Raw genomic sequence first — 115,343 nt, 5'->3', positions numbered from 1 at the left:
TCGCTGCACGTGAAGAAATTATGAATTACTTAGCGCCACTTGGTCCGGTTTATCAGGCAGGAACATTGTCAGGGAATCCTTTGGCGATGGCTGCAGGATTGGCAATGTTACAATCCTTAAATAATGATCGTGCTATCTTTGATCGTTTGGAAGAAAAAACGGCCTATTTGGAAGCAGGAATTGATAAGGTTTTAAAAGCGAATAATGTTGTATTTACGATCAACAGAGTAGGTTCGATGATTTCGGTGCATTTTGATGCAAATCCGGTAACCGATTTTCAAACGGCTGCAAAAGGAGATAACGAAACTTTCAAAAAGTTCTTCCACGGATTATTGCAGGAGGGTGTTTATATCGCACCATCTGCTTATGAAACCTGGTTTATTACAGATGCTTTAAGCTACGAGGATTTAGATTTTACAATTAACGCAATTGATAAGGTTTCAAAGACGTTCTAAACCAAAGCGTTAGAAGCGAAATATACAATTAGGCCTGATTTTTTACGTAAAGTCAGGCTTTTTTTATGGACCGTATTTTAATTTTTAACAGTTAATTAAAAGTTAAATTAAATATAAATCCTTAAATATTAGCATCAAAAATTATTTTTGTTTATCAAATCACTATTAAATTTACCATTAATGAAGAAATTTTACATTTTCGCTGCGACTACAGTTTTTTTACTGTTTCCTGTAAGCCAATTTGCACAATCTAAAAAAGAGAAATCTAAGAAGGGCGAAGCTGCAGTTGCCCCACCGGAAAAAAAGCCGGAATCAACTATTAAAGAGTACAGTAAAGTCATTACTAAAGATGCCGTTTCTGATGAAGGGCTCTTTACAGTACATAAAGTGGATAAAAAATACTACTTCGAAATTCCGAATAAATATTTGAATAAAGACATGCTTCTGGTGAGCCGATTGTCTAAGTTGCCTTCTAATTTGGGTGGAGGTTATGTAAACGCGGGTTCAGAAACAAACGAACAACTAGTGGTTTGGCAACGTTTTCAGGATAAGATTTTAATCAAATCAAAGTCTTATAATTCAGTTGCAAACGACAGCTTGCCGATCAGTATTTCGGTTAAGGCAAACAATTATAACCCTACATTATTTGCTTTTGATATCGTTTCTTTCAGTAAAGATTCGGCTAATGTCGTTGTGGATGTTACTAAATTTTACAGTACAGACGTAAAAGCGATTAGCGGAATATCTCCGGAAATGAGAGAGGTTTACAAAGTAAAAGGTTTGGACGAATCGAGAAGTTTTGTGAATACGATGAAAAGTTTTCCAATGAATATCGAGGTGGTTCAGGACATGACTTATAATGCTTCTAAGCCGTCAATGCTGGAAGAAACAGAATCAATTAGTGTTCAGATGAATCAATCTATGATTTTGTTGCCGGAAGTTCCTATGAAACCGAGGTTAGCAGATCCAAGAGTAGGATGGTTCACAATGAGCCAATACGATTACGGAAGTAATGAATTAAAATCAGATCTTAAAACCTATATCCGTCGTTGGAGAATGGAACCTAAAGACCCTGAAGCGTATGCAAGAGGAGAATTGGTTGAGCCTGTAAAACCAATTGTATATTACTTAGATCCGGCAACTCCGGTAAAACTTAGAAAGTATATTAAACAAGGAATTGAAGAATGGCAGAAACCGTTTGAAACTGCCGGATTTAAAAATGCTATTATTGCCAAAGATGCTCCAACAAAAGAGGAGGATCCTGATTTCAGCCCTGAAGATGTTCGCTATTCTGTAATTCGTTATGTAGCAAGTACAACCAGAAATGCAGTAGGTCCAAGCGTTTCAGACCCTAGAACGGGAGAAATTATAGAGAGTGATGTTATTTGGTACCACAATCATTTGCGTTCGTACAGAAACAGATATTTACTTGAAACCGGAGCAGCAAACCCATCGGCAAGAACATTACAAACAAGTGATGAGGAAATGGGAGAAATGATGCGAATGGTTATTGCACACGAAGTAGGTCATGCATTAGGTTTTCCACATAATATGGGAGCAAGTTGTGCTTACGATACAGAAAGCTACAGAAATGGAGATTTTACGCAGGAAAATGGTATTGCAGCAAGTATAATGGATTATGCCCGTTACAACTATATCGCGCAACCAGGGGATAAAAACATACGTTTTATTCGTAAAATGGGTGCTTACGATCATTATGCATTAAATTGGGGATACAGAGTAATTCCGAATGCAAAAACGACACAAGACGAATTACCGACATTAGATAAATGGATTGTGGAAAAAGCAGGAAATCCAGTTTACAAATACGGGAAACAAAGCAGTTCATTTGACCCGACTTCTCAAACAGAAGATGTGGGTAATAATTCAATGAAAGCAAGTTCATACGGACTTAAAAATTTGGAGTATGTAGCAGCTCATTTAAACGAATGGACGAGTAATGTTACCAACAACTACGACGATTTAGATGAATTGTATAAAGAATTATTAGATGTTTGGAGCCGTTATGTAGGCCATGTGGTTACGAATGTTGGAGGTGTTTACGAGAATACTAAAAACCCAAATCAATCCGGAAACGTTTACGAGGTAGTTCCAAAAGCAAAACAAATAGAGGCGATGAATTGGCTTCAAACGAATGCTTTTGCTTCTCCAACATGGATTGTAAATGTAACGACGTTAAAAAATACAGATTTCGCAGGTTACACAGAAAGATTCAGAGGGATACAAGTGAGACAATTGAATAGTCTGCTTAGTTTAGGACGTATCGGAAGGCTAATGGACAACGAAATTCTGGGAGCTGATACGTACAAAGCTTTAGATTTGTTTAAAGATATTCGCAAAGGAATTTGGAAAGAAGCAGGTACAGCAGCTAATGTAACGATTTACAGAAGAAATTTACAACGTGCTTTCATTGACCGAATGGGGTTTTTGATGACCGAAGAAATTAAGCCAACGGATCGATCTGCGACTTACTATAATGTGTCTCAGTCTGATGTTAGAGCTTTGGTTCGTGGTGAATTAAGTGCTTTAAGAAAAACACTTTCAGTAGCAAAAGCAACAGCTGTGAATACGGAAACAAAATACCACTATGAAGATTGTATCAAAAGAATAGATTTGATACTTAATCCAAAATAAAATAGGATACTAACGAAAAAAGAGGCTTTTAGGCCTCTTTTTTTTGTTATGGATTCTCTCTTCTTTCTTTTCTTTTTTCTTTAAATTTTTCCTTGTTGTCTTCCTGAATTGCTTTCCATTTGGTGTATTGGTCTGCTTTTAAGATCGATTTCATTTTGGCATCATTTGCTTCGACTTCATCCGTCATTTGTTTTCTGAAAGCTGCTTTTTCCTCTGCCGTTGGCTTCATATTACTGTCTTTTTTCGCCTGACGTGCTTCTTTAAAACTTTGTGCTTTGGCACTTCTGTCTGCTAAAAGTTGTTTTACCTGAGTTTGTTGGCTGGCATCCAGATTCAGTTCTGACGTTAGTTTTTTTAGCTGTTTGTCATTGCGTTGTTCCGGTGTCAGCTTCTCTCTTTGTGGTTTAGAAGTTTGATCTGCGTCTTGAGCAAAACTTACCATTCCAACGAATAGCAAAGCTGCGATAAGTAATTTTTTCATAATTTGTTTTTTAAAGGTTATAGCAATTAGACTTTATAAAATTTATTAGGTTTAATGACGTGTCAATAATTATGGATTATTTAACAGGTTAGGCTTCATTGTTTTATAAATGCGTCTTTTCTGTTTTTAAGAAAATTCGGAATTAATCATTAAATTTAAGAAATTTATAAATGCGAATAAATAACAGATAAGTATATGGATTTAGGATCTTTGAGCGAAAATAAAGTAGCTTTCTTTTCAACACAGCCTTACGATAAAACGTTCTTTAATAAATACAATGAGTTTGGTTTTGAATTGGATTTTTTTGAAACCCAACTCAATCCGCAAACGGCAACTTTAATTCAGGAGTGCGCTATCGTTTGTGTTTTTGTGAATGATATTGTCAATGAAGCCGTTATCAAACAATTGGCAGAAAAGAATGTGAAAATTATTGCTTTGCGTTGTGCCGGTTTTAATAACGTTGACTTAGAAGCGGCAAAAAAATACAATCTTAAGGTTTGTCGCGTTCCCGCTTATTCGCCACAAGCAGTTGCAGAACATGCCATGGCAATGATTTTGACATTAAACAGAAAAACACACAAAGCTTATAATAGAGTTCGGGAGCAGAATTTTTCCTTAAACGGATTGTTAGGCTTCGATTTGTTCGGAAAAACAATCGGAATTATAGGAACGGGAAATATTGGTAAAGCATTCGCTAAAATTGCCTTAGGATTCGGATGTAAAGTAATAGCCTATGATATTATAGCGGATCCGGAAATGGAAAAAGACGGTATTGTTTTTACCGATTTAAAAACTATTTTTAAAGAGAGTGATATTATTTCACTGCATTGTCCGTTAAATGAACAAACGAAACACCTGATCAATAAAAACGCAATTACTTTGATGAAAAACCAAGTGATGATCATCAATACCAGTAGAGGAGGATTGATTGAAACAGCCAGTGTTATTGAGGGTTTAAAAGAGGGTAAAATAGGTTATTTAGGGATCGATGTTTACGAGCAGGAAGAAAAGTTGTTTTTCAGAGATCTTTCTGCCGACATTATTCAGGACGATGCCATTCAGCGGTTAATGAGTTTTCCGAATGTTTTGGTTACTGCGCATCAGGCTTTTTTTACTAACGAAGCATTAACTCGGATTGCTTTAGTTACTTTTGATAATATTAAGTCATTATTGGTTGAAAATGATATTAAAAACAAAGCGGCTTCCCTGGTTTAAAACCGAGTTGTTAATTGATTTTAAGCAGAATGTTATAAAATTAAAATAGAGATATGAGAAATAAAATTTTAATGGCCTGTGCAATTCTGGCGCTGTATTCTTGCCAGAATAAAGAAAAACCGGCAAAGGAAAATATCGTTAAAACAATTGCAGAAGATACCTTAACAAAGACTGCTACGGGTTCTGCGGATGTAGGAGATGTTCCTGATAAAGATGATAAAGCGGTTGAAATGATCAGAAAGCAACTTCTAATTTTATTAAAAGATGATCTTAAAGCCATGGCAAAAGACGATCGATTCTTTTATTACGAAGCTTTCGATTTAAATAATGATAAGAAAAACGAATATTTTGTTGGCTTTTCCAACCCCTACTTTTGCGGAAGCGGAGGTTGTTCCGGTTATATTCTGAACAATGACGGAAGTGTGCTAAATTCGTTTACGGTAACTAATTTTCCTATTCTTACAGCAGCAACTTCTTCAGAGAAATTTCAGGATCTTATTGTTAATAGTGGGAGTGGTGTTCATCTTGTGAAAATGAAAAACGGAAAATATCCTTCTAATCCTTCTGTTCAGGAAGTTTGGAAAGGAAAAACACCTCAAAATTCTCCGAAGATTTTGGATATTCAGTCAGGGAAATTGGAGAAGTATTCTTTTTAGAAACTTAAAAAAATATATACATAAAATAATTAAACCCGACAGGTTTTTAAAACCTGTCGGGTTTAATTATTTCGAGAGCCATTCCAGATCTTCCTTATCCAAGTCTTCTTGTGATATCACTCTGCCATATTTCAGATCTTCTTCGCTTTCTTTGAGCATATCAATTTCATATTCCTCAAATTGATATACTTCAGAAGTATCTGCGGCCTTTAGAATACTTCTAATCTTTTCCAATAAATTTACATCTTCGATGTTTTTTAGCTTGTCAAATATTTCAAGTTTAATCTCTAAGGTGTTCATTATGATATGTTTTGAATGGTCAAAGATATATAAAATTAAACAAACCCGACAGGTTTTTAAAACCTGTCGGGTTTGAATTTATATTTAAATCAGATAAAAAATTACTCCACCAATTCAACCATTTTAAAATCACCTTCAACGGCAACTTTAGTCAAACCATGTTTAGATAAACCTTTCATTGCAGAATCCCATTTTTTACCGCTTAGATTAGCTTTTATTTTTAACTGCGTTAACTCAACTTTATTTTCGTTTCCTTTCAAAAGATCGATGATAAATTTTTCTTCGTCAGTCAATTCAATAGCGATTTGTTTTTTCTCCGGACGCATTTGCGGGAACAATAAAACCTCCTGAATAGACACATTATTAGTCAAATACATCATCAAACGGTCCATTCCAATTCCCATTCCTGAAGTTGGAGGCATACCATACTCAAGAGCTCTTAAGAAATCCTCATCGATAATTCCGTTTGCTTCGTCATCCCCTTTTTCAGACAAGCGCATTTGATCTTCAAAACGCTCTCTTTGGTCAATTGGATCGTTCAATTCAGAATAAGCATTGGCTACTTCTTTACCACAAATCATTAACTCAAAACGCTCTGTCAATTCAGGATTGTCACGGTGTTCTTTACACAGCGGAGACATTTCTTTAGGATAATCCGTAATGAAAGTTGGTTGAATATAATTTCCTTCACATTTTGCTCCAAAAATCTCATCAATCAATTTTCCTTTACCCATTGTTTTGTCAACGTCAATTCCCATTCCTTTAGCAGCTTCGTAAAGCTCCTCTTCTGATTTGCCTGAGATATCAAAACCCGTAAAATGTTTGATCGAATCCGTCATGGTTACACGCGCGTATGGAGCCTTAAAATTAATGGTGTGTTCTCCAAAAACGACATCAGAACTACCATTAACAGCAACAGCACAATGCTCCAGAAGATCTTCGGCAAAGTTCATCATCCAATTGTAGTCTTTGTAGGCTACATATATTTCCATAGCGGTAAATTCCGGGTTATGCGTTCTGTCCATTCCTTCGTTACGGAAGTTTTTAGAAAACTCATAAACACCTTCAAAACCACCAACAATCAATCTTTTTAAATACAATTCGTTGGCAATACGCATGTATAGCGGAATGTCAAGCGAATTGTGGTGCGTAATAAACGGACGCGCCGCAGCACCACCTGCAATAGGTTGTAAAACCGGAGTCTCAACCTCAAGATAACCCGCACCATTAAAAAAGTCACGCATGGCGTTAAACAATTTCGTACGTTTTATAAAAGTCTCTTTTACGTTTTGGTTTACCGTTAAATCTACATAACGCATTCTGTAACGCAATTCAGCATCGTTAAAAGCATCGTGTACATTTCCATCTTCATCCACTTTTGGTAAAGGAAGCGGGCGTAACGTTTTACTCAAAAAAGTAAATCCGTCAACACGAATACATTGTGCACCAACTTTAGTCGTAAACAATTCCCCTTCAATACCAATAAAATCTCCTAAATCGGTCAATTTTTTAAAAACCGTATTGTACAAAGTTTTGTCATCGCCTTCACACAAAACATCGCGATTTACGTACAATTGTATACGTCCTTCGCTATCCTGCAATTCAGCAAAACAAGCTTTCCCCTGATCTCTCACACTCATCAAACGTCCGGCAACGATCACCTTCTTACCTTCTTCAAACGACTCCTTTATTTGCTTTGAAGTATGATTTACAGGAAAAAGATTAGCAGGATAAGGATTGATTCCTAAGTTGCGTAAGTTTTGAAGTTTTTCTCTTCGGATGATTTCTTGTTCAGATAAGGCCATTATATACTGTTTTTTAAGTGGGCAAAGATAGTCAATTTTGAAAAAATGACAATTTCAAAATTTGAAAATAATTCCAGTTTTTTCAGGAGCACAAAAAAACGGTTTTTCAGCACCATTTGTCCCGCTATTCGCTATATCTTTTCCCGGTTAAAGAAACCGGAAAAAGGATGCCGCTGCTATCGGGGCTAAACCGGAAATTTCATTTTCAGAAGCCCTTTGACTATATTTTACAAGAAGACTGTGAAAATTTAAAACATAAAATATTTCGAAGTAAATCAACTAAAAATCTCAGTATCTTAGCGACTCAGTACCTTAGCATCTCTAAAAAAATAAATGAAAAAACTACTAGCCCTTTTATCCATAATTCTCTTTACAAGCTGTCAAATTACCGAAACGATAAACCTGAACTCAGACGGAAGCGGTACGATCGAAACCGTAGCAACTCGTGACGAACACAGTTATATGCAATTGGCTGGTGAGAATTATTCAAGAGAAGAAAGATTCCGGGATACCACTTATGTTTTTCAGGAATACATCACAAAATATGCGGAGAATTTTGCAAAACTTCCTGCAGCTGAAAAAGCTGTTTTTAATCAGTACAAAGAGGTCAAAGTGCATCTCAAGGAAAGTTCCTTTGAGAAAGAAGTCAAAAATACATTTACGTATCATTTTAGCAAAGTAGAAGCTATTCCGGACTTACATAAAACAACAGAATATGCCGATGATTTGAAACATAATTATGCTTTAAGTGCTGAGGAACATTATTACCATGTCAGTTTTACTTTTGATGGTATCACTTTTAAAAGAGTTATAAAAATTACAAATCCGGAAGAACTAAAGAAAAAACAGGAAGAAATTGAGAAATTTAAAAAGAAAACTTCCGGTTTTAAATTAGTACAAACCTATAATCTGGAGTATCATTTTCCCCGGAAAATAAAAACGGTTTCTAATGAAAAGGCAATTGTCAGCTCTGATAAAAAGTCACTAAAACTGGTTTTGCAGCTTTCAGATTGTCTTCAAAATCCGGAAACTTCCAATCTGGAAGTGATTTTAGAGCAATAAGGTTAACCTAACCGATAAGATATAATTATTTTAGAACAGCCTGAAATTTTTAAGAACACAAAGATATTTCACCCATTTAAATTTTAAGGATTTGATAATGTGTTAGAAATTTGTTTCTTAATTGCATTCTTTTATACAAGTAAAATCCAACTTTTCTCTTAGATGTTAAGTATAATTCTGGCGCATTATACTGCAATATTTTTTCTTCCATGTTCCGGCGAATTGAAGCGTCCGGAAAATCTATAGTGAAAGCATTTCCAACTTCTATGAAATGTTTTCTTTATTCTGTACTATTAGTAATGTTCAGCATTGCAATAGGATAAGCACAAACTTTTTCACAATGGAGTTCATTTTCTTTCATAGACCCTATTCGATTTTATACTAATTATATATTTTTTGCAGAAAGTAAAGAATATCTCGGTTGAAGATGGTTTAGCCAAAATCGTTTTTAAATGGAGTGGTTGGATAGGAGGAGAAAGGCAGAAAAGAACAGCTTCTGATGACAACTGCTTAGCGCTATTTTTTTGTTGTAACAATAGGTACTCACGGGGCTTATTTTTATTTGGAAATGACATGTTGTCTTAACAAATAACAATAAGCTAATGATCGATTATAGTTTTATGATATACAGTAATAAAGCAAATTAAGGGAGATACATAAATTGATGTAGTTTTAATTCGCAATACAGAAAGTGTATTTTAAAAACAAAAACTATGGAGAAAAAAGGAGCAGTATTTAAAAAAAAAATCAAAATAAAAAATCAAAAAATAGCCGCATTTTCGAGTTCTATACTTTGAACCGTCTAGCCAGAAAATTCTGAAACAAGATATAAAAGTAAAAATCATCTCTTCTTCAGGATTAGATATCCAAAAATTAATATAAAAACCAATTTTATGAATAACAAAATAAAGGTCACATTGTTGACCATGGCACTGTATTTTCTAAATTTAACGTGTTATTCTCGAGTTATATGTTTGAATTATAATGGTATAAGTGTTAAAGAAACCGAAGGGATTCTGAAAGAGAAAAGTGGGTACTCTTTTGTTTTTGAATCAGATGATTTTGATACAAAAAGAAGGATTTCGATTGATGTAGTAAATCAACCTATTGATCAGATTAAGGAGAAAATTACAGGAATAATTACAGATAGTAAAGGGCTATTCATTGCCGGAGCAACTATAAAAAATAAGGAAACCAGTAAAACCACAATTTCTGATTACGAAGGTAAATTTGATATAGAAGCTTCAATAGGGGATATACTCGAGATTTCCTGTATAAGTTATATCACCACATCAATTACAGTATCAGACAAAAATACGGTTAGTATTATACTTCAGGAAGACTCTAAAGTTCTGGACGAAGTAGTAGTTATTGGTTATGGAAAACAGTCAAAAACTAAGGTAATGGGAGCTTCGGTTCAAATAAAAACAGATGAACTGAATAAGGTCGCAGGAGCCAATTTTGCACAACAATTAAGTGGAAAAATGGCAGGAGTTCAAGTGAATGAAACATCAGGACAACCGGGATCCTCTTCAAAGATAATTATTCGCGGTACAGGCACATTAACTGCAGGCTCTAATCCTCTTATTGTTGTAGACGGTGTTCCTCTTTCTGAGGGAACAACATTAAACAGTATAAATTCTTATGATATTGAATCTATAAATGTGCTAAAGGATGCTGCTTCTGCCGCTATTTATGGCTCAAGGGGGGCAAATGGAGTTATTCTGGTTTCTACAAAAAAAGGAAAAAAAGGGGCTCCAACAATATCATTAGATTATTATACCGGTATCCAGAGACAGGCATCCAGAGTAGAATTAGTAAATGCAAATCAGGCGGCTCAATTTTTTAATGAAGCCCGGGATTGGGGATATGTCTCTAAAAAACCAACCACCCGAAGTGAAAGTGATGACGAAGCCACAAGAATAGCAAAGGGAGCTGGCAAGCGTGAGCTTAGACTTAATTACCTGAAAAACCCCGGATTATCAGGACTAGCAAACACCAATTGGATGGATGAAGTTTTTAGAGATGCACTTATGAAGAATTATTCGCTCGGAATTTCCGGAGGAAATGAAAAATCAAATTACTACATTTCTACAAATTATTTCAAACAACAAGGAATCGTTATCGAAACAGATTATGAACGTTATACTTCTTCGATTCGGTTTAATACGGAACTATCCGATAAATTTAAATTTGGTATTAGCTTGAACCCTTCTTATTCGGTTCAGAATAAGTACGATCAGGATGATGGATTTAACACCAATCCTGTTCTCTCACTTATTATTTCCTATCCGTTTTTTAGCCCTTATACTAAAGATGGTTCCTTAGCTATTGGTGACCAACTTGCCGCAAATGCTCCTCAAGACGGTGCTTTGGCAGAAAATCCGGTTGCGATCATAAAGCTAAACTCAAATGTGGAGCGTTATTTCAGGCTGTTCGGAAATGCTTTTGTTACCTATGATATTAGTGATGGACTGCAATTTAAAACATTATTTGGTGGAGATTACAGAAATCCTTTAAAACAATTCTATAGTCCATCCTCAGTAGGATATTATCGAATGCCCGCTCCCAAGGCGCCTATAGCTTCTGAAACGGTTGCAATTGCAAAAAATATTATTACCGAGAATACATTAAATTATACTAAAAATTTTGGAGAGCATCAAATAGAACTATTGGCAGGATATACGTACCAAAGAGAAGAAGGAACCTCATCAGATATTACCGGTACAGGGATCTCAGATGATAATCTCCCAAATATTGCCGGAGCCAGTGCTTATAAAGTTTCCAGCTCAAAAGAGGCATGGGTGTTGATCTCCTATCTTGGCCGTGCTCAGTATTTTTATAAACAAAAGTATCAACTCACAGGGACTTTAAGACGTGATGGTTCCTCTCGTTTTGGTTCTAATTCAAAATGGGGTCTTTTCCCTTCGATAGCAGCAGGTTGGATAGTAAGTAAAGAAACTTTTTTCCCCGAAACGACGATTTTTACTTTTGCTAAAATACGCGCCAGTTGGGGGAAAACGGGAAATAATCAAATTGGGTCTTATGGGTCTATTGCGTTAGTAAATTCTCAAAATTATGTATACGGAAATGATTTAAGTCCCGGATTTACAACTACCAGTTCCCCTAATCCGGATTTATCATGGGAAAACAGAGCGTCAACCAATCTGGGACTGGATCTAACTATTTATAGAAAGTTTAATTTCACGGCTGATTTTTATAGATCTATTACCAGTGATTTACTTCTAAATGTGCCAGTACCGCAGCAATCAGGGTTTACAACTTCTACTCAAAATACCGGAGAATTAAAAAATTCGGGTATTGAAATTTCATTTGAAGGAAATGGAATTAATCTGGGGCAAGTAAAATGGAATTTTGGAGGAAATATTACAACCAATAAAAGCGAAGTATTAAAATTGGGTAATAATCAGAATGAAATAATAACAGGTTATCAAGGATCTTACAGAACAAAAGTCGGAGGCCCTATTGCTGAACTTTATGGATATAATATCTTGGGAGTCTATAAAACAAATGAACAAATTGCAGCAACACCCCATATACCAGGTACTCTAACAGGGGACTACATTATGGAAGATAGTAATAACGATGGAATTATTGACAACAAAGATAAAAAAGGCTTTGGAAGTTATGCTCCTAAGATTACCTATGGTTTTAATTCTTCTTTTGCTTATAAAGATTTTGAATTAAGCTTCTCTATAAACGGAATTCAGGGCAGAAAAAAACTTGCTAAAGAGACGGCTGTGTTTTTGGAATCCGGTGAAGGTTTTTCGATGCCAAGTACCTATTATTTTAAGAACAGGTATCATCCTGTTAATAATCCGAACGGTTTTTTGGGCCAACCCAACACAGGAAATTTTTCGTCAAACAGACAAGCAGCAAGAGGATCAAGCAACACTTTTACAAATGCAGATTATATAAGACTTCGAGACATACAAATAGCTTACAATTTACCTAAGACAGCCATAAAAAAGATTGGTTTAACAAAGGCAAGAATTTACCTTTCGGGTAATAATCTCATAAACATTACGAAATACAGAGGTTTTAATTCTGAAGCAGAAACAGACAATATTCTTGAAATGGGATTTAATAATAATCGTATTTATCCCAATACAAAATCTGTAATTTTTGGAATTAATTTAACTTTTTAACCATAGCTATTATGAAAAGAATAAAAATAATAAGTTTTTTCTGCCTGATGATGCAATTTTCCTGTACAGATGATTTATATCAGGATCCTATCACGTCAAAAGTGGCTACTAAATTTTATAGCACAGAAATCGAAATTGAAGAAGCCGTTAACGGTACTTATAATGGTTTGCAATTAAATGGCCTTTATGGACTAAATATGGTAGCTCTGGGAGAGATTCCTTCTGATGCGACTTATGATGAAGTTCCACTAAATGATGACGGTACGTTCGGCAAGTTGGATGATTTTAGTGTTACAAGTATTGTCGGTTCAATAGGTGAAACCTGGAGAGATTCTTACAACGCAATTCAGTGTGCTAATGTAGTGTTAAACAGAATCGAAAAGATTCCCTTTAAAGTTGCCGTTACTAAAGATAATCGAATAGGAGAAATGAAATTTATTCGCGCACTTTTGTATTTCAATTTGGTAAGATTGTATGGAGATGTGCCATTAGTTACTAAGGAAACAACAAATCCTAATAGTTATTTAGGGCAGGGAAGAGCATCTACTAAGGTTGTATATGAGCAAATTATAAAAGACCTTACAGAAGCCGAAGTCCTTTTACCTGTAAAAGCCGCTAAACCGGGCAAAGTTATTAAAACTGCTGCACAAGGCTTATTGGGCAAAGTCTATTTGACGCTGCATGATCTGCAAAAAGCTAAAATGTGGTTACTAAAAGTTAAAGATTCTAATAGTCATGATTTAGTGCCTATTGCAGATGTTTTTGATAGTAACAAGGAAACAAATAAAGAAATACTATTTTCAGTTCAATTTGCTTCCGGTATAAATGGTAATAGTGAAGGAAGTAGTATGCATCAAATATTTAGCCCTTCAGGAGCAATATCGGGAGCAAAAGGACATAACCTTCCGACCAAAAATCTGTATAATGAGTATACAACCGCAGATAGCCGTAAAGGTAAATACGTTACCATTACAGTATCAGGAGTTCCTTTTTCTCTAAAACTGACTAAAAGCAGTACAGTTCCTGCAGATGGAGGAAGTAATGTAGTCGTTATTCGTTATGCAGATATTATCTTAATGTTGGCGGAAATAGAAACGGAACAAGGTAATATTGCTGAGGCAGCAACTTACTTAAATTTAATACGAACCCGGGCAGGGCTTGCGAATATTTTTGCTGTAAATCAGGCGGATATGCGAAGTGCTGTTGATTTGGAACGAAAACTTGAATTAGTGGGAGAAGGAGACAGATGGTTTGATTTACTTCGCAAAGGCACGGCAATAACGGTAATGAATCAGTGGTTTAAAAGTGAGGGAATATTGATAACTATTGATAGCCATAATCTCTTAATGCCTATTCCTTTAACAGAGATAAACACGGATCCGGCTATCAAACAAAATCCGGGTTACTAAGTTTTATTAAACACCTGGAAAGAAGCATGATAATTGTAAAAAGTATCAAAATTATGTTTTTTCTGATCATCAAATTTATTTAAATCCAAATATAAAAGTACAAAATGAAAAAAATACACATAGCCATAGTATTGCTGATACTATTCTTCGATATTATTCAGGCTCAAACCCATGCCGATAAGCTCATTGGTATTTTAGAAGATTCCGGGAGCAAATATATTTTTGTGGCTGCGCATCGCGGAGATTGGAGGAATGCTCCCGAAAATTCTATAAAAGCGTTAAAAAAATCTATTGAGATGGGAGTTGACATAATGGAAACAGATGTCAGATTTACAAAAGACAGTGTTTTAGTATTAATGCACGATACGACCATTGATCGTACCACCACCGGAAAAGGGAAATTATCCGATTATACCTATGCTGAATTACAGAAATTTTATCTTACCGGTGGTCTAAACAGAAAGACTTATGAACGAATTCCGACTTTTGAAGAATTTATGCTGACGGCAAAAGGGAAGATACTGATAAACGTTGATAAGAGTTGGGAATATATAGATAAGATTGTTGACGTATTAAAGAAAACGGGAACACTTCGTCAGGCATTAATCAAAGGAGAAGATTCTTATACTGAAGTGAATGCTAAGTATGGTTCACTGCTAAATGATATTTTTTACATTCCCATTGTCAAAGAAGAACAAACAAACCTAAATGCTTTTGTTGATGAGTACCTCAATAAGACCCGTCCTATCGCCTTCGAGATACTATATTCTTTTGAAAAATCACCTATGTTTGAACAAATAAAAAAGATAAAACAAAGAGGAAGAAGAATTTGGGTAAACACCTTATGGGGCGAAATGTGTGCCGGTCATGAAGATGAACGTGCTTTAGATTCCCCCAATGCAAATTGGGGATGGGTTATAGAGCATGGGGCAACAATGATACAAACCGACAGGCCGGCAGAATTATTAGAGTATCTAAAAAGAAAAAGACTTCATACTTTAAATTAGCGAAATTCATGACGAAAAGATACTATCCCAAAAACGTGTAAGTTGAAAAAATTGCCGATAATTTCAGGATAGTGTCTTTAATTCGATAACTCTTTTTTTAATTTGTTGGTAAGTAAGTCGTTTGTATTCAGTGTTTTTTGATCTTTTGCCACACGTGCTTGGTGAACAGGCGAAGTAATTACAGTTTGTCACTAATTATTTTTTTTGCCACTGATTTCAAGAAAGTGGGTTTACAACTTTGACAAAGAGTCGCTAACTTTACAAGCCTATGAGCAAAGAAAGCCACAGATTAAAGGATTAAAAGGATTTACAAAATCTGTGTAAATCCTTTTGATCAGTGGCAAAAAAATAATTCGTGCCAATTGGTGAAATTCGTGGCAAAATGATTAAGAAGGTTATGAAAACGAGGAATCTAAATAACTTGTTTTTAATAACTTAAAAAGAGTTAGATAGAATTAAAATAAAAAGATTCACACTGATAGTATCGAATCATTTTTAATTCTTTAATCTGTGCTATTTTTTGCTCGTAGGTTTTAAGATTAGGAACTTTTTGTCAAAGTCCCGAACGCGCTTTCTTAAAATCTAGAATTACTACAGATTTTATCTGATTAAAGCTTTTTTCTAATATTTTTGTCGTCATATCTTTGAAGAAAACCTCGTTTTTGGCTCTTTTTGAGTGATTTCGGGGTTTGTTTCTTGCAAGGTAATTTTGTAAAACGATAGTTTGTGTTATTGTGGATGTACCTAATTATTTAGTTGTGCAGTATTTTGTAAGAATAAATACTGCCTTTTGCGGTTATTTTTAAAAGCATCACATTGCTACCCGACCTAAGATCACTATAGTTTATTGTAATTTTGTTATAACCTAAATTTAGATTTTTAGCTTTAGAATACAATTCCTGACCGTGAATATTAAAAATTTGCACTTTAATTTCACTATTACTTTTTGAATTAATTTCTATGTTAAAGTATGCTGTGGAAGGGTTTGGGTACACTTTAAATTCAAAATCATTATTTGTTTCTAAATCCTCTGTTTGTACTATCCCTAATTTGTTATCCTTAGCTTCAATAGTTTTAGGTGTGGACGCAACTTCTCTTTTTTCTTGTGTGTTATTTACTTTTTGTGGATATGAAAAATGAGTTTGGATATGATCTTTAAGTTCAGAATATTTAAATTCATGTATTTTAAGTATCCCCGGTATTTTAAATTTTCTATTATTAGAAGTAGAACCCAAGCGAATTTTAGCGGCAGTATTCTTCTGTAAAAATTCATTCATAGGAGAATTAGCATCGTTGAACTTGTAATCCAGACCAAAGTAAGTTGCTGACAAATATTGAGTGCTAATTGGAATTGTAGTTTGCTTTATTTGTACTTCAATCCACATAAAGCGGGCTGTAAAAAAGTATCGGACTGTCCACACTGCATCAACAGGAGTCTGCTCTTTTAGAGTAAATAACGGATCAAATAAAAGATAATCGTAATGAGTGCCATTTTCATGATATCTTCTAAGCATCATGGTTTGATTTTGATAGTAGACTTCTAAAGATCTCCCTTTACTGCTTTCAAAACTCAATAATTGATCCCCATTTTTTGGTGCTTCAAAATCACAAATGATTACTAGTCCATCATTATTTTGGGATAAATTATTTAATTGATTCGCAGTAATAATCTGTGAATTATGATCGGGTTCCGACGTGCTTGTAAACATATTATTCCCATAAGGCGCAAAATAGGAATAAGGCTCTGTCTGAGAAAAAGACATATTAAAATTTAGCACCAATAGTACGGATAAAAACTTTGTTTGTGCTATCGAAAAAGGATAAAGAGAAATATTTTTCATAACGTATAAATTTATATTTAATCAAAAAGTGGATTGTATTTGGGACCAGATATCAGGTCTGTCAGTTGTCAGGACGGATATATTAAAATAAGGGATACTCATTAAGTAGTAATGATCTCCTCTAACGTCAACACGAATATCTTTAATATTCCATTGTGCCCATCTATCTACGTTACCTTTAGGTCCCATGGCCTCTTCAGTATAAGTTCCTGGTCTTAATCCAGTTACTTTATAAGTATACTCAAATAAGTTTTCATATAATTTACCTCCTCTTCTAAAAGAGGTATTGGTAATTTCGCTCTCGCTTTTAAAGTTGGTTTCAAAAGCCATAATTTTATTGCCGGCATTGCTATACCAGGTGTCAATAAATTGAGCTTTAGACTGGATATCGCCACCAGGTTGCAGAATAGGAAAATATAGGATTTTAGAAAGTAAATTAATATCGAAACCGGGTGGCATAGCATCTACAATGTCTTGATAGGTATATACCACTTTGAATGCTACATATTGTAAGGCATTTTTAGTGTTGGCTTCTTCAATACATTTTCTTAATATTAACATATAATCCTCTTTTTGCATTCTTTCTGCGTTTGTTGGATTCAGTTGAGGGTCATAATCACACCTTGCTATGCACTCTTTGGTATACATATCGTTTCGCGATTTGGCACCTTTAATATCAACGGTTAGTACTGTTTTGTTTGCAATCATTTCATCTAGTATGTCAGAAAAAGTTATGAAATTATTGTCACTGATAGTTCCATTGCGCTTTTTTAACTTTAATGTTTTTAATTCATTCAGGTTTTTATCATAAATATAATCCGTATCTGGTCCCGAATAGTTTGTAAGACGGTGTAAGTAATAGTCGTGACTTACAACGATTAAATTATCTTTAGTTCGCGTAATATCCGATTCTATAACTGTTGTGTACTTCAATGCGGCTTTTATAGCTTCAGGAGTATTTTCAGGAGGACCATTACCTAAGTCGTATCCCCAATACCCTCTGTGTGCAGCAAATATGAAGTTAGATTTTTGCTCTAAATTGGGGGATTTAATTTTGCTCCAAATAGTGCAAATTGGATCACCGGAATTATCTAAATTGTAACAAAAATGATTGGAATCAAATTGTGCATTTCCTCCTGATGAATTAATAATGCCAATTCCCGGCACTTTGATTTTAGAAAAAACTGCATTTGTTGTAAATACAAAAATCCTTAATTTAATTTTAGTTGACAAAAAATTATAAACGGATGTTTTTTGAGATTTACCATAACGGGATTTATCAATAGCCCATATGGCTCTTTTAATATCATTACTTGCCCAGTTATCTGGATAATTTGACAACCAACTGACGTCAGTATTGGGTATTGTATTCTTTGCATAAGTATAGGGGACTCCCGCAAAATTAGCTGTGGAAGCACTAGTAGTCAGTAAATAGACTAAAACGCCTCTTTTATTAGGATCACTTTCGTCATAAGTCCAAACTTCCATTTGAATAGTACCATTATTATATGTTTCCCCTATTATTCCTCCGGTTAAATCTGCATTAGGATCAAAAATATTTAATAAACTTATTTCAGCTGTTGTATTTAAAACTTGGTTGGTCTGCCCCACAACTATGGTAACAGAGAAAAAAAACAGTAACTGACTTAAAAAGGCCAAGAATTTTATACCAAATTTTTTGGCGTAAAGATTTGTTTTATACATCGTTTTAAGTTTTTAATTAGGTTTGATCTGCAAATTATGAATGGATTTTTTTAATCCTGTATAGTCTTCTTTGAGTTTATCCAATTCCTTTTGCTGGTTAATGGTATAAAGCATAAGTTCTTCTATTTTCTCTAAAAGTGTTACATTCATTTCATGTAAATTATAACCGTTTTCGGATACAGATTTTTGAGAAGGCATATTGGGTAAATGTTTATTTACAGAAATAAACTCATCGATTTCTTTTAGTGTTTTTAATTCATAAGTATCGTTAAAAACATAATCGGCCCATGTTGCTTTAGGCCCAATTCCATAATCTTCACTCAAAATACCATTATGAACAAATAAATCATAGGAACTTTTCATTGAAGTTTTAATATCACTGGGTTGTACACCCCCAATATATACATTGTCACTAGTGTCCAAATACATATTTGAGCCTGTATTATTTGTTCCAATAAATAGACCGCTGTTTGAAAGAGTGCCAATCCATCCGGTATTATTTTTACCGGGACCCATCATAACTTGAACACCATTAACCTCACTAACGAATCCTCCATTTGCATGAACTTTAAATTGAGGAGAATTAATCCCAATCCCAATATTAGTGCCGGGAAAAAAAACCTGATCATTGCTGTCACCTATATATACTTTATTTCCTGTATTGGACGAAATTTTTAAGCCCTGTTCATCACCATTACTCTGTATATAAGAGGTCTCGCTATCAACCCATGAAGTTATATTGTCGTAACTTGCATTCCATGTAGGATTTTGTATAACAGTCTTACCAAAAAGATGGAGTTCATTTCCGGAAGCGGGAATCTTGGTAAGATACATCAATAAATCAGCGTCGGTAGTTCCTGGTCCTATAAACCAACTGAATGATCTTGGTATATTGGTGGCATTGTTATTAGCATCAATAGTAGTTGTAAAATTGGCATCGTTGGTCCAGTTGTTAGTTCTGTCTGCTGTCAGTTCTGCAAAAGTCAATAACCGTGATTGGGCATAACTCCAATTAAAAGGCATGGATAATAGTACTAAAACCAGTAACGATTTGTTTGCATTTTCAATTAAAAATTTCATAGTTGTTTTCATATTTTGTAGATTTTAAAGGTTAATTTTTGGTGTATGTTTTTTGTTTGTGGCTGGTCAAACACTATTAATCCATACGATTCAATCAGCTGTTACTCTGAGCTAGATTAGTAGAGCTTTGATTCCTTATTGTTTCGGTATAATTACTTCTATTCCCGAAGATGAAATGCTTATTAAGGAGAGTATGTTTTTCTCTATAAGAAGGAAATTATATGTATTAAAATTGTTGGTTTATTTTATAAGTTTTCTTAGTAGAAAATTCAAATTGAATGGCCCTTTAATTTTGTTAATTGTTAATGAAATAAAGAAACTAATTTTTCGTCTGGAGAGCGATGATACTTTGTAATTCCGATTTGGGATTGACAAGCATATTTTGTCAGTTTTATTACTATATTTTCACGAGGTTCTTAAAGTCTGTATTTACATTGTTAACTTTTAAACCATATTAAAAAAAGTAAGAATAAAATTACAATTCAAAAGTAATGCATCTAGGAGTGATGCTTGTCTCTCGATTAATATTTGATTTTAGTGAATTTATATTTGAAAAAGCTTCTATAAGTATCAAAAGGTTGACATAGATTTATATATTTAAAAAAAAGCGTATAATGCTATACTTTTAGCAAAGAACAGCTATTCCGGATTTGCATTGTCTGGAGAAAATCAAAATATTTCAGTTTGAAATACTTTGATAGTGAGGTTTGTAATGTTTTTTTTCTTGCTGGAATTCCGTTACGAAACCCTCAAAAAAGGAGTGTAGGTTTTTGTTTTAAAGTAGAACTTGAATAATAACCTTTTGCTTTAAAATTGATGAAAAATCAAGAATTAAACGACTAATTAATTCAAATTAGACTTCGTATCTTTGATAAAAAATATACCACAATGAAATTATACAAATTACTTAGTTTTTCTTTTTTAGTAGCAACACTGACAAGCTGTACTTTCACAGAAAATATTTATGTAAATGACAACGGAACCGGAAAGTTTTCAGTAGACCTGGACGGTTCTTCCTTAATGGCAATGGCGGGAGACCAAATCGGAAGTCAAATGGGAGCCGAGGCTAAAAAAGACATTGATTCTACTTTTACCTTCAAGCAGTTGTTTGAAGAAAAGAAAGACAGTATTGCCAAGCTTTCGCCGGAAATGCAGAAAGAGTTTAAAAAAATAGAAAACTTTGTAGTTCACACTAAAATGAGTTCAGCAAAGAAAGAATTTTTAATGACTTTCTCAACCGATTTTAAAAATGTAAATGAATTGCAGGACATATTACAAACGCTAAGTACGTTCCAAAAGTTAGATAAAAGTGGAGCTGCAGCTCCATTTGGAGGTGATTTTGGCAACAATAACAGTAAGTTAAGTTATACCTATGACGGAAAGAAATTTACCCGTAAAGCCATAGTCGACAAACAAAAATTGGCAGAAAAGGTAAAAGATAGTACCGCAGATATGTCTAAAATGATTTTTTCATCATCGACATACATTTTAAAATATCATTTCCCGAAAAAAATCAAAAAAGTATCTAATCCCGACGCCTTGTTTAGTGAAGATCGAAAAACAATTACAATTCAATACCCTTTTACGGATTATATGGAGAATCCTGACAAACTTAACTTTGATGTAGAGTTTGAAAAATAATAAAAAATGAATAAAAAAATTCAACTTAAAGATTTAGGAAGTAAAGACTATAAAGCGACCTGGGAATATCAAGAAGAACTTTTTAAAGATATTGTCGACTTAAAAATAAGAAACAGAAGAGAAGAGCTCGATTTAGAAACGCCAAATTATTTGCTTTTTGTAGAGCATCCGCATGTGTATACGTTGGGTAAAAGCGGCGATTTTGAGAATTTGTTGTTAAACGAAAAGCAACTAGAGGCAAAAGGAGCAACGTTTTACAAAATCAATCGCGGTGGTGATATCACCTATCACGGACCAGGACAAATTGTAGGGTATCCGATTTTAGATTTGGAGAATTTCTTTACCGACATTCATAAATATTTACGTTTTCTGGAAGAATCTATTATTCTTACATTGGCAGAATATGGTTTAGAATGCGGACGCAGCGAAGGCGAAACCGGCGTTTGGCTAGGTGTTGGAACTCCGTTTGCCCGAAAAATTTGTGCCCTTGGTGTACGGGCTTCGCGCTGGGTAACCATGCACGGATTTGCCTTAAATGTAAACGTAGATTTAGGGTATTTTGATAATATTATTCCGTGTGGAATTCGTGGAAAAGGAGTTACCTCTTTAAACGTAGAATTAGGTGTAGAGCGTGTCGATGAAGAAGAAGTGAAAGCCAAAATCTTAAAACATCTGACTGCATTATTTGAAACCGAATTCATTTAAAAATAAACTATTTAAAAGAGAAAAAACATGGGGAATTCTGAAGAAAATAACAATTATAAAATTGCTGTTCCTTCAGAATTTCAAACTGTTTTTTCTCATTTTTATTTTGCAGAAAACAAAACCGATTCTCCGATAACGAAAACGCTAATACCCAGTTTTCAGACGATACTGGTATTTACCTTTGGTGCAAAAACCTCTTTAAAATCACAGCAAAACAATATCCTTGAAGCCGAAAAATGTCTTGTTTTAGGCCCCATAAAACAAGCTTTTGATTATACATTAGCATCAGGTTCTCAAATTCTGGTTGCCAATTTCAAAGAAGATGCTTTTTACAGATTCTTCGGAAAGGCCCTTGCAAAACATACCTTACCTGTACATCCGGATGACTTAATTTCCGACAATTGTTTTGCCTCTTTATGGGAAGAGTTGCAGCAAATTCCCGATACAAATGATCGTGTGGCTCATATATTGGCGTTTTGTAAGCCATACTTGAGAGAACAAAATGCAATTGCAATGCTCTTAGCCGATTTTAAAGAACAAGCCTTAAATCCGATTAAAACAATTGCATCCAAAACCAATCAAACAGAACGGAATATTCAGCTCAATCAAAAAAAGGCTTTCGGGTATACCATCAAAGAAGCTAATCGTTACGAGCGTTTTCTAAAAGCCGTTGAGCACATTCAGAAAGATGTAGAGACTACCGGAAAAGTAGACTGGCTTGCCATTGTGGAAGCATGCTGCTATTACGATCAAAGTCAGCTCATTCATGATTTTAAGTATTATATGAATATTTCGCCTACCAAATTTCTGAAATTCCAGAGTGATATCTGTGGTTTTAAGACCCAATAATTTTTTTTAGCATTTCGGATTTCGTTTTCTTACAATTGGTATTCTTTCTTCCGATCTACATTTGTCATGTTCAATCTTAAAAACATAGAAAACATGAAAAACTTAATCATTTACGCACATCCAAATTCAGACAGTTTAAGCCATTTTTTTAAACAAACTATTGTCGAAAGCCTTCAGGAATCAGGTCAGGAAGTTGAAATTCGCGATTTAAATAAGATCGATTTTAACCCCGTTCTTTCTTTAGAAGACATGAAGGGTCAAAGAATGGGAAAAGTAGCCGCAGAAGTGCAAAAAGAGCAGGATTTTATAACTTGGGCAGATCAAATCATTTTTGTTTATCCGATTTGGTGGACAGGAATGCCTGCAATAATGAAAGGCTATATTGACCGTGTTTTTAGTTATGGATTTGCGTACCGATACGATCAGGGCGTTCAAAAGGGACTGTTTACAGGCAAGAAAGCCATCATTGTAAATTCGCATGGGAAATCAAAAGAAGAATATGAAGCCATTGGAATGGATAAAGCGCTGGCTTTAACTTCAGACACTGGGATTTTTACCTATTGCGGACTTGAAATTCAAGAGCATTTTTATTTTGATAAAGCTGACAAAGCTTCTTCGGAGAATAGCGCGGAATGGGGGAATCAGATTAAATCGCTTTTAAAAGAAAATACAATGGTTGTTTAATTTGTTATATTTCTGTGCAATAGTAATTTAAGACAATTTTTTTAAATAATTAGAGTTATTTGTTTTAGATGTCCAAAGACAAATTAGTATTCTTAAAACCTAAAAAATCATGCAAAGTGTAATTACCGATCTCTCGCGATTTATGGAATTTAATGAAGCGGAAAGTATTGCTTTTAGAAGTATACTTAAACTGAAAAAAGTGAAAAAAAATCAGCATCTTTTAGTCGAAGGGGAGGTTTGTAATTTTGGCGTTTTTGTAGCAGAAGGTTGTATTCGCTATTATTATCTGGTTGATGGCGTAGAATCTACGGGCAATTTTTTCTTTGAGAATGATTGGTATTCCGATTTTGAAAGTTTTTTATACGGTAAACCCTCCAGAATAAATATTGAGGCCTTAGAAGATTGTGTATTTTATTTGGCCTACAAACATGATTTTGAAAAATTGGTAGCAGAATATCCGGTCTTTAATTCTTTTTTGCGTGTCATGATGGAAAGAACGATAAAAGGGCTAACAGGACGAAATATGATGATGTCATTATTGTCTAATGAAGAGCGTTACCTGAAGTTTATTAAATATTGTCCAAAAGTAATGGAAAGAGTTTCTTTAAAACACATTGCCAGTTATTTGGGAATAAAACCCGAGAGTTTAAGCCGAATCAGAACCCGATTAACGCTTAATAGTAAAATCTTAACTTAAGTCAATTTTTAAGAAATTTCACCGCTCTATTTTTGCTTTAGTAACTGTAAAGCAAAATAAAAATGAAACGCATATTCCTGATTATTTTTGGCCTTTTTGGCTTTATTTCCGAGGCTCAAACCGGAGCTGTAAAAGGAAAGGTAATTGACAAACAATCTGAAAAACCTTTAGTCGGCGTTCTTGTTACCCTAGTCGGAAATGAGAGTATCGAAGCCGTAACGGATAGTAATGGTAACTTTAAATTACTGAATATCCCTATTGGAAGACAGAATCTTACGATCAGTTTTACAGGTTATGAAAACACTTCGGTTTCTGATCTGGATGTAACTACCGGAAAGGACAATCTGCTGACCATCTCGATGATTGAAAAGTTCAATGCACTGGATGAAATTGTTGTTACTTCCGGATCCAGCAAAGCCAAAGCGATTAATAAAATGGCACTTGTTTCAACCAAACAATTTACCACCGAAGAAGTAAACCGATATGCCGGAGGAAGAAGTGATGTCGCGCGTTTGGTGTCTAATTTTGCTGGAGTATCTACCGGAGATGACAGTCGAAACGATATCGTAGTGCGCGGGAACTCTCCGTCGGGGATGTTGTGGAGGATAGAAGGGATGCCAGTTCCAAGTCCAAATCACTTTTCGACTTTGGGAACAACGGGAGGGCCTATTTCGGCATTAAATCCCAATCTTTTGGCTAATTCTGACTTTTTGACCTCGGCTTTTCCTGCTGAGTACGGTAATGCCATTAGCGGCGTTTTTGATCTTAGTTTCCGAAAAGGAAATCCGGATGACTATGAATATATGATTAGTGCAGGTGCCTATCCCGGTGTAGAATTTATGGCAGAAGGACCTTTGGGCAAAAAAGGAGGTTCGTTTGTAGCAGCTGCAAGATATGGTTTTGTTGGGGTTTTGGGACTGGCGGGAACAGATGCTCAGCCTAATTATCGGGACATTAGTTTTAACGTGGATTTAGGGAAAAGCAAGATCGGAAACTTCTCTGTTTTTGGAATCTATGGCACTTCGGATATTAAATTTCTGGGAAGTAAAATTGATAAAGAAGACCCTTTCGCAGCGCAGGATGAAGATGCTTTTGTGAAGTCGGGATTTGCTTCTATAGGCGTAAAACATAATTTAGAGATCGGAACCCGATCTTATCTAAAGACAATTATCGGAGCTTCCAATGCTGAAAACTCCTATAGAAATGACCGGTATTATGGTTTTCAAACGCCAAACGAAACTAAATTATCTTTCACAGATATCAAAAATTCGGAAAACAGAATTACATTTTCAACCTTGTTCAATTCCAAAATAAATAAGAAAATAACATTCAGGGCAGGGTTACTTTTTGAACATTACACACTTGATGCTAAAATGGCTTCGCGTGACAGACAGCAGGATTCAGACGGAGATGGTTATCCTGATTTTGTTCAGGTCGTCGATAATAATGGTAGTTATAATATTATGCAACCCTTTGCTCAGGGTCAGTTTCGATTGACTGAAAAACTGACTTTTAATGCGGGTGTTCATGGACAGTATTTTTCGATCAATAAAGAGTTTGTTTTGGAGCCCAGAACAGCCTTGTCTTATGCGGTAAATCCAAAAAACACCATTAGTTTCGGGTTTGGTATACATCATCAAAGTGTGCCGGTTCCTGTTTTGTTTTTGAATGAATTTGTGGATGGAAACCCACTGCAGACCAATAAGAATTTAGATTTAGTAGAAAGCAAACATTATGTTTTAGGGTATGATGTTCGACTGGCTAAAAAATGGAGAGGAAAAGTAGAGGTATATTATCAGGATATTAACAAAGCGGCCGTGCAATCTTTTCCAAGTAGTTATTCCTCCTTAACAGAAGGAGCGGATTTTGGTTATTCAATCGATAAAACGTCGCTGATCAGTAAAGGAAAAGGATACAATCAAGGAATAGAATTTACAGTCGAAAAGTTTTTTAGCGAGGGGTATTACGCCTTGTTTACAACGTCATTTTTTGAAAGTAAATACAAAGGAAGTGATGGTATAGATCGAAATTCGCCGTTTAATAATGGTTATGTAATTAATCTTCTGGGAGGAAAAGAATTTAGAATCGGAAAGGAGAAGAAAAATGTCTTTTCAATTGATACTAAGTTTACAACGGCAGGAGGACGTTATTATACCCCTGTAGATTTGGCAGCTTCCAATGATGCGGGTTATGAAATTAGGGATGATGCCAATGCCTTTAGTAAACAATACGATCCCTATTTGAGATTGGATATTAAGTTCGGAATTAAATTTAATAGTAAAAAGAAAAAGAGATTCCACCAGTTTTATATCGATTTTCAAAACGTAACCAATCACACCAACATTTTTACTAAAGAATACAATCGATTAACGAATAGTATCAATCAAAAAGATCAAATCGGATTTTCACCGGATTTCGGATATAAATTTCAATTTTAAGAATCTTAAAAGGAGTATAAAAAAGGAAGCAAAAGAGATGTTTTTTTGCTTCCTTTTGTTGTTTTGATTTCATGTGGAATCTCGAAAAGTACTCGATTAATATCGCCTTTCAATATAGAAAATCCGTTTATATCAGCGTTTTTGCCATTGCAAACCCGTATAATCCGCGTCCAATTCTACACAATCTGTCGCAACTTAATTTCACACACGAATTAAAAAAGCTGTAAAATTCTTTTCAATAAAATTTAAACAAGCACTTATACTTTTACGATTTCTACCCTGCGATTTTTTGCTTTATTCTCCTCACTGTTGTTATCCGTAATTGGCTTATCAGCTCCCCAACCTTTGGTTTGTAATCTTGTCGCATTTATTCCTTTAGAAGTTAATGCAGCTTTTACGGCATTTGCTCTGTCTTGAGAAAGTTTTTTATTGCGAGCGGCAATACCGCTGTTATCGGTATGTCCTTCAATAGCGATTTTAAGGTTGGGATTATTCGTTAGTAATTTTTGGATTTCATCAACAATCGGTAAGGATTCTGTTTTTATTGTGGCTTTATCCGTGTCGAAATTTATGTATAGTGCTATATGTCCTTTAGTATCAAGTTCGTTTTTTATAGCCTCTGCTTTGATAAGAGAAGCCGTCATTTTAAATGGTTTTGTTTCCAGAACCATCCATCCGGCAGAAACAGCATCATCACCGGGCGTAAGTTGTACCCAAATGTTTTTGTCGGCACGGCGAATCAGATAAGTTGTGGTAACGGCACTCGCCATAAATCCATAACCATTCATATATTTTACACGGTTATTATCCGGAACGGTATGAGAGGAGTCCACCGGTACTTTCATTTCAGATACTTTTACACCATCAACACTTTTAATTAACTCTTCCAGATTTCGTGCTACTTCAAGATCGCTGTATGATTTTCCTTCTTTGGCCTTAATTCGGGCATAGAAAATTTTCCCCTCCGGTTTTTCAAAATGGTCTTTTACCCAAAAATAGGCAACATCAAAGTCAGAAGTATTATCTTTTGGATTGCCTTCATAATTTTCAGGTAGATTAAAATAAGGGAAAGCACCAAGAGGTTTGTCTGAAACAGGGACCGAATTAATGTCGAATTGATTAGCGGAAATTGCTGCAGCAGGTTTCTCAGCAGTTGGGGGCGATACCAGAGAATCTGCGGTATCGGTCAGATCATTCTGCTTTTTATTAGAATTGCATGCAAAGGTTATGCACGCAATTAGGGCTAAGGTTAAGGTTTTGATTTTCATATTGGTTCGTTTTTTGAAAATCAAAGATAATAAAGTGAGTAGATTTTAACAAGAATACAGGTCTTGAAAATGTTGTTTTTTGATGTGTAATTATTTAATATAGTGGTGGTTATGGTTTTTGTGATTTGCTAGCTCTTTGTTTTTTGTAGGTCGTCTTACCGATGGTAGTGTTTTAGTGGTGCATATACCTTAATAGTATTGGAATCACCAGGGACCTATTTTTAGAACAACTCCAATTGATCCGGTAGTAATCTAAAAGACATACGATGGTATTTGGTTGGGCCATATTTTTTAATGGCTTCGCGATGTTCTTTAGTAGGATAACCTTTGTTCTTTTTCCAATTGTACATCGGAAACTCTTCGTGAATTTGATTCATATATTCGTCACGATACGTTTTAGCTAAAACGGAGGCAGCGGCAATACTTAAGAATTTAGAATCTCCTTTTATTATACTTTGATTTGGAATTGACTTTAATAAGGCTATTTCAGTTTTGGAGAATTGTTTTCCGAAAGTATTTTTTAAACCCAGTTTTGCATTCAAAGCACGATTACCATCTACAATAATAAATTCCGGGGTCTGATTTAATTTTAAGATACATTCCTGCATGCCTTTCATGGAAGCGTTCAAAATGTTTATTTCATCAATCTCTTTCGGATGTAAGTGTGTTACAGAAAAGCAAATGGCCTGCAGTTCTATAATCGGTTTTAGTTTCTCTCTGACTTTTTCAGATAACTGTTTACTATCATTTAAAATGGAATTGCAAAAATCAACAGGCAGAATTACGGCAGCTGCAGTTACAGGACCGGCCAAACAACCTCTTCCAGCTTCGTCTGTACCAGTTTCAAAAGTAAATCCGGAGAAATTTTTTTCAAGCATTTTGATGTTTTTTTTCAACGACAAATATTGTAATTTTTTTTTATAGATTTTGTAAAATTACCGTTCGGATTTCGTAAAAATATACAAAATGTAAGTATTTGATTTTTAGTGATATATAGTTAAATGCTAGCGATATAGCGCCCTGTAGCATGTTTTTAAATTGTTAAGTTTTATTTTTTTATTAAATGAAATAATGTTAATATTTAGGGTAAAATCTTGTGAAAAGCACGTATAAATACCTCTTTTTGCGGTCAATATTGATGTATTGTTAATCATTGTGTATAAGTTTTGTTAAAAATGTTTTGCTATTTTAAGAAATAATTAAGATGTTTGCGCCATACTAATTCAAAACAAATTAAAATGAAATTAAAATTACAATGGATTTTTACGCTATTAGTAGCGTTGTCTATGCAGTTTTCTTTTGCACAAGAGCGAACTGTATCCGGAAAGGTATCTGACCAAACAGGTGTCATTCCAGGAGTGAATGTTGTTGTTAAAGGAAGTAAGGTAAGTACTTATACTGATTTCGACGGAAGTTATTCAGTAAAAGCAAAAACAGGAGATGTTTTAGTTTTCTCATACGTAGGTTTGAGTAACAAGCAAGTGACTGTTGGAACTTCAAATACTTTAAACGTTAGTTTAGAGTCTGAGGCTCAAATAATGAATGAAGTAGTTGTTGTAGCTTACGGAAAAGTTAAGAAAAGCAGCTATACTGGATCTGTTTCTTCTGTAAAAGCAGAACAGATTGAAGACAGAGCTTTAACGAACGTTTTATCTGGTTTAGATGGTGCTACATCTGGAGTTCAGATTCAAAGTTCAGCTGGTCAGCCAGGTTCAGCTCCTGCGGTACGAATCAGAGGATTCAGTTCTATCAATGGTTCTAACACGCCTTTGTATATTGTTGATGGTGTTCCTTTTACAGGTGATATTAGTAGCATCAATACTACAGACGTTGAAAGTATGAGTGTTTTAAAAGATGCAGCATCTACCTCTTTATATGGATCAAAAGCAGCTAATGGGGTAATTATTATTACTACTAAAATTGGAAAATCTAAAAAGGATAAATTTACATTGAATGTTAGTCAGGGTTTATCTACTAGATCAATTCCTGAATATAGTAGAGTAAGTGCACAGCAATATTACCCATTGACATGGGAAGCTGTTAGAAATGCTCAACCAATGGGAAATCCTACAGAGATTGCTGCTGCTAATCTTTTTGCGACGAATAATGTTAAAAAACTTTTGGTTGTTAATCCATTTAACGTTGCTGACAATAATATTGTAGGGGTAGATGGACAATTAAATCCTAATGCCAGCTTATTATATCCTAATGATTTGGATTGGGAAAAAGCACTTTCAAGAGCAGGTGTGAGAAGAAGTGTTGATTTCTCTTATCAAGGAAGAAGTGAAACTTCAAATTATTTTGTGTCGTTGAGTAACTTAAATGAAGAAGGGAATATTATAAATTCTGATTATGAAAGAACTACGGCTCGTATTAATGTTACTTCAAAATTTAAAGAATGGTTTAAAACAGGATTAAACTTATCTGGAGCTCTTACTGAATCTAAACAAGCGGTTAATGGTGTTACTAGTAGTTCATCTTTTGTAAACCCTTTTAGATCGATTAGATATATGGGACCAATTTATCCTATATTTGATCATAATGCTGATGGTAGCTATATGTTAGATGACGCTGGTAATAAGGTTTATTCTACACTAAGAGGTGAGGGAGCCTCAACTGGTAGAAATATAGTTTACGAAACTTTAAACAATAAAGATGTTGATAGATCGATCTCTTTATCTGCTAGAACTTTTGCCGAATTTAAGATTTCTAAGGATCTTAAGTTCACCACGAATTATGCAATTGACAAACGATCTGTAAACACTTCAACTTATACAAACAAAGTAATAGGTGATGCTATTGGATTAGGAGGAGCATCTAAAGAGGACAATGTTTATACTGGTGTTACTTTTAATCAAATTTTTGATTATTCAAAATCTTTTGGTTCACATAATTTAACTGCATTGCTTGGACACGAAAGTTTTGATTATGAAACTACCTATTTAGATGGGACAAAAAGAGGACAGGTTGTTAATAATAATGATGAATTGATTAACTTTACTACAGTAACCAATTTAACGTCTTATACAAGAGGTTATGCTACAGAATCTTATTTCTCTAGATTAGGATATGATTATGATGGTAAGTATTTGTTATCTGCGTCATATCGTAGAGATGGTTCTTCAAAATTTGCTAAAGATAATCGTTGGGGAGATTTTTGGTCTTTTGGAGGAGCTTGGAATATTTCAAAAGAGAATTTCTTAGTTAATAGTTCTTGGGTTAATGATTTGAGAATTAGAGGATCTTTTGGAGAAGTAGGTAACGATTCTCATATTGATTATGATGCTTTATCATATTATGTAAACCAGCCAACTTATTCATTAGGTTTTGATAATGGTAGTGCAGGAGGTATTCTTGCTGATGGTATTGGAGCGCCAAATTTAAAATGGGAAAAAAACACACAGGCTGATTTAGCTGTTGAATTTGCTTTGTTTAAAAACAGATTTAGTGGAAGTGTTGAATATTATAACCGTAAAACGGATGGTCTTATTTTTAACGTGCCTAACCCATTATCACTTGGATTAGACGATAGAGTTGAGAATATTGGTTCTATGTATAACCATGGTATAGAGATTTCTTTAAATGGGGCATTAGTAAAAACAGCAGATTTTTCTTGGGATCTTAATGTGAATGCTTCAACTATTCAAAATAAAATAACGTCGTTACCACAAAAGGAAATTATCAACGGATCTAAAAAATATTCAGTAGGTAGTTCTGTTTTTGATTACTGGTTAAGAGATTGGTACGGAGTAGATTCAGCAGATGGTTACGCGTTGTATACTTTAGATCCAAATTTAAGTAAGCCAGGAGCAACTGATGAGCGTGTTGTTAACGGAGTTAATGTAACAACAAACCAAAATAAAGCATTATATCACTATGCAGGTTCTGCTTTACCTGACTTGTTTGGTAGTTTTACAAACACATTTAAATACAAAGGATTAGAGTTAAGTCTTATGTTTACTTATCAGTTAGGTGGTAAAACATACGATACGAATTATGCAGCTTTAATGCATACAGGTAATCAATACGGATCAGCCTTAAGTACTGATATTTTAAACAGATGGCAGAAACCTGGGGATGTAACTGATGTTCCAAGATTAGACATCAATAGAAATACACAATCTTCTGCAGCTTCTGACCGTTGGTTGATTGATTCTGATTATTTATCATTCAGACAAGCAAATTTAGCTTATAACTTGCCTAAAAATTTAGTTGATAAATTAGGAATTGATAATATGAGATTTTTTGTAAATGGAGAGAATTTAATTCTTTTTACTAAGAAAAAAGGAATGGATCCAACCCAAAATTTTAATGGTACAACTACAAACAGATTTTCTCCTTCAAGAGTTGTGTCATTAGGACTTAATTTAAACTTTTAATTTTAAATGATTATGAAAATTAATTTATCAAAATATTTAATAGCAGCTTTTTCGGTGCTGATATTAGGATCATGTTCAAGTGATTTTTTAGAAAAAACACCAACTGAACTTATAAGTGAAGACGCTGCTACAGCAGATGCAGATGCTTTGACATTGGCTATAAATGGTATACATCGTTCGATGTATATGCGTTACGAAGACCAAAACCAAATGGGTGCTGGAGGTGTTATGCAACAAATGGATATTGCCGGAGATGATTTGGTTTATCCAGCAAGTAATGGTTGGTATTTAAGTGTTTACAACTGGACTGCAGTAATAAACGAAAATTCAGCAGAGATAAAATTTCCATACAGAACATTTTATAGAATCATTAGAAATGCAAATGCAATTATAAATAATGCTGATGCAGCTACGGGTTCTCAGACAGTTAGAAACATGGTCAAAGGGCAAGCACTTTTGTATAGAGCTTTTGGACATTTTCAATTAGTTCAAATTTATGCGAAAAGATATGTAAATGGAACTAATAATAGTCAAGATGGTGTGCCATTAGCCTTGACAACTACAGACATGGTAGGAAGATCTTCTGTTGAGGATGTGTACAAGCAAATCAATAAGGATTTAGACGATGCTATGGTTTTGTTAGATGGGTATAAAAAACCTGATAATTCAAATTTAGATTTATCAGTAGCAAATGGTTTAAAAGCTCGTGTGAATTTAGTACAAGGTAACTGGGCTGTTGCCGCAGATTATGCTGCAAAAGCAAAAGTAGGTAAAAGTCTGATGTCAATTGCTGAGTATACAAAAGGATTTAACGATTACACTAACGTAGAGTGGATGTGGGGTAGTGATATTATTGAACTTCAAACAGAATATTTTGGAAATTTCGGTGCTTATATGTCTCGTAATTTTAGTTCGTCAGTAATTAGAGCCTCCCCTAAAGCAATTAATAGTAAATTGTACAATCAAATTCCTGCAACTGATGTGCGTGCTGCTTTATTTAGTAAAACTGGAGAACATCCAACTTTAAACTTAGCAGGTTTTAATAAGTACCCTTATACTAGCCAAAAATACTTAGCAGTAAGTACTGGAGATAGTAGATGTGATGTTCCTTACATGCGTGTTGCAGAGATGTATTTGATTGAAGCTGAAGCAAAAGCAAGATTAGGTTCTGCAGATGCAGCTCAGGTTTTATTTAATCTTGTATCAAAAAGAGACCCGGCTTATGTTTTATCGGCAAAAACTGGTCAAGCTTTGGTTGATGAGATTCTTTTTCAAAGAAGAATTGAATTATGGGGAGAAGGATTTAGATTTTTGGATCTAAAAAGAACTAATTCAGATTTAGATAGAACTGGAGCTAATCACAGTACAATATTTACTGGTGGTGTTTTATCTGTTCCTGCATCAGATAAAAGATGGCAATGGCTTATCCCTCGTGCTGAGATAAACGCTAACCCATTAGTGAGACAAAATGAACTATAATCATTTTTTATAGATTATATAAGGAACTGCCCAATTAATTTTGGGCAGTTTTTTTTTGCCCAAAATTCAGCTGTAAAATTCTTTAGGTTTTAGTATGAAAATAAAACGTTTAAATTTTAGTTTATAAAGTCTGAGATAATGAGTTTTGTTTTTTTTACCTGATTAATTTGAATATTTGCAGTTTCAATGATTTTATATCTTATCCGTTTGGAATTTGGAATTTAAAAGTTTGGAATTTCTTTCGTGCTATTAGCTAATGTATTGCTATAATTTCAAGTGTTTTTTTATTTATACGGTTTAATCTTTTACCTTTGCTCCACAAATTTTTGCCTAAATAATTATTTATAAAGTTATCAAATGAGAATATTCTTTTTTCTATATCTAGTGGTAGTGCCAGCAGTGTTGTTTTCTCAGACCAAGCCTATTGCTAAAGACAATTTGGATATGAATACAAAATATTCAAGTATTACAGATACCGTAAAAAAGAAAAAAGCCAAGATCGCTACTATAGATCAATATCAAATTATCACGATTGAGCATGATACAACTTATGCCGATACATCTTTAACGTTGAAAAACGCGTACAAGCACAATTACCTTAGAAAAGATAATTTTGGACTTTTGGCATTCTCTAACATTGGACAGACGTATAATACGTTGCAATACAGTTTGACAGATTTTTCACCCTATCCGGAATTTGGTTTTAAAGGGAAACATTTTAATTTTTTAGAGGCCAATCAAATTAAGTATTATTCAGTAGCAACACCTTTGACAGAATTGTTTTTTAACAGCACTATTAATAAAGGTCAGAACGTAGATTCATTTATCACACTAAACACCTCAAAAAATCTTAATTTCTCTATTGCATATAGAGGATTGCGTTCAGAAGGAAAGTACATAAATCAGTTGGCAAGTACAGGAAATTTCAGGTTTACAACCAGTTATTTTACAACCGATAAAAGATATGTTTTAAATGCACATTATACCTATCAGGATATTTTGAATGAAGAAAATGGAGGAATAACAACTCCTGCAGATTTTGAAAGTGGCGATCAAAATTTTAAGAACCGCCAAAGATTGCAGGTTTACTTACTTGATGCGGAATCTTTTTTGAAAGGAAAACGATTGTTTTTTGATCACGCTTTTAGGATTAACCCGAAAGAAGGAAATAATAATGCCTATCTAACGCATCAATTTAATTACGAAAACAAATTTTACGAATACAATCAGGCTACTGTTACTTCTACTGTTGATAATAAGCCTGTAAATAGATTTGGAGATTCTTATGTAACCAGTGGTATAAAAGACCAGACGCGTTTTGAGAAATTGTACAATAAGGTTGGCCTTACCTATGAGAATTCGCTTTTAGGAAAGTTTAATTTTTTTATTGACGACTACAGATCGAATTACGAATACAACAGAGTGATACTTGATAACAGTGGAGTTGTTGCAATTCCAAACAATCTTTACAGACAGATCAATAATGTTGGAGGACAGTACGAATATCAGAAAAACAAATGGAACGGCCGTTTTTTATATTCCAGATCAATCACCAATCAGTCGCTTTCTGATTTAGATGCCAAATTAAGATATGACTTAAATGAAAAGATCAAATTTGATTTCAGGTATCAGAATATTAATAAATTGCCTAATAATAATTACGACCTGTACCAAAGTAGTTTTATAAAATACAACTGGTCTAATAATTTTAAAAACGAAAAAATAAATTCGCTTAGCGCTAATGTTTTTACACCATGGTTAAATGCCGAGGTTCAATATTCAGTTCTAAAAGATCATTTGTATTTTAAAGATGAGTCCAATGCTGTAGAAATTGCCGCTCAAACTCAGATTGTGAGACCGTATCAGTACGGTAATGCAATTAATTATTTGTCTGTAAAAGCAAGTCGTGAGTTTAAATTTGGACCGTTTGCTTTAGACAATACATTATTATATCAAAAAGTTGAACAATCGGATTTAATTTTAAATGTACCTGATTTTGTAACCAGAAATACATTTTACTATTCAGGTTATTTTTTCAAGAAAGCATTATTTATGCAAAGCGGAATTACATTCAATTATTTTACTGAATATTTCGGTAATAGCTATAATCCTGTTATCGGTGAATTTTTTGTTCAACAAAATAAGAAGATTGGAAACTATGCCAACTTTGATTTTTTTGTGAACGCCAGAATTCGTCAGACGCGATTTTATTTTAAAGTAGAACACTTTAATGCTGCTTTTTCTCAGAGTAACTATTATTCAGCTCCTAATAATCCATATCGTGATTTAGCGATTCGATTTGGTTTAGTTTGGAATTTCTTCCAATAGAATTTTAGACTCTTTATTAATTTTAAAACCAAATATTAAATTTAAATAAAATGGACTTTTCAAAAAATATTTTAGAGACAATTGGTAATACACCATTGGTAAAACTCAACAAAATTGTTGCTGAAATTGATGCGTTAGTATTGGCAAAAGTCGAAACTTTTAATCCGGGGAATTCTGTAAAAGACAGAATGGCCGTAAAGATGATTGAAGATGCTGAGGCCGATGGTCGCCTAAAACCGGGAGGAACCATTATTGAAGGAACTTCCGGAAATACCGGAATGGGACTTGCTCTTGTAGCAATTATAAAAGGTTACAAATTAATCTGCGTGATCTCTGACAAACAGTCAAAAGAGAAAATGGATATTCTTCGTGCTGTTGGAGCAAAAGTGGTAGTTTGTCCTACGGACGTAGAACCTACGGATCCACGTTCTTATTACTCGGTTTCAAAGCGTTTAGCTGAAGAAACTCCTAATTCCTGGTATGTAAATCAATACGATAATATGTCAAATTCTTTGGCGCATTATGAACAAACCGGACCTGAAATCTGGAAACAAACCGATGGTAAAATCACGCATTTTGTGGTTGGAGTAGGAACGGGTGGTACCATTTCAGGAGTGGGTAAATTCTTGAAAGAGAAAAACCCGAACATCAAAATTTGGGGAATTGATACCTATGGTTCTGTTTTTAAAAAATACCACGAAACCGGTATTTTTGATGAAAACGAAATCTACTCTTATATCACAGAAGGAATCGGTGAAGATATTTTGCCTAAAAATGTTGATTTTTCTCTAATCGACGGATTCACTAAAGTAACAGATAAAGACGCAGCTGTTTATACCAGAAAAATTGCTCTTGAAGAAGCTATTTTTGTCGGGAATTCTGCCGGAGCTTGTATAAAAGGATTGTTACAGCTTAAAGAACACTTTAAGCCGGATGATGTAGTTGTGGTGCTTTTTCATGATTCAGGAAGTCGTTACGTAGGAAAAATGTTTAATGACGACTGGATGCGTGAACGTGGATTCTTAGAAGAAAATATAACAAAAGCAGAAGATGTAATCAAAGACCATATTGACAAACAATTAATTGTTGTTCGTACAGAAGAATTGGTTTCACATGCTATCGAGCGCATGCGTAAGTACAAAATTTCGCAAATTCCAGTTGTAGATATTAATGGTTTTGTAGGTTCTGTTGATGAAACTGATTTGTTCAGAAGTTATGTGGCAGACAAAAATGTAGCCGAAAAACCAATAAAAGAAGTAATGGGGAAACCGTTCCCGATTGTAAAATTAGGAACTCCAATTGAAGAAGTTTCACGATTATTTACCAAAGAAAACGATGCTGTTTTAGTGGATTTAGGAAATGGCAATCACCATATTATTACCAAATACGATATTATTGGGTCTATTAAATAATAACCTAGTTCGTAACTTTGTAATCCATAGATCTAATTTGTAAAGATTAGATTTATGGATTTTTTTAGTTTTAAAATAAAATGAATATGAATTTTACTGCCATAGATTTTGAAACGGCAACTGCTTACCATCCTTGTTCTGTTGGAATTGTAACGGTACAAAACGGGATAATTGTAGACGAGTTTGTCACTTTGATAAAGCCTCCCAATAATGAATACAATCCGTTCACCATTCGTGTACATGGAATTTACCCGCGGGACACTGTAAATGCAAAATCATTTTTACAGGTCTATCCGGAAATCGAAAAAAGATTAAAAAATAGAGTAGTGGTAGCGCATAATGAAAGTTTCGATCGTAATGTTTTATTTAAATCAATGGCGCTTTATGGCTTAGATTATGAAGAGCTCAATATTGCCCCACGTTGGGAATGTACAGTGAAAATATATAAAGCAAAAGGAATAAAGCCCACGAAATTAAGTGATTGTTGTCGGGAAATGAACATTCAGCTGAGCCATCACGAAGCACTTTCTGATGCACGAGCCTGTGCTAAATTATATCTGTTGAAATAATTTAAGTTATATTTGTAAGATTAGTACTAATTTTTATTTATTTTTAGGTTTGTTTATGAATTAATATAAAGCCTAAAAATGAAAGAAGAATTTCTTCATTACCTGTGGAAGTTTAAGAAATTTGAAACCTTAAATTTAAAGACGACTCAAAATGAGCCAGTAACAATTATTAAGACAGGAGATTATTTGGGACTTTCGGGGCCTGATTTTTTTAATGCTCAAATTATAATTGGAAAGCAAAAGTGGGCTGGGAATGTCGAAATTCATCTAAAATCATCCGATTGGTATGTGCATGGTCATGAAAGCGATATTGCTTATGAAAATGTAATTTTGCATGTAGTTTGGGAGCACGATACGGCAATATTTCGGGCAGATAATACTGAAATTTCTGTTTTGGTATTAAAGGATTATGTTTCGTCAGAAATACTAAATAATTATGAGCTCTTAACTAAACCAAAGTCATGGATTCCCTGTGAAAGGGAAATTGCTCGTATTGATGAATTTGTTTTCAAAAATTGGCTGGAACGTATTTTTTTTGAACGATTAGAACGCAAATCTGAACTTGTTTTTAGTTTGTTGAAGGAAAAAAATCAGGATTGGGAAGCCGTTCTATTCTGTTTACTGGCTAAAAATTTTGGTTTGAATATAAATGGAGATTCTTTTTTTCAAATCGCTAAGGCGATTCCGTTTTCAATTGTCAGAAAAGAAGGTTTCGAAACAGAAAATCTGGAAGCTTTGTTTTTTGGAATTTCGGGTTTGCTGGATACGGAGAAAGAAGATCTTTATTTTGCCGATTTAGAAATCAGATACTTTTATCTTATTAGTAAATACCAGTTACCGAAAGTGTACATTGACCCACTTCAGTTTTTTAAACTTCGTCCGGATAATTTTCCGACCATTCGACTTTCGCAATTAGCGGCCTTATATAAGAAACATAAAAACTTATTCACTGCAATAATTGAAGTAAAATCGATCAAAAAGGTGTATGAATTGTTTGCTGTTTCCTCCACTTTGTACTGGCAGAATCATTACCAATTCGATAAAGAAAGCCCTAAAAAAGTAAAAACGCTATCGAAATCATTCATAGATTTAATAATTCTCAACACGATAATTCCACTTCAGTTTGCTTATGCGGAAAAGAGAGGGGGATTTATTTCAGAAGATTTAATTGATTTTATGAAGGAGGTCGCTCCCGAGAAAAATTCGATTAGTGATAAGTTTGAATCCTTCGGAGTAGTATCAAACAGCGCTTTTGATACACAAGCACTCTTGCAACTCAAAAAAGAATACTGCAATCAAAATGCCTGTTTAAAATGCGCAATCGGAATAGAATTATTAAAAGGCAATTAGAAAACAGGTTCGTTATATATTTTTGTACTTTTGTCCAAAGTCTAGAATCTAAGTTTTAAAATCTGAAGTCAGAAGTTTAGAATCTAAAATCTAAAGTCAACAATCTAAAATCTAAGATAGACCCATGTCAGCAATAGTAAAACTCAAATTCTTTTTTGAAAAATATGGTTTTCATGTCTCTTCAAGATTGGCAGATAAATTGGGTATGCGGGTAACTAGCGTACGGTTGTTTTTTATTTATATTTCATTTGTGACTGTAGGCTTGGGTTTTGGAGTTTATTTAACTCTGGCATTTTGGATAAGACTAAAAGATTTAATTAGAGCAAAACGAACTTCCGTTTTTGATTTATAAGCATAAAAAAACTCCAAATTAAATTTGGAGTTTTTTTATGAAATAGTATGCTGAAAACTATTCTGTTTTATTCAGTTTTGATCTTTTCTTACTGTATCCAAAATAGACTAATATACCGATAGCCAACCATCCCAGTGAAAGTAATTGAGCATCTATACTTAAGTTAATCATTAAGTAAGTATTGATTGAAATACCAAGAACTGCAATTACAGGTAAAGCTGGTACTTTAAAAGTTCTGGTTAATTGAGGTTGTTTAACTCTCAAAATCCAAACTGCAATACAAACCATTGTAAAGGCAAATAGAGTACCGAAGCTAGTCATATCCGCTAATTTGTTGATTGGTGTAAAAGCAGCAACAATTGCAATAATACCACCCAAGATCATTAAGTTGGTTTTTGGTGTTCCTGAAATTGGGTTAACTTTAGAGAACACAGAAGGAATTAAGCCATCTTTAGACATTCCAAGGAAAATTCTTGATTGTCCCATGATCATTACCATTAAAACGGAAACCAAACCAACAGTTGCAGCAATTGTAATTATTAAACCTGCCCAACCTTGTCCTGCAATATCAAATGCATAAGCAACCGGTGCTTTTATAGCTTCAGGATATTTTCCTAGTGGGTTAAAATCTTTATAGTTCATCATTCCTGTTAATACTAAAGAAACAAGAATATATAAGGTAGTACAAATTAATAACGAAGCAATAATGGCAAATGGAACGTCCTTTTTAGGATTAATAGCTTCACCAGCTTGAGTAGAAACAGCATCAAAACCTACGTAAGCAAAGAAAATTGCTGCAGCTCCAGATACAATTCCGCCAATTCCGTAAGCGTTATGTGTAGTTTCTTTTTCAATAATTTGAGTTGCTGCCGGAATAAATGGATGCCAGTTAGCAGTATTGATGAAGAAAAGCCCTGCAATAATTACAAATATTACAGCTGAAACTTTAAGAATTACAATCATATTGTTTGCTTTTGCTGCACTTTTTGTTCCTTTAATAAGGATTGAAATAACAAAAAGAACGATACAGAAAGCGGGTAGATTCATAGAGAAACCTTCTCCTGTATAACTGCTAGGATCTGTTGTAAGCCATTCAGGGAGGTGAATATGAAACATTTTTAGTAATTTATTAAAGTAGCCCGACCAGGAAACTGCGACCGTCATAGATCCCATGGCATACTCGAGGATAAGCCCCCAACCGATAATCCAGGCGAAAATTTCTCCAATTGTACCATAGGCATAGGCATAAGCAGAGCCTTCAACAGGTAAAATAGAAGCGAACTCAGAATAACAAAGAGCTGCAAAAACACAGGCAATACCTGCAATAATGAAGGAAACGGCTAGTGCTGGTCCTGCATGATAGTAAGCTCCGGTACCGGTAAGAACAAATATTCCTCCACCAATAATGGCTCCAACTCCAATGGCAGTAAGGCTCCATTTTCCTAAAACCCTTTTTAAATCACTTTTCTTCATATCAGCTTCAAAAGCCGATATTGGTTTAACTCGCATAATTGACATACTATAATCGTGGTTTATTGTTATTAAGTTCCAAATGTATCGTTTTTTATAAAAAATAAAAACAATTATGTAATATTAAGTGACAAAATCTTCACTATTTATATAAATCGCACTTAAAGTATCCGTTAATGCTTGAAATCATTAATTAATTCTATGAAGGCATTTAAGCTGAAAAAAGACCTTAAATTAAATTTGTAAGATTTTTCTTTTAAAATTAAACATTTTTAATTAATTTAGGCTTATAATAAAGTATAAAGTTTTAGGTGAATAGGAGTTTTATGACGTTAGCCAGGTATTTTAAGTTTACAAATCAGCAACGAACCGGAATTTTTTTGCTTTTTGGAGTAATAATAGTGTTGCAAATGATTTACTTTTTGGTAAACTTCACGGCACTCGAAAAAAAAGTTCCCGAAAAAGAACAGTGGATGTCTTTGCAGGCTGAAATTGATTCCTTAAAAATAGAGAAATACAAGAATAAGCGACAAGTCTATTTGTTTAATCCTAATTATATGTCAGATTACAAAGGCTATAAATTAGGTATGTCTGTTCAGGAGATTGACAGGTTGATGGCTTTTCGTAAAGAAAATCGGTATGTAAATTCGGCTGAAGAGTTTCAGCAGATCACAAAAATTTCAGATTCGTTATTAAATGTCATTTCGCCTGTTTTTAAATTTCCGGAATGGGCAAGCAATAAAAAAAGAGTTGTTGAGAATAAGAGGGACTTTAATAAAGGTGAAAAATATGGTAATTCAACCTTTGTAAAAAAAGTGAAGAGTGCAGTGATGGATCTTAATTTAGCGACTCAGGAAGATTTGATTAAAATTTATGGAGTTGGTGATGCATTATCCTTACGAATACTCAAACAGAAGGAAATCTTGGGCGGATTTGTTGCAATGGAACAACTAAAGGAAGTTTGGGGGCTTTCATCCGAAGTGATTAATGAATTGAATGTGCATTTTAAGATTTTTGAAATACCGAATCTAAAAAAAATCGCAATAAACAAGGTCTCTTTAAAAGAATTATCCCAGTTTCCTTATTTTAAATATGCATTAGCAAAACAAGTCATTACCTATAGGAGTATGAATGGAGATTTTAAGAATATTGAGGATTTAGCAAAAATTAACGGTTTTCCTGTTGAAAAAGCAAAAATAATTAGTTTATATTTGGAGTTCTAAAATTAAACTGACCACTATGAATTTTGATTATAACGAAACACAATTAATGATTGCGCAGTCAATAAAGGAATTTGCGGACAAAAACATCAGACCTAATATAATGGAATGGGATGAAGCGCAAACTTTTCCTGTTGCCCTATTTAAAGAATTAGGAGAAATGGGATTCATGGGCGTTTTAGTTCCTGAAGAGTATGGAGGAAGTGGCTTAGGGTATCACGAATATATTACAGTTGTAGAAGAGATCTCAAAAGTAGACCCTTCTATTGGGTTATCCGTTGCAGCACATAATTCATTATGTACGAATCATATTTTGACTTTTGGAAATGAAGAGCAAAAGAAAAAATGGTTGCCAAAATTAGCAACTGCGGAATTTATAGGAGCTTGGGGTTTGACAGAACACAATACAGGTTCTGATGCCGGAGGGATGAATACCACTGCTGTTAAAGATGGTGATTTTTGGATCGTAAATGGTGCTAAAAACTTTATCACACATGCGATTTCAGGTGACGTTGCTGTTGTGATTGTTCGTACCGGAGAAAAAGGCGATTCAAAAGGAATGACGGCTTTTGTTTTTGAAAAAGGAATGCCAGGATTTACGTCTGGCAGAAAAGAAAATAAATTAGGAATGCGCGCCAGCGAAACGGCTGAGTTGGTTTTTGACAATTGTCGTATTTCTGATGCTAACCGATTAGGAGAAGTGGGCCAGGGCTTTGTTCAGGCAATGAAAATATTAGATGGCGGTAGAATTTCTATCGGAGCTTTGTCACTTGGAATTTCCAAAGGAGCATATGAAGCAGCATTAAAATATTCAAAAGAAAGACATCAATTTGGACAACCTATTAGTAGTTTTCAAGGTATCTCTTTTAAATTGGCTGATATGGCAACAGAAATTGAAGCTTCAGAGTTGTTGTTGCATAAAGCAGCTTTCTTAAAACAGCAGCACAAACCGGTTACGACAAGCGGAGCGATGGCAAAAATGTATGCCTCAGAAGCCTGCGTTAAAATTGCAAATGAAGCAGTTCAGATTCATGGAGGTTATGGATATACTAAAGATTTTCCAGTTGAGAAATTCTATCGTGACTCTAAATTATGTACGATAGGTGAAGGAACGACTGAGATTCAGAAAGTAGTAATTGCTAGAAATTTGCTAAAAGAATAGAATTATAGAGCAAAGAGAATAGAATATAGAGTAGGTTTTGTTGGTCTAAGTTAGGATTGACGTAGCTTGAGTCTGTTTTCTATATTCTATTCTCTTTTTTCTTTTATTTAAAGAAAAATAATTCATAATTTATAACTGATAACTCATAATTAATAATTACTTTTGCAGCCTTAACGAGAGGAGGTGTCAATATTATGTTAATTATACCAATTAAAGACGGAGAAAATATCGATAGAGCATTAAAGCGCTATAAAAGAAAATTTGATAAAACAGGAACTGTTCGTCAATTAAGAGCACGTACTGCTTTTATTAAGCCTTCTGTAATCAAAAGAGCTCAAATTCAAAAAGCGGCTTACATTCAAAACATGAGAGATGGTTTAGAAAGTTAGTAGTAGCTTATCAAAATAATTACCGTTAGCGGTCAAAAATATATTTTTTTGATGCTAACGGTTTTTTTATGCCTAATTTTGAGATTGTCGAATTTTCGACATGATCCTTTTTGAGTGACTTTTAGATTAGTTTCAGAAAAGTTTGTCGTTCAGATTTGAAATTTGGAATTTCAAAGATTGGAATTTTATTTCGACTTGCATTTTCGAATAGTTTTGGATTACGGTTAGAAAAGCTTGTTGTTCAGATTTGGAATTTGGAATTTCAAGGATTGGAATTTTATTTCAACTTGTGTTTCCGAATAGTTTTGGATTAAGGTTAGATAAGTTTATCGTTCAGATTTGGAATTTGGAATTTCAAAATTTAGGATTTTATTTCAACTTGTGTTTTCGAATAGTTTTGGATTATAAGGTAGAAAAGGTTATTGTTCAGATTTGGAATTTGGAATTTCAAGGATTGGGATTTTATTTCAACTTATGTTTCCGAATAGTTTTGGATTAGGGGTAGAAAAGGTTATTGTTCAGATTTGGAATTTGGAATTTCAAAGATTGGAATTTTATTTCAACTTGTGTTTTCGGATAGTTTTGGATTAAGGTTAGAAAAGTTTGTCGTTCAGATTTGGAATTTGGAATTTCAAAAATTGGAATTTTAATATCTTTTGGTTTTTGGTTTTTTCGAGAAACAAATAGGTGTAATGTATGTAACGGTGGTTTTGTATGAAAACAAATAAAGAGGCATTTCGTGATTATCTGCAATTAGAGAAAAAATATTCCCTTCATACGGTTAATGCGTATCTGGGTGATATCTCATTTTTTGAAATGTTTAATCAGTCTCAATTTGAGCAGGAAAATATAGAGCAGGTTCATTACGGTCAAATTAGAAGTTGGATTGTTTCTTTGGTGGATCAGGGTGTTTCTAATGTTTCTGTGAATAGAAAAATGGCTTCTCTGCGGGCTTTTTATAAGTTTCTTTTAAAAACAAAACAAATAGAAGTAAATCCGATGTTGAAGCATAAGGCTTTAAAAACGCCTAAAATTGTTCAGATTCCATTTTCTGAAAAAGAACTTGTTGATTTGATGGAGGAGGTTAGTAGTCCGATTGGTTTTGAGGAGATCAGGGATAAGCTTGTTGTGGAGTTGTTTTATGCAACCGGAATTCGAAGAGCGGAGCTGATTAATTTGATGGTCTCTAATGTAGATTTGTCTTCAGGGGTGATAAAGGTTTTGGGGAAAAGAAATAAAGAGCGTATAATTCCGGTTCTTCCTGTTGTTTTAGGGCAGTTTGAGTTGTATTTGAAGGAAAGATCTTCTTTAGAGAAAATAGTGGATCAGAATTATTTTTTTATTTCAAGGAAAGGGTTAAAATTGAGTGAATCTTTTGTGTATCGTTTAATAAATTCATACTTTAGTAGGGTCTCTGAAAAGGTAAAAAAAAGTCCACATGTCCTCAGGCATACTTTTGCGACTCACTTATTAAATAACGGAGCGGATTTGAATTCAGTTAAAGAATTATTAGGGCATTCGAGTTTGGCGTCTACGCAAGTTTATACTCATAATAGTTTGGCAGAGTTGAAAAAAGTGTATGGTGACGCACATCCGAGAAATAAATAATAGTTCTTAAATGTTTAACCCTAAAATTTATATTATGAAGGTAGATGTTCATGCAGTTAACTTTACTGTTGACAGAAAGTTGGTAGATTTTATTCAGGAAAGAATGGATAAGTTGGAAAAATACTACGATCGAGTGGTTTCGGCAGATGTTTTTTTGAAAGTGGAAAGAACAAGTGATAAGGAGAATAAGGCGGTAGAGATAAAGATTAATGTTCCTGGGGATGATTTTTTGGTTAAAAAGCAGTGTAAAACGTTTGAAGAGGCGATTGAGCTTTCGGCAGAATCTTTAGAACGATTGCTTGTAAAGAGGAAAGAAAAAATTAGAACACATATATAATTGAATTTAATTGAAATTTTTTTCAAAAAATGTTTTGATTAAAGGATAAATTAGCTACATTTGCAGTCCGTTAGAAATAGCGGACTTTTTTAATGAGTTTGCCAGCGTAGCTCAGTTGGCTAGAGCAGCTGATTTGTAATCAGCAGGTCGTGGGTTCGAGTCCCTCCGCCGGCTCAAAAAAAGTTTCAAATGCGATTTGAAACAGGTTCTTTTAAATTATTGAAAAAAGTATTTATGATCAAAGAAAGATTTTAGGTTTTAATCTAAAATCAGAAGTCTAAAAATCATAAATTATTTCGGGGAGATACTCAAGCGGCCAACGAGGGCAGACTGTAAATCTGCTGTGTGAACTTCGCAGGTTCGAATCCTGCTCTCCCCACAAAAAAAAGAAGTTAAGATTTCGGGTTGTAGGTTAAGGATATTGAAAGTCTTAAATCTAAGATTCAAAAATCTAAAATCAGAACTCTCTGCCGACTTAGCTCAGGGGTAGAGTGCTTCCTTGGTAAGGAAGAGGTCACGGGTTCAATTCCCGTAGTTGGCTCAAGTAAGTAGGAAATTGAAAATTAATATATAACTAAGATTAAAAATTAAGTAAAATGGCAAAGGAGAATTTTAATCGTTCCAAACCGCACTTAAACATAGGTACAATTGGACACGTAGATCACGGAAAAACTACATTAACTGCAGCAATTACAAAAGTATTGTCTGACGCTGGTTACTGTCAAGCTAAATCGTTTGATCAAATCGATAACGCTCCAGAGGAGAAAGAAAGAGGTATTACTATTAATACATCACACGTAGAGTATGAAACAGCTAACCGTCACTACGCTCACGTTGACTGTCCAGGTCACGCGGATTACGTAAAGAACATGGTTACTGGTGCTGCTCAAATGGACGGTGCTATCTTAGTAGTTGCTGCTACAGATGGTCCAATGCCACAAACTCGTGAGCACATCCTTTTAGGTCGTCAGGTTGGTATTCCAAGAATGGTTGTATTCATGAACAAAGTGGATATGGTTGATGATGCTGAATTGTTAGAGCTTGTTGAAATGGAAATTAGAGATTTATTATCTTTCTACGAATATGATGGAGATAATGGTCCTGTAGTTCAAGGTTCTGCTTTAGGAGGATTGAATAATGATCCTGCTTGGGTTCCTAAAATTATTGAATTAATGGAAGCTGTTGATGCTTGGATCGAGGAGCCAATCCGTGATACTGCAAAACCTTTCTTAATGCCTGTTGAAGATGTATTTACAATTACTGGTCGTGGAACTGTTGCTACAGGTCGTATCGAAACTGGAATTGCTAATACTGGAGATGCAGTTGAAATCATTGGTATGGGAGCTGACAAATTAACTTCTACTATTACAGGAGTTGAGATGTTCCGTAAAATCCTTGACAGAGGTGAAGCTGGAGATAACGTAGGTTTATTGTTAAGAGGTGTTGATAAAGAATCTATCAAAAGAGGAATGGTTATCATTAAGCCAGGATCAGTAAAACCACACGCTACTTTCAAAGCTGAGGTTTATATCTTGAAAAAAGAAGAAGGTGGACGTCACACTCCATTCCATAATAACTACCGTCCACAGTTCTACGTACGTACAACTGACGTAACAGGAGTTATTACTTTACCAGAAGGTGTAGAGATGGTAATGCCAGGAGACAACTTGACAATTAATGTTGCTTTATTAAGCCCAATCGCAATGAGCGTTGGTTTACGTTTCGCTATCCGTGAAGGTGGTAGAACTGTAGGAGCAGGTCAGGTGACTGAAATCGTAGGATAATCCTATAAAATTATAAGAAGCCAGTTGATTTTCTTAACTGAAATCACTGGCTTTTAATTACGGGCGTAGTTCAAGGGTAGAATAGCGGTCTCCAAAACCGTTGATGGGGGTTCGAATCCCTCCGCCCGTGCAATAAAAAATATATCAAATGACAAAAGTTACGAATTATTTATCAGAGGCTTTCGAAGAGTTAAAGTCAAATGTTACTTGGCCGGCTTGGGCTGAGGTTCAGAAATTGACAATTGTTGTGGCTGTATTTTCGATACTGTTTGCTTTGGCAACATGGGGAACAGACGAATTTTTTGCAAAAGCTTTAGCTGGATTTTTTAACTGGTTAAAAGGATAATTTTTTTGTGATGGCAGATAATAATGTGAAAAAATGGTACGTAGTTAGAGCTGTAAGCGGACAAGAAAATAAAGTCAAAGCTTATATCGAAACTGAAATTGCCAGATTAGGTATGGGTGATTATGTTTCCCAAGTTTTAGTACCTACAGAAAAAGTAGTTACTGTAAAAGAAGGAAAGAAAATGTCTAAGGATAAAGTTTATTTCCCTGGATATGTTATGATCGAAGCCAACTTGGTTGGTGAGATACCTCATATTATTAAGTCAATTACTAGTGTAATTGGTTTTTTAGGAGAGATCAAAGGGGGCGAGCCTGTTCCATTGAGACTTTCTGAAGTAAATCGTATGTTAGGAAAAGTAGATGAGCTTGCTGTAAATACAGATACTCGTGCAATTCCGTTCAACTTAGGTGAAACTGTAAAAGTGATCGATGGTCCTTTTAACGGATTTAACGGTACGGTTGAGAAAATAAACGAAGAGAAGCGTAAACTTGAAGTAATGGTTAAGATTTTCGGAAGAAAAACACCATTAGAATTGAGCTTTATGCAAGTTGAAAAAGTATAATTTTTGTTACATCTATAATAACCACTATAATTGCTTCCTATGATTATGGTGTTAAATTTTTTAAAAAATGGCTAAAGAAATTAGTAAGGTAGTTAAACTACAAGTTAAGGGAGGTGCTGCGAACCCGTCGCCACCGGTTGGACCTGCTTTAGGAGCTGCTGGGGTTAATATCATGGAGTTCTGTAAGCAGTTCAATGCTAGAACACAAGATAAACCTGGCAAAATATGCCCAGTACAAATTACTGTGTATAAAGACAAATCATTTGATTTTGTTGTAAAAACTCCTCCAGCTGCTGTCCAATTATTGGAAGCTGCAAAGCTAAAGTCTGGATCAGGTGAACCAAATCGTAAAAAAGTAGCTAGCGTTACTTGGGACGTTATCAAAGCAATTGCTGAAGATAAAATGGTAGATTTAAATGCATTCACAATCGAATCTGCAATGAGCATGATCGCTGGAACTGCTAGATCTATGGGTATAACTGTATCAGGAGATGCTCCTTTTTAATTAAGAGAAAGAAATGGCAAAATTAACAAAAAAGCAAAAAGAGGCTGCTTCAAAAATTGAAAAGAACAAACTATACTCTTTGAAAGATGCTGCTGCATTGATTAAAGTTATAGCTTCTGCAAAATTTGATGAGTCTGTTGATATCGCAGTTCGTTTGGGTGTTGATCCAAGAAAAGCGAATCAAATGGTTAGAGGTGTAGTTACATTACCTCACGGAACTGGTAAAGACGTTAAAGTATTAGCATTAGTTACTCCAGATAAAGAAGCGGAAGCTAAAGAAGCTGGAGCTGATTATGTAGGTCTTGACGATTACTTACAAAAAATTAAAGATGGTTGGACAGATGTTGATGTAATCATCACTATGCCAGCTGTTATGGGTAAATTAGGTCCATTAGGTCGTATTTTAGGACCTAGAGGTTTAATGCCAAACCCTAAAACAGGTACTGTAACTATGGATGTTGCAAAAGCTGTTGCAGAGGTTAAAGCTGGTAAAATTGACTTTAAAGTTGATAAAACTGGTATCGTACATGCAGGAATTGGTAAAGTTTCTTTTGGAGCTGAGCAAATTTATGACAATGCACACGAAATTATTCAAACATTAATCAAACTTAAACCAACTGCTGCTAAAGGTACCTACATTAAAGGTATTCACCTTACAAGCACTATGAGTCCAGCAATTGCTTTGGACCCTAAAGCAGTATAATTGGTAGTTAATAATTTTTAGTATGACTAGAGAAGAAAAATCAATCGCGATTGAAGATTTAACTGCGCAGTTAGCTGGTACAAATATTATTTATGTATCTGATATTTCTGGATTAAATGCAGAAACAACTTCAAACTTGAGAAGAGCTTGTTTTAAAGCAGGTATTAAATTAGAAGTTGTAAAAAACACTTTGCTTGCAAAAGCAATGGAAGCTTCTGCTAATGACTATGGTGATTTACCTTCAGTATTGACTGGTAACAGCGCTATCTTTATTTCAGACGTTGCAAATGCACCTGGAAAAATAATCAAAGATTTCAGAAAAAAATCAGCTAAACCTTTGTTAAAAGGAGCTTATATCAATTCTGAAATTTACATTGGAGATGATCAATTAGATGCGTTAGCAACTATTAAATCTAAAGAAGAACTTCTTGGAGAGCTTATCGGATTGTTACAATCACCAGCTCAAAGAATTATTTCTGCACTTCAAAACAAATTTGCTGGAGAAGAAGCAGCAACTGAAGAAGCATAATACAAAAGACAGCTACTGTCTCTTGTGTTGATAAATTCGCACACACAAATAAATTATAATTTTACAAATCATTTTAAACGATAGAAAAAATGGCAGATTTGAAACAATTCGCAGAACAATTAGTTAACCTAACAGTTAAAGAAGTTAACGAATTAGCAACAATATTAAAAGACGAGTATGGTATCGAGCCTGCTGCTGCAGCGGTTGTAGTTGCTGCTAACGGTGGAGAAGGTGCTGCTGAAGAAGCACAAACTGAATTTACAGTAGTATTAAAAGAAGCTGGAGCTTCTAAATTAGCTGTTGTAAAATTAGTTAAAGAACTTACAGGTTTAGGTCTTAAAGAAGCTAAAGATGTAGTTGACGGTGCTCCAAGTAACGTTAAAGAAGGTGTTTCTAAAGAAGAGGCTGAAGGTCTTAAAAAATCATTAGAAGAAGCTGGAGCTGTAGTTGAACTTAAATAAGTTTACTCGGTTTTAAGAACTAGGTTTAGGTCTTGAGTCAAAACTCAATGGCCTAAACCATTTTTCGTATAATAAAATATAGCATGTTTTATTATCAAATAGTTTAAAATACGAAAAAGTTTTTGATCAATACGAAGAAAAAAAATTAAGCCTTATTTTCTTGGTTTATTTTTAAAGATGTATTGATTACAATAAGAAAGTATACATTAAACAATGTGTTTTTACACAAAAAACTACTTTTTTTTAATCAAAATTTTGTTCATTGATGATAACAAATCAGACTGAAAGATTGAATTTTGCCTCTACAAAAAATATTCCTGACTATCCGGATTTTCTAGATGTTCAGGTTAAATCCTTTAAAGATTTTTTTCAATTAGAAACTAAATCTGACGAGAGAGGCAACGAAGGGTTGTACAACACCTTCATGGAAAACTTTCCAATCACAGATACAAGAAATAACTTTGTATTGGAGTTCCTGGATTATTTTGTAGACCCGCCACGTTATACAATTCAAGAATGTATAGAGAGAGGACTTACTTATAGTGTGCCTTTAAAAGCCAGGTTAAAACTATACTGTACAGACCCGGAACACGAAGATTTTGAAACTATTGTACAAGATGTTTATCTTGGAACAATTCCTTACATGACGCCAAGTGGTACCTTTGTAATTAATGGTGCTGAGCGTGTTGTAGTATCTCAACTACACCGTTCTCCTGGGGTTTTCTTTGGACAATCATTCCATGCAAATGGAACAAAATTATATTCTGCCAGAGTAATTCCTTTTAAAGGTTCTTGGATAGAATTTTCTACAGATATCAACAGCGTTATGTACGCATATATCGATAGAAAGAAAAAATTACCGGTTACAACTTTATTCCGTGCAATCGGATTCGAAAGAGATAAGGATATCCTTGAAATTTTCGACCTTGCTGAAGAAATTAAAGTTTCTAAAACAGGTATCAAAAAGTATATTGGAAGAAGACTTGCTGCACGTGTATTAAATACATGGCATGAGGATTTCGTTGATGAAGATACCGGTGAGGTAGTTTCTATCGAGCGTAACGAAATCATCCTTGATCGTGATACTATTATCGACAAAGATAATGTGGAAGAGATCATCGATTCTAACGTTAAATCTATTTTGTTACACAAAGAGGATAATAACCAAGCAGATTATGCTATTATCCACAATACATTACAAAAAGATCCAACAAACTCTGAAAAAGAAGCTGTAGAGCACATTTACCGTCAGTTGCGTAACGCTGAACCGCCTGATGAGGAAACGGCTCGTGGTATTATAGATAAATTGTTCTTCTCTGATCAACGTTACAACTTAGGTGAGGTAGGTCGTTACAGAATGAACAAAAAACTTGGTTTAGATATCCCGATGGAAAAGCAAGTGCTTACCAAAGAAGATATCATTACCATTGTAAAATATTTGATCGAATTGATCAACTCTAAAGCAGAGATTGATGATATTGATCACTTATCTAACCGTCGTGTTAGAACAGTTGGAGAACAATTGTCTCAACAATTCGGTGTAGGTTTAGCACGTATGGCTAGAACTATTAGAGAGCGTATGAACGTTAGAGATAACGAGGTGTTTACACCAATTGATTTGATTAATGCTAAAACATTATCATCAGTTATCAACTCTTTCTTTGGAACAAACCAGTTGTCTCAATTTATGGATCAAACGAATCCATTAGCTGAGATTACACACAAGAGAAGATTATCTGCACTTGGACCAGGTGGACTTTCGAGAGAGAGAGCTGGTTTCGAGGTTCGTGACGTTCACTATACACACTATGGTCGTTTATGTCCGATTGAAACTCCAGAGGGACCAAACATTGGTTTGATTTCATCTCTTGGTGTTTATGCAAAAGTTAACGGAATGGGTTTCATCGAAACTCCTTACCGTAAAGTTACTGAAGGTGTAGTTGATTTGGAAAGTACTCCTATTTATTTGAGTGCTGAAGAAGAAGAAGGAAAAATGATTGCTCAGGCAAACATTGAAATGGATGCTACAGGTAAAATTACAGCGAGCAATGTTATTGCGCGTGAGGAAGGTGACTTCCCGGTTGTTGAGCCATCAGCAGTACATTATACAGACGTTGCTCCTAACCAGATTGCTTCGATTTCGGCTTCATTGATTCCTTTCTTGGAACATGATGATGCGAATAGAGCCTTGATGGGATCTAACATGATGCGTCAGGCGGTTCCTTTGATCCGTCCGGAAGCACCAATCGTTGGTACAGGTTTAGAGCGTCAGGTAGCTTCAGATTCCAGAGTATTAATTAATGCTGAAGGAGATGGAACTGTAGAATATGTTGATGCTAATATCATTACTATCAAATACGACCGTACTGAAGATGAAAGAATGGTTAGTTTTGATGCTGATGAGAAAACATACAACTTAATTAAATTTAGAAAAACCAATCAAGGTACAAGTATTAACCTGAAACCAATCGTAAGAAAAGGAGACAGAGTTAGTCTTGGTCAAGTATTATCAGAAGGATATGCTACTCAAAATGGTGAATTAGCTTTAGGTAGAAACTTAAAAGTTGCGTTCATGCCATGGAAAGGGTATAACTTTGAGGATGCGATTGTAATTTCTGAAAAAGTAGTTCGTGATGATATTTTTACTTCTATCCACGTTGATGATTATTCATTAGAGGTTAGAGATACTAAGTTAGGAAATGAAGAGTTAACAAACGATATTCCTAACGTTTCTGAAGAAGCTACTAAAGATTTAGATGAAAACGGTATGATCAGAATTGGAGCAGAGGTTAAACCTGGCGACATTTTGATCGGAAAAATTACACCAAAAGGAGAATCAGATCCAACTCCGGAAGAGAAATTGCTTCGTGCAATCTTCGGGGATAAAGCGGGTGATGTAAAAGATGCTTCATTAAAAGCTTCTCCATCTTTACACGGTGTAGTTCTTGACAAAAAATTATTTGCAAGAGCCGTAAAAGATAAACGTAAACGTACTCAGGATAAAGATGCTTTAGGCGCTTTAGAAATGGAATTTGAAACTAAATTTGTTGAATTAAAAGACAGATTGGTTGAAAAATTATTCTTGATCGTTAACGGAAAAACATCTCAAGGTGTAATGAATGATTTGGGTGAAGAAGTTTTACCAAAAGGTAAAAAATATACTCAAAAAATGCTTTACGCAGTAGAAGATTTTGCTCACTTAAGCAAAGGTCAATGGGTTGCTGATGATGCTACAAATAAAATGGTGAATGATTTAATTCATAACTATAAAATTAAGCTAAACGACTTACAAGGATCTTTAAGAAGAGAGAAATTTACGATCACAGTTGGAGATGAATTACCATCTGGAATCTTGAAATTAGCTAAGATTTACATTGCTAAAAAACGTAAATTGAAAGTTGGGGATAAAATGGCAGGACGTCACGGTAACAAAGGTATTGTTGCAAGAATCGTTCGTCATGAAGATATGCCTTTCCTTGAAGACGGAACACCGGTAGATATCGTATTGAATCCACTTGGGGTACCTTCACGTATGAACATTGGTCAGATTTATGAAACTGTTCTTGGATGGGCCGGTATGAACTTGGGTAGAAAATTTGCTACTCCAATTTTTGACGGTGCTTCTTTAGATCAAATTAATGAATTAACTGATGAAGCTGGAGTTCCACGTTTCGGACATACACACCTTTATGATGGTGGTACTGGAGAGCGTTTCCATCAAGCAGCGACTGTGGGTGTAATTTACATGCTTAAATTAGGACACATGGTTGATGATAAGATGCACGCACGTTCTATCGGACCATACTCATTGATTACGCAACAACCTCTTGGAGGTAAGGCGCAATTCGGAGGTCAGCGTTTTGGAGAGATGGAGGTTTGGGCACTTGAAGCTTATGGAGCATCAAGTACACTTAGAGAAATCTTAACTGTTAAATCGGATGACGTTATTGGTAGAGCTAAAACTTACGAAGCTATCGTTAAGGGAGAGTCTATGCCAGAACCAGGTTTACCAGAATCATTCAACGTATTGATGCACGAATTAAAAGGTCTTGGACTAGATATTCGTTTAGAAGAATAAATAAGTTTTCAGTCGCAGTCTCAGTATTCAGTTCAACACTGAAAACTGAGACTGTAGCTGTTTACTAAAATTAAAGTTTTTAGGATTTATACCCGTAAACCGTTCCGATTTTTTATAAAACTGAATATGTTTTATATCTAGCGCTTCAAAATTTAAAGGTTTGAAGTTTAGAGAAGTAACCCGAGGTAGTGTTAACAGTCATAAAGTCAGCAGTGGCTTTCGACTTAAACAAAAATCAATTTTTAATTGCAAATAAATCAATAGTAAAAACTATGATGAATAATAGAAACAATAATAAAGATAAAAATCCGGTAAAAAGATTTAATAAAATCTCTATTGGATTAGCTTCACCTGAATCTATCTTGAAAGAATCAAGAGGAGAGGTTTTAAAGCCAGAAACAATCAACTACAGAACGCACAAACCTGAAAGAGACGGACTTTTCTGCGAAAGAATCTTCGGACCTGTTAAGGATTTTGAGTGTGCTTGTGGTAAATATAAAAGAATTCGTTACAAAGGGATCATCTGTGACCGTTGTGGTGTTGAAGTTACTGAGAAAAAAGTACGTCGTGACAGAGTAGGACACATCAACCTTGTTGTGCCAATCGCTCACATCTGGTATTTCCGTTCTCTTCCAAACAAAATTGGTTATATCCTTGGTCTTCCATCTAAGAAATTAGATATGATCATTTACTACGAAAGATACGTAGTAATTCAAGCTGGTATTGCTAAAAATGCAGATGGAGAATCCTTACAAAGATTAGATTTCTTAACGGAAGAAGAATATTTGAATATTTTAGATACTCTTCCACAAGAAAATCTATACTTAGATGATATGGATCCTAATAAATTTGTTGCCAAAATGGGAGCAGAATGTATTATGGATTTATTAGCGCGTATTGACTTAGATGAGTTATCTTACCAACTAAGACACAGTGCTAACAACGAAACATCTAAACAACGTAAAACTGAAGCATTAAAAAGATTACAAGTTGTTGAGTCTTTCCGTGAGTCTAACTTAAACCGCGAAAACCGTCCGGAATGGATGATTATGAAAGTGGTTCCTGTTATTCCACCAGAATTACGTCCGCTTGTGCCACTTGATGGAGGTCGTTTTGCAACTTCAGATTTAAATGATTTATACCGTCGTGTAATCATCCGTAACAACCGTTTGAAAAGATTAATGGAGATTAAAGCTCCTGAAGTGATCTTAAGAAACGAAAAACGTATGTTACAAGAATCTGTAGATTCATTATTTGATAACACTCGTAAAGCTTCTGCTGTTAAAACAGAATCTAACAGACCATTAAAATCATTATCAGATTCATTAAAAGGTAAACAAGGACGTTTCCGTCAAAACCTTTTAGGAAAACGTGTGGATTATTCTGCTCGTTCGGTAATTGTTGTTGGTCCTGAATTAAAATTATTCGAATGCGGATTGCCAAAAGATATGGCAGCTGAATTATACAAACCTTTCGTTATCCGTAAATTGATTGAAAGAGGTATTGTTAAAACAGTAAAATCGGCTAAGAAAATCATAGACAAAAAAGAGCCGGTAGTTTGGGATATCCTTGAAAATGTAATTAAAGGACACCCGGTATTACTTAACCGTGCTCCTACGTTGCACAGACTTGGTATCCAGGCTTTCCAACCAAAATTAATTGAAGGAAAAGCAATCCAGTTACACCCGTTAGTATGTACGGCATTTAACGCGGATTTTGATGGGGATCAGATGGCAGTTCACTTGCCATTAGGACCAGAGGCTATTTTAGAGGCACAATTATTAATGTTGGCTTCTCACAATATTCTTAACCCTGCAAATGGTGCTCCAATTACGGTACCTTCTCAGGATATGGTCTTGGGTCTATATTATATGACCAAAGAACGTATCTCTACACCAGAACACATTATTTTAGGTCAAGACTTAACATTCTATTCTGCTGAAGAAGTAAATATTGCATTAAACGAAGGAAGATTAGAATTGAATGCTCGTGTAAGAATTAGAGCAAAAGATTTTAATGAGGCTGGAGAATTGGTGTATAAAATTATCCAAACAACTGCAGGACGTGTATTATTTAACGAAGTAGTACCGGAAGCAGCAGGATATATCAATGACGTATTGACTAAGAAAAACCTTAGAGATATTATCGGACACATTTTAAGTGTGACGAATGTACCTACTACAGCAGCTTTCTTGGACAATATGAAAGACATGGGGTATAAATTCGCATTTAGAGGAGGTTTATCATTCTCTTTAGGTGATATTAGAATTCCAGAACAAAAAACAAAATTAATTGCAGATGCCAGAGAGCAAGTTGAAGGTATTTCTGTAAATTATAACATGGGTCTTATCACGAATAACGAGCGTTACAACCAAGTTATTGACGTATGGACTTCTGCGAATGCACAGCTTACAGAATTAGCAATGAAAAATATTAGAGAAGACCAACAAGGTTTCAACTCTGTATATATGATGCTTGACTCTGGAGCGAGGGGTTCTAAGGAGCAGATTCGTCAGTTAACAGGTATGCGTGGTTTGATGGCTAAGCCTAAAAAATCTACTGCCGGTGGTGGTGAGATTATTGAAAACCCGATTCTTTCTAACTTTAAGGAAGGACTTTCGATCCTTGAGTACTTCATTTCTACTCACGGTGCTCGTAAAGGACTTGCGGATACGGCTCTTAAAACGGCTGATGCCGGATACTTAACAAGAAGACTTCATGACGTTTCTCAAGATGTTATTGTAAACATCGAAGATTGTGGAACTTTAAGAGGTGTTGAAGTATCTGCTTTGAAGAAAAATGAGGAAATTGTTGAATCTTTAGGAGAAAGAATTTTAGGACGTGTTGCGTTGCAAGATGTTATTAATCCTCTTACTAATGAAGTAATTGTTCAATCAGGTCAACAAATCACTGAAGCAATTATGAAGGTTATCGAAGCTTCTCCTATTGAAAGAGTAGAAGTTAGATCTCCATTAACTTGTGAGGCTTTAAAAGGTATTTGTGCGAAATGTTACGGTAGAAACTTAGCTACCGGTAAGATGACACAAAGAGGTGAAGCAGTTGGAGTTATTGCAGCTCAATCTATTGGTGAGCCAGGTACACAGTTAACACTTCGTACGTTCCACGTTGGAGGGGTTGCAGGAGGTATTTCTGAAGAATCTAGTATTGTTACAAGATTCAACGGTAGACTTGAGATTGAAGATTTAAAAACAGTTAAAGGAGAAGACAGCGAAGGTAATGCAGTTGATATCGTGGTATCACGTTCAACAGAATTAAAATTAGTTGACGAGAAAACCGGAATCGTTTTAAATACACATAATATTCCTTACGGATCTAGTATTTTCGTTAAGGATGGTGAAGTAGTTACTAAAGGATCTGTGATCTGTAAGTGGGATCCATATAATGGTGTAATTGTTTCTGAATTTACAGGTAAGATTGCTTACGAAGATTTAGAGCAAGGACAATCGTTCATGGTTGAAATCGATGAGCAGACAGGTTTCCAGGAAAAAGTAATTTCTGAAGCAAGAAATAAAAAATTAATCCCAACTTTATTGGTTTACGGTAAAGAAGGTGAATTGATTCGTTCGTATAACTTACCAGTAGGGGCACACTTAATGGTTGAGAACGGTGAGAAAATTAAAGCAGGTAAAGTATTGGTAAAAATCCCACGTCGTTCTTCTAAAGCAGGCGATATTACAGGAGGTCTTCCAAGAATTACCGAGTTGCTTGAGGCTCGTAACCCTTCTAACCCAGCAGTTGTTTCTGAAATTGACGGTGTTGTTTCTTTTGGAAAAATCAAAAGAGGTAACCGTGAAATTGTTATCGAATCTAAATTTGGTGAGATTAAAAAGTATTTAGTTAAACTTTCAAGCCAAATTTTAGTACAAGAAAATGACTTCGTAAGAGCAGGAGTACCATTGTCTGACGGTGCAATTACACCGGACGATATTTTAAGAATTCAAGGACCGGCTGCTGTTCAACAGTACTTGGTAAATGAAATTCAAGAGGTATACCGTTTACAAGGGGTAAAAATTAATGACAAGCACTTTGAGGTAGTTATTCGTCAAATGATGCGTAAAGTAAGAGTTCAAGATCCAGGAGATACTTTATTCTTAGAAGATCAATTAATTCACACTAAAGACTTTATCGTTCAAAATGATAAATTATACGGTATGAAAGTAGTTGAAGATTCAGGAGATTCTGCTGTATTGAAACCAGGTCAGATTATTACACCTCGTGATTTACGTGATGAAAATTCATTGTTGAAACGAAATGATAAAAATCTGGTTATAGCCAGAGACGTAATTACTGCAACTGCAACGCCAGTTTTACAAGGTATTACAAGAGCTTCGCTACAAACTAAATCATTCATCTCTGCTGCTTCTTTCCAAGAAACAACAAAAGTGCTTAACGAAGCTGCAGTAGCTGGTAAAGTAGATGATTTAGAAGGATTGAAAGAAAATGTAATTGTTGGACACAGAATCCCTGCCGGAACCGGTATGAGAGAATACGATAACACTATCGTTGGTTCTAAAGACGATTACAATGAAATGATGGCTAATAAAGAAGAATATATTTATTAATTTAGGACACTATGAGTAATTCGAAACAACAACAAGAGCAAATTAATATTGAGTTAGACGAAACAATTGCGGAGGGAATTTATTCTAATCTTGCGATTATAAATCACTCTTCATCAGAGTTTGTTTTAGATTTTGTGAGCATTATGCCCGGTATTCCTAAAGCCAAGGTAAAGTCAAGAATTGTATTGACACCACAACATGCTAAAAGATTATTAAAAGCAATTGGTGAAAATATTCATCGATTTGAAGCAGCCCACGGCGAGATCAAAGAGACGGAACAAGCACCAATACCGCTTAATTTTGGTCCTGCGGGACAAGCATAAATTTTAAAAGCCCCAGAAATGGGGCTTTTTTTATGGAAATAAATGAACGCTACAGAGACGGGTAGTTTAACTGATTTTCATTACGTTCATCGAGTATATTTCGTGTTATGATTCTATTGTTTTAATTTGCAACATCTAATAAAAGGATTTATTTTTAGAATATAGAAACTAATAAAGGTTGGTTTAATTCAAATTTAAAAAAAAGCGCTGATTTTTTAATTAGCGCTTTTTTTATGCCGTATTTGTTGTGAAAATTTTTTGCGTTTGATTTTCTAATCGTAAAACGCGCAAAGTTTTTTTTGCACGCAGATTTAGCAGATTAGGCGGATCTTATTTGCCCTTTATAAAAAATCTGCGCAATCTGCTAAATCTGCGTGTAAAAAAATTGGGGACAGAATTAAAAAAGGAGTTGTAATGCTATAATTAGACTTTACGAATCTTGCCCTTTACTTTGCGATTAAAAAATTAAACGGAAGACTTTTAAAGATTTTCTTTTGCACGCAGATTAGGCAGATCTATTTTCTTGTTGTAAAAAATCTGCGCAATCTGCCAAATCTGCGAGAAAAAAAAAGTTATAGAATTAAAAAAGAAGTGGTAATGCTATAAATTAGACTTTGCGAGCCTTGCCCTTTACTTTGCGATTAAAAAATTAACAGTAAGACTCGTAAAGATTTTCTTTTGCACACAGATTAGACTGATCTATTTTCTTGTTGTAAAAAATCTGCACAATCTGTTAAATCTGCGAGCAAAAAAATTAGTTATAGAATTAAAAAAGGAGTCGTAATGCTATAATTAAACTTTGCGAATCTTGCCGTATAATCACCTCCGGTTTTGGCAAACCTAATACGATTTCTGAAAATTAAAAAAATATTTCACGCTCTTCCCAACCTTTTTAGCAAAAATGTACTCTATATAAATAAGTGGTTATTCATGAACCGCTTTAATCTAAAAATGTAGTGTATGAAAAAGAAATTCACCTTAGAAATAGCAAGTCCTTGTTCTGAAAATTTTGATAAAATGACAGTTAATTCAAACGGTTCATTTTGTGATTCTTGTATGAAAAATGTAATTGATTTGAGTGCCAAAACAAATTCAGAAGTGGCTAAATTCATTGCAGGAAATAAAGATAAAAATATTTGTGCGCGACTAAAAACGACTCAGTTAGAAGAAGAATTTGAACACAATGAGATTTCTAGAATCAATACTTTAAGATATGCTGCCGTAGCAGCATCAGTTTTGTTGACGTCAAATCTGGTGGCGCAAGAAAAAACACCAGTTGCAACCGAAGTGAGTTGTCCAAAGCCTAATGTTCTTATAATGGGTGCAGTAGTCTCAAACCAAGTTGTTGAAAAAGAAGTTTCAATATTGGTGAAAGGAAAACTAATCGAAACAAAAACAAACAAACCTTTTGATGGTAAAACCTACCCGAATTTGATGCTTAGCATTAATGGTTATGAAAGTGTAGTGAAAATAAATCCAAAAACAGGGGAGTTTTCTGTTCCGATGCGCGTTTTAAAAACGGACAAAACGCTTGAGATTGTTTTAAAAGGAGACGATTATTATCTTTCAAAAGCGATACCTTTTACTTTTAGTTCGGTTAAGAATAAGGTTTTGTTGCAGGACATTAGTATAGCTGCAGAGGAACTTTCCAGAATTTATATTGCCGGAGGATTAGGGATTAATTATTCAAATAAGAGATAAATAAAAGCGGGGGCAATTACTTTTAACACATGGAGGCATAGTCGGTAAGGCTTAAAAGAGGTGTTTTGCTACTACTATAATTCATAAGACTTTGGGGGGAATTGTGATTTTCTTGAAACGCCTTAGTAGGTTCTTTTGTAGCTATGTTTCTGTGCGTTAAGTAGTATTTTTTTTTTAATTACAATAAAGGGGTTATTATTATTCAGGTTTTTATGAAGAAAAAAAGGCAGTCTAAAAATTTTAGACTGCCTTTTTGTTTTTTCGTAACTCGATTAAGGATTACTCAAATTCAGAGGTGAAAAATAATTTTACACTTGGGTATTTATTTTGTGTCATTTGAATTGTAAAGTCAGAATCGGCTAAAAACACCAATTGACCGTACTTATCATGTGCTAAGAATTTTTGCTTGATACGCTTAAATTCTTTGAATTCATTATTTTTAGCATCATCAGGTTTTACCCAACATGCCTTGTGTACAGGGAAGTTTTCATAGGTACATTTTGCACCGTATTCGTGTTCTAAACGGTATTGAATTACTTCATATTGAAGCGCTCCAACGGTTCCGATTACTTTACGATTGTTCATTTCTAAAGTAAACAACTGGGCAACCCCTTCGTCCATTAACTGATCAATTCCTTTATCAAGCTGTTTGGCTTTCATCGGATCAGCATTATTAATGTATCTGAAGTGTTCCGGAGAGAAACTTGGAATTCCTTTGAAACTCATGATTTCACCTTCTGTCAAAGTATCACCAATTTTAAAGTTTCCGGTATCGTGTAAACCTACGATATCTCCTGGGTAGGAAATGTCTACAATTTCTTTTTTCTCAGCAAAAAATGCATTTGGACTTGAGAATTTTAAGTTTTTCTTCTGACGAACGTGGTAATATGGTTTGTTTCTTTCGAAAGTACCAGAAACGATTTTAATGAATGCCAGACGATCACGGTGTTTCGGATCCATATTAGCGTGGATTTTAAACACAAATCCTGTCATTTTTTCTTCTTTCGGATCAACCAAACGCGTTTCAGAATCTTTTGCTCTTGGAGACGGTGCAATGGCAACAAAACAATCTAAAAGTTCACGAACTCCAAAATTATTTAAGGCAGAACCAAAAAACACCGGTTGGATTTTTCCGTCTAAATAATCCTGACGGTCAAATTTAGGATATACTTCGTCTATTAATTCTAATTCTTCACGGAGTCTGTCAGCAGGTTTCTGACCAATAATTTTTTCTAATTCCGGATTTTGAACATCTGAGAAAGCAATGGTTTCCTCAATATTTTTACGGCTGTCTCCACTAAAAATATTAATGTTTTGTTCCCATAAATTATAGATTCCTTGAAAATCGTACCCCATTCCGATTGGAAAACTTAAAGGAGTAACCTTCAAACCTAATTTTTGCTCTACCTCATCCATCAAATCAAAGGCATCTTTACCCTCACGATCTAATTTATTGATGAAAACAATCATCGGAATGTTTCGCATTCTACAAACAGCAACTAATTTCTCCGTTTGTTCCTCGACCCCTTTTGCAACATCGATTACAACAATAACACTGTCAACAGCGGTTAAAGTTCTAAAAGTATCTTCTGCAAAATCCTTGTGACCAGGGGTATCAAGAATGTTGATTTTTTTGTCTTTATAGTTAAAAGCAAGGACAGATGTTGAAACCGAAATACCTCTTTGGCGTTCGATTTCCATGAAATCACTCGTTGCTCCTTTTTTAATTTTATTGTTTTTTACAGCACCAGCCTCTTGAATAGCCCCTCCAAACAATAGTAATTTTTCTGTTAAAGTGGTCTTACCGGCATCGGGATGCGATATAATTCCAAACGTTCTTCTGCGTTGTATTTCTTTTAAAAAGCTCATATTTCGTATAAATAGGTTGCAAAAGTACTATTAATTACGGCTTAATAAAAATATTCACTTCTTAAATTGGAACTCTTTGTCGTTTAAAATAAAAGTTTTGCAGAATAAACAAGGCTGTTTTTTTAGAACAGCCTTGTTTGTTATTGTTAACCCATTGGGAGTACTTATTTTTACCACATAGAGACCTAGTTTATAAAGCTCAAAAAAAGACGTTTCATTCAAAATAAATCATATAAGACTATGTGAAAAAAATATGATTTTCTTGAAACGTTTCAATTTAAAAAATTAAAATCTATGTTTCTAGGTGTTAAAAAAGTTGTAGCTGAATTACATCCAACTGGTTTATTATTATTGATTAATTGACCAAACGGTATATCCTTTAGGCGGACATTGGATTTTTACCCATTGATCTCCCTGAGTTGTCGGGTACCAAGAAGAGTTTCCTGTGAAATCTTTGATTTGAGTATTAGCCCAATTCGTCTGAATCCATCTTTCCTGCCAGGTAGTTGAATTGTTAATGTAAACAACCAGTCCCGGGTTTCCATTGTAACCGTTTCTTCTGGCGATATATTCATCATTATCCGAATATAAAATCGAAGTGTTTCCGGTGGCTTTGTTATTATGAATCCAGATAAGATTGTTTAATTTAGTTTTATCCAGCCATTCTTCATAATCCCTGTAAAAAATTGTCGGATAACCTTCATGAGTTAAAATATAAGAGTAGGCAAGTAGCTTGTTCGAAATTTCATCTGTATCGTGATTGCTGACGAAAGTAACAGCTTTATACGGATTTCTTTTCCACATCATATCATCATTCAAAAGAGCCAGATTATTTCCGTCAAAAGCATCATTCATTTTATAATAACAAGCAAAATCAAAAACAGAACTGTTGGCATTGTTGGCCCAATCATTCAGTGTATTTACGTTAGAATCCCATAATTCACCGACAGAAAATCCACCAACATTGGCATTCCAATCGCGTACGACCCAAGAACCAAAACCTTTTACATAATCAAATCTCCAGCCATCAAATTTCATGGTGTTCTTGTAATATTTACCAACTCCGTCCGCTCTAAGCCACAACCAATCCTGTACATAGGGACTTGCATGACATAAATCCGGAAAACCTCCAAATGCGCCTTCGTCATTATTGCCGTAGCTGTTTTTGTAAAAATCATTGTATGAACGTTTGAATTTTCCGGAAGCAACTCCGTTAAAGTTAGTCCAGGTATTTGTTCCGGTAAACGGATTGGCTTCAGACTGACCCCCACTATTGTGATTAATAACAATATCGGCATACACTTTCATGTTTTCGGCATGTGCTTTTGTGATCAGACTTACTAATTCTGTTTTTGATCCAAATCGGGTTTCTGTAGTTCCATTTTGATTGAAATCTCCAAAATCAAAATAATCTGTAGGGTCGTAACCCATAGAAAAAGCGCCATTTTGAGCTTTAGATGCGGGAGGTAGCCATATCGAGCCAATTCCGGCATTAGACCAGGCCGTTACTTTGCTATTTACGGTGTCCCACCAGGTTCCGCCAGCAGGAACATCCCAATAGAAGGCCTGCATCATAACACCGCCACCCGGATTGTCTACATATTTTCCGGTGCGTGTTGTTTTTGAATCTCCGGTACTAAAAGGTTTTCCATCGTGGTTTGTAACATTGATAATTTTAAATTGTTGACTTTCTGCTTTTGCATCAATTTCATTGGTCTCATTTTGCGAGCAAGAGCACAAAAACGCTGTAAGAGCCAAAAAGGAATAGATTTTCGGGATTGGTTTTTTCATAATTAAGGATTTGGTTTGGTTAGATTAATAAAGTTGTAATTGTAATTTATCGGGTCTTAAAACATAAATATTCGTAATTTTTAAGCGCAAAAATTATCAATCATCTATCTAAAGTAGGAGTTTTTTGTTCCGATTTTAATTATATGAAAATATCTATATCGCGAAAACGTTGTAGTGTTGAAAACTTTTTTTTATTTCGCTGGGAAGTAGTAGTTTATGGTTTGCTAAGGATAATTGAACGAAAGTATAATCCCATTTCATAATTTGTAATTTTTATGCTCTTTTTTGAAGGTTTTTTATCTTCAAAAACAGCACTTTAGTTGTTGGATTTAAGAGTTATCATATAATTTTTTGTTAATAGTATAGCTGATAGTTGTATTATGTAATTGAATTGTTATTTTTGTTCGTTATAAGTTATAAGAAACCAGGTGCTAATTAGGTAGTATTTCCTGAAAATTCAGGTCAGCGCTATGAGATTACTACTTGTTTTAAAAATGAAATTCTAAAGCAAGATCTTTACATTCAAATTAAATTTAAAATAATGTTATTAAAAAAATTACAGCTAAAAACAATTGATTACAGATTTGGGTTAACAATGTGTTTTTTACTTTTTTTCAACTCTATCATTTCTGCACAGGAAATAATTAAAGATGTTGTGGCTGAAAAACCAGCTGAAGTACCGTCCACGCAGAAGCGAAAAATTGATGGTATTATTGCTACTGTTGGAGATTATATTGTTTTAGATTCAGATATTGATAAAGGATTTCTGGAAATCAGTGCTCAGGGTGGTTCTGTAAAAGATATTACCAGATGCCAGATGCTAGGTAAACTGTTAGAAGATAAATTGTACGCACATCAGGCTGTTCAGGATAGTATTATCGTAAGTGATGCCGAGGTGAGAAGCATGATGGAAGAGCGTTTGACTTATATGACCCAACAAGTTGGTGACATTAATAAAGTAGTGGCTTACTATAAGAAAAACTCGGTTGAAGAGTTTAAAACTTATTTTGCTGACATCTTAAAAGAGCAAAAGTTAGCATCAGAAATGACTAAAAAGATTGTTGATGCGGTAGAAATTACACCGGAGGAGGTTCGTAATTTCTTTAAAAAAATCCCTAAAGACGAGTTGCCAACTTTTGGAGCTGAAATGGAAGTAGCACAAATTGTGATCGAACCTAAAGTTTCAGATGCCGACAAACAAAAAGTGAAAGACAAATTAAATGCAATTAGAAAAGATGTCTTAGAAGGTTCCAGTTTTGCTACTAAAGCTGTTTTGTATTCACAAGATCCAGGGTCTTCTCCAAACGGAGGTTATTACAAAATGACGAGAAAAACACCTTTTGTAAAAGAATTTAAAGATGTTGCTTTTAGTTTGCAACAAGGAGAGATTTCTGAGCCGTTTGAAACTACTTTTGGATTTCATATTATTATGATCGATAAAATTAAAGGTCAGGAAGTAGAATTAAGACATATTTTGATCTCGCCAACAGTATCTGAAGATGCTTTAAAAGAAGCTAAAGAGAAAATTACGAATATCAGAAGTAAGATCATAAACAAAGAAATTTCGTTTGCAGATGCAGCAAGAACAGAATCTGACGAAAAAGAAACAAGAGCAAACGGAGGAACATTAGTAAATCCTACTTCTCAGGATACTCGTTTTGAATTGACTAAAATGGATCCGACGTTATACAGTCAGGTTTCGAATTTAAAAGATGATGAAATTTCTCAACCGCTTTTGAATACAGACGATAAAGGTAAAAAAACATACAAATTGATTACCGTAACGAACAGAATTGATGCCCATACCGCTGATTATGCTAAAGATTACACTAAGATTAAAGAATTAGCATTAAAAGAAAAACAAATCACTGCAATTGCAAAATGGTTTGATACAAAAATTAAAGACACGTACATTAAAATTATTGGAGAATACAGAGATTGTACTTTCACAAACAATTGGTTGAAAAAATAATTTTTATTAAATAAAGAAAAAGAGTTAGTTTTATGAATTCATAGAGCTAACTCTTTTTAATTTTAAAATATATTTAAATGTCTGACGTAACAGCAATTCATAATTTAGTTCAAAAAAGAAATGAACTAAAAACAGAAATAGCGAAAATTATTGTAGGCCAGGATGAAGTTATCGATCAGATTTTGATCTGTATTTTTTCCGGTGGACATGCACTTTTAATAGGTGTGCCGGGATTGGCAAAAACATTATTGATTAATACTTTGTCACAGGCTTTGGGATTGGATTTTAAAAGAATTCAGTTTACACCCGATTTAATGCCTTCGGACATTTTGGGGAGTGAAATTCTAGACGAAAACAGAAAGTTTAAATTTATAAAAGGGCCTATTTTCTCTAATATTATTCTGGCTGACGAGATCAACAGAACGCCGCCTAAAACACAGGCCGCTTTGCTTGAAGCCATGCAGGAGCGTTCGGTAACCATAGCGGGTGAAAATCACAAGTTAGATCTGCCTTATTTTGTTTTAGCAACTCAAAACCCAATTGAACAGGAAGGTACCTACCCGCTACCGGAAGCGCAGTTGGATCGTTTTATGTTTGCTATAAAATTAGAATATCCTAGTTTTGAAGAGGAAGTACAGGTTGTAAAACGCACAACATCGGATGTTAAAACGGATGTAAATCCATTGTTTATGGGACAGGAAATAATCGATTTTCAACATTTGATTCGCAGAATTCCTGTAGCGGATAATGTTGTGGAGTATGCCGTAACATTGGTTAGTAAAACAAGACCGGACAATGCTCTGTCAAATGATTTTGTAAAAAATTACCTGGATTGGGGAGCAGGACCAAGAGCCTCTCAAAATTTAATTTTGGCTGCAAAAGCACATGCCGCTTTCAAAGGTAAATTCTCTCCGGATATTGAAGATGTAAAAGCAGTTGCAACTGGAATTCTGAGACATCGAATTATTAAAAATTACAAAGCCGATGCTGAAGGAATTACAGAAGAAATTATCATACAGAAATTGATGTAATTTATTTGCGAAACAGATATAAAAGCCCAAACCGATACGTATTTCAGGTTTGGGCTTTTTGTTTTAGTTTGTTTTTGTGGTTACATGTCGCCAATACGGGGAATCAAGTCCAAAAGTTGTGGGGTATCGCAGGAAAAACCTTTTGGGGAAGCTACTATATCGTGTGGCTTGATCTATGTGAGGGCTATTTCGTTTAATTGGTCTTCGTATCGAAGGTTCGCTATTTTTAGTGTCGATTTTTTAGCTCTTATTTTTTGAACTAATTTCATTTCGGATGAAATTAGTTCGTACAATACAAAAGACACCTTTCCTTAAATCTAATTTTAAAATAGAAGTAATTACCCAAAAGTCAAATCTGACAGGTTTCAAAAACCTGTCAGATTTAATTCGTAAAGAGGAAGGAGACAATTTTGCGATATAATATTATTTCTCGTTTGATTTACTTGGTCTATTCGTTTTTATTGGCGTCTGCTTCGTCGGAAGAAAAGACAAACAGAGCGTTTAATCTTTTTTAACTTTACTGCAATTCTGCGAGGTTTTTACTTCCTCAGAATTTTTGGACTTGATCCTTCTTTTTCTAAAATTTGATTTTAGAAAAAGAAGCAAAAGAATACTGCAAAGTTTTGCTCTTCAAAGGTTATGACAGGGGGTAAAAATACCTACTATAACGTTATAGATACTAATTTAGAAAGGTTCTTTACTTAAAAAGGCTTTAAAATGACCTTAGTCTGCAACACCCGATTTCGACTTTAATAAAGAAAGGATTTTAAAATAGTAATAAATCATTTTTTTAATACAAAATTGAAATTTTAGCAAAAAATGGCAGTGAAAATCGTTTTTTAGCAATAATAATTTTTGAAAAGCCGACTTCTATTATATTTTTTTTAATTCTCGTCTTTAATATTTAAATTTGCGTACAAAAAAACAAAAAGACTTCTATATATTATGAATACGTATAACGATTACATTAAAGAGATCGAAGAAAGAAAAGGTCAGGGTCTTCACCCGAAGCCTATCGATGGTGCTGAATTAGTAAGCGAAATCATCGCACAAATTAAAGATTTGGAGAATCCATATAGAGCAGATTCTCTTCAATTTTTTATTTATAATACGTTACCTGGAACTACTAGTGCTGCTGGTGAGAAAGCTAAGTTTTTAAAGGAGATCATCCTGGGAGAAGCTGTAGTAAAAGAAATCACACCTGCTTTTGCTTTTGAATTATTATCGCACATGAAAGGTGGACCTTCTATCGAGGTATTGCTTGATTTGGCTTTAGGTAATGATGTTGCTATTGCAAAAGAAGCGGCAAAAGTTCTTAAAACTCAGGTTTTCCTTTACGAAGCAGATACAGATCGTTTAGTGGAAGCCTACAAGCAAGGTAACGAAATAGTTAAAGATATTCTTGAAAGCTACGTACAAGCGGAGTTTTTTACAAAACTTCCGGACGTTGCAGAAAAAGTAGAGATCGTTACTTTTATTGCCGGTGAGGGAGATATTTCAACAGATTTACTTTCTCCGGGTAATCAGGCGCACTCTCGTTCAGACCGTGAACTTCACGGACAATGTATGATTACGCCTCAGGCACAACAGGAAATTAAAGCACTTCAGGCACAACATCCAGATAAAAGTGTGATGTTGATTGCAGAAAAAGGAACAATGGGAGTTGGTTCTTCAAGAATGTCAGGTGTAAACAACGTGGCGCTTTGGACCGGTAAACAAGCAAGTCCATATATTCCTTTCGTAAATATTGCTCCAATTGTCGGGGGAACAAACGGTATTTCTCCGATTTTCCTAACTACGGTTGACGTTACGGGTGGTATTGGTCTTGACCTTAAGAACTGGGTTAAAAAGCTTGATGCTGATGGTAATATCGTTCGTAATGAAAATGATGAGCCAATTTTAGAAGAAACGTATTCTGTAGCAACAGGAACGGTTCTTACAATCAATATTAAAGAGAAAAAATTATATAAAGGCGACCAAGAGCTGATTGACATTTCTAAGGCATTTACTCCTCAGAAAATGGAATTCATTAAAGCTGGTGGTTCGTACGCGATTGTATTTGGTAAAAAACTTCAAACATTTGCAGCTAAGACTTTAGGAGTTGATTTTCCACTTGTATATGCTCCATCAAAAGAAATTTCTATTGAAGGGCAAGGTCTTACAGCAGTTGAGAAAATCTTTAACAGAAATGCTGTTGGTACCATTTCAAATAAAGCATTACATGCAGGTTCAGATGTACGTGTAGAAGTAAATATCGTAGGTTCACAAGATACGACTGGTCTTATGACTGCTCAGGAATTAGAATCTATGGCGGCTACCGTAATTTCACCAATCGTTGACGGTGCTTACCAATCAGGTTGTCATACGGCTTCGGTTTGGGATAAAAAAGCACAAGCAAACATTCCAAAATTGATGAAATTTATGAATGATTTCGGTTTGATCACAGCTCGTGACCCGAAAGGCGTTTATCATGCTATGACGGATGTAATTCACAAAGTACTTAATGATATCACGATAGACGAGTGGGCGATCATCATTGGTGGTGATTCACACACAAGAATGTCAAAAGGTGTTGCTTTTGGTGCTGACTCCGGAACAGTGGCTCTTGCACTTGCTACAGGTGAAGCTTCAATGCCAATCCCTGAATCAGTGAAGGTAACTTTCAAAGGGGACATGAAAGGATACATGGACTTCCGTGATGTGGTTCATGCTACACAGGCTCAAATGCTTCAGAAATTTGGAGGTGAAAATGTATTCCAAGGTAGAATCATTGAGGTTCATATCGGAACTCTTAATGCAGATCAGGCCTTTACATTTACAGATTGGACTGCAGAGATGAAAGCAAAAGCTTCTATCTGTATTTCTGAAGATTATACTTTGATCGAATCATTGGAAATTGCTAAAGGCAGAATCCAGATCATGATTGACAAAGGTATGGATAACGAAAATCAGGTTCTTCAAGGATTAATTGATAAAGCAAATAAGAGAATCACAGAAATTATTTCTGGAGAGAAACCAGCTTTAATTCCGGATGCAAATGCGAAGTATTACGCTGAGGTTGTTGTTGATCTTGATGTGATTGCTGAGCCAATGATTGCTGATCCGGACGTTAATAATATTGATGTTTCTAAACGATATACGCACGATACCATCCGACCATTGTCTTTTTATGGAGGAGTGAAAAAAGTAGATCTTGGATTTATTGGTTCTTGTATGGTTCACAAGGGTGATATGAAAATCCTTGCTCAAATGTTAAAAAATATTGAAGAGCAACACGGTAAAGTAGAGTTCTTGGCGCCGCTTGTAGTAGCACCACCTACTTATAACATCGTTGATGAATTGAAAGCAGAAGGAGACTGGGAAGTTTTACAAAAATATTCTGGTTTCGAATTTAACGATAGCGCTCCTAAAGGTGCGGCACGTACAGAATACGAGAACATGTTGTATTTAGAGCGTCCTGGGTGTAACCTTTGTATGGGGAATCAAGAGAAAGCGGCAAAAGGAGATACAGTAATGGCAACTTCTACGCGTCTTTTCCAAGGTAGAGTTGTAGAAGATTCTGAAGGTAAAAAAGGAGAGTCTTTACTTTCGTCTACTCCGGTTGTAGTATTGTCTACAATTTTGGGTAGAACGCCTACTATCGAAGAATATAAAGTAGCTGTGGAAGGAATCAACCTTACTAAGTTTGCACCTTCTCACAAGTTATTGGTGAAATAAGCATACGATTAAACAATCATAATTCAAAAGCCCGAGTCACAAACTCGGGCTTTTTCTTTTATAGCGACTCTATTTTTCGTATCTTGGATGTTCAAAAAAAAATAACAAAACAATTTTATAATTATGGCATTTGATATTGAAATGATTAGAAAAGTGTATAACAACATGCCGGGTCGTGTTGATGCAGCACGCAAGATTGTTGGTCGTCCACTTACTTTAACAGAGAAAATTTTGTACAATCACCTTTGGGACGGAACTCCGTCTAAGGCGTTTGGAAGAGGAATCGATTATGTTGATTTTGCGCCCGATCGTGTAGCATGTCAGGATGCCACGGCACAAATGGCATTATTACAGTTTATGCATGCCGGTAAATCTAAAGTGGCAGTTCCGACAACGGTTCACTGTGATCACTTGATTCAGGCAAAAGTAGATGCGGCAACTGATTTGGCGAGAGCAAAAACACAAAGTAATGAAGTTTTCGATTTCTTATCGTCAGTTTCAAATAAATACGGAATTGGTTTCTGGAAACCCGGAGCCGGAATTATTCACCAGGTAGTACTTGAAAATTATGCATTTCCGGGTGGAATGATGATTGGTACCGATTCGCATACTGTAAATGCAGGTGGTTTAGGAATGGTAGCGATTGGTGTTGGTGGAGCCGATGCCGTTGACGTGATGTCCGGTATGGCTTGGGAACTAAAATTTCCTAAATTAATCGGAGTGAAATTAACCGGTAAATTATCCGGTTGGACTGCTCCTAAAGATGTTATTCTTAAAGTGGCCGGTATACTTACTGTAAAAGGAGGAACCGGAGCTATCGTTGAATATTTTGGTGAAGGAGCAACTTCGATGTCCTGTACCGGAAAAGGAACGATTTGTAACATGGGAGCTGAGATTGGAGCGACAACCTCAACTTTTGGTTACGATGCTTCAATGGGACGTTATTTACGTTCTACCGACAGAGCAGATGTTGCCGATGCCGCAGATAAAGTTGCTTCTTACTTAACAGGAGATCCGGAAGTATATGCTAATCCCGAACAGTATTTTGATCAGGTTATCGAAATTAACTTATCGGAATTAGAACCACACTTAAACGGTCCATTCACACCGGATTTGGCTACTCCGATTTCTAAAATGAAAGAAGAAGCCATCAAAAACAACTGGCCCTTGCAAATTCAAGTCGGTTTAATAGGTTCTTGTACCAACTCTTCTTATGAGGATATTGCTCGTGCGGCTTCTTTAGCAAAACAAGTTTCGGCTAAAAATTTAAAAACCAAAGCCGAGTTTACAATCACTCCGGGTTCTGAGGTAGTGCGTTCTACTATTGAAAGAGACGGATTTATTGAAACTTTTCATAAAATTGGAGCTACTGTTTTTGCCAACGCCTGCGGACCTTGTATCGGTATGTGGGACAGAGAAGGGGCAGAGAAAGAAGAAAGAAATACAATCGTGCACTCTTTCAACCGTAACTTTTCAAAACGTGCCGATGGTAACCCGAATACATTGGCTTTTGTTGGTTCTCCGGAATTAGTAACTGCTATGGCTATTGCAGGTGATTTAGGGTTTAATCCGTTAACAGATACCTTAATCAACGAGGACGGTGAAGAAGTAATGCTTGAAGCGCCAACAGGTGATGAACTTCCAGCAAAAGGATTTTATGCCGAAGATCCGGGATTCCAGGCTCCGGCTGCTGATGGTTCAGGAGTTCAGGTTGTTGTAAGTCCAACATCTGAGCGTTTGCAATTGTTGGCTCCGTTTGATGCGTGGGATGGTAAAAACATTACCGGTGCTAAATTGTTAATCAAAGCCTTCGGAAAATGTACTACAGATCATATTTCTATGGCAGGACCGTGGTTGCGTTTCCGTGGACACTTAGACAATATTTCGAACAATATGTTGATTGGTGCCGTAAATGCATTCAATCAAAAAACAAATTCAGTTAAAAATCAATTGACAGGCGAATACGATGCCGTTCCAGCTGTAGCTCGTGCCTATAAAGCAGCCGGAGTTCCGTCTATCGTTGTGGGAGATCATAATTACGGTGAAGGTTCTTCACGTGAGCATGCTGCAATGGAACCACGTTTCTTAGGTGTTAAGGCGGTATTGGTAAAATCATTTGCCCGTATTCATGAAACAAACCTTAAAAAACAAGGTCTTTTAGGGTTGACTTTTGCTAATGAAGCAGATTACGATAAAATTCAGGAGAATGATACAATTAACTTTACTGATTTAGTTGCTTTCGCTCCCGGAAAACCGTTAACCTTAGAATTTGTTCATGCAGATGGTACTAAAGATACTATTCTGGCAAACCATACGTACAACGAAGGACAAATAGGTTGGTTCGTTGCAGGTTCAGCATTAAATTTAATTGCTGCCGGAAAAGCTTAATCGTTAAGATTTTAATTATACTAAAAACGCGCTGTGTGAACAGTGCGTTTTTTATTTAAGAGCTTTTTCGGTTGTTTAAAATAGTGTAAGCTGCCTCAGTTATTTTATAGCTATAATCAAATGATTTGAATAGCGTCCTGCTTTAGTTCAATGTCATTAAGTTAAGAAAATTTTTCACGCAGATTCTGCAGATTTTGCGGATTTTTTTTTTTTTTTTTTTTTCAATCTGCTAAAATCTGCGTGAGACTTTTTTTTTGATAATCCTTTGTATGATTACAAAACACAATTGTGAAGTTGTGATAAAATTGTTTAGTTTAATCCCCAGTAAATTAATCCGCTGATCATCCATAGTAAAATCCATTGACCTAATTTTAAATAGTTGTTTGGGAATTTTTTCGAGATTGCGATTCCTATTAGCCACACTATTCCATATCCCAGAAAATAAACGGCTGCTAATTGAAGTAACATTCTTTCGCTAATCAAAAAATCGGTAAAATTGATTAGTCCGAGTCCGATGGTGGCAAATAATAAGTCAAACGAAACCCAATGCCATCCGCACCTTGCCATGGTCCATTTTTCCTGCTTTAGGTATTTTTCGTTGAGTCCGTCTTTGGGTTCTATTGTTCTCAATTCTTTGTCGCCTATAAAGGTGTGGATGAGGAATGCGAATAAAGTGAGAATGTTGGCTAATAAAATAGGTATATTCATGTTGTTCTTTGTTTTTGTTTACGGGACATTGTCTTTCTTAGTATTCTTACCCATAAACTCCAGGGGGTATTTACTTTGTTTTTTGTAAAATGATTTTCTACTTTATCAAACGAATCTTCTACTACAGCATCGTGTAACCAACGAATGGCTATTGCCCATCGTAAAGAAGTTTTTCCGGTGGTTCTCATGTCAATAGTATGAGAAAGTTCTGTTTTGTCGATCGTTATGGGTTTTAAATCAAATCGGTGAAATCCGTCAAAACCAGTCATGTCAAACTGAAATGTTACGGATTGACCAGGGAGATATTCTGTTACAAAATACCGTATTGGTCCGTGCCCGCCTTTGGAACCTACTTGTAATCCTTTGTCTAATTTCATCGAGAACCATTTTTCATTAGCAAATAGCATATCGTTTTCGGTGGATAAGGTGTTAAACAATTTTGCTACTTCTTCGATAGGTTGATTGATTTCTCGTTTATGAATGTTGAGTACTTTCATTTTATTTTCCGATTAAGATGTGATACTGTTTTGGGATTTCAACTCCGCTAAAATGATTGGTCAGTCCATATAGTATTAATGTAGTACTGCAGATTCCAATCATTAAAATTAATATAGCCTGACTATTTGGTGTTATGCCAACAAGAGTCTGTTTCATTTTTTTGCTGTGAATGGCGGCTATGTGTCCAAAGAATGAAATAATGGCAAGGCTGTAATAAGGAATAAAAAATAAGTTTAAGGGAAAGGTGTTTAACCCGGCTACGCCAAAATAAAAGTTGGTGTCAAGATTCAGATAGAGGCGACCTATGAGAATAACGGGTACATGGATAAGAAGAAAAATAGCCAGATAGAGCCCCGTCCAAATCTGTAATTTGTCAAAGTTTGTTATCGTAGTTTTTCGACTTTTTCTAAAAAGCGTAAGACCTGAAATAATCTGAATTAAAACGGCGGCCAATAGAATAGTTTCAACGAAAATATTGCGATAAAAATGCCGCAAGAGGTTCATTATTTCAATGTGTTTTGCTGCGCCATTAATACTGCAAATGTGATTGAATAAATGCAGTCCGACAAACAGCGTGATGGTGATTCCGGATAAACGATGTAGTTTTTTGATTGTCATTCGGTTTCTTTTCCTGTAAAATAAAGCCTAATAATCCTGATTACATTTGATTTAAATCAAATTCGGTTTTTTGGATTGCGAATTCTGCTTAGTGTTTCAAGGGTGATTCCTAAATAAGAAGCAATGTGCGTGAGCGGAACTCTTTGTGTAATATAGGGACGGATTTTGAGTAAACTTTCGTATTTCTGCTGGGCAGATTCAAATTGAATGGAAACAATACGACTCCGTAATTGCAGCATTATTCGGGTGGTGATCATTCTCCCCAATCGGTCAAAATCGTGGTGTTTATTGCATAGTTTGTTAATATTTTGCATGGATATTTCCAAAAAAGTAGTGGGTTCAAGAAGCTCTATAAAATAAGAACTCGGTGTGCCCTGAAAAAAGCCATCAATAGAAGTAATAAATTCATTTTCGAAAGCAAACCAATCGGTAATGTCTTTGCCGTCTTTGAGGTAAAATGCCCTTGCAGCACCTTTCACAATAAAATAGGTTTTGCTTACATGTTCCCCTTCTCTTATCAATACGGTGGATTTTTCGAGTGTAAAAAGTTCAGCCGCCTGTTTAAAATCTGCCTTGGTGTTTTCTGTTAAAGGAGAATAAGTATCGCTAACCAATTTTATTGCCTGCTCTAGTCCCTGTGGGTTTTCCATAAGTTAGAAATTGTAAAAACGCGCACCATTTCATAAATATATCTGATGCAAAATGATTTGGATTTGTTTTTGCGTATTCCATTACAGCAAGGTCTTGCAGGCATTGAGACAGTTGTCATTGCTGATCATTGAAAATACGGTTACTCAAATATACTACAAAAATGGAATAGAATTAAAAGCTTAATTGAAGATGCGGCTAAAAAAAAGTAGCTTTTTTTTTATGGATTTGATATAAATAAGGCTCGTTTTGGTGTAAAATTGTTAATTTCGGTAAAAACAAGTGTTAAAAGCTAGGCTTTTTTGTTTAAAAAAGTTAAATTCGCTTTATAAGTAATAGAATTGTGTTTTTTACTAATGGAACACAAAATTGAGAATAAAAAAATCCCCCCAAATAATGATTTTTAGGTTAACTGTTGTATTATTTTTTTTTAGTTTGAGTGCGTTTTCACAGGAGAAATATACGAAACATATTATTTCAGAAGGTGAGAATTTATCAGTAATAGCACAAAAATACGGAGTAAAAACCAGAGAAATTATTGAAGCAAATCCGAATAGTCCTAAGATACTAAAATTAAAATCGGTTTTGTTGATTCCAAACAAAAAGCAGAAAGTAGTTGCCAGTAAAAAAGCGGTTGCCAGTAAAAAGGAAACACCAGTAGTTGCTGATACTCCCGGATCGCATATTATTCTTGCTAAAGAAACACTTTGGGGTATTGCTAAGAAGTACAATGTTTCGGTAGAAGAGTTAAAGGGAGCTAACCCGCTTTTGGAAACAGAAGGTTTAAAAATAGGACAGCAGATTGCGATTCCGTCCAAAGTAGTAGCAGAAGCAGAAAAACCGGTTGAAACTATTGATGCTGCAAAACCGGAAGAGGTTGAGGTTGCCAGAGAAGTTTTGTCTAAAGAAACTAAATACGCAATTGCAAAAGAATTCGGGATTACCGTTGCAGAATTAGAGAAACAGAATCCGGCGATAAAGAAAAGATTGAAGGTCGGTTATGTACTTAAAATAAAGACTTCCAAAGAAAAAGCAGAGGCATTACAAGCTTTAAAACCTACTCCTGAAATAAAAGATCCTACATCAACTCCTGGTGGGATTGCCGAGAATCCAGTTGTCGTTGTCGATTCGTCAACAGTTATTAAGGTTAGTAATTATTCCGATTTAGTTAATCAACTAATTGAAAGTGCTACTCAGAATATCGGAATTCGGTATCGTTCAGGTGGAACTACCAGAGCAGGTTACGATTGTTCCGGTTTAATGATTTCAACTTTTAGTGGTTTTGACATTAAGTTACCCCGAAGTTCTATTGAGCAGTCTCGCATCGGAATGAGAGTTAGCGCTGATGAGGCACAAAAGGGAGATTTGATTTTCTTTAAAACCAATGGCAGACGTCGTATTAATCACGTTGGTATGGTGGTAGAAGTAGCCGATGGTGAAATTAAATTTGTTCATTCCGCAACTCATGGCGGAGTTATGATTTCTTCTACTAAAGAGGCGTATTACGGAAGGAATTTTTCACAAGTAAATCGTGTCCTGAAATAATTTCAACAAACACTATGCCTTTGAAAAAAGTGATTTTTTAAATTCTTCAATAGGTAGTGGTTTGTTTAAAAACGCCGTTACATAATTATTTTTATTTATTTGTTCTATTTCATCCGGGTCTAAAGTAGAGGAGAGCACATAAATTTGAACTTCTTTTTTAAATTCACTACTTAATTTATCGTAGGCATTCAGAAATTCAAAGCCATTCATTACAGGCATTTGAATGTCTAATAAAATAATCAGGGACTGTTGCAGGTTTTTGTGGTTAGAAAGCCATTGTAGCGCTTCCAGACCATTATTCGTAATGTTTACCTCCGTCACATCAAGAAACTTTTTTAGCAATTGTTTAATGACCAATTGATCGATCAGATTGTCTTCGATTAATAAAAATACAGGTTTATGTTCCATTTGAGTTTGGTATTGTTACAATAAATTTACTTCCAATACTATTTTCTGAGGAGACGAAAATGGTACCTTTAATATTCTCGACGGCTTCTTTTACGATATAAAGACCTAATCCGGAGCCTTTGTTTTTGTTAGTTCCAAAGTACATTTCAAAGATGTGGTCTTTGAATTCATCTTTAATTCCAATTCCGTTATCTGCTATTTCAATTTTATTATAACCATCCGAAATATAAGTTTTAATAGAGATAAACATTTCTTGTTTACTACTGTCTGCATATTTAATGGCGTTTGAAAGTAAATTTGAAATGATAATTTTTAAACGCAAGCCATCACTCTGAATCTCGTCAATTAAAAGTTCTTTTTTGATTTCGATTCGATTGGCATTTTCGATATGCATCAATTGCGCAATGGCTTCATTAAATATTTCCTGAAGACTTACCGGTTCGATAATAATAAGTTTACGTTTGTTTTTGGAATAGTCTATAATGTCGCTAATAAACTGATCTTGCCTGGTAAGACTTTGGTGCATTAAAGTCAGATAATCTCTAATCTGATGGATGTTGTCTTCTAATTGTGTAATCTCAATAAGTCCTTGCAAAGACGTGATGGGTGATCTCAAATCGTGCGATGCACTATAAACGAAACGATCCAGTTCGTGATTTACCAGTAGTAGATTTTCGTTTTTAACTTCGATTTCTTTTTTAGAAGTAAGCAGTCTTCTTACCATTATCGAGTAGTAGCAACTTACACTGCAGATGATCACGAGGATGAAAAAAATATTTGTGATCGTTAAGAGGGTTTTTATTTTCCTGGTTCCTTCTCCGAGTGTGTTCGAGAAGTTGCGTTCGTTGATCGTAAGTTTGTCGCTAATTTGGCTAATTTGAAGCAGGTACTTTTGCTGATCCTGGAGGGTAAGGATATTGCGTTTGACTTTTGCATTGATCTCTGTTCCGATGACGAATAATTCGTCAATTAATTGATCTCCTTGTTCCCATTCGTGAATGGCTTTTGCCAAAAAAGGAATTTCTTTAAAATGGATGAACAACCAAACAAGATCATCAATGTCTTCTTTGTGATTTCGGCCTGTCAAGAAACCTTTGCGGGCAGCAATATTATCGCCTGCCTTTAAAAGTGTTTTACGGGCAATGCCATCTCCTTGCGGGACTTTTAATTCTTCATTGTATAATTTCCATTGTTCAGCTTCGCGGGTATAGAGATAAGTAATAAGGTGTCGGGAGGCATCTTTTTGACCTTTTGAATAATGTGATTCCCCATTTACATAGGCTCTGTTGGCGGATAGTATTTTGATAGTGAAAAAATTAATACAGATCAATAAAGCGCATGAAATGAATACAATCAATAGCAGTATAAATACATTTGGAAAACGTAAATTCTTTAAAACCTGGCCCTTCAACATAGTTTTTTAATTTGTAGGTTACTGATTCGGATTCCTTATTTTAATGAGTATCTGACAGCATTGTTTTTTATTGACACTTTTGGAGCTTGATTGTTTATTTGATAAAAAATAAACAATTGTTAATTAATTCTTAAGGTTAAGGGCTTTTATGTGACTCCTCTCAAAATTAATAAAAAAAAAGAAAAGTTTTACAAATGACAAAATATTTCTTTTTTGTTATATTTAGTTCAATTTGTTTTCATGTAACTAATTGGTTTTTAGTTTGTTGTTTGTTTTGGTGTAAGAATTTTTTGTAGAGGTTGAAATTTGAAGAATAAACCTAAAAATAAAGACTGATAAGAGAGGTTATCACTTAAAATTCCTGTTTTGTAGCCTTTTTTGTTTAATCTTTCGGTTTGCTTTTATGATCTTTTGCAATACCATCGTGGTTCAGTTGGGGCTAAAAAAAAACTGCAAATGGTGAATTTGCAGTTTTCTGGTTTTTTATAGAAGAAGTTATTTCGTTTGCACTTTAATCCATTGCAGGACTTCGTTCATTGCAATTGGTGATAAGGTTTGTTCGATTTTTGAATATTCATCGGGAGAACCCGTTTGACATTCCTGAAACAGGTGATTTAAATTTGGGATCTCTTTTATAGTTACCTTTTTGTTGCCCCCTTTTGCAAGTGCCTTTTGAATGATTTCTAAATTTTCTTTAGGAGCGACCTGTAAATCTTTCTCTCCGTTTAAGGCCAAAACTGGGCACTTCACTTTTTCTAATACCGGTTCGGGATTGTATCTTAAAAAATAAGCCATCCATGGATTTGTTACTTGAGCAACTCGTAAATTGACATAATCTTCTAAGGTCATACTTCCGGGTTTGTCCGGATTATTTTGGGATACTTCGGTTAGATAAGTTGTTAGTTGCGTTTTTAATTCCTGCGGGTCCTTATATTTATTTACAATCTCAAAAGTTTTTTGATTGATGATTTTTGTTCTTTCAATGTCAGAATCAAAAGCTCCTCCTACTTTTGCTATTAATTTTTGCTGTAGTAGAAGCAATTGATCGCCTTGTAATCCGGGCCCTGCCATCAACACGATAAAAGCAATGTCTTTGGACTTACTGGCTAGCATAGGAGCGATTAACCCGCCTTCGCTATGTCCCACTAATCCTATTTTCTTTTTATTGATCTCTTTTCGGGAAAGCAAAAATTGAACTCCGGCTTCTACATCTGTAGAAAAATCTAATGAAGTTCCCGTTTTAAAATCTCCTTTTGAAGCCGCAGTCCCTCGGTCGTCAAAGCGTAAAACAGCAATGCCATTTTTAGTTAAGTAATCCGATAATACCAGAAAAGGTTTGTGCCCCAGTAGTTCTTCGTCTCTGTTTTGTGGTCCACTTCCGCTGATTAAAATTACAGCAGGAAATACGCCTTCTTTTTTCGGTAATGTCAAAGTTCCGGCTAAATTTATTCCGGCTGACTTGTTTTCAAAAACAACATCTTCGCTATAATATGGAAATGGTTTTACGGGTTCCTGAGGACGCACGAGCTTTTCTTTTTCAATTTTTTCTTTGGATAAATTCAATGGAAAAGATTGTCCGCCTTGTTTAAAAATTCCTGTAATAGTATTGTCTTTGCCTAAAACACCTTCATACTCAATTCGGAAATTAGCTAAGGCAATTTTCAAAGTCGAATTTTCATAGCTGGTTGAGGTGGTAGGGATGCCGATTGCTTTTTGATCCGGACTGTCCATAGTGGAGCTAAATCCGTTCTCGGTTTTGTTTACATTAAAAATAACGGTTAATTGTGTTCCCTGCACTTTTAAAATTCCGTTCCACTGCCCGGTGATATCTTGCGCAAAAACAGTTGTTATGCTACTAAAAGCAAGTAATAATAGAAGTAATTTCTTCATGATTTAATAAGATGGTTTTATGGTTGGTTTTATAAGAACACGAATTTACAGTAAAGTAATATAGGAGCGGTATATTTTTTAATACAATTTAGAAGAGATCAAGTCCAAAAGTTGTGGAGTAATTTTTAGAAATTCTCTTTTGTTAGAAGTAGCACATCTTATACTTTTTCATCGTAGTTTTTTAAGTCTTATTTTTCCAACTTCTCGCTTTAACGCTCTCGCAAAGACGCTAAGCCGCAAAGTTTTTTATTTATTTTAAGCTTTACCTTTCTGTTTTCCACTTTCTCACTTTGGGGCTCTCGATATATCATGGAGTCACAATTTTTTTTCTACTTTTTAATTAAAACTTTGCGACTCTGCGACTTTGCGAGATTTTCACTTCCCCGCAACTTTTGAATTTGATCCCTTTAAAAGTAGTAAAGCATCACTATTTTCTTAAAAAGTCGCATACATAAGCAATCGTTTGAACGCATAAATTGAAGGAACTGCCGGAAAATAGAGATTAATTCGTCTCTTGAATTCATTTGATAATTCTTGAAATTCCCGGTCTTTCAGGCGTTCCTGATAAACCGTGAGTGCAGAGCCCGAAATAAAGTCAAAAAAGGAATCCTGCTGAGTTGAAATCAACGGATATACTTTTTGGTATAAAACCAAATTTTTCCCGCCATTATCAAAAAGGATTTTGGCATATTGATCCAAAGTCAAAACCGGAGAAGGACGTGTCCAATGATTTAAATAAGAAGCATAAGGATCTTCCTGTACTAAATCCAGTAAAATTTTGTTCAATACATTTTCCGTTTGCTGTGGCATTTGTACGGCTAATTGTCCGCCTGAGTTAATACGGGATATTATTTTGGTGAAAAGTTCCTCATGATGATCGACCCACTGTAAAGCAGCATTCGAAAAGATCAAATCCCATTTAGTTTCCTGTTCCAGTTGTTCTGAAATAGAAAATTGTCTGAATAGTATATTTTCCTGATGAGGTGCTTTTGCCAGCATTTCAGCAGAAGAGTCGATTCCAAGTACAACAGGATCCGTAAGTTGATTAGACAGTTTTTGGGTTAATTCACCGGTACCGCAACCTAAATCAATAACTTTGAGATTGGGTCTGTCAACGATATGGCTGGTGAGGTCTCCAAATGGTTTGTAACGGTCTTCTTTAAATTCGTTGTATTTGCTTGGATCCCAGGTCATGTGCTTTCTATTTAAGATGTTAAACTAAAATACGAATTAAATTGTATTAGGGAAAGGGCTATTGAAATCAAAGTTGTTATTTTTTTAGAAGAGCTAGCTGCCTGCGTTTGATTTTTATTTTTTTTTGTATAATATCGCGCTACTATTAAGGTAAGGGCTATAAAAAATGACGCACGCAGATTTTGCAGATTTTAGCAGATAAAAACAAAAAAAATCTGCCAAATCTCCAAAATCTGCGTGAAAAAAAACGCAAAAATTATGATTTAAAGACTTAGAAACTGATCTCTAGAAAAAGAAGTCCTAAATAATTTAAGAATATGTATCTAACTTGTGGTTTTTTATAAGTAAACCGGAAGTTGTAGAAGAATTAGCAATTGCCGACAATCTAAAATTAGCAATTTCAAATCTTAAATCCAAGATTTCCAAAAAAAGTATATCTTTAACCAACCAAAAATTAGAATAATGCAAGAAGACAACCAAGAACATTTTAAAAGAGAACTCGGATTATTAGATGGAACCATGCTTGTGGTAGGTTCTATGATCGGGTCAGGAATTTTTATAGTAAGTGCTGATATTACCAGACAAGTAGGTTCTGCCGGATGGCTGACACTGATTTGGCTGCTTTCAGGATTAATTACAGTTATTGCAGCTGTGAGTTATGGCGAATTAAGCGCCATGTTTCCAAAAGCCGGAGGACAGTATGTGTACCTGAAAGAAGCATACAACAAATTGATTGCGTTTCTGTACGGCTGGAGCTTTTTTGCTGTCATACAAACCGGAACAATTGCTGCGGTAGGAGTAGCTTTCTCCAAGTTTGCCGCTTATCTTTATGAACCTTTGAGTGACGAAAACGTATTGTTTACATTGGGGGCTTTTAAACTCAATGCAGCTCAGATTGTTTCGATTTTCACGATTATTTTATTGACGTATATTAATAGCCGTGGCGTAAAAAACGGAAAGATTCTGCAAACGGTTCTTACGATTATCAAAATTTTATCCTTGCTGGGCTTAATCGTTTTTGGATTAACGCTGGCTGCGAAAGCTTCGGTTTGGGATGCCAACTGGGCGGATGCCTGGACAACACGTGCTTATAATGCCGAAACAGGTTCATGGCTTCCGATTGGTGGAACGACTTTGATTACCGGTATCTCTGCGGCGATGGTAGGATCTTTATTTTCAAGTGATGCTTGGAATGGAGTGACTTTTATTGCAGGAGAAATTAAAAACCCAAAACGTAATGTTGGTTTCAGTTTGTTTCTTGGAACTTTTATAGTGACGATTATTTATGTGTTAACCAATTTGATGTATCTGGCTGTAATTCCGCTTAACGAAATTGCAACAGCAAAATCAGATCGTGTAGCCGTTGTAGCTTCAGATTATATTTTTGGAGATATCGGAACATTGATTATCGCAATCATGATTATGATCTCGACTTTTGCCTGCAACAACGGATTGATTATGGCCGGTGCAAGAGTTTATTATACGATGGCAAATGATGGTCTGTTCTTTAAAAAAGCAGCTGTTCTAAACGAATCCAGTGTTCCGGAATGGGCACTTTGGGCGCAATGTTTCTGGGCTTCGGCTTTGTGTTTGACAGGCAAATACGGAGATTTATTGGACTTCGTAATCATCATCGTTTTGATTTTTTATATTTTAACGATTTACGGAATCTTTGTCCTACGCAGAAAAATGCCAGACGTAGAGCGACCTTATAAAGCGTTTGGATATCCGTTTTTACCACTGCTCTATATTGTAATTGCGACTGCCATTTGTATTTCGCTATTAATCACGAAATTCTCAACCTGTGGCTGGGGAATCTTGATTATGTTAATTGGAATTCCGGTGTATTATTTAACGAAACCTAAAGAGGTTTAGCTAGGAGTTGCTTAGGTTCTGAGATGCTGAGATGCTGAGTTTTTTTGTTTCAGGTTTGAAGTTTCAAGTTTGAAGTTTCAGGTTTCAGGTTTCAAGTGGAAGACTTTGCGATTTTGCGTCTTTGCGAGAAATTTAATCGCAAGGTTCGCAAAGGGTTTGCGCAAAGTGCGCAAGGCTTTTTTTAAGGAGCGCAATTTTTTGTTCGCAAAGACACAAAGCTTTTACCTCTGCAGCTCAGAATCTTAGAATCTTAGAACCTCAGTACCTTAGAAACTAAAAAAAAACGACACTACTTTAAGAAAAGATAGTGTCGTTTAAATCAAATGATCAATTGTCGCAGTAGTTTAAACTACTTCAGGCTCAACAGACGATTTTATTGTTGAATTAATAATAGACATTGTAAAAGGATCCATTTCGCCGGAGAAAAAAGCATCCAATACATTCTGAAATATAGGATTCGTATTTTCTACCAGGAAAAAAAGTGTCATGCAAGAACGCAATTTGCGAGCGTCTAAGTCTCCCAAAATAGCTTCGGCAGATTTTCTATTATACGTTAATAATAGTTCTGAAATTTCGATAAGGTGTTTTCCTAATATAGGATGCTCCAGAAAATCAGCAGCTTCTTTCAGGTCGTTAATGGCATAATAATTTGCAGTATCGCTCTTGCCTAATCCTTTGATTTGAGGGAAGATAAACCACATCCAGTGGGTTTCTTTTTTCCCTTTGTTAATCTCAGAAAGAGCAGTAAGATAAAGTTTGTTTTGCGCATCTAAAAAGCGCATTAAATCATTGTTTGAATAAGCCATTTTGGTATTTTATTTATAAAAAAAAGGGTTGCAAAAGTACAAAAAAAATCGGGTTTATCTAGTAAAAGCTTCATACAGTGTGCGTTTTAACTTTTGAAGGAAGGTATCTCTTACGCTAATGCACGTGTAAAAAAGCCTGTTATTTACTTTATTGGGTCATAATCATCACTTTCGGAAGGTTCTTCTAAAAGTCAGATTGATTCGAGGTAATACGTTTTTGGCTGTCTTGGGAACCTGATGTTGCCAAAAACTATTTGTGGTTCCCGCCATCAATAAAAAAGAACCATGATGTAATGGAATTTCCACCTGACCAATGTCTTTTCTAAACTTATGACGCAAGCGAAACATTCTGGTATCTCCAAATGTCACTGATGCAATAATTGGATTTGAACCGGTATGGTGTTCTTTATCACTGTGCCAGGCAACGCTGTCGTTACCGTTTCGATACAAGTTAAGGAGCAGACTATTAAAGTCAAGTTGGGTTTCTTTTTCTACCCGGCTTCTGATGCTCAATAAATCATAAGACCAGTCCGGACCTTTTGGGTCTGCGCCCTTATTCTCTTTATCCTCATACCAGGCAATCATTCTGGGTGCCGTAACGGTTTTATCAAACATTTCCATTTCATATTCTCTCCATTTGGTTTGATGAAGCAGTTTTTCATAATATTGATCCGATTCTTCTTTGCTGAAAAAATTATCAATCAGAATCAGTTCGCAGTCAGGCAGGTCAAATACGGTTTTTCCGCGAAGGCCTGAAGTAAATAATTCGGTATCGTTAAATAGTGTCATGACTCAATTTTTTAAGATAAAGCTTGTTTGGAGAACTGTTTGTTAAATAGAATTTTATTCGGGTGCTTTTCTGCGTAAGCAAAAATTAAATGCATAATGTATTGATTGCTTTTGTAAGGTGTAACATAATTTTTGACTTCTGATGGTTCTGTAATGGAAGCATCTGAAGGAATATATCCCATACCATAAAAATGCCCTTTTTCAACCCAGATACAACTGCGCTCGTCAGTAGACCTGCCTTTGTCTATAATGGCGAAACTGGGTCTTTGATTTAATAAAAAATCAATTGCATTGTCGACTTGTTCGTTGTGCAGTGAGACGTCAGGGGAGTCTTCAATGTCATTATTTTGAAAAACCACACCCTCTTCAGGTTTTGAATATTTACAAAAGCGCTGGTCGATTTTAAATTGTTCGGATAAACTTCTCAATAAGTTGATGGCATCATAAAGGCTGTTAAATTCATGAGTACAAACCTGAAATTTGTTGACTTTACCGATTGCTAAATATTTATAACCATTTCGGGCTTCATACTGATAAAGGCCATATTTGGGTTCAAAACGTTTTAATGCCCGATTGTAGGTGGGCCATAATTGTTTGATTTCGGTACATTCTAAAAGCAACGCCATTAATTCAGTAGCACAAATTTCAAAAGAAATCCCGTAAATATCCCGCAGGAAATTTTGCCTTTGCGAATTAATGTTATGCCCACTGAAATGAGAAGCAACACGTTTTTTTATGTTCACGGCTTTACCTACATAAATGACTTTTTTTACCTGATTATAAAAATAATAGACTCCCGGTTTTTCCGGTAATTGAGTAAAATCGTCGGGAGGCAGATTAGGAGGCAAACGTTGGTCTTGTGCCGTTTTTAGAATCATTTTTTCTATTTCTCCGGCATCGTCCCATTCAAGTAATAAAGAAAATAAAAGGGCAGTAGCATCTGCATCTCCACCGGCGCGATGCCTGTTTTCTATAACTATATCTAATGAATTACAAAGATTGCCCAAACTATACGAACCCAATCCGGGTTTGATTTTTCGTGCTGCGCGAACAGTGCATAGCTTTCTTGCTGTCCATTTGAATCCCGCTTGTTCAAGTTGGTGTCGTATAAACGAATAATCAAAGTTGACATTGTGTGCCACGAATATACGATCAGTAAGCATTTCCAGTACTTTATCTGAAATAGCATCGAAGACAGGTGCATTGGCGACCATTTCGTTATTGATTCCGGTTAATCCAAAAATGGCATCTGGTATTTCTCTTTCCGGATTTACAAGTGTTTCATAACGGTCGATTACATTTATACCGTCATGAATAACGATGGCAATTTCTGTAATGCGGCTGCCACTGGCATTACCGCCGGTGGTTTCGATATCTACTATGGCATATTCCTGCTTTTTCATTTTTATAAAACGTAAATTCTTCTTGTGTTATTTAGATGTTTAATACGTGGCGCTATGTTTATTTGAATAAATGAGCGTTACAAAGACTATGTTTTTATCTGTTAAAAAATAATGGTTTTTCTGTTTTAAAATTTCATTCGATGTCGCGGCAAATGGATTTCATGTTCCTGTGGATAAGGTTTTCGATGCGTATTACTGACATCTTCCTTAATTTGATTTTGAGTTTTAAACTGATGTTCTTTCGAATCGCTATAACGCGGATCAGGAATAAAAGGCATTTTAGCCATTTTGTTAATGGTAATAGTCGGAAAGTGATAATCAACTTCTACAGTACCTAATAACAAATAACAGCCGCCGCCCTGAAACGGATATTGTATCAGACTATCCGGGAAATGTGCCGTATCAAAATAAGTTCCCTCATTGTCCACCCAGGTTCCAAAATACATGGCTCCTTTTTTAGTGGGTACGTGTTTTCTTGAAATTAAATACGCCAACATTCGGACTTGTTTTTTATGATGAACCACAAGATCTTTGGCCATGACATCACCACGATATTTGGTTTGCAATAAATCAAAAGGAGAACAGGAGACGGGGAAACTCAGCAGCTCTATTTCATCAAAAGCATCTTCAAAAAAAGAACGTTCCAAAGTCGGAAGTTTGTATTCTTTGGCTGGTTCCTGCAAGAGCATCAGACTTCTGTTTTCGGGTTTGAAATTGGTTAAAAGCAGACTGGCTACAACCAGAAGCTGATTTTTGGTTTTTCCTGTAAAGCGAAAAGCACCAATAAAAATCAAAATTTTAATACCTTCCAAACCAATTGGAATGCGATTGATGAAATCCTCCAAAGAGGCAAAATCGCCATTTTTAGCACGATCGGATATGATGAGTAAGGTTATTTTTGATTCTAAACGCTCCAGATGCATAAAACCTAAATAAACAGCAGTGCCATATAAAGTGGTTTGGTAATCGCTTTTGTTGACACAAGGATTCTCAATCGTTGCTCCCGACATACGTGTTTCGTGTACATAAACTTCGGTTCTGTAAAAACCACCCTGATTGTTGATTACCGCCACCATAAATTCGATAGGGTAATTAACCTTCAAATACAAACTCTGATAACTTTCTACGGCATAAGAAGCGGAGTGTGCTTTACAAAAAGAATAACCCGCAAAAGATTCAATCTGACGGTAAATTTCTTCACTAAGCGCCTGAGGATGCCCTTTTTGGGCACAACAGGCAAAGAAATTGTCTTTTACTTTTTGTAACGCTGTTTTAGATCTGCCTTTACCGGACATGGCACGACGTAGGATATCTCCGTCGGCAGCAGGAAGACCTCCGTAATGCAGGGCGATTTTAATCACATCTTCCTGATATACCATAATGCCGTAGGTTTCTCCGAGCTGCTCTTTAAAGACCTCATGAAAATAGTCAAACTGATTGGGGTGATTGTGGCGAAAAATATATTCTTTCATCATTCCGGATTGTGCTACACCGGGGCGAATAATAGAGGAAGCGGCCACCAGAATTTTATACGTATCACAATTCAAACGGCGCAATAAGCCTCGCATGGCGGGACTTTCAATATAAAAACAGCCAATGGTTTTTCCTTGAGCCAGATAGGTATTGCAAACGGCTTCGTCTTTAGAAATAGCAGTGTTGCGAATATCAACTTTAATGCCTCTGTTTTTTTCAATAAGTTTCACACTGTCATCAATATGACCAATACCGCGCTGGCTTAGAATATCAAATTTTTCAAAGCCAATATCTTCCGCTGTATGCATGTCAAAAAGAACAATGGGGAATCCTTTTGGAGGCATTTCCAGAGGCGTGTAGTTCGTTATCGGTTCTTCGGATACGATAATGCCGCAGGAGTGCATGCTGCGTTGATTGGGATATTTTTCGAGAAGCATACCATATTCCTGCACGAGTTTTACAATTGAATTTGGTTCGTGCAGATTCATTGGATTTTTAGTAAGTTTGTCAAGTTCTTCTTTTGGAAGACCAAATACTTTACCCACTTCGCGAAAGATAGAGCGGTATTTGAATTCGACATTGGTCCCACAAAAAGCCACATGATCCCTGCCGTATTTATCGAATATATAGTGAAGAATGGTGTCGCGTTCTTTCCAGCTCCAATCGATATCAAAATCGGGAGGGCTTTTACGGTTGAGGTTTAAAAAGCGTTCAAAATAAAGATCTAATTCTATCGGGCAGATATCTGTAATGCCTAAACAATAAGCAATAATACTATTGGCACCGCTACCACGGCCAATGTGCATAAAACCCTGACTGTTGCTGTATTGTATGATATCCCAGGTAATTAAAAAATAACCGCTAAACTCCAGTTCGTCAATTACTTTGAGCTCTTTTTCGATGCGTGATTTTGCCAAAGTATGATTTTCGCCATAGCGCCAAATCAATCCTTTTTGCGCCAGCTCCGTTAGTAAAGCAAAGTCGGTCTTGCGATCAGTAGTAAAAAACTTTTTATTTTTTGGAGTTTTAAATTCGTAGGTGAAATTACATTCGTCAATAACCCTTTGTGTATTGGCAATAATTTCCGGATAATCGTCATAAGCGGATAAAAGGGACGAAAGTGGAAGCATTACTTCAGAAGTGCTGCAATAATCCGTTTCGGTAAGTTTAGACAGTATGTTGTTGGTGTCTATGGCACGTAAAATTTTATGAAGATTAAATTCTTTTTTGGTTTGAAAAGTTACGGGCTGTAAAACAACCATTTTTTGGATTTTAGTTTTCCATTCTTTAAGAAAAAGCTTTGGTAAATCTTCAGGTCGAATTCCGATAAATTCATTTTCACGAAGAACAGCAGGTGCATTTTCTAAAGGATAGATAAGAAAGACAGCTTCAAATTCGGGTGCAATTTGAGGCAGTGTTTCTCCGCTGAAATTATGTGCCGTCAAAAACCGATTCATTTCTGCAAGACCGTCTGCATTTTTTGCCAGACCAATATAACGCAATTGATGTTGTGAACGAAATTCGATACCAATTAAAGGTTTTATACCTTTTGGTTCACAGCCTTTTATAAAATCATAAATTCCGGTGACAGTATTAATGTCGGTAAGTGCCATGGCTTTTACATTGCATTCGACCGCCTGCTCAAGGAGTTTCTCAAGAGAAATGGTGCCATAACGCAGCGAATGAAAAGAATGACAGTTGAGATACATTAGAGGTGGCGTTTTAGAATTTCATTTTTAGTGTTGGGTTTAATAGACGCTCCGGCGCAACGCATAACGGCATCAAAACCATAGCGGCTTTTCATTTTATCCATAGCGGCATACAAAGACAACATTTCCTGAGTGTCTTCAAAAAGATCAATTTGATAGGTACCGCGAACGAGTCCGCTAAAGCGAATGCCAATCAAGCGAAGACGCATACGACGCTGATAAACTTTATCGAATAGATCGTTTACGTTTTTATTTAAAATATGATCTGCTGATGTGTACGCAATTTTGCATTGCTTGGTCTCGGTGTCAAAATTGGCGTAACGTATTTTAACCGTAATTGTAGAGGTTAACCATTGTTCAGAACGGAGTTGAAAAGCCAGTTTTTCGACCATTCCCATCAGTATTCTTCTCAATTTTGGAATATCGATCGTGTCCTGAGAAAAAGTATGTTCGGTAGAAATCGATTTTCGTTCAGAATAAGGTTCTACCGGAGTATTGTCAATGCCATTTGCTTTTTTCCAGATGTCCAGACCATTTTTTCCGATCATGCGCTGTAGTACTTCGGCAGGCATTTCGGAGAGGGTTTGTATCGTGCGAATTCCGATTCGGGATAAGAGCTGAAAAGTTACATTACCAACCATCGGTATTTTCTGAATCGATAATGGATTTAAAAAGGCTTGTACTTCATGTTCCGGAATTTCTAAATTTCCTTTTGGTTTGCCTTCTCCGGTTGCAATTTTAGAGACGGTTTTATTGACAGATAAAGAAAAACTAATGGGAAGTCCTGTTTCTTTATTGACCGCTTGCGCCAGTTCATTCGTCCATTTATAACTTCCGTGAAAACGATCCATACCGGTGATATCAAGATAAAATTCATCGATACTGGCTTTTTCCATAATGGGCGCCTTTTCCTGAATTACCTGAGTAACATTATGTGATAATTGAGAATACAATTCCATATCCCCTTTGATGATTTTGGCTTGTGGACAGAGTTTCATCGCCATGTAAATGGGCATGGCAGAACGAACTCCGAAATGACGTGCTTCATAGGAGCAGGAAGCAACCACACCACGGTCACCGCCACCGATAATTAGCGGAATACCTTCTAATTGAGAATTGGTGAGCCTTTCGCAGGACACAAAAAAAGTGTCCAAATCCATGTGTACAATTGCCCGTGCCATTTTTTTGTTTTTGAATAAGACAAAATTAGTACAGGTTGTAACAAAAATGATTATATTTGTTGTTCCAAATTATAACAAAATAAATTATGTCTTTATTTTCAGATAATATCAGGGCCCTACGGGTAAAGCATAAAATTTCGCAGGAGAAACTTGCAGAAAACCTTTGTATCACTAGAGGAAGATATGTTAAATATGAAGACGGAACTTCTGAAGCGCCGTACGATATTTTAAAGCTGATTGCTTTATATTTTCATACCAGTATTGATTTGTTATTGTCTGTTGATATCCGCAAAATTGATATTGAAAATTTGATAAAACTGGAAGGCAACCGACTTATTTTACCCATTCAGGTGGATCATTTTGGAGAAAATTATATCGAAATTGTCACCCAAAAAGCCAAGGCTGGTTATTTAAACGGTTATTCAGATCCGGAGTATATCGAAAATTTGCAACAGATTTCATTGCCTTTTTTGGGTCCTGGAAAACACAGAGGATTTCCGGTAGAAGGAGATTCGATGCCGCCACATGAAGACGGAAGTATTATCATTGGTCGATATGTAGAAAGGCTGGGAGAGGTGTTGGATGGAAAAACCTATATCCTGATTACAAAAAATGAAGGTATGGTGTACAAACGGCTGAATAAAAACAAAAAAAATGCATTGGTTTTAGAATCCGATAATCGTTTTTATCCCAATTATGAAGTCAAAGCTTCTGATATTTTGGAAATTTGGGAATACGAATGCAATATTGGCCGCAGCGATAAACGTCATGAATTAACAGAAACTCAGAGTATGAAAGAATTGCTTTTGGAGGTGAAACGGGAAGTCATGGAGATTAAAAGTAATACTCTGAGTGGGAGTTAAAGTTTTAGGTTAATTGCCTTTTACGATAGCCGAAGCAATTTGCCCGCAATGGTGTGAATTGTGAAAAAGAATGATAGACAATAGTCTGATTCTTGATACCGTTCCTAAAAAAGGAGCTTCTGTTTCTTCGAACCAATCTTTGTCCGAAGAATTTTCTATTACAGCTTCGAGTGCTTTGTATCCTTGTTCCAAAAGGGTACGACTTGTTTGCAGATCGTACTCTTTTCCGGTGTCGGATTGTCCTATGGTTGTGTTCTCTACGTTGGTTTCAATCCCGAAAGATTGGCCTAAAATAAGGGCAGTTTCTCCAATATGTCTGTAAATAAATCCGACAGAAGCTGTTTTTTCATTCAATCTGAAACGAATGTTTTCGGAACTTATGTTTTTAAAAGTAGCATAACAATTAGATCGGTTTTGATCTAAAAGAGCAAGTAGAATTTCTTTTTGCATGATTTTTAATTTTGAAATTAATCTTTCTTTTTGTTTAAAATAGTTTCCAGTTTACTGAGTTTATTTTCCCAGAATTGATCAAAATGACTGATCAGCGCTTTTACGTCATTAAACCCTTTTTGGTTTAAAATACAATGGCGTTCCCGTCCGACTTCCTGAATCGAAATAAAGCCGGCCTGCTGTAATATTTTAATATGTTTTGAAACCGCAGGACGACTCATATCAAAATTTTCAGCCAAAGCATTTATGTTGTAACTCTCTTGAGTAAGTAATTGCAGAATTTGCCTGCGACTCGGATCTGCAATTACTTGTAAAGCATCAAAATTTGGGATTGACATTATTTTGTATTTAAAGCATTAACTAATTTTTCCATGATTTTAAGCCATCCGTCGGTCATTCCGTTAAGGATTGAGATATTGGCTTCTTTAAATCCGGTGTGGAGAAGATGTAATTCGGTTCTGTTATCTTTCTTTTCGAGTGTCCATTCTACAACGGTATCAAGTGTGATTACTTTATTTCCGGGGCCGGCTGTCCAGCTGTAAACCAGTTTTTGATGAGGGACGATTTCTAAAACTTTACAGTGCATAATTCCGTCAAGATCTAAACTCGGAATCGGATTGGTGCGAAAGGTAAATTCGTGTCCTAAGGCAAGTTTAAAATCATTGGGCATAATCCATTGTGCAATTAAATCGGCATCGGTTAAATAAAGCCAGATTTCTTCGGGAGATTGGTTGTAAAACCATTTGTGTTTGATTTCTGTTTTCATAATTAAGTAACTTTAAGGTTACGTAAAATTACATGTAACTTTTGAGTTACGCAAATATTTTTAAAGTTTTTTTTAGTTGAAGTTTTTTTTTTAAGTACTTTGAATGTCAGTTGTTTATGATGGGTCTTCGGCTTCGCTCAGACTGACATTAGTGTTACAAGTGGATTATGATTTAGAAAACTTTTACATAACTTAATCCGTATTGTTGTCCGTTGTAGAAGGGAGCAATCATCGAAGTCGAATTATGTTCAGAAGCTGACTTGCCGAATAGTTTTTTGGTGATATAGGGGTTCATCCAATAGGCGATTTTGGTACTCAGAATTCCGATTCCAGCTCCGGCTGCCACATCGGTTAACCAATGGCGATTGTTGTAGATTCTAAAAAGTCCGGTTCCTGTGGCTACGGCATAACCGGCAATTCCGTACCAAATGGATTTGTCTTTGTATTCCTGCCATAAAAATTCGGCTCCCGCAAAAGCAGTTGCGGTATGCCCGGAGGGAAAAGAATTATTCGAACTTCCGTCAGGTCTGTCTTCGTGTACAATTGATTTTAAACCCAGAACAGTTGAGGCCATAATAACATACGAAGTCACAAAGATCACAGAACGGTCGCGCATGTTATTTTTTCCTTTTACACCAAAAGCATTCAAAGCATAAACCGAAGCAGCAGGGGCGTATTGTGAGAAATCATCAATGGTAATTTTCTGATCGATGTCTTCTGTAACTTCTTTGTTGATCTGCGAATTAAAACTTAAAAGCTGATCACTTTCCAGACCAATTACCCCATAGCCAATTAAAACACCCGGAATAATCAATTGCTTGTAATTGAACTTCAGATTGTGTGATGCCGTGCTGTCAATTGAAGCAATAGAATCTGTTTTTTGTGCTGTAGCAGAAAAAACACCGAATAACAATACCAGGGAAATCGTTTTGTAAAACATAGCTGATTGTCTTTATGATTTGCAAGTATAACGAATGATTTTGGGAACTATTTTTCGCTTAATTCAACCTTAAGTGAATATTAATCTGCTGGCTTTTAAAGAGGCATTATATGGAGGATACAGAATAAATATACATGATATTCCGAGTAAGAGATAAGGACTTTAGAAGCATAGAAATCCTCAGCTTCAATCAGACCGATGGTGCTAATAGAAACGACAATGTAAGAATAATAATAGTAATAAACAATAGGCTAGGCGTTTAGTGAAAACCAAAAAGTACTTCCTAATCCTAAATTACTTTCTACACCAATGGTACCGTTTTGGGCCTCGATAAATTCTTTACTGATGGCTAACCCCAATCCGGTTCCGGATTTCTGACTGCCCGGGATTTGAAAATATTTGTCGAAAACTTTGTTTTTGTATCTCGCATCAATACCTTTTCCGGTATCGATAACCTGAAATACGATTTGGTTGTTTTCTCTTTTTAGTCTGATGGTAATGGTACTTTTTTCAGACGAATAGGTAATGGCATTTGATAAATAATTAATCAGAACCCAGCCCGTTTTTTCACTGTCGGCTTTTACTTCGCTTAAATTTTCATCGGCCTCAACGACTAATTTTATCTGCTTTTGCTCGGCTTGTACTTTTACGGCTTCGGTAGCGTAATGTACAATAGCATAGGGGTTACTTTTTTCGATATTCAATTGAATATTTCCCGTTTCTAATTGCGATAGGTTAAGTAATTCGCCCGTGATTTTCAGTAACCGCTGACTATCGTCTTTAATGCTCTCAACCAACTGATTCTGATCTTCATTCATTGCACCGGTTTTAGCATTTTGCAGCAATTGGAGACTCAGTTTTATAGAAGCAATTGGCGTTTTTAATTCGTGAGAAACGGTTGCGATAAAATTAGTTTTGGCAAAATCAAGTTCTTTAAAAAGGGTAATATTTCGAAGAATAATAACATCACCAATATTGATTTCTGTTTCTTCCCCTGTTGGAGTTATCGTAATATTAATTGTTTCTTTATCAAAATAACTTTCTTTTCCGTTGGCGAAAATTTTCATAGGCTGCTTTTTCTGCAATTCACCGGCGGGTTCTTTTAAAATCAGTGAACGCATTAAATCATTCGACAAAGCCAGATCGGGAGCCAATTTCCCGATAATATCTTCCGATTTTAAACCTACAATTTTCAAGGCTTCATCGTTTGCAAACAAAATCAGTCCTTCATTATCTAAACCAATAATAGGATCGTGCATATTATTGATGAGCGTTTCAAGTCGTTTTTTTTCAAAGAAAAGCTTGTACAAGTTACTGCTATTGTATTCCTCGAGTTTCTGCGCCATTGTATTAAACGATTTGGCGAGATCACCATACTCATTATGGCTGGTGAAATGTACCCGTTCGGAATAATTTTTATTGGCAATTTCCTTAATACTGAGTGTTAATTCTTTAATTGGATTCGCAATATTATTCGGTAGATTAATCAGTAAATTAAAAGCAATCAGAAAGCACAAAGTACCAACAACTGCAATCAGTATATTGGCATTTTCGGCGGTATGTTTGGCGATATCACTTTTTTGCTTAATTGAATTCAGATTCAATTTCATGATCGTAAAAATGTTCTGTCTGATTTGTTTTTTGACTGCTTCATCGGAATTGCTTTTTTCTAAAAGAGCAAAATTCTTTTCGAGACTATCGGTTGCCTCTTTTTCTCCGGGCTCGGTAATATTTTGAGTTTGTTTTTCGAGATTACCTTTAAAATTATGAATGGATTTATTCGTATCTGCTACAGCTTCATCTAAAGACAAAATCATATTTCTGGAATATTCCAACGTATTATAATTGTCTTCCAGAATATTTTCGGTGTCTTGTTTTATTAAAAAGACAGAGTAGGCACTCACTAGCGAAAGTATAATGATCATTAAAAATAACAATCCAACTCCCAGATTCAATTTGGTTTTAATTCTCATGACTTATGTTTTTTTGAACCATATAAGTGCTATTTAAAAACAAAACTTGAACAAGTTCATATGACTTATATGGTTTATTTTTTTTGCAATAGCCAAATTCAATTTGGTTTTAATTCTTATGATTTATGTTTTTTTGAACCATATAAGTGATGTAAGTAAATATAAGTACTATTTAAAAACAAAACTTGAACGAGTTCATATGACTTACATGGTTTAATTTTTTTTAAGATAAAATAACAAGGTCAACATTCGATAATGACAGACTATTTAATAAACGTCTGAAAATCGTTGTTGACAAAATTACTTTAAATAAATTCAAATGTGGTTTTCCAATGCAGACAGTTGTAATTTGTTTTTGTTCAACTGTCATTAGAATGGCATCGGCTATGTTTTTATGTTCAATTTTAATTACTTCTGCGCCTAATTGTGTGGCCAGTTTAAAATTATTAATTAGATGACGTTGTTTGTCTAAAGGTATTTTTATGGGATTTTCTTTAGGTGTTTCTACATACATTACACACCAGCTACCGTTGTAATAACCCGCCAGTCGCGCTGCTTTTCGGATTACAATTTTGGCTGTTTTATCATTACTACTAATGCATGCCAGAAGTCTTTCATGTTTCAAGGCATGTAATTGCGGGACTTCATTCTCTACTTTTCGGACTACCTGACTTGCGACTTCTTTCAAAGCCAATTCCCTCAGTTGCAGAATCTGTTCTGATTTAAAAAAGTTTGTCAAAGCCGTCTGAATTTTATCAGCCGTATAAATTTTTCCTTCTTTCAAACGGGCAATTAAATCCTCTGCAGTCAAATCGATATTCACAACCTCATCTGCAATTCGCAATACATTATCGGGAATTCGTTCTTGTACATCAATACCGGTAATGCGTTTTACATCTTCGTTTAAACTTTCAATATGCTGAATATTAACAGCCGAAATCACATTGATTCCAGCTTCGAGGATCTCTAAAACATCTTGCCAGCGTTTTTCATTTTTACTTCCTTCTACATTGGTATGTGCCAATTCATCTACAATTACGACTTCGGGTCTCAGGTTGATGATGGCTTGTACATCGAGTTCTTCGAGCTCTTTGCCTTTATAGAAAATAGTCCGCCTCGGAATCAGGGGCAGACCAAATAATAATTCATGTGTTTCTTTTCGGAGGTGTGTTTCTATGTAGCCGATTTTCACATCAATTCCGTTTTTCAATAGCGAATGTGCTTCCTGAAGCATTCGGTACGTTTTGCCCACACCGGCGCTCATTCCGATATAGACTTTAAACTTTCCTTTTCTTGATTTCTGAATTAAATCGAGAAAGTGTTGTGCGTTATTTTCTTTTTCCTGTTTCATAGTGTTTGCCACGAAGGCGCTAAGACGCAAAGTTTTTTTTATACCACAGATATTTTAAGAAAGTGCTTTTGAACTTTGTTAAAGCGTTGCTAATCTGGTATATCTATGCGCAAAAAAACAGCCATGAATTTCACCAATTGGCACGAATTAATTAGTGTAATTAGTGCAATTCGTGTCTAATTTTTTTGCGTCACAGATTATTAATCATTTTAATCTTTGGCAGATACTATTAAAATCTTTAAACTTTCTTTTTCTTGATTTCTGAATTAAATCGAGAAAGTGTTGTGCGTTATTTTCTTTTTCCTGTTTCATAGTGTTTGCCACGAAGGCGCTAAGACGCAAAGTTTTTTTTATACCACAGATATTTTAAGAAAGTGCTTTTTGGACCTTGTCAAAGCGTTGCTAATCTGGTATATCTATGCGCAAAAAAACAGCCACGAATTTCACCAATTGGCACGAATTAATTAGTGTAATTAGTGCAATTCGTGTCTAATTTTTTGCGTCACAGATTATTAATCATTTTAATCTGTGAAATCTGTGGCAGATACTTACTAAAAAGAAATCGCCAACGAAGTCGTCACAAACGTATTGGTATCCGTTGGGAGATCATTTTTTGCGAAAATTTCATCTTTACTCGAAAGATTTCTGGCTTCTATTCTAAACATTACATTATCGGTAACCAGGTAATCAAAGTTAGCTGAAAATCCGTAAGTTTTAAAACCATTCGGAGTTTTGGTCGAGATAATAACTCCTTTTTCATCGCTGTAATATTCACCTCTTGCTGCCAATTGAATTTTTTCAGTTGGTTTGTACTGTAGAATTACAACAGGAGAAAACCAAGTATCGTATTTGTTACTGTTTTTAGCCGATTGCTGAGAACCTACATCAATACCGGCTGTTAGGTTTGTTTTATCCGTTAGTTTAAATTGTCCGTAAAAATTATTAAAGTAGCGCCATTTTTTGTCAATGTCAGGTTGTTCATTTCCCACATAAGTACTCCAATTTAGTGTTGCTCTGTCCGATGGTTTGTAGGTAACCTGTGTCCCGAAAGCAGGTGTTTGATTTCCTTCTATTTTCTGGATTCTTTGCCATCCGTTCAGATACATTCCGGCCAAATACCATTTTCCGGATGCTGAGGTATAGCCAATTTTCACTCCTGCTTCATAATAAGGGGAGTTTTCTGCTAAAATACTTCTGGTTAAGTTGGCACAATCTTTTCCAATAGCGCTTTCAAAACCAAGATGGGAAGGCATGATTCCGGCATCGATCCACAAGTCATGATTTTTTGAAATCTTTACACCAACATTTGCTTCATATACGTTTTTTAATAAGTCCTGTTCTGCTGATAGATTATATTGGGCGTATGTCCCAGCCATCAAAGCAAAATTCCCACGGACATTTTCTTTGCTGTAATTCACTTTTGCTAAACCCAGATTTAGGTTTACTTCGTTACTTCTGTTGTAATTGTAGATAAAACCGGGGCGGGTATGATCTTCCGGTTTTGCAAAATCATAACTATAATAAACCTCAACATAGCCGGAAAACGTAAACGGACTTTTGGATGTTTCTTGAGCGTGTAAATTGGTAAAGCCAAAAGCAATTAAAGCGGTAAGTATTATTTTTTTCATTTTATTTGATATTCAGGTTTTAGAACCTTGTAGGGATTTATTATTTCGATATTTAAACCTGACAGGTTTCCAAAACCTGTCAGGTTTAGATTTGTTTTTTTATTTTAAAGCATCTAAAGCCACATTCAATTCCAGAACATTAACTGTTGAAGGTCCGACAACAGCGGTATTAATTTTAGATTCAACCAAGGCCTTTACTTTTTCTTCAGGCAATTTTCTTTCTTTGGCGATACGTTTTACCTGAATTAAAGCGCCTTGTGGAGAAATATTCGGATCCAGTCCGCTTCCGGATGCTGTAACTATATCAGCAGGAATTTCAGATTTTCTTAAGTACGGGTGTACAATCAAGAAAGTATCAATTCTTTTTTGAACCAAAGCCAAGTACTCTTTGTTATCAGCTGCTTTGTTGCTTCCGCCACTTCCTGCAGCATTATAATCTACAGCCGAAGGTCTTCCCCAGAAATAATTGGACTTATCGAATTTCTGACCTATTTTTTGGTAACCAACCACTTTTCCGTTAACCGAAATAGTTTCTCCTTTCCCTTGATTTGGAGCAAATTGAGCAATTCCGTAAACTGCTAAGGGATAAATGACTGCGAATAAAACCACAATTAAAAGAGTGAATTTTACGATTGAAAAGATATTTTTCATTTTGTTTTTTTTTAAGATTCTAAGGTTCTAAGGTTCTGAGTGACTAAGTTTCTGAGTTTTTTTTCTTAATGCCTTGCTATTTATAGCGCAGAGCTTTTTTATATGAATAAGTCTTTTTTTAAGATTCTAAGGTTCTGAGGGACTAAGTTTCTGAGTTTTTTTTCTTAGTGCCTTGCTATCTATAGCGCAGAGCTTTTTTATATGGATAAGTCTTTTTTTAAGATTCTAAGGTTCTGAGGGACTAAGTTTCTGAGTTTTTTTCTTAGTGCCTTGCTACTTATAGCTCAGAGCTTTTTATATGAATAAGTGTTTTTCTTTTTTTAAGATTTTAAGGCGCTAAGTTTCTGAGTTTTTTTTAGTTATTAGACTTCTAATAGGAAAACTTAGAACCTTAGCAACTTAGCCTCTTAGTTCCTTTTTTCTACATAAACAGCGCTACCAATAAATCAATTAATTTAATTCCGATAAAAGGGACAATCAGACCGCCTAAACCATAAATCAACAAGTTTCTTTTTAGGATTGCACTTGCACCAATTGGTTTGTAATCAACACCCCTTAAAGCAAGCGGAATTAATATTGGAATAATGACTGCATTAAAAATCACCGCCGATAAAATGGCACTTTCTGGACTGTGCAGTCGCATAATGTTTAAACCTTCAAGAGCCGGAATCGCTGTAATAAAAAGAGCAGGGACAATAGCAAAATATTTAGCAACGTCATTGGCGATAGAGAAGGTGGTAAGCGTTCCTCGGGTCATTAATAATTGTTTTCCGATTTCGATGATCTCAATTAATTTGGTTGGATCATTGTCCAGATCGACCATATTTCCTGCTTCTTTGGCTGCTTGTGTTCCGCTGTTCATTGCCACACCAACATTAGCCTGAGCAAGTGCTGGTGCATCATTGGTACCGTCACCCATCATGGCAACAAGTTTGCCTTGATTTTGTTCGTTTTTAATGTAGTTCATTTTATCCTCCGGTTTCGCCTCAGCAATAAAATCATCTACACCGGCAGCCTCGGCAATAAATTTGGCTGTTAGAGGATTATCTCCCGTAACCATTACCGTTTTTACCCCCATTTTGCGTAAACGTTCGAAACGTTCTTTCATTCCTGTTTTAATGATATCTTGTAATTCGATAACCCCTTGAACCTGACTGTTCTTGATCACCACCAATGGAGTTCCTCCTTTAGAAGAAATGGCAATTACTCTTTGATCAATATCTTCCGGGAAATTATGACCTGCTTGAAGCGTAATATTTTTAGCAGCATCCTGGGCGCCTTTTCTAATATTAGTACCGTCTTTTAAGATTACTCCTGAAGTTCTAGTTTCGGCGGTAAATTTGATTGTTTGTGAAATGTTATCCGTAAGAAGTGAAATCTCCGATTGTATTTTGCCATTTACATCCAACGTTTTGCTAAGTTCAATAATACTTTTTCCTTCCGGAGTATCATCTGCAAGTGAACTCAATACAGCCGACTTAATAAAATCTTCTGCAATAATGCCTTTTGCAGGATAAAAATTAGTTGCTTTTCGGTTTCCAATCGTAATCGTTCCGGTTTTATCCAAAAGTAAAACATCGATATCTCCGGCAGTTTCTACCGCTTTTCCTGATTTTGTAATGACGTTGGCACGCAAAGCTCTGTCCATTCCTGCAATTCCAATTGCCGAAAGTAATCCGCCGATGGTTGTTGGAATCAGACACACAAACAAGGCAATAAAAGCGGCAATTGTTATGGGTGCATTGGCATAATCAGCAAATGGTTTTAGCGTAACGCAAACAATCACAAAGATTAAAGTAAAGGCAGCCAATAAAATGGTTAAGGCAATTTCGTTTGGTGTTTTCTGACGGCTTGCTCCTTCAACCAAAGCAATCATTTTATCAAGGAAACTTTCTCCCGGTTCTGATGTTACGATTACTTTTATCTTATCGGATAATACTTTTGTCCCTCCGGTTACAGATGATTTGTCACCACCCGCTTCCCGAATTACAGGAGCACTTTCTCCCGTGATAGCACTTTCGTCGATTGTGGCCAGACCTTCGATGATTTCACCATCAGTAGCAATTAAATCACCTGACTCACAAATGAAAACATCGCCTTTTTTTAATTCAGAAGAACTGATGTTTTTGATTTCACCATTTGGCAAAAGCTGTCTTGCAGGTGTTTCTTCACGTGTTTTTCTTAAACTGTCAGCTTGTGCTTTTCCTCTGGCTTCGGCAATAGCTTCCGCAAAATTGGCAAACAAAAGCGTAGCGAGTAAAATCAAAAAGACTATGAAATTATAGATAAAACTGCCTTGATCCTGAGCGCCAAATAAGATGGCTGCACAAACAACAAACATGATCGCAGTCCCTATTTCTACGGTAAACATTACCGGATTTTTGAACATTGTTTTCGGGTTAAGCTTCACAAAAGACTGTATTAGAGCATCTTTTACCTGCTTACTTTCAAACAATGAATTGGATTTATTAGTTGTCATTTTAGTATATTATTTTGTTTGGCTAAACATTTTTTTTTAACACATAGACACATAGATTCTTTATTTTGAGATTAAGATTAAGATGTTTCAATTTATATAACAGCATATAGCTATGTGAAAAAAAGAATTTTCTTTAATACTCTGTTTTATGGTATTAATCTATGTTTCTATGCGTTAAAATACAGGGTTCAGCATTGAAAAACGAGTTGTTATTTTAAGGTGAAATATTCCGCTAAAGGACCAAGTGCCAACGCTGGAAAGAAAGATAAAGCGGCAATAATCGCAATTACAGCAAACACCATTACTCCAAAAATGGTAGTATCTGTTTTTAATGTTCCGGCGCTTTCCGGGATGTATTTTTTATTGGCTAATAATCCTGCTATTGCTAATGGTCCTACAATTGGAATGAAACGACTTAACAACAAAACAATTCCCGTTGTAATATTCCAAAACGGATTGTTATCACCCAGTCCTTCAAAACCCGAACCGTTGTTGGCTGCACTGGAAGTATATTCATATAACATTTCCGAAAATCCATGATGTCCCGGGTTGTTCAACCAGCCTGTAGCATTTCCGTCGAACCAGAATCCCATTGCCGTATCATTTGCCGCAAAATAAGAAGCTAAAGCAGTACCTGATAAGATCAATAAAGGATGAAGAATAGCAATAAAAGCAGCGATTTTAACTTCACGAGCCTCAATTTTCTTTCCTAAAAATTCGGGTGTTCTACCCACCATTAATCCGGAAATAAATACCGCCAGTATAATGAAAATATAAAAGTTTAAGATCCCCACACCACAACCTCCATAAAAGGCATTTACCATCATAGCAAGCAATTCCATCGCACCGGAAACCGGCATTGAACTATCGTGCATACTGTTTACAGAACCGGTGGAAATTACAGTAGTTGCAATACTCCAAAATCCTGAAATGGCAGGGCCGAACCGAACTTCTTTGCCCTCCATTGCTCCGGTTGTCTGAGCAATTCCCATTTTTTCGATGGCCGGATTTCCATTAATTTCACTTATAACAGTTGGAATTACCAGTAGTAAAAAACCAACGGTCATTACACCAAAAACAACCAAGGCAAATTTTCTTTTCTTTAGATAAAAACCCAAAGCAAAAATCATAGAAAACGGAATAATTAATTGCGCCCATAATTCTACAGCATTTGAAAAATAAGAAGGATTCTCTAATGGGTGTGCCGAGTTGGTTCCAAAGAAACCTCCACCGTTTGTACCAATATGTTTAATGGCAATAAAAGCAGCAGCCGGTCCACGGGAAACTTCAACCTGATCACCTTGTAAAGTAGTAATCGTATCTTTTCCTTCAAAAGTCATTGGTGTACCGCTAAACAATAACGCTACAGCTACGACTGCAGAAAGGGGTAATAAAACACGTGTACAGCTTTTGATGAAATAGTTATAGAAATTCCCCAGTTTATCGGTAGCTCTTTCTCTCATTGCATTAAAAATCATTGCTGCGGCAGCCATTCCGACGCCGGCAGAAACAAATTGCAAGAACATTAGGAACATTTGAGACAAATAAGAAACCCCGGTTTCGCCTGAATAATGCTGTAAATTGCAATTGACAACAAATGAAATAGCGGTATTAAAAGCTAAATCGGGTGACATCGACGGATTGTTGTCGGGATTTAAAAACAAAGAGCCCTGAAACAATAAGATAAAAAAGCAAAGAAAGAACCAAACCATATTTACACTCAAAAGTGCTTTGAGATGTTGTTTCCAGTTCATTTCTTCAGTGGAATTGATACCACTAATTTTAAAAATAAATTTTTCAATCGGATTGAAAATAGGATCAAGGAATGTTTTGTCGTTTGAATATACTTTAGCAATATATCTTCCGATCGGAATTGCTAAAACTATCGTAACGATAAAAATACTGATGATGCCAATTAATTCTGTATTCATAATTTTTATTTTTTATGTGGAAGGTTGTCTGTAAAATGGGAGCCGTTTTTTGTTTACAGATCACATTTCACAACCCTCATTTCACATTTTACTTTATTAAAATTTTTCGGGTTTGATTAAGACGTAAACCAAATAGGCGAAAACGACAATGGAGACAATAAATAGTGCGATCATGATTTAGATTTTTTCGAAGAATTCGACTGATTTAAAACAAATGGCAAAGAGCAAAACGGCCAATGCGAGTAAAAGAATAGTTAGTAACATATCATATTGATTTAATTGTGATTTGTGATTTGTGATTTGCGAAATGCGAAATGTGATTTGTAAAATGAATTTGGGGAATCGTTTTACATTTCACATTTCACAGACTCCACAAACAGCTTTTTACACTCCCGAGGTATTAATTTGTTTGACATATTCCGCTTTAAGGGTTTGAGGAAAAAGATGTGAAATATTGCAGTGACGCACTTCCATAAAAGAAGAAACAGAGAAAACATACACATTTGAAATGGCGTTTTTAGTTTCGATACTTCCGGAAACAAACAGACGCTCGGCAAGGGCTAAGCATTTTTTTGCACGGACAATATTACCGGAGATAATAGCCTTTTTGGTAATCTCAGCAAAACGCTCGGCTTGTTTGTAAATAGAATTGACTTGATTTTTCATTAGAAAGAATTTTAATGTTCTCTCCTCTTATGCCAAAAGCTGTTCCGAAAAAGTAACAGAGGTGCTAAAAGCTTGTAAATAAAAGCGTTGAGGTTCTGTGCCAGAAATCAGGCATAAAAAAAGCCTATCAAAATGATAAGCTTTTATTGAAATGATAAGGTAATTTGAAAGTTGAAAGTGAAATGTAATTTGTAAAAAGTCAAAATTCCGAGTCTCACATCTCACAAATTCACATTGTTATTGAATCCCGTATTCTTCCAATTTTCTATACAAAGTAGCAATTCCAATTTCGAGTAAACGGGCGGTTTCTGCTTTGTTGCCTTTGGTATAATTTAAAACTTTCTGGATGTGTAGTTTTTCGATACTCTGCATGGAGAAAGCCGACATGGTTTTAGAAGCTTTTTCAGGTTGATGCTGCATTTCATAAGGCAGGACATCAGCAGTTAAAAGGGTATCGCTTAAAATAACAGAACGTTCAATGATATTTTTGAGCTCCCGAATGTTTCCGGGCCAGGAATAACTTTCTAATTTCTGAAGAAAGTCATCTGAAATTGCTAAAGTTTTCTTGTTTGTCTTTTCAGAAAATTGTTTGACAAATGAAAGCGTAAGTGCTGCAATATCTTTGACTCTTTCTCGTAAAGGAGGAAGCTTAATTTCGAAGATATTCAATCTGAAATACAAATCAGAACGAAAACGATGTGCGTCACTTTCGGTTTTCAAATCGCGGTTTGTCGCTGCAATTAACCTGAAATTTGATTTTTTTGAAGTCGTATCACCAACTGGAATGTATTCGCTGGTTTCTAAAACGCGCAATAACTTAGCCTGTAATTCAATGGGCATTTCGCCAATCTCATCCAAAAACAAAGTACCACCATTGGCTTCTTCAATAAAACCTTTTTTATCTTTTAAAGCTCCGGTAAAAGCGCCCTGTTTATGACCAAAAAGTTCACTTTCTAAAATTTCCTTACTAAAAGTACTGCAATTTAGCGCTACAAAAGATTTCCCGGCACGAGTACTATTTTCGTGAATCGCCTGAGCAAAAACCTCTTTTCCGGTTCCCGTTTCACCGGTAAGCAAAACTGTCGAATCTGTTTTGGCAACTTTTTTAGCCAGATCAATAACCTGTTCGATGCCTTTTGATTTTCCTATAATAGTAGCAAAAGAATATTTATCGCCAATGCGTTTCTCAAGTTGCTGCACCTTTTTCTGCAAATGCACTTTTTCGACCGCTTTATAGAGAAGCGGAATAATTTTGTCGTTGTCGTCACCTTTAACGATGTAATCAAAAGCACCATTTTTCATGGCTTGAACACCGTCCGCAATGTTTCCGAATGCCGTCAACAAAATAACTTCAGTAAGCGGGAAACTTCCTTTTATGTTTTGAAGAAAGTCAACCCCATTGCCATCGGGTAATTTTACATCACATAAAACGACATCAATATCGGTTTGTTCCAGTTTTTTAAATCCCGATTTCAAATCTTTAGCTTCGAGAACTTCAAATCCTTCTGATTTTACAATACGGGCAAGCAGACTTCTAAGTTTTTCTTCGTCGTCTATGATTAAAATTTTATGTGTCATTTGAGAGTAGTGCTAAATCGAATCGATAATTTCGAAATACAAATTTAGGTTTTAAATCATTTGACTTTTGGATTCCTCCTACAATTTCGCAAAAAAAGCACGCTGAAAATAGACTCAGAGTGCTTTTAGCTTAATTGATTTCCTTTTGATTGTCCTTTATAAAAGTGTCGATGTTTTTCAGATAAGGATCAATAACAAGAAGTTGAGGTTTGCTTTTAAGTTTGATTTTACCTTTGATCACATTGTTTTGTATCAAAAAAGGATAACAGAATAATTTTCCATTTTCATCATAAATGCCAACGTCTATCAGAGCATCATTAGAAAGCAAGGTTTGTTTTCCGGTTGCATTTTCAGCATATTTCTTTGAATTTGCATGGAAAGCAACTTCATAATAACCATCCTTTTTCTGACTTTCAACATTTGTAATATTCGAAGAATAAGTGATGATTTGTTTGAACATTTCGTCTAATTTCGGATGAAGTTTTGGATCAGTTGCAGCATAAATTTCATCCAATAGATTTTCAGAATCCGGAATCTGATTGGGGTAGCGGTAGTGAGTTAAGAAATTCTTCAATGCCAGATTTACTTTTTTCTCACCAATTAACAATCTCAACTGATGCATAACCAACATTCCTTTGTCGTAAGGCAAATGGGGCGTTTCATAGTTGGTTTTGTAAAGTGGCGTTTCAGGTTCATAACTTCGACTGCTCAAATACAAATCCAAATGAATTTTCAGTGTTTCTAAAGCTTTTTCTAAACCATGTTCCTTTTCGTAAAGCATTAATTCGGTGTATTGCGCCAAGGTTTCGGTCAAAATCCAGCTGCCTTCTTTTTGCTCAGGACTAATCTGGGCATTTCCCCACCATTCATGCGACAATTCATGAGCCGTCAATTGATTGATAACGTCTTCTTTGTCATGCTGCGAAAGATCACTGTAAAAACCAAAATTCTCTTTCATGAATACCGTTGAAGGATAGGAGGTTGCAGCAAAACCATTCGCAAAAGCAGAGACTTCGGCATATCGGATCGTTTTATAAGGATATTTTTCAAAGTTTTTTTGGCAGTAATCCAACGTGTTTTTTACATCTTTAATGAGTTTGACTATATTTCGGGAATGCCTTTTATCATAATAGACTTCAATCAAAATTCCCTTATAATTTACTTTTTGAATTTGATACACTGCTGACGAAAAAGCAAATCGAAACGGAATTTTTCCATTTGATTTATAATGAAAATAATTGCGATCGTCTTTTTTCCACTTTGCAATCAAATCACCAACACCAATGGCTGTTTGGTCTTTTGAAGTAGAAACAGTTGTTTCATAGTCAATAAAATCAGAATCGATTTTCGATTTGTCTTCTAACTTTTTAAGTGGAGTCTGAGGCTCTAAGTGTCTTTTTACACGTTCCTTTTTGCTGCTGATTTCATTAGAATCCTGATATCCAAAAACAGGATAATAACGACTGATCCTCATAAAAGAGCCGTTTTCGATTATCGAATTAAAAGAAGTATGACCTTTAAACGGTGACCATGAAGATTCAAATGAAAAAGAAATTGTCATTTTCTGCCCCGATTGTAGCGGTTTCTTTAAAAGATACCAATAATGATTGAATTCAGAGGTCTCTCCAATTGGTTTAGCGTTTGGAATTGTAACAGATTTCAATTTTGAATTCCGATCTAAATAAAGCAGCAAACTGTCAATCGGTTGTTTTGAATTATTGATTAACTGATACGTACCGTTTACCTCGTATCTGTTCTCTTCCGGAAATAAGGCTACAGCGCTTTTTACGGAAAAAATGGTCGGTTGTGGCTGATGCGAGAACTTTTTTAAGTTTAATTCATATCGTTCACTCCAATTGTTTTGATCGTCCGCTGTAAGATAAGGATATTCGATATTGGTTTTATAAAAAAGATAAGTTCCAAAGCCCGTAAAAAGTAAAATACCTAAAGAGAGGATACCTTTTTGAATACGAGTAAAGGAATGTCTTTGAAATGATTTTAGGAGGGTAGAATTTCGTTTCCATAAAATGCCTGTTACCACAATCATAATGAGGGCTAATCCAAGATTGTAAACCATCGAAACATGAAACGGAATGGTATATGTTCCGAAACCGTTCAGGTCAAAGTACTCTCTTTTAAAAGCATCTCCAAATCTAAATAAAGGATGTGAAATTCCTAATTGCTCACCAATTCCCGAACTAATTAATAGCGTTACAATTATCGCAATCGAAAGCCCTAAATATTTATTTGAAACAACAGTCTGAATAAAAAGAACTAAGACCGAAATCAATACAACAGGAAAGCCAAGAAAATAATACAAAGAAGCGTAAAGACTAAACTCTATTGGCGCATTAGCATGAATGATTTGAAAGCCACAACCTATAAAAATACTCCAGGTGATAAGAATAAACGGAATTGTGAAAAGTGAAATTATTTTGGAGAGTAAAGCTATAGTTTGCTGGTAAGGGGTAGTGTTTTCAAGTATTTCGAAGCGTACCGTTTCGCCGCGGGTTACTAATTCGTTACTGTAAAAAAGCAGAATCAGAATTAAAATGAAAGGCAGTCGATCCATGATGGTGCTGACCATGAGAGCGGTATTGGTTATGTTTTGCGCCAAGCGAATGCCGCCGTCAATTTCGTCTGACAGTTCAATTAAAAGCAATCCCGAAAATAAAAGTACAACTAACAGAAATGGAATTCCCTTTAAAATCAAAGAAACATCCATTTTGATATAACTTTTAAGAACCAGTAAATTATGTTTTAAAGTGCGATACTCCATGTTTTTTGGAGTTTCAGATGAAAAAGTAAGGGTTTCGTTTTTTAATATTCTATTCGGTTTTACTTTTTTAGTTTTTGCTTTTCGAAAGGAAAAGAAGCGATAAGCAATAAACGACAATAGAATGGAGAAACTAGTCCAAAGGATTCGGTTGTACAACAGATTACCCGACAAATCAATTAGATTATTGTTTTTTTGAATGGCTGTCCAATAACGGGTTTGTTCTAAAAAAGCAGCCAAACCAAAAGGATCTATTTTTGCGGCAAACGACATGGCAGCGGCTGATGAGGGTGAAGCATTGGCAAAAATTGGGGAGTTAGAAAACAAAGATCCTGCGATATATAAAATGTACACCATAAAGCCACCAACATAAACCAGTAGTTTGTTGCGGGTTAACCAAGCCAAAGAAGTTAGGAGTGAAAGGCACAAAAGAATGTTAGGAAGCACTAAAACCAAATACGGCCAACTATAATTTAAAATTGAAAAAGGCCCAATTTGCTCTTTTGATAACCAAGGCATTTGATGACCGATTAGCATCCCGACGACAAAAGTTCCAAACGAAACAACGGCAACTCCAAAAGCAACAATAAATTTACTTCCCAGATAATTGAATTTGGATACAGGAGTTGTAAAAAGGATCGTATCGAATTTGGTTTCATATTCTTTAAGAAAGTGTTGCGCAACTTGTAATGTAATCGAAAATATAACGCTTAAAGAAAATAAACCAATGGCGTACGTGAGAACAAAAGGGCTGTTTTTATAAGCGCCTGAGAACGAGAAATTGGCAAAAGCACCGGTAAAAAAGCCCAAAACCAAATAAATTAAAAAGGTGGCATAAAAGCTTCGGCTTCGGGTATAAGTATGCCATTCGAAGGATATTAATTGGGATAGCATAACGTTATTTTTTAAGTTGATTTTGAGATAAAAGAGTGAAATAAACAGCACTCAAATCAGGTGATATTAAATTGAAACCGCTATTTGGCTGTTGCTCTGAAAAAACATGAATATGAAGTTTTCCGGAATTCAAATTCGAAGAAATGATATTGAAATTATCTTTGTATTCCTGTAATTCAGTTTTAGAGATGACTTTCATCCAGATTTTGCCTTTCAAGGAATTAATTTCTTTTTCAGGATTTCCTTCCAGAATTAAAGTTCCATTCGAGATAATAGCCATTTTGGTGCATAAATCGCGAACATCTTCCACAATATGAGTAGATAAAATCACAATGATATTTTCGCCAATTTCGCTTAACAAGTTGTTGAACCGATTTCGTTCCTCAGGATCCAGACCAGCAGTTGGTTCATCAACAATAATAATTTTCGGATCTCCAAGTAAAGCCTGAGTTATGCCAAACCTTTGGCGCATTCCACCAGAGAAGGAGTGAACAGCTTGATCTTTGTATTGCAACAAATTGGTTTGCTGTAATAGATATAAAATCTGTTCGTGTCGTTCTTTTTTAGAAACAATTCCTTTTAAAATAGCCAGATGATCCAGCAATCGATAGGCTGAGATTTTAGGATAAACACCAAATTCCTGCGGCAGATACCCTAAATTTTCTCTTATAAACAAGGGATCCTCAAGAATATCGATACCATTAAAAAGTACCGTACCGGAGCTTGGTTCTTGCAAAGTGGCAATAGTTCGCATTAAGGTCGATTTTCCGGCTCCGTTTGGTCCTAATAAACCAAACATTCCGTTTTTAATTTCCAGCGTTACATCCGTTAGCGCTGCTGTGCCGTTCTCATACGTTTTGTTGAGGTTTTTGATTGATAAACTGTTCATTTTTTGATTGATTTAGATGATTGATTGTAATGATTTATTTCGAAAGAAATAGGCAATAGTATTCCTGTCGACTTCGGGGAGTCGATTTTTTAAATGGAGATTAAAAAAATGTTATTCGCTTATGTACTCTAAAATGTCACCAGGTTGGCATTCTAATATTTTACAAATGGATTCTAAAGTGTCAAATCTGATTCCTTTGGCCTTTCCGGTTTTAAGAATGGATAAATTGGCTGGAGTGATTCCTAATTTTTCAGCCAACTCTTTACTTTGCATCTTGCGTTTGGCAAGCATAACATCAACGTTTACAATTATTGGCATGATTATATAAATAAGTCTTGTTCGTTTTGAAGGTTTAATCCCTGTTTGAAAATGGTAGCTAAAAAATAGGCAAAAACGCCTAGCATAAAGTGCAATACGATAAAAATAGCAACTTCATTATCCAATGATACAAAAATAGAAGACAGAAGTATAACAATACCGGGAATGAAAAGATTTGCCAAGTAAAACTGCCTTAAATGTGTAATGCCATTTTGAGTGAATAATTTGGGTTGAAAAAACACCTTAAAGACATTACTGATTAATAAAAAGAAAAGCCCATAAAGACTCAATGGCGATAAAAATTCAAAAATGATATAAGGTGTGTTATAGTCACCCAGCATAAGCGGATGATTCGTAAAAGGATAACAAATTTGAAAATATTTACCACCTTCTCTGAAGTTTAGAAACCATCCGGTTGTTAATGCCAACGCAGAATAAGCCGCTAATGAGAAATAAAGAACAGCTAAAAAGCGGGTAATATAAAAGAGTATTTTTGAAACTAGGTGTGTGGTTTTCATTATGAGTTGAAGTTTGGTTTGTTATTACAAATGTATAATTAATTATCGTAAAACAATAATTAATTATTAAAAAATCATTTAGTTGTTGCTTTGTGTTTGTTTGTGAAAAGATTATAATTCTATTAACATTAGAAAATAAACGGCTTCGCAGAAATGAAGTAATTTTGTAAAAAAGCAATTTATTACATGAAAAACCCAATTTCAGTCTCCATATTAGAACTCGCTATAATTACTCAGGATAGTAACGCTCCGGAAACATTTCAAAAAACAAAAGACATCGCACAACTGGCAGATAGTTTAGGATATAAACGATTTTGGCTTGCTGAACACCACAATATGGCTCACGTAGCCAGTTCGGCAACTGTTGTTTTAATAGGGTATATAGCCAGTCAGACAAAGAACATCCGTGTCGGTTCAGGCGGAATCATGTTGCCGAATCATTCTCCTTTAATAGTAGCCGAACAATTCGGAACTTTAGAAACTCTTTATCCAGACAGAATTGATTTAGGTTTGGGAAGAGCGCCGGGAACAGATCAGCCAACTGCCGAAGCAATTCGAAAGGATTTTTTTGAACAAGCGCAACGATTTCCGCAGAACGTAAGCAAGCTTCAGGATTATTTTTCTAAAGAAAATAGCACTGCAAAGGTAAGAGCATTTCCAGCCGAAGGTACAAATGTGCCCATCTGGATTTTAGGTTCAAGCATGGAAAGTGCCGCCCTTGCCGCTGCCTATGGATTACCATATGCGTTTGCAGGACATTTTGCACCACGTCAAATGATACAAGCTTTCGAATTCTATAGGGAGAATTTCCAAGCCTCTGCCGTTTTGGATAAGCCTAAAACAATGGCCTGCGTAAATATCATTGCAGCTGACACTGATGAAGAAGCTGAATTACTGTCAACCAGTTTGTATCAAATGTTTTTGAATCTGATTCGCAACGACCGTAAAGGGTTACAACCACCGGTTCCGTCTTTAGACGATATCATGAGTGAGGAAGAACGTTTCCATGTCAATCAGATGACCGCCTGTACATTTACTGGAAGCCCAAAACAACTAGCAGTTGATTTAAAAAAGTTCATAGACTATTCAAGAGTTGATGAACTTATGGTGACAAGTCCTATATATAATCACCAAGCTAAATTAAAAAGCATTCAGCTTACAAAAGAGGTTATAGGTTCCCTAAATCAGATACTATAATATATAGGTGTAATTAGATCTTTAATTATACGTCCTCAACCCGACAGGTTTTTAAAACCTGTCGGGTTTGTTGTTTAAAGATCCCAATATTAAAAAGCATCCAGCGTACAAAAGAAGTTATAGATTCCCTAAATTAGATACTATAATATATAGGAGCAATCATATCCTTAAATTATACGTCCTCAACCCGACAGGTTTTCAAAACCTGTCGGGTTTGTTATTCTAAGTCCACAAGCCCCAACATCAAAAAAAGAAGAAACTTGGCGCCTTTGCGTCTTTGCGAGACTATCCAGAGTAAAGAGAGAGTCCGAGAAGCAAGAATAACTCCGAGGATCTAAACCCTCAAAAGAGCAAAACTCCAGCAAAATCAGCCCTTCCCAAAGAACAAAGGAAACCAATGCGCAACTAATTGATTTTGCAAATATACATTCCTGCTTTTTAAAACGTAAACTATTATGACTAAAAAAAGTACAATCCAAGTTGAAAAAGTGAATACTCATATAGTAAATTGGTTAAAAACTTATGCCGAAAATGCTAAAGTTAACGGATTTGTCATAGGAATTTCAGGAGGAGTAGATTCAGCAGTCACCTCAACATTATGCGCCCAAACCGGATTACAAGTTTTATGTGTTGAAATGCCAATACACCAACCGCACAGTCATGTAACTCGTGGACGCGAACACATCGAACAATTAAAAAATAGATTCCCAAATGTAACAAGTGTTGAATCTGACTTAACTTATGTTTTTGAAAGTTTCAAAAAAATAGTTCCAGATACTATTGACACCCATAAGCTC

General features: G+C 35.3%; 86 protein-coding genes, 4 tRNA genes and 1 pseudogene (1 of these 91 running past the window's edge). 50 read left to right on the top strand and 41 right to left on the bottom strand.

Annotated elements, in window-relative coordinates; translation table 11 throughout:
• Window positions 1-455: the 3' portion of a glutamate-1-semialdehyde 2,1-aminomutase gene (gene hemL, locus AB674_RS15215; RefSeq protein WP_047777958.1), read on the top strand. Its footprint begins 832 nt before the window's first position; the window shows 455 of its 1,287 coding nt (coding positions 833-1,287); its start codon lies beyond the left edge, outside the window; the stop codon is at window positions 453-455.
• A gap of 180 nt (window positions 456-635) precedes the next feature.
• Complete coding sequence (locus AB674_RS15210) at window positions 636-3,110, top strand: zinc-dependent metalloprotease (RefSeq protein WP_047777956.1); 2,475 nt, start codon at window positions 636-638, stop codon at window positions 3,108-3,110.
• Window positions 3,111-3,156: 46 nt separating this feature from the next.
• Here AB674_RS15210 and AB674_RS15205 read toward each other — a convergent pair whose 3' ends face one another.
• Window positions 3,157-3,591 (bottom strand): hypothetical protein, encoded by a 435-nt coding sequence (locus AB674_RS15205; RefSeq protein ID WP_047777954.1) that lies wholly within the window; start codon window positions 3,589-3,591, stop codon window positions 3,157-3,159.
• Between the two features lie 195 nt (window positions 3,592-3,786).
• On the opposite strand from AB674_RS15205, the gene AB674_RS15200 reads away from it, so the two are divergent.
• A complete protein-coding gene (locus AB674_RS15200; RefSeq protein WP_047777953.1) occupies window positions 3,787-4,806 on the top strand; it encodes a 2-hydroxyacid dehydrogenase in 1,020 nt (339 codons plus the stop codon).
• Window positions 4,807-4,859: 53 nt separating this feature from the next.
• Window positions 4,860-5,462 carry a hypothetical protein gene (locus AB674_RS15195; RefSeq protein ID WP_047777951.1) on the top strand — a complete coding sequence of 201 codons (603 nt, stop codon included), beginning with the start codon at window positions 4,860-4,862 and terminating at the stop codon, window positions 5,460-5,462.
• A gap of 66 nt (window positions 5,463-5,528) precedes the next feature.
• Here AB674_RS15195 and AB674_RS15190 read toward each other — a convergent pair whose 3' ends face one another.
• Complete coding sequence (locus AB674_RS15190) at window positions 5,529-5,762, bottom strand: hypothetical protein (protein WP_047777949.1); 234 nt, start codon at window positions 5,760-5,762, stop codon at window positions 5,529-5,531.
• A 101-nt stretch (window positions 5,763-5,863) separates the two neighbouring features.
• The gene (gene lysS / locus AB674_RS15185) at window positions 5,864-7,567 is read right to left on the bottom strand and encodes a lysine--tRNA ligase (protein ID WP_047777948.1); all 1,704 of its coding nucleotides are present in this window, start codon (window positions 7,565-7,567) and stop codon (window positions 5,864-5,866) included.
• A gap of 333 nt (window positions 7,568-7,900) precedes the next feature.
• On the opposite strand from lysS, the gene AB674_RS15180 reads away from it, so the two are divergent.
• The 4 genes from AB674_RS15180 to AB674_RS15165 all read left to right on the top strand — a co-directional run bounded on the left by AB674_RS15180 (window position 7,901) and on the right by AB674_RS15165 (window position 15,214).
• Complete coding sequence (locus AB674_RS15180; protein WP_047777946.1) at window positions 7,901-8,629, top strand: hypothetical protein; 729 nt, start codon at window positions 7,901-7,903, stop codon at window positions 8,627-8,629.
• Window positions 8,630-9,522: 893 nt separating this feature from the next.
• The gene (locus AB674_RS15175) at window positions 9,523-12,798 is read left to right on the top strand and encodes a SusC/RagA family TonB-linked outer membrane protein (protein WP_082210651.1); all 3,276 of its coding nucleotides are present in this window, start codon (window positions 9,523-9,525) and stop codon (window positions 12,796-12,798) included.
• Window positions 12,799-12,809: 11 nt separating this feature from the next.
• Window positions 12,810-14,207, top strand: coding sequence for a RagB/SusD family nutrient uptake outer membrane protein (locus tag AB674_RS15170; protein ID WP_047777945.1), 1,398 nt, complete (start codon window positions 12,810-12,812; stop codon window positions 14,205-14,207).
• 104 nt (window positions 14,208-14,311) lie between these two features.
• Window positions 14,312-15,214, top strand: coding sequence for a glycerophosphodiester phosphodiesterase family protein (locus AB674_RS15165; protein WP_047777944.1), 903 nt, complete (start codon window positions 14,312-14,314; stop codon window positions 15,212-15,214).
• A gap of 752 nt (window positions 15,215-15,966) precedes the next feature.
• On the opposite strand, the gene AB674_RS15160 is transcribed toward AB674_RS15165, so the two are convergent.
• Genes AB674_RS15160 through AB674_RS21940 form a run of 3 tightly spaced genes read right to left on the bottom strand, consistent with a single transcriptional unit; the run spans window position 15,967 to window position 19,851 of the window.
• Entirely contained in the window at window positions 15,967-17,055 is a 1,089-nt protein-coding gene (locus AB674_RS15160; RefSeq protein ID WP_047777942.1) for a T9SS type A sorting domain-containing protein, read from the bottom strand.
• Window positions 17,056-17,076: 21 nt separating this feature from the next.
• Window positions 17,077-18,759 carry a glycerophosphodiester phosphodiesterase family protein gene (locus tag AB674_RS15155; RefSeq protein ID WP_053004288.1) on the bottom strand — a complete coding sequence of 561 codons (1,683 nt, stop codon included), beginning with the start codon at window positions 18,757-18,759 and terminating at the stop codon, window positions 17,077-17,079.
• 12 nt (window positions 18,760-18,771) lie between these two features.
• Window positions 18,772-19,851, bottom strand: a complete 1,080-nt coding sequence (locus AB674_RS21940; RefSeq protein ID WP_053004287.1) for a hypothetical protein — start codon at window positions 19,849-19,851, stop codon at window positions 18,772-18,774.
• 876 nt (window positions 19,852-20,727) lie between these two features.
• Between AB674_RS21940 and AB674_RS15145 the strand changes: the two genes are divergently transcribed.
• The 6 genes from AB674_RS15145 to AB674_RS15120 all read left to right on the top strand — a co-directional run bounded on the left by AB674_RS15145 (window position 20,728) and on the right by AB674_RS15120 (window position 26,853).
• Window positions 20,728-21,480 (top strand): hypothetical protein, encoded by a 753-nt coding sequence (locus tag AB674_RS15145; protein ID WP_047777940.1) that lies wholly within the window; start codon window positions 20,728-20,730, stop codon window positions 21,478-21,480.
• A 6-nt stretch (window positions 21,481-21,486) separates the two neighbouring features.
• Window positions 21,487-22,185 (top strand): lipoyl(octanoyl) transferase LipB, encoded by a 699-nt coding sequence (lipB, locus tag AB674_RS15140; RefSeq protein WP_047777938.1) that lies wholly within the window; start codon window positions 21,487-21,489, stop codon window positions 22,183-22,185.
• A 27-nt stretch (window positions 22,186-22,212) separates the two neighbouring features.
• Window positions 22,213-23,034: a DUF6597 domain-containing transcriptional factor gene (locus tag AB674_RS15135; protein ID WP_047777937.1), complete on the top strand. Its 822-nt coding sequence runs from the start codon at window positions 22,213-22,215 to the stop codon at window positions 23,032-23,034.
• 93 nt (window positions 23,035-23,127) lie between these two features.
• Window positions 23,128-23,718: an NAD(P)H-dependent oxidoreductase gene (locus tag AB674_RS15130; RefSeq protein WP_047778019.1), complete on the top strand. Its 591-nt coding sequence runs from the start codon at window positions 23,128-23,130 to the stop codon at window positions 23,716-23,718.
• Between the two features lie 109 nt (window positions 23,719-23,827).
• A complete protein-coding gene (locus AB674_RS15125) occupies window positions 23,828-24,415 on the top strand; it encodes a Crp/Fnr family transcriptional regulator (protein WP_047777935.1) in 588 nt (195 codons plus the stop codon).
• A 62-nt stretch (window positions 24,416-24,477) separates the two neighbouring features.
• On the top strand, window positions 24,478-26,853 hold the full coding sequence (locus tag AB674_RS15120) for a TonB-dependent receptor (RefSeq protein WP_047777934.1): 2,376 nt from the start codon (window positions 24,478-24,480) through the stop codon (window positions 26,851-26,853).
• A 257-nt stretch (window positions 26,854-27,110) separates the two neighbouring features.
• Here AB674_RS15120 and AB674_RS15115 read toward each other — a convergent pair whose 3' ends face one another.
• Window positions 27,111-28,121, bottom strand: a complete 1,011-nt coding sequence (locus AB674_RS15115; RefSeq protein WP_053004286.1) for an OmpA family protein — start codon at window positions 28,119-28,121, stop codon at window positions 27,111-27,113.
• 221 nt (window positions 28,122-28,342) lie between these two features.
• On the bottom strand, window positions 28,343-28,999 hold the full coding sequence (locus AB674_RS15110) for a ribonuclease HII (RefSeq protein ID WP_047778016.1): 657 nt from the start codon (window positions 28,997-28,999) through the stop codon (window positions 28,343-28,345).
• 360 nt (window positions 29,000-29,359) lie between these two features.
• Between AB674_RS15110 and AB674_RS15105 the strand changes: the two genes are divergently transcribed.
• From AB674_RS15105 to AB674_RS15075, 7 genes are all read left to right on the top strand, one after another.
• Entirely contained in the window at window positions 29,360-32,500 is a 3,141-nt protein-coding gene (locus AB674_RS15105; RefSeq protein ID WP_053004285.1) for a SusC/RagA family TonB-linked outer membrane protein, read from the top strand.
• 12 nt (window positions 32,501-32,512) lie between these two features.
• On the top strand, window positions 32,513-33,979 hold the full coding sequence (locus AB674_RS15100; RefSeq protein ID WP_047777932.1) for a RagB/SusD family nutrient uptake outer membrane protein: 1,467 nt from the start codon (window positions 32,513-32,515) through the stop codon (window positions 33,977-33,979).
• A 357-nt stretch (window positions 33,980-34,336) separates the two neighbouring features.
• Entirely contained in the window at window positions 34,337-36,307 is a 1,971-nt protein-coding gene (locus AB674_RS15095; protein ID WP_047777931.1) for a putative porin, read from the top strand.
• A gap of 50 nt (window positions 36,308-36,357) precedes the next feature.
• Window positions 36,358-37,719: a pyridoxal-phosphate dependent enzyme gene (locus tag AB674_RS15090; RefSeq protein ID WP_047777929.1), complete on the top strand. Its 1,362-nt coding sequence runs from the start codon at window positions 36,358-36,360 to the stop codon at window positions 37,717-37,719.
• Between the two features lie 86 nt (window positions 37,720-37,805).
• Window positions 37,806-38,288: a 3'-5' exonuclease gene (locus AB674_RS15085; RefSeq protein WP_047777927.1), complete on the top strand. Its 483-nt coding sequence runs from the start codon at window positions 37,806-37,808 to the stop codon at window positions 38,286-38,288.
• A 78-nt stretch (window positions 38,289-38,366) separates the two neighbouring features.
• Window positions 38,367-39,638, top strand: a complete 1,272-nt coding sequence (locus tag AB674_RS15080; RefSeq protein WP_047777926.1) for a DUF2851 family protein — start codon at window positions 38,367-38,369, stop codon at window positions 39,636-39,638.
• A gap of 124 nt (window positions 39,639-39,762) precedes the next feature.
• Entirely contained in the window at window positions 39,763-39,990 is a 228-nt protein-coding gene (locus AB674_RS15075) for a PspC family transcriptional regulator (RefSeq protein WP_047777924.1), read from the top strand.
• 57 nt (window positions 39,991-40,047) lie between these two features.
• Here AB674_RS15075 and AB674_RS15070 read toward each other — a convergent pair whose 3' ends face one another.
• Window positions 40,048-41,508 (bottom strand): APC family permease, encoded by a 1,461-nt coding sequence (locus AB674_RS15070; protein WP_047777922.1) that lies wholly within the window; start codon window positions 41,506-41,508, stop codon window positions 40,048-40,050.
• A 278-nt stretch (window positions 41,509-41,786) separates the two neighbouring features.
• Between AB674_RS15070 and AB674_RS15065 the strand changes: the two genes are divergently transcribed.
• The 20 genes from AB674_RS15065 to AB674_RS14965 all read left to right on the top strand — a co-directional run bounded on the left by AB674_RS15065 (window position 41,787) and on the right by AB674_RS14965 (window position 61,751).
• Window positions 41,787-42,683, top strand: a complete 897-nt coding sequence (locus AB674_RS15065; RefSeq protein ID WP_047777921.1) for a ComEA family DNA-binding protein — start codon at window positions 41,787-41,789, stop codon at window positions 42,681-42,683.
• Window positions 42,684-42,699: 16 nt separating this feature from the next.
• Complete coding sequence (locus tag AB674_RS15060; protein WP_047777919.1) at window positions 42,700-43,842, top strand: acyl-CoA dehydrogenase family protein; 1,143 nt, start codon at window positions 42,700-42,702, stop codon at window positions 43,840-43,842.
• A gap of 194 nt (window positions 43,843-44,036) precedes the next feature.
• Window positions 44,037-44,231 carry a 30S ribosomal protein S21 gene (gene rpsU, locus AB674_RS15055; protein ID WP_026985791.1) on the top strand — a complete coding sequence of 65 codons (195 nt, stop codon included), beginning with the start codon at window positions 44,037-44,039 and terminating at the stop codon, window positions 44,229-44,231.
• A 714-nt stretch (window positions 44,232-44,945) separates the two neighbouring features.
• On the top strand, window positions 44,946-45,839 hold the full coding sequence (locus tag AB674_RS15045; RefSeq protein WP_047777915.1) for a tyrosine-type recombinase/integrase: 894 nt from the start codon (window positions 44,946-44,948) through the stop codon (window positions 45,837-45,839).
• 34 nt (window positions 45,840-45,873) lie between these two features.
• Entirely contained in the window at window positions 45,874-46,176 is a 303-nt protein-coding gene (hpf, locus tag AB674_RS15040; RefSeq protein ID WP_041517713.1) for a ribosome hibernation-promoting factor, HPF/YfiA family, read from the top strand.
• A gap of 100 nt (window positions 46,177-46,276) precedes the next feature.
• Window positions 46,277-46,350: transfer RNA gene (locus AB674_RS15035), tRNA-Thr, on the top strand.
• A gap of 124 nt (window positions 46,351-46,474) precedes the next feature.
• Window positions 46,475-46,555: transfer RNA gene (locus AB674_RS15030), tRNA-Tyr, on the top strand.
• A gap of 90 nt (window positions 46,556-46,645) precedes the next feature.
• Window positions 46,646-46,717, top strand: a tRNA-Thr gene (locus tag AB674_RS15025).
• A 55-nt stretch (window positions 46,718-46,772) separates the two neighbouring features.
• The gene (gene tuf, locus AB674_RS15020; protein WP_047777914.1) at window positions 46,773-47,960 is read left to right on the top strand and encodes an elongation factor Tu; all 1,188 of its coding nucleotides are present in this window, start codon (window positions 46,773-46,775) and stop codon (window positions 47,958-47,960) included.
• Window positions 47,961-48,019: 59 nt separating this feature from the next.
• Window positions 48,020-48,090, top strand: a tRNA-Trp gene (locus AB674_RS15015).
• A gap of 18 nt (window positions 48,091-48,108) precedes the next feature.
• Window positions 48,109-48,306, top strand: coding sequence for a preprotein translocase subunit SecE (gene secE, locus AB674_RS15010; protein ID WP_047777913.1), 198 nt, complete (start codon window positions 48,109-48,111; stop codon window positions 48,304-48,306).
• 10 nt (window positions 48,307-48,316) lie between these two features.
• Window positions 48,317-48,868 carry a transcription termination/antitermination protein NusG gene (gene nusG, locus AB674_RS15005; protein WP_029273444.1) on the top strand — a complete coding sequence of 184 codons (552 nt, stop codon included), beginning with the start codon at window positions 48,317-48,319 and terminating at the stop codon, window positions 48,866-48,868.
• A 67-nt stretch (window positions 48,869-48,935) separates the two neighbouring features.
• Window positions 48,936-49,373: a 50S ribosomal protein L11 gene (gene rplK / locus AB674_RS15000; RefSeq protein ID WP_007807442.1), complete on the top strand. Its 438-nt coding sequence runs from the start codon at window positions 48,936-48,938 to the stop codon at window positions 49,371-49,373.
• Window positions 49,374-49,386: 13 nt separating this feature from the next.
• Window positions 49,387-50,076, top strand: coding sequence for a 50S ribosomal protein L1 (rplA, locus tag AB674_RS14995; protein WP_007807440.1), 690 nt, complete (start codon window positions 49,387-49,389; stop codon window positions 50,074-50,076).
• A 22-nt stretch (window positions 50,077-50,098) separates the two neighbouring features.
• Window positions 50,099-50,605: a 50S ribosomal protein L10 gene (gene rplJ, locus AB674_RS14990; RefSeq protein WP_047777912.1), complete on the top strand. Its 507-nt coding sequence runs from the start codon at window positions 50,099-50,101 to the stop codon at window positions 50,603-50,605.
• 89 nt (window positions 50,606-50,694) lie between these two features.
• The gene (gene rplL / locus AB674_RS14985) at window positions 50,695-51,066 is read left to right on the top strand and encodes a 50S ribosomal protein L7/L12 (protein WP_047777910.1); all 372 of its coding nucleotides are present in this window, start codon (window positions 50,695-50,697) and stop codon (window positions 51,064-51,066) included.
• A gap of 265 nt (window positions 51,067-51,331) precedes the next feature.
• The gene (gene rpoB / locus AB674_RS14980) at window positions 51,332-55,144 is read left to right on the top strand and encodes a DNA-directed RNA polymerase subunit beta (RefSeq protein WP_047777909.1); all 3,813 of its coding nucleotides are present in this window, start codon (window positions 51,332-51,334) and stop codon (window positions 55,142-55,144) included.
• A 272-nt stretch (window positions 55,145-55,416) separates the two neighbouring features.
• The gene (rpoC, locus tag AB674_RS14975) at window positions 55,417-59,727 is read left to right on the top strand and encodes a DNA-directed RNA polymerase subunit beta' (protein ID WP_047778013.1); all 4,311 of its coding nucleotides are present in this window, start codon (window positions 55,417-55,419) and stop codon (window positions 59,725-59,727) included.
• Window positions 59,728-59,738: 11 nt separating this feature from the next.
• Entirely contained in the window at window positions 59,739-60,050 is a 312-nt protein-coding gene (locus AB674_RS14970) for a DUF3467 domain-containing protein (RefSeq protein ID WP_047777907.1), read from the top strand.
• A gap of 960 nt (window positions 60,051-61,010) precedes the next feature.
• Window positions 61,011-61,751, top strand: a complete 741-nt coding sequence (locus AB674_RS14965; protein ID WP_047777905.1) for a hypothetical protein — start codon at window positions 61,011-61,013, stop codon at window positions 61,749-61,751.
• A gap of 279 nt (window positions 61,752-62,030) precedes the next feature.
• Here the strand turns inward: AB674_RS14965 and AB674_RS14960 are convergent, their stop codons facing one another.
• Both AB674_RS14960 and AB674_RS14955 read right to left on the bottom strand, forming a co-directional pair.
• On the bottom strand, window positions 62,031-63,620 hold the full coding sequence (locus AB674_RS14960) for a peptide chain release factor 3 (protein WP_047777904.1): 1,590 nt from the start codon (window positions 63,618-63,620) through the stop codon (window positions 62,031-62,033).
• Between the two features lie 348 nt (window positions 63,621-63,968).
• A complete protein-coding gene (locus AB674_RS14955) occupies window positions 63,969-65,411 on the bottom strand; it encodes an alpha-amylase (RefSeq protein ID WP_047777902.1) in 1,443 nt (480 codons plus the stop codon).
• 541 nt (window positions 65,412-65,952) lie between these two features.
• Here AB674_RS14955 and AB674_RS14950 point away from each other — a divergent pair.
• The 4 genes from AB674_RS14950 (at window position 65,953) to AB674_RS14935 (ending at window position 74,519) form a co-directional block, all read left to right on the top strand.
• On the top strand, window positions 65,953-67,383 hold the full coding sequence (locus AB674_RS14950; RefSeq protein WP_047777901.1) for a peptidylprolyl isomerase: 1,431 nt from the start codon (window positions 65,953-65,955) through the stop codon (window positions 67,381-67,383).
• Between the two features lie 77 nt (window positions 67,384-67,460).
• On the top strand, window positions 67,461-68,414 hold the full coding sequence (locus AB674_RS14945; protein ID WP_047777899.1) for an AAA family ATPase: 954 nt from the start codon (window positions 67,461-67,463) through the stop codon (window positions 68,412-68,414).
• 945 nt (window positions 68,415-69,359) lie between these two features.
• Complete coding sequence (locus AB674_RS14940) at window positions 69,360-72,131, top strand: bifunctional aconitate hydratase 2/2-methylisocitrate dehydratase (protein WP_047777898.1); 2,772 nt, start codon at window positions 69,360-69,362, stop codon at window positions 72,129-72,131.
• A 123-nt stretch (window positions 72,132-72,254) separates the two neighbouring features.
• On the top strand, window positions 72,255-74,519 hold the full coding sequence (locus AB674_RS14935; protein ID WP_047777896.1) for an aconitate hydratase: 2,265 nt from the start codon (window positions 72,255-72,257) through the stop codon (window positions 74,517-74,519).
• 309 nt (window positions 74,520-74,828) lie between these two features.
• On the opposite strand, the gene AB674_RS14930 is transcribed toward AB674_RS14935, so the two are convergent.
• The 4 genes from AB674_RS14930 to AB674_RS14915 are packed head-to-tail and all read right to left on the bottom strand — an operon-like array spanning window position 74,829 to window position 76,993.
• Window positions 74,829-75,227, bottom strand: coding sequence for a hypothetical protein (locus tag AB674_RS14930; protein WP_047777895.1), 399 nt, complete (start codon window positions 75,225-75,227; stop codon window positions 74,829-74,831).
• Entirely contained in the window at window positions 75,224-75,724 is a 501-nt protein-coding gene (locus AB674_RS14925) for a hypothetical protein (RefSeq protein WP_047777893.1), read from the bottom strand. The genes AB674_RS14930 and AB674_RS14925 overlap by 4 nt, the downstream gene beginning before the upstream one ends.
• Window position 75,725: 1 nt before the next feature.
• Entirely contained in the window at window positions 75,726-76,343 is a 618-nt protein-coding gene (locus tag AB674_RS14920; protein ID WP_047777892.1) for a hypothetical protein, read from the bottom strand.
• A 56-nt stretch (window positions 76,344-76,399) separates the two neighbouring features.
• Window positions 76,400-76,993: a Crp/Fnr family transcriptional regulator gene (locus tag AB674_RS14915; protein WP_047777890.1), complete on the bottom strand. Its 594-nt coding sequence runs from the start codon at window positions 76,991-76,993 to the stop codon at window positions 76,400-76,402.
• A 394-nt stretch (window positions 76,994-77,387) separates the two neighbouring features.
• Between AB674_RS14915 and AB674_RS14910 the strand changes: the two genes are divergently transcribed.
• Complete coding sequence (locus tag AB674_RS14910; protein WP_047777888.1) at window positions 77,388-78,536, top strand: peptidoglycan endopeptidase; 1,149 nt, start codon at window positions 77,388-77,390, stop codon at window positions 78,534-78,536.
• A 12-nt stretch (window positions 78,537-78,548) separates the two neighbouring features.
• Here the strand turns inward: AB674_RS14910 and AB674_RS14905 are convergent, their stop codons facing one another.
• From AB674_RS14905 to AB674_RS14890, 4 genes are all read right to left on the bottom strand, one after another.
• Complete coding sequence (locus AB674_RS14905) at window positions 78,549-78,944, bottom strand: response regulator (RefSeq protein WP_047777887.1); 396 nt, start codon at window positions 78,942-78,944, stop codon at window positions 78,549-78,551.
• Window positions 78,934-80,358, bottom strand: coding sequence for a sensor histidine kinase (locus AB674_RS14900; RefSeq protein ID WP_047777886.1), 1,425 nt, complete (start codon window positions 80,356-80,358; stop codon window positions 78,934-78,936). The genes AB674_RS14905 and AB674_RS14900 overlap by 11 nt, the downstream gene beginning before the upstream one ends.
• Before the next feature lie 495 nt (window positions 80,359-80,853).
• Window positions 80,854-82,248 carry an alpha/beta hydrolase family protein gene (locus tag AB674_RS14895; RefSeq protein ID WP_047777884.1) on the bottom strand — a complete coding sequence of 465 codons (1,395 nt, stop codon included), beginning with the start codon at window positions 82,246-82,248 and terminating at the stop codon, window positions 80,854-80,856.
• A 435-nt stretch (window positions 82,249-82,683) separates the two neighbouring features.
• Window positions 82,684-83,442 (bottom strand): methyltransferase domain-containing protein, encoded by a 759-nt coding sequence (locus AB674_RS14890; protein ID WP_047777882.1) that lies wholly within the window; start codon window positions 83,440-83,442, stop codon window positions 82,684-82,686.
• 462 nt (window positions 83,443-83,904) lie between these two features.
• Here AB674_RS14890 and AB674_RS14885 point away from each other — a divergent pair, with 462 nt between their 5' ends.
• Window positions 83,905-85,317 carry an APC family permease gene (locus tag AB674_RS14885; RefSeq protein WP_047777881.1) on the top strand — a complete coding sequence of 471 codons (1,413 nt, stop codon included), beginning with the start codon at window positions 83,905-83,907 and terminating at the stop codon, window positions 85,315-85,317.
• A gap of 344 nt (window positions 85,318-85,661) precedes the next feature.
• On the opposite strand, the gene AB674_RS14880 is transcribed toward AB674_RS14885, so the two are convergent.
• From AB674_RS14880 to dinB, 5 genes are all read right to left on the bottom strand, one after another.
• Window positions 85,662-86,123, bottom strand: coding sequence for a DUF1810 domain-containing protein (locus tag AB674_RS14880; RefSeq protein ID WP_047777879.1), 462 nt, complete (start codon window positions 86,121-86,123; stop codon window positions 85,662-85,664).
• A gap of 165 nt (window positions 86,124-86,288) precedes the next feature.
• Window positions 86,289-86,912, bottom strand: coding sequence for an alpha-ketoglutarate-dependent dioxygenase AlkB family protein (locus AB674_RS14875; protein ID WP_047777878.1), 624 nt, complete (start codon window positions 86,910-86,912; stop codon window positions 86,289-86,291).
• Window positions 86,913-86,923: 11 nt separating this feature from the next.
• The gene (locus AB674_RS14870; RefSeq protein WP_047777876.1) at window positions 86,924-88,315 is read right to left on the bottom strand and encodes an exonuclease domain-containing protein; all 1,392 of its coding nucleotides are present in this window, start codon (window positions 88,313-88,315) and stop codon (window positions 86,924-86,926) included.
• Between the two features lie 125 nt (window positions 88,316-88,440).
• Complete coding sequence (locus AB674_RS14865; protein WP_047777874.1) at window positions 88,441-91,497, bottom strand: DNA polymerase III subunit alpha; 3,057 nt, start codon at window positions 91,495-91,497, stop codon at window positions 88,441-88,443.
• Window positions 91,497-92,678, bottom strand: a complete 1,182-nt coding sequence (dinB, locus tag AB674_RS14860) for a DNA polymerase IV (protein WP_047777872.1) — start codon at window positions 92,676-92,678, stop codon at window positions 91,497-91,499. Before dinB ends, AB674_RS14865 begins: the two co-directional genes overlap by 1 nt.
• A gap of 86 nt (window positions 92,679-92,764) precedes the next feature.
• Between dinB and AB674_RS14855 the strand changes: the two genes are divergently transcribed.
• Window positions 92,765-93,541, top strand: a complete 777-nt coding sequence (locus AB674_RS14855; RefSeq protein ID WP_047777870.1) for an XRE family transcriptional regulator — start codon at window positions 92,765-92,767, stop codon at window positions 93,539-93,541.
• A 9-nt stretch (window positions 93,542-93,550) separates the two neighbouring features.
• Here AB674_RS14855 and AB674_RS14850 read toward each other — a convergent pair whose 3' ends face one another.
• The 17 genes from AB674_RS14850 to AB674_RS14775 form a co-directional block, all read right to left on the bottom strand.
• Entirely contained in the window at window positions 93,551-93,991 is a 441-nt protein-coding gene (locus AB674_RS14850; protein WP_047777868.1) for a DinB family protein, read from the bottom strand.
• A 17-nt stretch (window positions 93,992-94,008) separates the two neighbouring features.
• Window positions 94,009-94,329, bottom strand: a complete 321-nt coding sequence (locus AB674_RS14845; RefSeq protein WP_047777866.1) for an ArsR/SmtB family transcription factor — start codon at window positions 94,327-94,329, stop codon at window positions 94,009-94,011.
• A complete protein-coding gene (locus AB674_RS14840; protein WP_047777865.1) occupies window positions 94,329-94,757 on the bottom strand; it encodes an SRPBCC family protein in 429 nt (142 codons plus the stop codon). Before AB674_RS14840 ends, AB674_RS14845 begins: the two co-directional genes overlap by 1 nt.
• Window positions 94,758-94,929: 172 nt before the next feature.
• Window positions 94,930-95,697 carry a phosphatase PAP2 family protein gene (locus AB674_RS14835; protein ID WP_047777863.1) on the bottom strand — a complete coding sequence of 256 codons (768 nt, stop codon included), beginning with the start codon at window positions 95,695-95,697 and terminating at the stop codon, window positions 94,930-94,932.
• A 251-nt stretch (window positions 95,698-95,948) separates the two neighbouring features.
• The gene (locus tag AB674_RS14830) at window positions 95,949-97,670 is read right to left on the bottom strand and encodes a sensor histidine kinase (protein WP_047777861.1); all 1,722 of its coding nucleotides are present in this window, start codon (window positions 97,668-97,670) and stop codon (window positions 95,949-95,951) included.
• Between the two features lie 223 nt (window positions 97,671-97,893).
• Complete coding sequence (locus AB674_RS14825) at window positions 97,894-99,021, bottom strand: sensor protein KdpD (RefSeq protein WP_047777860.1); 1,128 nt, start codon at window positions 99,019-99,021, stop codon at window positions 97,894-97,896.
• A 551-nt stretch (window positions 99,022-99,572) separates the two neighbouring features.
• Window positions 99,573-100,649 carry a porin gene (locus AB674_RS14820; protein WP_047777858.1) on the bottom strand — a complete coding sequence of 359 codons (1,077 nt, stop codon included), beginning with the start codon at window positions 100,647-100,649 and terminating at the stop codon, window positions 99,573-99,575.
• A gap of 99 nt (window positions 100,650-100,748) precedes the next feature.
• Window positions 100,749-101,300, bottom strand: a complete 552-nt coding sequence (locus AB674_RS14815; RefSeq protein WP_047777857.1) for a K(+)-transporting ATPase subunit C — start codon at window positions 101,298-101,300, stop codon at window positions 100,749-100,751.
• Between the two features lie 421 nt (window positions 101,301-101,721).
• Window positions 101,722-103,779 carry a potassium-transporting ATPase subunit KdpB gene (kdpB, locus tag AB674_RS14810; RefSeq protein ID WP_047777855.1) on the bottom strand — a complete coding sequence of 686 codons (2,058 nt, stop codon included), beginning with the start codon at window positions 103,777-103,779 and terminating at the stop codon, window positions 101,722-101,724.
• Window positions 103,780-103,988: 209 nt separating this feature from the next.
• Window positions 103,989-105,710 (bottom strand): potassium-transporting ATPase subunit KdpA, encoded by a 1,722-nt coding sequence (gene kdpA, locus AB674_RS14805; RefSeq protein WP_047777853.1) that lies wholly within the window; start codon window positions 105,708-105,710, stop codon window positions 103,989-103,991.
• Between the two features lie 96 nt (window positions 105,711-105,806).
• A complete protein-coding gene (gene kdpF, locus AB674_RS23230) occupies window positions 105,807-105,884 on the bottom strand; it encodes a K(+)-transporting ATPase subunit F (RefSeq protein ID WP_082210653.1) in 78 nt (25 codons plus the stop codon).
• Window positions 105,885-106,094: 210 nt separating this feature from the next.
• Entirely contained in the window at window positions 106,095-106,376 is a 282-nt protein-coding gene (locus AB674_RS14800; protein WP_047777852.1) for a hypothetical protein, read from the bottom strand.
• Window positions 106,377-106,613: 237 nt separating this feature from the next.
• A complete protein-coding gene (locus AB674_RS14795) occupies window positions 106,614-107,954 on the bottom strand; it encodes a sigma-54-dependent transcriptional regulator (RefSeq protein ID WP_047777850.1) in 1,341 nt (446 codons plus the stop codon).
• Window positions 107,955-108,084: 130 nt separating this feature from the next.
• Window positions 108,085-111,624 (bottom strand): ABC transporter permease/M1 family aminopeptidase, encoded by a 3,540-nt coding sequence (locus tag AB674_RS14790; RefSeq protein ID WP_047777848.1) that lies wholly within the window; start codon window positions 111,622-111,624, stop codon window positions 108,085-108,087.
• A 4-nt stretch (window positions 111,625-111,628) separates the two neighbouring features.
• A complete protein-coding gene (locus AB674_RS14785) occupies window positions 111,629-112,513 on the bottom strand; it encodes an ABC transporter ATP-binding protein (RefSeq protein ID WP_047777846.1) in 885 nt (294 codons plus the stop codon).
• Between the two features lie 111 nt (window positions 112,514-112,624).
• Window positions 112,625-112,831 carry a helix-turn-helix domain-containing protein gene (locus AB674_RS14780; RefSeq protein ID WP_047777845.1) on the bottom strand — a complete coding sequence of 69 codons (207 nt, stop codon included), beginning with the start codon at window positions 112,829-112,831 and terminating at the stop codon, window positions 112,625-112,627.
• Window positions 112,832-112,833: 2 nt separating this feature from the next.
• A complete protein-coding gene (locus AB674_RS14775; protein WP_047777843.1) occupies window positions 112,834-113,349 on the bottom strand; it encodes a hypothetical protein in 516 nt (171 codons plus the stop codon).
• A 186-nt stretch (window positions 113,350-113,535) separates the two neighbouring features.
• On the opposite strand from AB674_RS14775, the gene AB674_RS14770 reads away from it, so the two are divergent.
• Window positions 113,536-114,546, top strand: coding sequence for an LLM class flavin-dependent oxidoreductase (locus AB674_RS14770; protein WP_047777840.1), 1,011 nt, complete (start codon window positions 113,536-113,538; stop codon window positions 114,544-114,546).
• A 455-nt stretch (window positions 114,547-115,001) separates the two neighbouring features.
• Window positions 115,002-115,343, top strand: a pseudogene (locus AB674_RS14765) (NAD(+) synthase); the annotation flags it as partial.

Source organism: Flavobacterium sp. ABG (assembly GCF_001027725.1).
Lineage (GTDB): Bacteria > Bacteroidota > Bacteroidia > Flavobacteriales > Flavobacteriaceae > Flavobacterium > Flavobacterium cupriresistens.
This window is presented reverse-complemented; position numbering and strand designations above follow the sequence as displayed.

What these genes read in the sequence shown, in the direction of transcription:
- AB674_RS15210 (WP_047777956.1), top strand. Translation starts at nt 636, where the DNA reads ATGAAGAAATTTTACATTTTCGCTGCGACTACAGTTTTTTTACTGTTT.
- AB674_RS15205 (WP_047777954.1), bottom strand. Translation starts at nt 3,591, where the DNA reads ATGAAAAAATTACTTATCGCAGCTTTGCTATTCGTTGGAATGGTAAGT.
- AB674_RS15200 (WP_047777953.1), top strand. Translation starts at nt 3,787, where the DNA reads ATGGATTTAGGATCTTTGAGCGAAAATAAAGTAGCTTTCTTTTCAACA.
- AB674_RS15195 (WP_047777951.1), top strand. Translation starts at nt 4,860, where the DNA reads ATGAGAAATAAAATTTTAATGGCCTGTGCAATTCTGGCGCTGTATTCT.
- AB674_RS15190 (WP_047777949.1), bottom strand. Translation starts at nt 5,762, where the DNA reads ATGAACACCTTAGAGATTAAACTTGAAATATTTGACAAGCTAAAAAAC.
- lysS (WP_047777948.1), bottom strand. Translation starts at nt 7,567, where the DNA reads ATGGCCTTATCTGAACAAGAAATCATCCGAAGAGAAAAACTTCAAAAC.
- AB674_RS15180 (WP_047777946.1), top strand. Translation starts at nt 7,901, where the DNA reads ATGAAAAAACTACTAGCCCTTTTATCCATAATTCTCTTTACAAGCTGT.
- AB674_RS15175 (WP_082210651.1), top strand. Translation starts at nt 9,523, where the DNA reads ATGAATAACAAAATAAAGGTCACATTGTTGACCATGGCACTGTATTTT.
- AB674_RS15170 (WP_047777945.1), top strand. Translation starts at nt 12,810, where the DNA reads ATGAAAAGAATAAAAATAATAAGTTTTTTCTGCCTGATGATGCAATTT.
- AB674_RS15165 (WP_047777944.1), top strand. Translation starts at nt 14,312, where the DNA reads ATGAAAAAAATACACATAGCCATAGTATTGCTGATACTATTCTTCGAT.
- AB674_RS15160 (WP_047777942.1), bottom strand. Translation starts at nt 17,055, where the DNA reads ATGAAAAATATTTCTCTTTATCCTTTTTCGATAGCACAAACAAAGTTT.
- AB674_RS15155 (WP_053004288.1), bottom strand. Translation starts at nt 18,759, where the DNA reads ATGTATAAAACAAATCTTTACGCCAAAAAATTTGGTATAAAATTCTTG.
- AB674_RS21940 (WP_053004287.1), bottom strand. Translation starts at nt 19,851, where the DNA reads ATGAAAACAACTATGAAATTTTTAATTGAAAATGCAAACAAATCGTTA.
- AB674_RS15145 (WP_047777940.1), top strand. Translation starts at nt 20,728, where the DNA reads ATGAAATTATACAAATTACTTAGTTTTTCTTTTTTAGTAGCAACACTG.
- lipB (WP_047777938.1), top strand. Translation starts at nt 21,487, where the DNA reads ATGAATAAAAAAATTCAACTTAAAGATTTAGGAAGTAAAGACTATAAA.
- AB674_RS15135 (WP_047777937.1), top strand. Translation starts at nt 22,213, where the DNA reads ATGGGGAATTCTGAAGAAAATAACAATTATAAAATTGCTGTTCCTTCA.
- AB674_RS15130 (WP_047778019.1), top strand. Translation starts at nt 23,128, where the DNA reads ATGAAAAACTTAATCATTTACGCACATCCAAATTCAGACAGTTTAAGC.
- AB674_RS15125 (WP_047777935.1), top strand. Translation starts at nt 23,828, where the DNA reads ATGCAAAGTGTAATTACCGATCTCTCGCGATTTATGGAATTTAATGAA.
- AB674_RS15120 (WP_047777934.1), top strand. Translation starts at nt 24,478, where the DNA reads ATGAAACGCATATTCCTGATTATTTTTGGCCTTTTTGGCTTTATTTCC.
- AB674_RS15115 (WP_053004286.1), bottom strand. Translation starts at nt 28,121, where the DNA reads ATGAAAATCAAAACCTTAACCTTAGCCCTAATTGCGTGCATAACCTTT.
- AB674_RS15110 (WP_047778016.1), bottom strand. Translation starts at nt 28,999, where the DNA reads ATGCTTGAAAAAAATTTCTCCGGATTTACTTTTGAAACTGGTACAGAC.
- AB674_RS15105 (WP_053004285.1), top strand. Translation starts at nt 29,360, where the DNA reads ATGAAATTAAAATTACAATGGATTTTTACGCTATTAGTAGCGTTGTCT.
- AB674_RS15100 (WP_047777932.1), top strand. Translation starts at nt 32,513, where the DNA reads ATGAAAATTAATTTATCAAAATATTTAATAGCAGCTTTTTCGGTGCTG.
- AB674_RS15095 (WP_047777931.1), top strand. Translation starts at nt 34,337, where the DNA reads ATGAGAATATTCTTTTTTCTATATCTAGTGGTAGTGCCAGCAGTGTTG.
- AB674_RS15090 (WP_047777929.1), top strand. Translation starts at nt 36,358, where the DNA reads ATGGACTTTTCAAAAAATATTTTAGAGACAATTGGTAATACACCATTG.
- AB674_RS15085 (WP_047777927.1), top strand. Translation starts at nt 37,806, where the DNA reads ATGAATTTTACTGCCATAGATTTTGAAACGGCAACTGCTTACCATCCT.
- AB674_RS15080 (WP_047777926.1), top strand. Translation starts at nt 38,367, where the DNA reads ATGAAAGAAGAATTTCTTCATTACCTGTGGAAGTTTAAGAAATTTGAA.
- AB674_RS15075 (WP_047777924.1), top strand. Translation starts at nt 39,763, where the DNA reads ATGTCAGCAATAGTAAAACTCAAATTCTTTTTTGAAAAATATGGTTTT.
- AB674_RS15070 (WP_047777922.1), bottom strand. Translation starts at nt 41,508, where the DNA reads ATGTCAATTATGCGAGTTAAACCAATATCGGCTTTTGAAGCTGATATG.
- AB674_RS15065 (WP_047777921.1), top strand. Translation starts at nt 41,787, where the DNA reads ATGACGTTAGCCAGGTATTTTAAGTTTACAAATCAGCAACGAACCGGA.
- AB674_RS15060 (WP_047777919.1), top strand. Translation starts at nt 42,700, where the DNA reads ATGAATTTTGATTATAACGAAACACAATTAATGATTGCGCAGTCAATA.
- rpsU (WP_026985791.1), top strand. Translation starts at nt 44,037, where the DNA reads ATGTTAATTATACCAATTAAAGACGGAGAAAATATCGATAGAGCATTA.
- AB674_RS15045 (WP_047777915.1), top strand. Translation starts at nt 44,946, where the DNA reads ATGAAAACAAATAAAGAGGCATTTCGTGATTATCTGCAATTAGAGAAA.
- hpf (WP_041517713.1), top strand. Translation starts at nt 45,874, where the DNA reads ATGAAGGTAGATGTTCATGCAGTTAACTTTACTGTTGACAGAAAGTTG.
- tuf (WP_047777914.1), top strand. Translation starts at nt 46,773, where the DNA reads ATGGCAAAGGAGAATTTTAATCGTTCCAAACCGCACTTAAACATAGGT.
- secE (WP_047777913.1), top strand. Translation starts at nt 48,109, where the DNA reads ATGACAAAAGTTACGAATTATTTATCAGAGGCTTTCGAAGAGTTAAAG.
- nusG (WP_029273444.1), top strand. Translation starts at nt 48,317, where the DNA reads ATGGCAGATAATAATGTGAAAAAATGGTACGTAGTTAGAGCTGTAAGC.
- rplK (WP_007807442.1), top strand. Translation starts at nt 48,936, where the DNA reads ATGGCTAAAGAAATTAGTAAGGTAGTTAAACTACAAGTTAAGGGAGGT.
- rplA (WP_007807440.1), top strand. Translation starts at nt 49,387, where the DNA reads ATGGCAAAATTAACAAAAAAGCAAAAAGAGGCTGCTTCAAAAATTGAA.
- rplJ (WP_047777912.1), top strand. Translation starts at nt 50,099, where the DNA reads ATGACTAGAGAAGAAAAATCAATCGCGATTGAAGATTTAACTGCGCAG.
- rplL (WP_047777910.1), top strand. Translation starts at nt 50,695, where the DNA reads ATGGCAGATTTGAAACAATTCGCAGAACAATTAGTTAACCTAACAGTT.
- rpoB (WP_047777909.1), top strand. Translation starts at nt 51,332, where the DNA reads ATGATAACAAATCAGACTGAAAGATTGAATTTTGCCTCTACAAAAAAT.
- rpoC (WP_047778013.1), top strand. Translation starts at nt 55,417, where the DNA reads ATGATGAATAATAGAAACAATAATAAAGATAAAAATCCGGTAAAAAGA.
- AB674_RS14970 (WP_047777907.1), top strand. Translation starts at nt 59,739, where the DNA reads ATGAGTAATTCGAAACAACAACAAGAGCAAATTAATATTGAGTTAGAC.
- AB674_RS14965 (WP_047777905.1), top strand. Translation starts at nt 61,011, where the DNA reads ATGAAAAAGAAATTCACCTTAGAAATAGCAAGTCCTTGTTCTGAAAAT.
- AB674_RS14960 (WP_047777904.1), bottom strand. Translation starts at nt 63,620, where the DNA reads ATGAGCTTTTTAAAAGAAATACAACGCAGAAGAACGTTTGGAATTATA.
- AB674_RS14955 (WP_047777902.1), bottom strand. Translation starts at nt 65,411, where the DNA reads ATGAAAAAACCAATCCCGAAAATCTATTCCTTTTTGGCTCTTACAGCG.
- AB674_RS14950 (WP_047777901.1), top strand. Translation starts at nt 65,953, where the DNA reads ATGTTATTAAAAAAATTACAGCTAAAAACAATTGATTACAGATTTGGG.
- AB674_RS14945 (WP_047777899.1), top strand. Translation starts at nt 67,461, where the DNA reads ATGTCTGACGTAACAGCAATTCATAATTTAGTTCAAAAAAGAAATGAA.
- AB674_RS14940 (WP_047777898.1), top strand. Translation starts at nt 69,360, where the DNA reads ATGAATACGTATAACGATTACATTAAAGAGATCGAAGAAAGAAAAGGT.
- AB674_RS14935 (WP_047777896.1), top strand. Translation starts at nt 72,255, where the DNA reads ATGGCATTTGATATTGAAATGATTAGAAAAGTGTATAACAACATGCCG.
- AB674_RS14930 (WP_047777895.1), bottom strand. Translation starts at nt 75,227, where the DNA reads ATGAATATACCTATTTTATTAGCCAACATTCTCACTTTATTCGCATTC.
- AB674_RS14925 (WP_047777893.1), bottom strand. Translation starts at nt 75,724, where the DNA reads ATGAAAGTACTCAACATTCATAAACGAGAAATCAATCAACCTATCGAA.
- AB674_RS14920 (WP_047777892.1), bottom strand. Translation starts at nt 76,343, where the DNA reads ATGACAATCAAAAAACTACATCGTTTATCCGGAATCACCATCACGCTG.
- AB674_RS14915 (WP_047777890.1), bottom strand. Translation starts at nt 76,993, where the DNA reads ATGGAAAACCCACAGGGACTAGAGCAGGCAATAAAATTGGTTAGCGAT.
- AB674_RS14910 (WP_047777888.1), top strand. Translation starts at nt 77,388, where the DNA reads ATGATTTTTAGGTTAACTGTTGTATTATTTTTTTTTAGTTTGAGTGCG.
- AB674_RS14905 (WP_047777887.1), bottom strand. Translation starts at nt 78,944, where the DNA reads ATGGAACATAAACCTGTATTTTTATTAATCGAAGACAATCTGATCGAT.
- AB674_RS14900 (WP_047777886.1), bottom strand. Translation starts at nt 80,358, where the DNA reads ATGTTGAAGGGCCAGGTTTTAAAGAATTTACGTTTTCCAAATGTATTT.
- AB674_RS14895 (WP_047777884.1), bottom strand. Translation starts at nt 82,248, where the DNA reads ATGAAGAAATTACTTCTATTATTACTTGCTTTTAGTAGCATAACAACT.
- AB674_RS14890 (WP_047777882.1), bottom strand. Translation starts at nt 83,442, where the DNA reads ATGACCTGGGATCCAAGCAAATACAACGAATTTAAAGAAGACCGTTAC.
- AB674_RS14885 (WP_047777881.1), top strand. Translation starts at nt 83,905, where the DNA reads ATGCAAGAAGACAACCAAGAACATTTTAAAAGAGAACTCGGATTATTA.
- AB674_RS14880 (WP_047777879.1), bottom strand. Translation starts at nt 86,123, where the DNA reads ATGGCTTATTCAAACAATGATTTAATGCGCTTTTTAGATGCGCAAAAC.
- AB674_RS14875 (WP_047777878.1), bottom strand. Translation starts at nt 86,912, where the DNA reads ATGACACTATTTAACGATACCGAATTATTTACTTCAGGCCTTCGCGGA.
- AB674_RS14870 (WP_047777876.1), bottom strand. Translation starts at nt 88,315, where the DNA reads ATGAAAAAGCAGGAATATGCCATAGTAGATATCGAAACCACCGGCGGT.
- AB674_RS14865 (WP_047777874.1), bottom strand. Translation starts at nt 91,497, where the DNA reads ATGTATCTCAACTGTCATTCTTTTCATTCGCTGCGTTATGGCACCATT.
- dinB (WP_047777872.1), bottom strand. Translation starts at nt 92,678, where the DNA reads ATGGCACGGGCAATTGTACACATGGATTTGGACACTTTTTTTGTGTCC.
- AB674_RS14855 (WP_047777870.1), top strand. Translation starts at nt 92,765, where the DNA reads ATGTCTTTATTTTCAGATAATATCAGGGCCCTACGGGTAAAGCATAAA.
- AB674_RS14850 (WP_047777868.1), bottom strand. Translation starts at nt 93,991, where the DNA reads ATGCAAAAAGAAATTCTACTTGCTCTTTTAGATCAAAACCGATCTAAT.
- AB674_RS14845 (WP_047777866.1), bottom strand. Translation starts at nt 94,329, where the DNA reads ATGTCAATCCCAAATTTTGATGCTTTACAAGTAATTGCAGATCCGAGT.
- AB674_RS14840 (WP_047777865.1), bottom strand. Translation starts at nt 94,757, where the DNA reads ATGAAAACAGAAATCAAACACAAATGGTTTTACAACCAATCTCCCGAA.
- AB674_RS14835 (WP_047777863.1), bottom strand. Translation starts at nt 95,697, where the DNA reads ATGTTTTACAAAACGATTTCCCTGGTATTGTTATTCGGTGTTTTTTCT.
- AB674_RS14830 (WP_047777861.1), bottom strand. Translation starts at nt 97,670, where the DNA reads ATGAGAATTAAAACCAAATTGAATCTGGGAGTTGGATTGTTATTTTTA.
- AB674_RS14825 (WP_047777860.1), bottom strand. Translation starts at nt 99,021, where the DNA reads ATGAAACAGGAAAAAGAAAATAACGCACAACACTTTCTCGATTTAATT.
- AB674_RS14820 (WP_047777858.1), bottom strand. Translation starts at nt 100,649, where the DNA reads ATGAAAAAAATAATACTTACCGCTTTAATTGCTTTTGGCTTTACCAAT.
- AB674_RS14815 (WP_047777857.1), bottom strand. Translation starts at nt 101,300, where the DNA reads ATGAAAAATATCTTTTCAATCGTAAAATTCACTCTTTTAATTGTGGTT.
- kdpB (WP_047777855.1), bottom strand. Translation starts at nt 103,779, where the DNA reads ATGACAACTAATAAATCCAATTCATTGTTTGAAAGTAAGCAGGTAAAA.
- kdpA (WP_047777853.1), bottom strand. Translation starts at nt 105,710, where the DNA reads ATGAATACAGAATTAATTGGCATCATCAGTATTTTTATCGTTACGATA.
- kdpF (WP_082210653.1), bottom strand. Translation starts at nt 105,884, where the DNA reads ATGATCGCACTATTTATTGTCTCCATTGTCGTTTTCGCCTATTTGGTT.
- AB674_RS14800 (WP_047777852.1), bottom strand. Translation starts at nt 106,376, where the DNA reads ATGAAAAATCAAGTCAATTCTATTTACAAACAAGCCGAGCGTTTTGCT.
- AB674_RS14795 (WP_047777850.1), bottom strand. Translation starts at nt 107,954, where the DNA reads ATGACACATAAAATTTTAATCATAGACGACGAAGAAAAACTTAGAAGT.
- AB674_RS14790 (WP_047777848.1), bottom strand. Translation starts at nt 111,624, where the DNA reads ATGCTATCCCAATTAATATCCTTCGAATGGCATACTTATACCCGAAGC.
- AB674_RS14785 (WP_047777846.1), bottom strand. Translation starts at nt 112,513, where the DNA reads ATGAACAGTTTATCAATCAAAAACCTCAACAAAACGTATGAGAACGGC.
- AB674_RS14780 (WP_047777845.1), bottom strand. Translation starts at nt 112,831, where the DNA reads ATGCCAATAATTGTAAACGTTGATGTTATGCTTGCCAAACGCAAGATG.
- AB674_RS14775 (WP_047777843.1), bottom strand. Translation starts at nt 113,349, where the DNA reads ATGAAAACCACACACCTAGTTTCAAAAATACTCTTTTATATTACCCGC.
- AB674_RS14770 (WP_047777840.1), top strand. Translation starts at nt 113,536, where the DNA reads ATGAAAAACCCAATTTCAGTCTCCATATTAGAACTCGCTATAATTACT.